At 70.6% G+C, this 115,343-nt stretch carries 94 protein-coding genes and 14 pseudogenes (2 of these 108 cut by a window edge); 40 read left to right on the top strand and 68 right to left on the bottom strand.

Going from position 1 to position 115,343, the window contains the following annotated elements; all coding sequences use genetic code 11:
- The 3 genes from ACWDD7_RS18955 to ACWDD7_RS18945 all read right to left on the bottom strand — a co-directional run.
- Positions 1–216: the start of a bifunctional serine/threonine-protein kinase/ABC transporter substrate-binding protein gene (locus tag ACWDD7_RS18955; RefSeq protein ID WP_450458152.1), read on the bottom strand. The gene continues 1,914 nt to the left of window position 1, outside the view; 216 of the gene's 2,130 nt are visible here — the first part of the coding sequence; its start codon is at positions 214–216; the stop codon falls past the left edge of the window.
- Complete coding sequence (locus ACWDD7_RS18950) at positions 213–902, bottom strand: hypothetical protein (protein WP_351881066.1); 690 nt, start codon at positions 900–902, stop codon at positions 213–215. The genes ACWDD7_RS18955 and ACWDD7_RS18950 overlap by 4 nt, the downstream gene beginning before the upstream one ends.
- Before the next feature lie 525 nt (positions 903–1,427).
- On the bottom strand, positions 1,428–1,589 hold the full coding sequence (locus ACWDD7_RS18945; RefSeq protein ID WP_450458151.1) for a hypothetical protein: 162 nt from the start codon (positions 1,587–1,589) through the stop codon (positions 1,428–1,430).
- A gap of 247 nt (positions 1,590–1,836) precedes the next feature.
- On the opposite strand from ACWDD7_RS18945, the gene ACWDD7_RS18940 reads away from it, so the two are divergent.
- The gene (locus tag ACWDD7_RS18940) at positions 1,837–2,343 is read left to right on the top strand and encodes a hypothetical protein (protein ID WP_450458150.1); all 507 of its coding nucleotides are present in this window, start codon (positions 1,837–1,839) and stop codon (positions 2,341–2,343) included.
- Between the two features lie 316 nt (positions 2,344–2,659).
- Here the strand turns inward: ACWDD7_RS18940 and ACWDD7_RS18935 are convergent.
- Positions 2,660–2,764, bottom strand: a pseudogene (locus ACWDD7_RS18935) (diadenosine tetraphosphate hydrolase); the annotation flags it as partial.
- 154 nt (positions 2,765–2,918) lie between these two features.
- On the opposite strand from ACWDD7_RS18935, the gene ACWDD7_RS18930 reads away from it, so the two are divergent.
- Positions 2,919–3,080, top strand: a complete 162-nt coding sequence (locus ACWDD7_RS18930; protein ID WP_450458149.1) for a hypothetical protein — start codon at positions 2,919–2,921, stop codon at positions 3,078–3,080.
- A gap of 113 nt (positions 3,081–3,193) precedes the next feature.
- Here the strand turns inward: ACWDD7_RS18930 and ACWDD7_RS18925 are convergent, their stop codons facing one another.
- From ACWDD7_RS18925 to ACWDD7_RS18915, 3 genes are all read right to left on the bottom strand, one after another.
- The gene (locus ACWDD7_RS18925) at positions 3,194–5,296 is read right to left on the bottom strand and encodes a hypothetical protein (RefSeq protein WP_450458148.1); all 2,103 of its coding nucleotides are present in this window, start codon (positions 5,294–5,296) and stop codon (positions 3,194–3,196) included.
- Between the two features lie 277 nt (positions 5,297–5,573).
- Positions 5,574–6,533 carry a DUF6924 domain-containing protein gene (locus tag ACWDD7_RS18920; protein WP_450458147.1) on the bottom strand — a complete coding sequence of 320 codons (960 nt, stop codon included), beginning with the start codon at positions 6,531–6,533 and terminating at the stop codon, positions 5,574–5,576.
- 418 nt (positions 6,534–6,951) lie between these two features.
- Complete coding sequence (locus ACWDD7_RS18915) at positions 6,952–7,152, bottom strand: Lrp/AsnC ligand binding domain-containing protein (RefSeq protein WP_450458145.1); 201 nt, start codon at positions 7,150–7,152, stop codon at positions 6,952–6,954.
- A 116-nt stretch (positions 7,153–7,268) separates the two neighbouring features.
- On the opposite strand from ACWDD7_RS18915, the pseudogene ACWDD7_RS18910 reads away from it, so the two are divergent.
- Positions 7,269–7,559 (top strand): annotated as a pseudogene (locus ACWDD7_RS18910) (dienelactone hydrolase family protein); the annotation flags it as partial.
- A gap of 169 nt (positions 7,560–7,728) precedes the next feature.
- Here the strand turns inward: ACWDD7_RS18910 and ACWDD7_RS18905 are convergent.
- The gene (locus ACWDD7_RS18905; protein ID WP_450458144.1) at positions 7,729–8,589 is read right to left on the bottom strand and encodes a LysR family transcriptional regulator; all 861 of its coding nucleotides are present in this window, start codon (positions 8,587–8,589) and stop codon (positions 7,729–7,731) included.
- A gap of 87 nt (positions 8,590–8,676) precedes the next feature.
- Between ACWDD7_RS18905 and ACWDD7_RS18900 the strand changes: the two genes are divergently transcribed.
- On the top strand, positions 8,677–9,402 hold the full coding sequence (locus ACWDD7_RS18900; protein ID WP_450458143.1) for an SDR family oxidoreductase: 726 nt from the start codon (positions 8,677–8,679) through the stop codon (positions 9,400–9,402).
- Between the two features lie 194 nt (positions 9,403–9,596).
- On the opposite strand, the gene ACWDD7_RS18895 is transcribed toward ACWDD7_RS18900, so the two are convergent.
- Positions 9,597–9,962 (bottom strand): hypothetical protein, encoded by a 366-nt coding sequence (locus ACWDD7_RS18895; protein WP_450458142.1) that lies wholly within the window; start codon positions 9,960–9,962, stop codon positions 9,597–9,599.
- Positions 9,963–10,502: 540 nt separating this feature from the next.
- On the opposite strand from ACWDD7_RS18895, the gene ACWDD7_RS18890 reads away from it, so the two are divergent.
- The 5 genes and pseudogenes from ACWDD7_RS18890 (at position 10,503) to ACWDD7_RS18870 (ending at position 17,325) form a co-directional block, all read left to right on the top strand.
- A complete protein-coding gene (locus ACWDD7_RS18890) occupies positions 10,503–10,877 on the top strand; it encodes a hypothetical protein (protein WP_450458141.1) in 375 nt (124 codons plus the stop codon).
- A gap of 425 nt (positions 10,878–11,302) precedes the next feature.
- A complete protein-coding gene (locus ACWDD7_RS18885) occupies positions 11,303–13,918 on the top strand; it encodes an SdrD B-like domain-containing protein (RefSeq protein ID WP_450458140.1) in 2,616 nt (871 codons plus the stop codon).
- A 141-nt stretch (positions 13,919–14,059) separates the two neighbouring features.
- On the top strand, positions 14,060–14,908 hold the full coding sequence (locus ACWDD7_RS18880) for a hypothetical protein (protein WP_450458139.1): 849 nt from the start codon (positions 14,060–14,062) through the stop codon (positions 14,906–14,908).
- A 45-nt stretch (positions 14,909–14,953) separates the two neighbouring features.
- Positions 14,954–15,058: pseudogene (locus ACWDD7_RS18875) on the top strand (transposase); the annotation flags it as partial.
- A gap of 125 nt (positions 15,059–15,183) precedes the next feature.
- On the top strand, positions 15,184–17,325 hold the full coding sequence (locus ACWDD7_RS18870) for a protein kinase domain-containing protein (RefSeq protein WP_450458138.1): 2,142 nt from the start codon (positions 15,184–15,186) through the stop codon (positions 17,323–17,325).
- 95 nt (positions 17,326–17,420) lie between these two features.
- On the opposite strand, the pseudogene ACWDD7_RS18865 reads toward ACWDD7_RS18870, so the two are convergent.
- The 6 genes and pseudogenes from ACWDD7_RS18865 to ACWDD7_RS18840 all read right to left on the bottom strand — a co-directional run.
- A pseudogene (locus ACWDD7_RS18865) lies at positions 17,421–17,908 on the bottom strand (transposase); the annotation flags it as partial.
- 20 nt (positions 17,909–17,928) lie between these two features.
- Positions 17,929–18,438, bottom strand: a complete 510-nt coding sequence (locus tag ACWDD7_RS18860; protein ID WP_450458163.1) for a class I SAM-dependent methyltransferase — start codon at positions 18,436–18,438, stop codon at positions 17,929–17,931.
- A 17-nt stretch (positions 18,439–18,455) separates the two neighbouring features.
- Entirely contained in the window at positions 18,456–18,779 is a 324-nt protein-coding gene (locus ACWDD7_RS18855) for a putative quinol monooxygenase (RefSeq protein WP_450458162.1), read from the bottom strand.
- 56 nt (positions 18,780–18,835) lie between these two features.
- Positions 18,836–19,442 (bottom strand): annotated as a pseudogene (locus ACWDD7_RS18850) (alpha/beta fold hydrolase); the annotation flags it as partial.
- 121 nt (positions 19,443–19,563) lie between these two features.
- Positions 19,564–19,788 (bottom strand): annotated as a pseudogene (locus tag ACWDD7_RS18845) (3-oxoacyl-ACP reductase); the annotation flags it as partial.
- Between the two features lie 45 nt (positions 19,789–19,833).
- Positions 19,834–21,291, bottom strand: coding sequence for an aldehyde dehydrogenase family protein (locus ACWDD7_RS18840; RefSeq protein ID WP_450458137.1), 1,458 nt, complete (start codon positions 21,289–21,291; stop codon positions 19,834–19,836).
- A 98-nt stretch (positions 21,292–21,389) separates the two neighbouring features.
- Here ACWDD7_RS18840 and ACWDD7_RS18835 point away from each other — a divergent pair, with 98 nt between their 5' ends.
- The 4 genes and pseudogenes from ACWDD7_RS18835 (at position 21,390) to ACWDD7_RS18820 (ending at position 26,739) form a co-directional block, all read left to right on the top strand.
- Positions 21,390–22,214: a helix-turn-helix transcriptional regulator gene (locus ACWDD7_RS18835; RefSeq protein ID WP_450458136.1), complete on the top strand. Its 825-nt coding sequence runs from the start codon at positions 21,390–21,392 to the stop codon at positions 22,212–22,214.
- A 107-nt stretch (positions 22,215–22,321) separates the two neighbouring features.
- Positions 22,322–22,426: pseudogene (locus ACWDD7_RS18830) on the top strand (IS5/IS1182 family transposase); the annotation flags it as partial.
- A gap of 426 nt (positions 22,427–22,852) precedes the next feature.
- A complete protein-coding gene (locus ACWDD7_RS18825) occupies positions 22,853–24,913 on the top strand; it encodes a LamG domain-containing protein (protein WP_450458161.1) in 2,061 nt (686 codons plus the stop codon).
- Positions 24,914–25,080: 167 nt separating this feature from the next.
- Positions 25,081–26,739 (top strand): hypothetical protein, encoded by a 1,659-nt coding sequence (locus ACWDD7_RS18820; RefSeq protein WP_450458135.1) that lies wholly within the window; start codon positions 25,081–25,083, stop codon positions 26,737–26,739.
- 126 nt (positions 26,740–26,865) lie between these two features.
- On the opposite strand, the gene ACWDD7_RS18815 is transcribed toward ACWDD7_RS18820, so the two are convergent.
- Complete coding sequence (locus tag ACWDD7_RS18815; RefSeq protein ID WP_351877009.1) at positions 26,866–27,096, bottom strand: hypothetical protein; 231 nt, start codon at positions 27,094–27,096, stop codon at positions 26,866–26,868.
- 87 nt (positions 27,097–27,183) lie between these two features.
- Between ACWDD7_RS18815 and ACWDD7_RS18810 the strand changes: the two genes are divergently transcribed.
- Positions 27,184–28,530: an LGFP repeat-containing protein gene (locus tag ACWDD7_RS18810; RefSeq protein WP_450458134.1), complete on the top strand. Its 1,347-nt coding sequence runs from the start codon at positions 27,184–27,186 to the stop codon at positions 28,528–28,530.
- A gap of 307 nt (positions 28,531–28,837) precedes the next feature.
- Here ACWDD7_RS18810 and ACWDD7_RS18805 read toward each other — a convergent pair whose 3' ends face one another.
- From ACWDD7_RS18805 to ACWDD7_RS18790, 4 genes and pseudogenes are all read right to left on the bottom strand, one after another.
- Positions 28,838–30,724, bottom strand: coding sequence for an FUSC family protein (locus ACWDD7_RS18805; protein ID WP_450458133.1), 1,887 nt, complete (start codon positions 30,722–30,724; stop codon positions 28,838–28,840).
- A gap of 321 nt (positions 30,725–31,045) precedes the next feature.
- Positions 31,046–31,132 (bottom strand): annotated as a pseudogene (locus ACWDD7_RS18800) (transposase); the annotation flags it as partial.
- A 217-nt stretch (positions 31,133–31,349) separates the two neighbouring features.
- The gene (locus ACWDD7_RS18795; protein WP_450458132.1) at positions 31,350–32,165 is read right to left on the bottom strand and encodes a prolyl oligopeptidase family serine peptidase; all 816 of its coding nucleotides are present in this window, start codon (positions 32,163–32,165) and stop codon (positions 31,350–31,352) included.
- Positions 32,166–32,865: 700 nt separating this feature from the next.
- On the bottom strand, positions 32,866–33,741 hold the full coding sequence (locus ACWDD7_RS18790; protein WP_450458131.1) for a LysR family transcriptional regulator: 876 nt from the start codon (positions 33,739–33,741) through the stop codon (positions 32,866–32,868).
- Between the two features lie 122 nt (positions 33,742–33,863).
- Here ACWDD7_RS18790 and ACWDD7_RS18785 point away from each other — a divergent pair, with 122 nt between their 5' ends.
- Positions 33,864–34,862, top strand: a complete 999-nt coding sequence (locus ACWDD7_RS18785) for an NADP-dependent oxidoreductase (protein ID WP_450458130.1) — start codon at positions 33,864–33,866, stop codon at positions 34,860–34,862.
- A gap of 100 nt (positions 34,863–34,962) precedes the next feature.
- On the opposite strand, the gene ACWDD7_RS18780 is transcribed toward ACWDD7_RS18785, so the two are convergent.
- The 24 genes and pseudogenes from ACWDD7_RS18780 to ACWDD7_RS18665 form a co-directional block, all read right to left on the bottom strand.
- Positions 34,963–35,823, bottom strand: coding sequence for an NmrA family NAD(P)-binding protein (locus ACWDD7_RS18780; RefSeq protein WP_450458129.1), 861 nt, complete (start codon positions 35,821–35,823; stop codon positions 34,963–34,965).
- A 294-nt stretch (positions 35,824–36,117) separates the two neighbouring features.
- Complete coding sequence (locus tag ACWDD7_RS18775; protein WP_351877529.1) at positions 36,118–36,660, bottom strand: cupin domain-containing protein; 543 nt, start codon at positions 36,658–36,660, stop codon at positions 36,118–36,120.
- On the bottom strand, positions 36,657–37,862 hold the full coding sequence (locus ACWDD7_RS18770; RefSeq protein ID WP_450458160.1) for an ATP-grasp domain-containing protein: 1,206 nt from the start codon (positions 37,860–37,862) through the stop codon (positions 36,657–36,659). The genes ACWDD7_RS18775 and ACWDD7_RS18770 overlap by 4 nt, the downstream gene beginning before the upstream one ends.
- Positions 37,863–37,864: 2 nt before the next feature.
- Positions 37,865–39,112 (bottom strand): ATP-grasp domain-containing protein, encoded by a 1,248-nt coding sequence (locus tag ACWDD7_RS18765; protein WP_450458128.1) that lies wholly within the window; start codon positions 39,110–39,112, stop codon positions 37,865–37,867.
- Positions 39,109–40,311, bottom strand: coding sequence for an aminotransferase class I/II-fold pyridoxal phosphate-dependent enzyme (locus tag ACWDD7_RS18760; RefSeq protein WP_450458127.1), 1,203 nt, complete (start codon positions 40,309–40,311; stop codon positions 39,109–39,111). Before ACWDD7_RS18760 ends, ACWDD7_RS18765 begins: the two co-directional genes overlap by 4 nt.
- A gap of 3 nt (positions 40,312–40,314) precedes the next feature.
- A complete protein-coding gene (locus ACWDD7_RS18755; RefSeq protein ID WP_450458126.1) occupies positions 40,315–41,136 on the bottom strand; it encodes a 2,3,4,5-tetrahydropyridine-2,6-dicarboxylate N-succinyltransferase in 822 nt (273 codons plus the stop codon).
- Positions 41,118–42,410 carry a diaminopimelate decarboxylase gene (locus ACWDD7_RS18750; protein WP_450458125.1) on the bottom strand — a complete coding sequence of 431 codons (1,293 nt, stop codon included), beginning with the start codon at positions 42,408–42,410 and terminating at the stop codon, positions 41,118–41,120. The genes ACWDD7_RS18755 and ACWDD7_RS18750 overlap by 19 nt, the downstream gene beginning before the upstream one ends.
- Before the next feature lie 10 nt (positions 42,411–42,420).
- Entirely contained in the window at positions 42,421–43,122 is a 702-nt protein-coding gene (locus ACWDD7_RS18745; RefSeq protein ID WP_450458124.1) for a class I SAM-dependent methyltransferase, read from the bottom strand.
- A 9-nt stretch (positions 43,123–43,131) separates the two neighbouring features.
- Positions 43,132–44,508, bottom strand: coding sequence for a hypothetical protein (locus tag ACWDD7_RS18740; protein WP_450458123.1), 1,377 nt, complete (start codon positions 44,506–44,508; stop codon positions 43,132–43,134).
- An 87-nt stretch (positions 44,509–44,595) separates the two neighbouring features.
- Positions 44,596–46,203, bottom strand: a complete 1,608-nt coding sequence (locus ACWDD7_RS18735; RefSeq protein ID WP_450458122.1) for a GMC family oxidoreductase — start codon at positions 46,201–46,203, stop codon at positions 44,596–44,598.
- 14 nt (positions 46,204–46,217) lie between these two features.
- A complete protein-coding gene (locus tag ACWDD7_RS18730; RefSeq protein WP_450458121.1) occupies positions 46,218–47,081 on the bottom strand; it encodes a TauD/TfdA dioxygenase family protein in 864 nt (287 codons plus the stop codon).
- 49 nt (positions 47,082–47,130) lie between these two features.
- Positions 47,131–48,969 (bottom strand): asparagine synthase (glutamine-hydrolyzing), encoded by a 1,839-nt coding sequence (gene asnB / locus ACWDD7_RS18725; RefSeq protein WP_450458120.1) that lies wholly within the window; start codon positions 48,967–48,969, stop codon positions 47,131–47,133.
- A 230-nt stretch (positions 48,970–49,199) separates the two neighbouring features.
- Complete coding sequence (locus ACWDD7_RS18720; RefSeq protein ID WP_450458119.1) at positions 49,200–49,460, bottom strand: hypothetical protein; 261 nt, start codon at positions 49,458–49,460, stop codon at positions 49,200–49,202.
- Positions 49,461–49,669: 209 nt separating this feature from the next.
- Positions 49,670–49,798, bottom strand: a pseudogene (locus tag ACWDD7_RS18715) (hypothetical protein); the annotation flags it as partial.
- Between the two features lie 115 nt (positions 49,799–49,913).
- Positions 49,914–51,188: a cation:proton antiporter gene (locus ACWDD7_RS18710; RefSeq protein WP_450458118.1), complete on the bottom strand. Its 1,275-nt coding sequence runs from the start codon at positions 51,186–51,188 to the stop codon at positions 49,914–49,916.
- Complete coding sequence (locus tag ACWDD7_RS18705; protein WP_450458117.1) at positions 51,185–52,150, bottom strand: hypothetical protein; 966 nt, start codon at positions 52,148–52,150, stop codon at positions 51,185–51,187. The genes ACWDD7_RS18710 and ACWDD7_RS18705 overlap by 4 nt, the downstream gene beginning before the upstream one ends.
- A 24-nt stretch (positions 52,151–52,174) precedes the next feature.
- Positions 52,175–52,630 carry a GNAT family N-acetyltransferase gene (locus ACWDD7_RS18700; protein WP_450458116.1) on the bottom strand — a complete coding sequence of 152 codons (456 nt, stop codon included), beginning with the start codon at positions 52,628–52,630 and terminating at the stop codon, positions 52,175–52,177.
- Positions 52,631–52,675: 45 nt separating this feature from the next.
- Positions 52,676–53,596 (bottom strand): hypothetical protein, encoded by a 921-nt coding sequence (locus ACWDD7_RS18695; RefSeq protein ID WP_450458115.1) that lies wholly within the window; start codon positions 53,594–53,596, stop codon positions 52,676–52,678.
- 72 nt (positions 53,597–53,668) lie between these two features.
- Positions 53,669–53,947 carry a hypothetical protein gene (locus tag ACWDD7_RS18690; protein WP_351873118.1) on the bottom strand — a complete coding sequence of 93 codons (279 nt, stop codon included), beginning with the start codon at positions 53,945–53,947 and terminating at the stop codon, positions 53,669–53,671.
- Positions 53,937–54,863 carry a chlorinating enzyme gene (locus tag ACWDD7_RS18685; RefSeq protein WP_450458114.1) on the bottom strand — a complete coding sequence of 309 codons (927 nt, stop codon included), beginning with the start codon at positions 54,861–54,863 and terminating at the stop codon, positions 53,937–53,939. The genes ACWDD7_RS18690 and ACWDD7_RS18685 overlap by 11 nt, the downstream gene beginning before the upstream one ends.
- Before the next feature lie 66 nt (positions 54,864–54,929).
- On the bottom strand, positions 54,930–55,880 hold the full coding sequence (locus tag ACWDD7_RS18680) for an amidohydrolase family protein (RefSeq protein WP_450458113.1): 951 nt from the start codon (positions 55,878–55,880) through the stop codon (positions 54,930–54,932).
- Between the two features lie 12 nt (positions 55,881–55,892).
- On the bottom strand, positions 55,893–56,144 hold the full coding sequence (locus tag ACWDD7_RS18675; protein ID WP_450458112.1) for an acyl carrier protein: 252 nt from the start codon (positions 56,142–56,144) through the stop codon (positions 55,893–55,895).
- Positions 56,141–57,676, bottom strand: coding sequence for an AMP-binding protein (locus ACWDD7_RS18670; RefSeq protein WP_450458111.1), 1,536 nt, complete (start codon positions 57,674–57,676; stop codon positions 56,141–56,143). The genes ACWDD7_RS18675 and ACWDD7_RS18670 overlap by 4 nt, the downstream gene beginning before the upstream one ends.
- 482 nt (positions 57,677–58,158) lie before the next feature.
- Positions 58,159–59,169: a LuxR family transcriptional regulator gene (locus ACWDD7_RS18665; protein ID WP_450458110.1), complete on the bottom strand. Its 1,011-nt coding sequence runs from the start codon at positions 59,167–59,169 to the stop codon at positions 58,159–58,161.
- Between the two features lie 322 nt (positions 59,170–59,491).
- Here ACWDD7_RS18665 and ACWDD7_RS18660 point away from each other — a divergent pair, with 322 nt between their 5' ends.
- Positions 59,492–60,514, top strand: a complete 1,023-nt coding sequence (locus ACWDD7_RS18660; protein WP_450458109.1) for a LuxR C-terminal-related transcriptional regulator — start codon at positions 59,492–59,494, stop codon at positions 60,512–60,514.
- 20 nt (positions 60,515–60,534) lie between these two features.
- On the opposite strand, the gene ACWDD7_RS18655 is transcribed toward ACWDD7_RS18660, so the two are convergent.
- Positions 60,535–61,719 (bottom strand): hypothetical protein, encoded by a 1,185-nt coding sequence (locus tag ACWDD7_RS18655; RefSeq protein WP_450458107.1) that lies wholly within the window; start codon positions 61,717–61,719, stop codon positions 60,535–60,537.
- A gap of 1,021 nt (positions 61,720–62,740) precedes the next feature.
- Here ACWDD7_RS18655 and ACWDD7_RS18650 point away from each other — a divergent pair.
- Positions 62,741–63,994: an MFS transporter gene (locus tag ACWDD7_RS18650; protein ID WP_450458106.1), complete on the top strand. Its 1,254-nt coding sequence runs from the start codon at positions 62,741–62,743 to the stop codon at positions 63,992–63,994.
- A gap of 813 nt (positions 63,995–64,807) precedes the next feature.
- Here ACWDD7_RS18650 and ACWDD7_RS18645 read toward each other — a convergent pair.
- The 9 genes from ACWDD7_RS18645 to ACWDD7_RS18605 all read right to left on the bottom strand — a co-directional run bounded on the left by ACWDD7_RS18645 (position 64,808) and on the right by ACWDD7_RS18605 (position 74,885).
- Entirely contained in the window at positions 64,808–65,299 is a 492-nt protein-coding gene (locus ACWDD7_RS18645; protein ID WP_450458105.1) for a hypothetical protein, read from the bottom strand.
- Positions 65,300–65,390: 91 nt separating this feature from the next.
- The gene (locus ACWDD7_RS18640; protein ID WP_450458104.1) at positions 65,391–65,903 is read right to left on the bottom strand and encodes a RipA family octameric membrane protein; all 513 of its coding nucleotides are present in this window, start codon (positions 65,901–65,903) and stop codon (positions 65,391–65,393) included.
- Positions 65,904–66,020: 117 nt separating this feature from the next.
- Positions 66,021–66,716, bottom strand: a complete 696-nt coding sequence (locus tag ACWDD7_RS18635) for a DUF4328 domain-containing protein (RefSeq protein WP_450458103.1) — start codon at positions 66,714–66,716, stop codon at positions 66,021–66,023.
- Positions 66,717–66,837: 121 nt separating this feature from the next.
- Positions 66,838–68,334 carry a transferase gene (locus ACWDD7_RS18630; RefSeq protein WP_450458102.1) on the bottom strand — a complete coding sequence of 499 codons (1,497 nt, stop codon included), beginning with the start codon at positions 68,332–68,334 and terminating at the stop codon, positions 66,838–66,840.
- A gap of 422 nt (positions 68,335–68,756) precedes the next feature.
- Positions 68,757–70,184, bottom strand: coding sequence for a hypothetical protein (locus tag ACWDD7_RS18625; protein ID WP_450458101.1), 1,428 nt, complete (start codon positions 70,182–70,184; stop codon positions 68,757–68,759).
- A gap of 276 nt (positions 70,185–70,460) precedes the next feature.
- The gene (locus ACWDD7_RS18620) at positions 70,461–71,477 is read right to left on the bottom strand and encodes an NADPH:quinone oxidoreductase family protein (RefSeq protein ID WP_450458100.1); all 1,017 of its coding nucleotides are present in this window, start codon (positions 71,475–71,477) and stop codon (positions 70,461–70,463) included.
- A 46-nt stretch (positions 71,478–71,523) separates the two neighbouring features.
- Entirely contained in the window at positions 71,524–71,889 is a 366-nt protein-coding gene (locus ACWDD7_RS18615; protein WP_351873075.1) for a MerR family transcriptional regulator, read from the bottom strand.
- Positions 71,890–72,225: 336 nt separating this feature from the next.
- Positions 72,226–73,509: an MFS transporter gene (locus tag ACWDD7_RS18610; RefSeq protein WP_450458099.1), complete on the bottom strand. Its 1,284-nt coding sequence runs from the start codon at positions 73,507–73,509 to the stop codon at positions 72,226–72,228.
- On the bottom strand, positions 73,506–74,885 hold the full coding sequence (locus ACWDD7_RS18605; protein ID WP_450458098.1) for an MBL fold metallo-hydrolase: 1,380 nt from the start codon (positions 74,883–74,885) through the stop codon (positions 73,506–73,508). The genes ACWDD7_RS18610 and ACWDD7_RS18605 overlap by 4 nt, the downstream gene beginning before the upstream one ends.
- A gap of 87 nt (positions 74,886–74,972) precedes the next feature.
- On the opposite strand from ACWDD7_RS18605, the gene ACWDD7_RS18600 reads away from it, so the two are divergent.
- Positions 74,973–75,650 carry an ArsR/SmtB family transcription factor gene (locus ACWDD7_RS18600; protein WP_450458097.1) on the top strand — a complete coding sequence of 226 codons (678 nt, stop codon included), beginning with the start codon at positions 74,973–74,975 and terminating at the stop codon, positions 75,648–75,650.
- Positions 75,647–76,825: a cysteine desulfurase family protein gene (locus ACWDD7_RS18595; protein ID WP_450458096.1), complete on the top strand. Its 1,179-nt coding sequence runs from the start codon at positions 75,647–75,649 to the stop codon at positions 76,823–76,825. The genes ACWDD7_RS18600 and ACWDD7_RS18595 overlap by 4 nt, the downstream gene beginning before the upstream one ends.
- A gap of 229 nt (positions 76,826–77,054) precedes the next feature.
- Here the strand turns inward: ACWDD7_RS18595 and ACWDD7_RS18590 are convergent.
- Positions 77,055–77,294, bottom strand: a pseudogene (locus ACWDD7_RS18590) (transposase); the annotation flags it as partial.
- Here ACWDD7_RS18590 and ACWDD7_RS18585 point away from each other — a divergent pair.
- Positions 77,221–78,168, top strand: a pseudogene (locus ACWDD7_RS18585) (serine/threonine-protein kinase); the annotation flags it as partial. The pseudogenes ACWDD7_RS18590 and ACWDD7_RS18585 overlap by 74 nt on opposite strands.
- Positions 78,169–78,346: 178 nt before the next feature.
- Positions 78,347–78,550 carry a WD40 repeat domain-containing protein gene (locus tag ACWDD7_RS18580; RefSeq protein ID WP_450458095.1) on the top strand — a complete coding sequence of 68 codons (204 nt, stop codon included), beginning with the start codon at positions 78,347–78,349 and terminating at the stop codon, positions 78,548–78,550.
- A gap of 326 nt (positions 78,551–78,876) precedes the next feature.
- Here the strand turns inward: ACWDD7_RS18580 and ACWDD7_RS18575 are convergent, their stop codons facing one another.
- On the bottom strand, positions 78,877–79,542 hold the full coding sequence (locus tag ACWDD7_RS18575; protein ID WP_450458094.1) for a hypothetical protein: 666 nt from the start codon (positions 79,540–79,542) through the stop codon (positions 78,877–78,879).
- 369 nt (positions 79,543–79,911) lie between these two features.
- On the bottom strand, positions 79,912–80,247 hold the full coding sequence (locus ACWDD7_RS18570) for a DUF6192 family protein (protein WP_450458093.1): 336 nt from the start codon (positions 80,245–80,247) through the stop codon (positions 79,912–79,914).
- A 191-nt stretch (positions 80,248–80,438) separates the two neighbouring features.
- Between ACWDD7_RS18570 and ACWDD7_RS18565 the strand changes: the two genes are divergently transcribed.
- The 3 genes and pseudogenes from ACWDD7_RS18565 (at position 80,439) to ACWDD7_RS18555 (ending at position 82,062) form a co-directional block, all read left to right on the top strand.
- Entirely contained in the window at positions 80,439–80,585 is a 147-nt protein-coding gene (locus ACWDD7_RS18565; RefSeq protein ID WP_450458092.1) for a hypothetical protein, read from the top strand.
- A gap of 128 nt (positions 80,586–80,713) precedes the next feature.
- Positions 80,714–81,832, top strand: a pseudogene (locus tag ACWDD7_RS18560) (zeta toxin family protein).
- Entirely contained in the window at positions 81,829–82,062 is a 234-nt protein-coding gene (locus tag ACWDD7_RS18555; RefSeq protein ID WP_450458091.1) for a hypothetical protein, read from the top strand. Before ACWDD7_RS18560 ends, ACWDD7_RS18555 begins: the two are co-directional and overlap by 4 nt.
- 122 nt (positions 82,063–82,184) lie before the next feature.
- Here the strand turns inward: ACWDD7_RS18555 and ACWDD7_RS18550 are convergent, their stop codons facing one another.
- On the bottom strand, positions 82,185–84,014 hold the full coding sequence (locus ACWDD7_RS18550; protein ID WP_450458090.1) for a tetratricopeptide repeat protein: 1,830 nt from the start codon (positions 84,012–84,014) through the stop codon (positions 82,185–82,187).
- A gap of 689 nt (positions 84,015–84,703) precedes the next feature.
- Between ACWDD7_RS18550 and ACWDD7_RS18545 the strand changes: the two are divergent.
- Positions 84,704–85,166 (top strand): annotated as a pseudogene (locus ACWDD7_RS18545) (transposase); the annotation flags it as partial.
- A gap of 20 nt (positions 85,167–85,186) precedes the next feature.
- Here the strand turns inward: ACWDD7_RS18545 and ACWDD7_RS18540 are convergent.
- A complete protein-coding gene (locus ACWDD7_RS18540; protein WP_450458089.1) occupies positions 85,187–85,558 on the bottom strand; it encodes a hypothetical protein in 372 nt (123 codons plus the stop codon).
- A gap of 916 nt (positions 85,559–86,474) precedes the next feature.
- Positions 86,475–87,209 (bottom strand): alpha/beta hydrolase, encoded by a 735-nt coding sequence (locus ACWDD7_RS18535; RefSeq protein WP_450458088.1) that lies wholly within the window; start codon positions 87,207–87,209, stop codon positions 86,475–86,477.
- 1,075 nt (positions 87,210–88,284) lie between these two features.
- Between ACWDD7_RS18535 and ACWDD7_RS18530 the strand changes: the two genes are divergently transcribed.
- The 4 genes from ACWDD7_RS18530 (at position 88,285) to ACWDD7_RS18515 (ending at position 93,295) form a co-directional block, all read left to right on the top strand.
- Positions 88,285–91,722: a phosphocholine-specific phospholipase C gene (locus ACWDD7_RS18530; protein WP_450458087.1), complete on the top strand. Its 3,438-nt coding sequence runs from the start codon at positions 88,285–88,287 to the stop codon at positions 91,720–91,722.
- A 371-nt stretch (positions 91,723–92,093) separates the two neighbouring features.
- Entirely contained in the window at positions 92,094–92,279 is a 186-nt protein-coding gene (locus ACWDD7_RS18525) for a hypothetical protein (RefSeq protein ID WP_450458166.1), read from the top strand.
- A 27-nt stretch (positions 92,280–92,306) separates the two neighbouring features.
- Entirely contained in the window at positions 92,307–92,636 is a 330-nt protein-coding gene (locus ACWDD7_RS18520; RefSeq protein WP_450458165.1) for a hypothetical protein, read from the top strand.
- 239 nt (positions 92,637–92,875) lie between these two features.
- The gene (locus tag ACWDD7_RS18515; protein ID WP_351880927.1) at positions 92,876–93,295 is read left to right on the top strand and encodes an STAS domain-containing protein; all 420 of its coding nucleotides are present in this window, start codon (positions 92,876–92,878) and stop codon (positions 93,293–93,295) included.
- Between the two features lie 98 nt (positions 93,296–93,393).
- Here the strand turns inward: ACWDD7_RS18515 and ACWDD7_RS18510 are convergent, their stop codons facing one another.
- A complete protein-coding gene (locus ACWDD7_RS18510) occupies positions 93,394–94,188 on the bottom strand; it encodes a uracil-DNA glycosylase (RefSeq protein ID WP_450458086.1) in 795 nt (264 codons plus the stop codon).
- A gap of 176 nt (positions 94,189–94,364) precedes the next feature.
- Here ACWDD7_RS18510 and ACWDD7_RS18505 point away from each other — a divergent pair, with 176 nt between their 5' ends.
- The 4 genes from ACWDD7_RS18505 to ACWDD7_RS18490 all read left to right on the top strand — a co-directional run bounded on the left by ACWDD7_RS18505 (position 94,365) and on the right by ACWDD7_RS18490 (position 98,326).
- Entirely contained in the window at positions 94,365–94,727 is a 363-nt protein-coding gene (locus ACWDD7_RS18505; protein WP_450458085.1) for a DUF488 domain-containing protein, read from the top strand.
- Positions 94,728–94,899: 172 nt separating this feature from the next.
- Positions 94,900–95,625 carry a succinate dehydrogenase cytochrome b subunit gene (locus ACWDD7_RS18500; protein ID WP_450458084.1) on the top strand — a complete coding sequence of 242 codons (726 nt, stop codon included), beginning with the start codon at positions 94,900–94,902 and terminating at the stop codon, positions 95,623–95,625.
- Positions 95,622–97,580, top strand: a complete 1,959-nt coding sequence (locus tag ACWDD7_RS18495) for a fumarate reductase/succinate dehydrogenase flavoprotein subunit (RefSeq protein ID WP_450458083.1) — start codon at positions 95,622–95,624, stop codon at positions 97,578–97,580. The genes ACWDD7_RS18500 and ACWDD7_RS18495 overlap by 4 nt, the downstream gene beginning before the upstream one ends.
- Complete coding sequence (locus ACWDD7_RS18490) at positions 97,577–98,326, top strand: succinate dehydrogenase/fumarate reductase iron-sulfur subunit (RefSeq protein ID WP_351880942.1); 750 nt, start codon at positions 97,577–97,579, stop codon at positions 98,324–98,326. The genes ACWDD7_RS18495 and ACWDD7_RS18490 overlap by 4 nt, the downstream gene beginning before the upstream one ends.
- A 324-nt stretch (positions 98,327–98,650) precedes the next feature.
- Here ACWDD7_RS18490 and ACWDD7_RS18485 read toward each other — a convergent pair whose 3' ends face one another.
- The 3 genes from ACWDD7_RS18485 to ACWDD7_RS18475 all read right to left on the bottom strand — a co-directional run bounded on the left by ACWDD7_RS18485 (position 98,651) and on the right by ACWDD7_RS18475 (position 104,614).
- Positions 98,651–102,463, bottom strand: coding sequence for a non-ribosomal peptide synthetase family protein (locus ACWDD7_RS18485; RefSeq protein ID WP_450458159.1), 3,813 nt, complete (start codon positions 102,461–102,463; stop codon positions 98,651–98,653).
- A 26-nt stretch (positions 102,464–102,489) separates the two neighbouring features.
- Complete coding sequence (locus ACWDD7_RS18480; RefSeq protein WP_450458082.1) at positions 102,490–103,458, bottom strand: EamA family transporter; 969 nt, start codon at positions 103,456–103,458, stop codon at positions 102,490–102,492.
- Positions 103,459–103,579: 121 nt separating this feature from the next.
- On the bottom strand, positions 103,580–104,614 hold the full coding sequence (locus tag ACWDD7_RS18475; RefSeq protein WP_450458081.1) for a PrpF domain-containing protein: 1,035 nt from the start codon (positions 104,612–104,614) through the stop codon (positions 103,580–103,582).
- A 440-nt stretch (positions 104,615–105,054) separates the two neighbouring features.
- Here ACWDD7_RS18475 and ACWDD7_RS18470 point away from each other — a divergent pair, with 440 nt between their 5' ends.
- Entirely contained in the window at positions 105,055–105,525 is a 471-nt protein-coding gene (locus ACWDD7_RS18470; protein WP_392213229.1) for a DoxX family protein, read from the top strand.
- 120 nt (positions 105,526–105,645) lie between these two features.
- Here the strand turns inward: ACWDD7_RS18470 and ACWDD7_RS18465 are convergent.
- Positions 105,646–105,831 (bottom strand): annotated as a pseudogene (locus tag ACWDD7_RS18465) (hypothetical protein); the annotation flags it as partial.
- Positions 105,832–105,903: 72 nt separating this feature from the next.
- A complete protein-coding gene (locus tag ACWDD7_RS18460) occupies positions 105,904–106,461 on the bottom strand; it encodes a DUF3291 domain-containing protein (RefSeq protein WP_450458080.1) in 558 nt (185 codons plus the stop codon).
- A 695-nt stretch (positions 106,462–107,156) separates the two neighbouring features.
- Here ACWDD7_RS18460 and ACWDD7_RS18455 point away from each other — a divergent pair.
- Genes ACWDD7_RS18455 through ACWDD7_RS18430 form a run of 6 tightly spaced genes read left to right on the top strand, consistent with a single transcriptional unit; the run spans position 107,157 to position 113,238 of the window.
- The gene (locus ACWDD7_RS18455; RefSeq protein WP_450458079.1) at positions 107,157–108,188 is read left to right on the top strand and encodes a 3-oxoacyl-ACP synthase III family protein; all 1,032 of its coding nucleotides are present in this window, start codon (positions 107,157–107,159) and stop codon (positions 108,186–108,188) included.
- Positions 108,185–108,925, top strand: coding sequence for a glycosyltransferase family 2 protein (locus ACWDD7_RS18450; RefSeq protein ID WP_351879292.1), 741 nt, complete (start codon positions 108,185–108,187; stop codon positions 108,923–108,925). Before ACWDD7_RS18455 ends, ACWDD7_RS18450 begins: the two co-directional genes overlap by 4 nt.
- Positions 108,925–110,415 (top strand): class I adenylate-forming enzyme family protein, encoded by a 1,491-nt coding sequence (locus ACWDD7_RS18445; RefSeq protein WP_450458078.1) that lies wholly within the window; start codon positions 108,925–108,927, stop codon positions 110,413–110,415. Before ACWDD7_RS18450 ends, ACWDD7_RS18445 begins: the two co-directional genes overlap by 1 nt.
- Positions 110,412–111,185, top strand: coding sequence for a glycosyltransferase (locus ACWDD7_RS18440; RefSeq protein ID WP_450458077.1), 774 nt, complete (start codon positions 110,412–110,414; stop codon positions 111,183–111,185). The genes ACWDD7_RS18445 and ACWDD7_RS18440 overlap by 4 nt, the downstream gene beginning before the upstream one ends.
- Positions 111,182–112,330: a cytochrome P450 gene (locus ACWDD7_RS18435; protein WP_450458076.1), complete on the top strand. Its 1,149-nt coding sequence runs from the start codon at positions 111,182–111,184 to the stop codon at positions 112,328–112,330. Before ACWDD7_RS18440 ends, ACWDD7_RS18435 begins: the two co-directional genes overlap by 4 nt.
- Complete coding sequence (locus ACWDD7_RS18430; protein ID WP_450458075.1) at positions 112,327–113,238, top strand: NAD-dependent epimerase/dehydratase family protein; 912 nt, start codon at positions 112,327–112,329, stop codon at positions 113,236–113,238. Before ACWDD7_RS18435 ends, ACWDD7_RS18430 begins: the two co-directional genes overlap by 4 nt.
- 253 nt (positions 113,239–113,491) lie before the next feature.
- Here ACWDD7_RS18430 and ACWDD7_RS18425 read toward each other — a convergent pair whose 3' ends face one another.
- Positions 113,492–114,274 (bottom strand): GntR family transcriptional regulator, encoded by a 783-nt coding sequence (locus ACWDD7_RS18425; RefSeq protein ID WP_450458074.1) that lies wholly within the window; start codon positions 114,272–114,274, stop codon positions 113,492–113,494.
- 289 nt (positions 114,275–114,563) lie between these two features.
- Positions 114,564–115,343, bottom strand: the 3' portion of a protein-coding gene (locus ACWDD7_RS18420) for a sulfite exporter TauE/SafE family protein (protein WP_450458073.1). It continues 171 nt past the right edge of the window; 780 of the gene's 951 nt are visible here — the last part of the coding sequence; its start codon lies beyond the right edge, outside the window — the gene reads right to left on this strand; the stop codon is at positions 114,564–114,566.

Raw genomic sequence — 115,343 nt, 5'->3', positions numbered from 1 at the left:
GTCCACGCGTCGCGCGGCGTTCGCCTCGCGGCGGAAACGGGCGCGGAAGGCCTCGTCGTGCGCGTACCCCGCCTGGATCACCTTGACGGCGGCGAGCGCGCCCGACTCCGTACGGCCGAGGTAGACGACGCCCATGCCGCCCTCGCCCAGCCGGGCGAGCAGGCGGTGGCCGCCGACGAAGGACGGGTCGGAAGGGTGCAGGGAGCGGTCGGTCACTTCTGGGCCCCCAGTTCGCTGCGCACCTTGGTCTCCATCCCGGCCACCGCCCGTGCCTGGACGGTCAGCAGGTCGCTCTGGTCGAAGCCCTTGCCGCCCTCGACGACGACGGCGATCGTCACCGGACCGAGCCGGACCTGGTTCCAGACGTAGTACGACGCCCCCTTGCCGAGCGCCGGATCGTCGTACGTACCCATCTCGAGGAGGTAGTCGTCGGCGGTGGTGTTGCCGTTCGTGCCGTAGCCGGAGCCGACCGAGTTCAGGCCGCTGATCCGCTCGGTGGCACGCAGTTGCTGGTCGGGGCAGCGCAGCGCCTCCTCCAGTGTCTCGGCCATCTCCTGGTCGGCCTGCGCGACGGTGCGGTGCAGGGTGACGGTGGCGGCGGTGCGGACCTCGCCCGTCGAGTCGGACGCGGGCAGCCGGCTGTAGCGGGTGAAGGTGGCGAGGACATCACCGGGCAGGGACTCCTGGCGCCAGACGCAGTCGGTACCGAGGACGGGCCAGGCGGCCGGGTCGCTCGCGTACGGGGGGCGCTTGACGTAACCCGGGCCGTAGCTGTCCGGACCCGCGGTGATGGCGCGGACCAGGTCGAGGGCGGAGGACCGGGTGGTGGGGACGCGCGCGGGGTCGACCGTGACGCGCGCGGTGGTGTCGCCCGTCCCGCGCTGTCCGGCCGGTGAGGACACCGCGGCGGAGGAAGCGCCCGGACCGGTCCGGTGCCCGCCCTCGCTCAAGCCGGAACAGCCCGCGAGCAGTACCCCGCACACGCTCAGCGCCGCATATCGCCACCCTGCGCGTCTTCGCGTCGCCGCGTACGTCACGAAGCCCCCACTCACTATGCGCCTGTGCCACTGTGTGACCGGGACGAGTGTAGGGGAGACCGGTCAACTCGCTGTGCAGGGAGGGAGATTGTCGCACTCGCATGACGCGTCGGGAGCGCGCCGGTGAGCCATCCGGCGACCGCGCGAGCGCGGCCGACGGGAACCGGCACTGTCCTGCGTGCCAAAAAGCCTGAGCACCGGCCCGCCCTGCCGCGGCGAGGTGATTCCCGCGAGCAGGCGATGGCGGGGGATCGACGAGGCCCGCCGCCCAGGGACACGGCACCGGCCGCGCCCCCTCAGCGCCCCGGCCGCAGGCGGCGCAGCAGGCGGGCCCAACGGTGCGGGCCGGTGCCCCGGGGCAGCAGGCCGCGAGCGCGCAGGTGCGCCGGGTCAGCCGTGTGTGGAAGGCGTCTGGAACGTGCCGCCGCTGCTGTTGAGCACACCGGTGGTGGAAGAGCAGGAAGAGTCAGCGGAGTTGCTCCAGCTCTTCTGCGTCGCGTCGTCGGTGCTGACGGAGAAGTAGGACGAGTACGTGGCGGAGCCGTTGTTCACCGAGACCAGGACAGCAACAGGACGCTCACGACACGGATCACCCGCAAACGAGGGCATCCACCTGAGTGTGGCCAGATGCGACCCGGCCCTACCCAGTGTTCCACCCCATCCCCTACAGGAACGACAAGCCCCCTACCCACCAAACGCCATCAGCCGTCTCGGGGTGTAGGGGCATTGATCGCATACGTCGGGCCTGCGTAGAATCCATGGCCTCGTGTGCCGGTGACGGGCGGGTGGAGGGCGACACATGACCCTGGCGGACAAGGTCGAAAAGCGCTTGGCCGGCGAGCTGTTGCCGGCGGAGCGCGTGCTCTACGGCGTCCTCGGCTTCAGGACCGGCGGAGTGCGCAAGACCATGGTTGGCGGTGCGCTCGGGATCGGCGGAGTGGCTGGCGCGGCTGCTATGGCAATGGCTACGACGCGCGGTGGGGCCGATGTTCCTGAAGCGGCACTGCAGCTCCCGGGGCGGTACATCGTTGGGCTCACCGATCAGCGCTTGCTGGTCTTCTCGATCGGGGGCGTTGTCGTCGGCAAACCAAGGAAGCTGCTGCACGCCTTCGCCCTGGACAGGATCGTCTGGGTGTCCGAGCCGGAACTGATCACCGGTGTAGCGCAGGCGCTCCGGGTCTCCCTCGGGGTGGCAGAAAAAGGGGTGTTGAGCTTCGAGTTCCCCAGGCTGCAGGTTCCCGATGCCCGCAACATGGTCAATCGGATCAGGCGCAGCCTGCCCGCGGAGCAAGAGACCCCGGAGTAGACGGAGGCAGCCAGCCGAGCCGGGCCAGCATCCCAGCCGACTGCTCGCAGAATGTCCGCGGCTGCGGCCAGGCCCGCCTCGCCATTGTGCAAGTACGACGCGGGCAAGAAGATCAACGGCCGCAAGCGCCACCTCGTCGTCGCCACCCGCGGTCTGCCCCTGCTGGTCCGCAGGCCCTGGCAGAGGACCTCCGCACGCAGATCGACGACCTGCAGAACCGGCTGCGGGAGGCCGAGAGCCACCTCGAACACCTCGCGATCACCCGCACAACCGTCACCGGCCTCGCCGATCGGATCCCCGCCGTCCCGCCGGAATGAACGTCGCCGATCACCGCGAAGCCAGACTCAAGCCGCCGCAGTACGGTCGGATTCTCACCCCGCAGAGCAGCTCCGATCCGGTCCGTCTGCCAATTGCCGGTCATAGCCCGAGCCTAACCGCAGGCGATCAAGACCTGCTCTCCGCTCCCCATCCTCCCCGGTCCACGTTCGGAGGGAGCGTCTGGGCCTGTCCGAGGCGGTCATCCAACATGTGGTAGTCGACATCGAGTTGCAGATCGGCACCGGCAGCACAGGATCATGGTGCCTCGCGACGCGATCGCCGACATCGAGGACCTGCGCACCGGGCGGAAGGACTCGCTCTGCAAGAGCCGGCGGCCCTCCCGCCCCGACGGGCCGAGAGTCCGGAACTCCGGGACCATCGGGTTCGGGCGGTTGAAGATCCGCAACGCACGGCGTTGAGCCCCTCCTCCGTCTCGGATCCCCGAGGCGTCGCTCGCAACACCCCGGCTCACCCCTGGAATCCGCCCCCGGGACCACCTGTCCGTGCGCATGGAGCGGCGGCAGCGCCCGCGCTACCCCACGCAGGAAAGCCCGTCCGAGCCAGGTGCTCTCTCCGCGGGGCGCAGCAGCGTCAGGTCGTCCCCGAAGCCGACGATCAGGCCCTCCTCCCCCAGCGCGGCGAGGCTCCCCACCCGGTGGGGGAAACGCAGCGGCTCGCCCAGCTCGGTCATCTGCCGCACGTCCCACGTCCGTACGGTGCCGTCATGACCACCGCTCACCGCCACCGGGCGTCCGCCCAGCCGGGTCGCGGCCAGGGCCGTGATCAGGCCCCGGTGTCCGCGCAGGGACACGCCGCGGGCGTGCCCCGTGCTCACGTCCCACACCCACAACTGCGGGTCGAACCCGGCCGCGGTCACGGCGAGCACGTCGCCGCCGCAGCGCACCGGCACGATCCGGGACACCGCGCGCCGGTGCCCGCACATCGGCCCGCCCAGCGGCCGCCAGCGGTTCAGCTCCCAGCGCCGTACGGTGTGGTCCGAGCGTCCGATGAGGACGACGGCCGGCCCGTCGTCCGAGGTCGTGGTGGCGGCGAGGGCCGTGATCCGGCGCGGAACCGCATCCTCGCGCGGTGGCTTCAGCGCGGGCCGCAGCTGCCGGCCCGTCGCCAAGTCCCACACCCGTACGGTCCCCTCCGCGCTCCCGACCAGAACCGCCGGCCGCCCGTCGACCACGGCCGTGGCCAGGCACTGCGGCTGCTCGGCGCCGCAGTCGATCGGCGGGTACGCCGCGGTGGCCGTCGCGAGGTCGGTGATCCGTATCAGTCGGTCCTCGTGCCCGGCGGTCACCAGCAGGGTCCGCCCGGCTTCCGTCACCGTGGCCATGGCTGCCACCCCTCCCCGATGCCTGGTCAGCGCCACGACCGCGGCCCGCGGGTCGGCCGGGTTCCAAACCCCGGTCTCGCCGCTATCCGGGTCGTCACCCACGACCAGCCATCGCCCGCCGACCCGCGCCGTCGCCCGCACCCGCCGTGCCGTGCTGGGTCCGTCCATCGCGCCGCCGCCGTGCCGCCGCTGCTCGGGCCGCCAGACGCGCACCACTCCGTCGAAGGCCAGCCCGACCACCGCCGGCCGCCCGTCCGCCACCCCGAACTCCACGCTCACCACCGGCTGTTCAAGCCCGACGAACGCCTCGGGGACGCCGTTCTCCCCGGCGCCGTCCAGCGCCCGCCACCGCACGGTGCGGCCGAGGCCGCCGAACGCGACGTACGTCCGCCCGCCGTACCGCCCCACGGAGAGAGCGTCGGTCCGCCCGGCCTTGGCCGGCGGACCCTCATGCACCGGCCCGGTGAGGCCGTCGTCGGCGATCTCACGCCCCGTCACCGGGTCCCACACCCGTACGACCCCGGTCCACCGCCCCACCGACACGACGACCGTGCGGCCGTCCCGTTCCGCCACAGCCAGGGACGCCGGTCCGTCCGGGGCGTGGCCCGCGTACGGACCACCGACCTCACGGCCGGTGGCCGGGTCCCAGACCCGCACCAGCCCGTCCCGGTCGTCGCACATCACCGCCAGCCGCCCGTCCACGACGACCCCGGCGGCCACCATGGCCAGGCCCTTGTCCGGCCCGAACGGCACCCCCACCGGCGTTCCGTCCACCACGTCCCTCAGCCGCAGCGTGCCCGCGCTCTCCCGCCGGCCCGGCAGCCCGGCGCCGTCCGACTCCTCCCGGCCGGTCAGCGCCAGCAGCCGCTTCCCGTGCGGCACAGCCGCCACCAGACGGGCCCCGTGACCGGCCGCGAAGCCCGCCCGCCGTTCCCCGGTCACCGCGTCACGGACGCGCAGGCCGCCTCTGCCGTCCAGGTCCAGCACGACGGGCCGTCCGCCCCACACGCCCAGCCGGCCGTCCACAACGCAGCGCAGCGTGCGGACCAGCCGCTCGTCCGCGCCCCGTCCGGTCGCCCAGACAGGCATCCACGGCGCGTGGGGCGCACCGCCCGCGCCGACGTCCTCCGGCCGCCAGCCGAACCGCAACGCCTCCAGCGCGAGCACCTGCGCGAGCGCCGTCTCCTGGCCGCCGGTACCCCGCGGTTGCGTCACCGACCGCCGTACGATCTCCGCCCGGCGCGCCGCGTCCCGCTCGTCCTCCGCCACCTGTGCCTCCCTCTGATCGCCCACGCCCTCACCGCCCACACCCCTGCCTTCCCGCCCCGGGCCCGCGCACGGTCGCAGCGGCCAGAACCGGCACGGCGGGCATCCAACCCGGCCCCCGGCCGGGCCGACGCCATCGCGCTTCTCATACGAGGTCGAGAGCAGGCGGGATCTCGGTGCCGTGCTGTCGCATGGTCTGTCGCAGATCGCGGCCGCGGACTGGGTAGGGACGGAAGGCCGTGATCGGCATCATGGCGGACGGTCACGGTACGTTCGACCATGCCGTCAACTTGGTCCTGCCTCCTCAACGGCCTGAGCCTGGGCCGACTTCGGCACTCGCCTGCTGCGTCGGTGGAGTTTCCGCTGCGCGGCTCCGGCCACCGTCCAGGCGCTGCCAGTAGTGCTGTTCCCGGTAGACGCCGTCGGCGTCGGCGCCGCGGCTCCAGTCGCCGAAGCTCGTGTTGCCCAGTTCCATGTTGACGATGAACGAGCCGGCTGCGGCGAGGGTGATCCTGAACGGGGTGTCGTCCCCGTCGGGCAGGTTGTTCACGGCCACCAGCGGGAACTCCGCGGAGGCCAGGGCCTGCTCGTCGGCGATGAGGAGGAGGGTGCTGTCGGGCCAGTCCTCCTCGTCGCGGCTGACCCGTGCCTGGAGCTGGTCTGCCGTGCAGCCTGCATAGATCGGGTTGTCGATGACGGTGATCGACTCGTAGTGCTCCGAGGCGCCTTCGAGGGCCTTGAGCAGGCGCGCCCGTGCTTTTGGCTGGTCGTAGGAGATGCAGACGAGGAGAGGGCCGGCGGCTTCCTCGATGATGGGGGGCGCCGGTTCGGGTTCGGCGCCGGTGCGGTCGCCGGGGATGATCTGGATGAGGAAGCGGGGCTTCCTGCCGTCCGTCGAGCGGTCGCTCGCGTGGACGCGGACCAGGTAGGGGCCGGGCCCCGCGGTGGCGAGGTTCTGCTTGCGTACCGGTTCGTATCCGCTGTCGCACAGGGCGAGGAAGCCGGTCGTGGAGACCACGGTGGTCTCTTCGACCTCGTCCCAGCCGCTCTCGGCTCCCGGGTCTGTTCCGGCGTAGAGGGTGACGACGGGGTTCTCCAGCGCGCTGCCGGCGTCGATGTGCAGCCAGTCCATGCCCGCTGCCAGGAGCCCGCGGCCGGGTGGCTGTGTGCCGGTGTCGGGGTCCATGACGGTCAGGTCGCCCCATTCCTTCATCTTCCAGGGCCGGGTGCGGCCCTGGAGGAGGGGCCGGGCGGAGCGCGGCATGGAGAACCCCCGTCGTCGGTGTGGTGCCTACTGGTCAGGTGGCGTCAGGGCCCAGTGTGGCAGGCACCGGTTTGGTGCCGGGTCCACTTGATGTGGACGTAGTAGGCGTCGCCGTTGAGGACGCGGTGGCCATACCCGTTCCCGGCCAGGCGGCCACAAGATCGCGAAGTCAGACTGCAGCAGCGCGCTGTCGATCACGGCATGGTCGAAAGGGCCGGCGAGCTCGGCAGACCAGGGCAGCATCACGTTTCTCCTGTCGCGCCCGGTGTCTCGACGGCCGGGCGTCCGGAACGGAACGGAACGGTATGCGGGCCGCTGCCGGAACCGGGCCCGCGCGTGCGAACCGCGACGTTCCGTCGGCCGACCGACGCGGCGCCGACAACGGAGCCCCGCGCCGGCCGTCGAATCGTCGGTCCCGTCAGGACGTACGAGCGGCCTCGACCGAGCTGAGCACGATGGTGGTGACGAGCTGCCGGACGCCCTCAAGCCACATGATGTCGTCGAGCAACTGCTGCAGGGCCAGTGACGAGGCGGCCCGAACCTTCAGCAGGGCACACCACTGTCCGGTCACCCGATGACACTCCTCGACCATCGCCTCATCCGTGGAGGCGGCGAACAACCGGTCGATGACCTTGCCAACTGATCATGGTCAGCCTGTACCGAGACGAAGGCGCACAGTCCGAGATCCACGGCGGACCAGTCCACCACCGCCCGATACCCGCGGATCACGCCGTCCCGCTCAAGGCAGCGCGCATTCGCTGCCCGGAGTGGGCCGGGGTCGGGTCGGAAGACCCGATCATGCCGCCCGCGCAACGGAACGCGTTCACCGCCGAGATGCAGGCCGCGGGCGTCGACTGGCGCCTCGCGGTCTACGGCGGCGCCTTGCACGCCTTCCACCACCCGCCGGTCGACCACCCCGTGGTCCCCGGGGTCGGCTACCACCCACAGCACGCGCAGCGAGCCTGGCGCGACGTCGTCGACCTGCTCGCCGAGTGCCTGCCCGTGAAGGAGGATCTGGGGGCATGACCCAGGCAAACATGCTTACGCCATGCCTGGTCGGCGTCGGGCACTGACAGTCTCCTCTCCTCAAGCCGCACGGCAGAACCACATTCGGGCGGAAGGGATGCAGGCACGTAAGGCACTGGCTGCCCGCTCCGGAGCCGTTCGACGTGGAGGTTCACGGCGTGGACGCGGCTCAGGGCGTGTTGCGAATCTGGGCCGCGGCTCGGACCAGTGCGGCGAGGGCCGATGAGTGGTGGCCGGCTGACCAGGCGAGCACGGTCGTGATGACCGGGGCATCGATGACGGGGACCGCGACATGGTCGGGCCACTGCCAGGCGCGACTGGAGGCGGGGATGACGAGCAGGGTCTTGCCCAGCGCGACGAGCTGGGCAAGTTGTGACTGGGTGTGCACCTCCGGCCCGGGACCGTCGGGGTAGGAGCCGTCGAGCCGGGGCCATCGGGCGATGGGAAGATCCGGAACGTTGCTGACGTCTTCGAGGGTGAGCTGAGGTCGCGCGGCGAGGGGGTGCCCCGAGGGGAGGAGTGCGACTTGGCCTTCGGTGTAGAGGTCTGCGGTATCGAAGCCGGCCAGGTCGTCGACCGGACGGTGCATGAGGGCTACGTCCGCGCGCCCGCTGCGCAGGAACCGCGCCTGCTCGCCGACCTCGCACAGGACGACGTCGACCGGTGCCGTATCGGTGCCGGCCGCCGACAGGGCGAGCAGGCGTTGAAGCAGTTCGTGTGATGCGCCGGCCTTCGTCACCAGTACCAGTGCCTGCCGTTCATTCCCTGCCCGCCGGGTTCGGCGCGCGGCAGCCGTGACGGCATCGAGGGCTACGCGTGATTCGCGCAGCAGCACACCGCCAGCGTCAGTGAGGGCCACCACTCGTCGGTTCCGTGACAGGAGCTGGACCCCGAGCCGGCGCTCCAGCTGGCGGATGGCGCGCGACAGTGGTGGCTGCGCGATCCCGAGCCGCTCGGCCGCGCGCCCGAAGTGCAGCTCCTCGGCGACCGCAACGAAGTACCGCAACTCACGGGTCTCCAGGTCGTCCATGCACATGCCCTATCCACCGTGTGATACCTGCCGGGTATCACAGTGTACTGGACCGATATTGGACGAAACGGACGCCGTGCGCGGAGCATGAGCAGCGTGAATAACACCAAGACAGCGTTGGTCACCGGCGCAAATAAGGGAATCGGCTTCGCCATCGCTCAGGGTCTCGGAGCTCTTGGCTTCACCGTCGCAGTGGGGGCGCGTGATGACGCTCGACGCGAAGAGGCCGTGGAGCGGTTGCGCGCCGCGGGCACAGACGCGTTCGGAGTCGCCCTCGATGTCACCTCCGACGCCAGTGTCGCTGCAGCGGCGGTGAGCATCGAGAAGGAAGCTGGGCGACTCGACGTCCTCGTGAACAATGCGGGAATCTCCGGGCAGTTCGCGGACGGGGCGCAGGACCCCACTACGCTCGACCTCGACGTCCTGCGCACGGTCCTGGAAACGAACGTGCTCGGGGTTGTCCGGGTGACGAACGCGATGCTCCCGCTGCTCAGCCGAGCGGCCTCGCCCCGGATCGTCAACATGTCCAGCAACATGGGCTCGCTGACGCTGCAGACCGGCCCGGTCATGGCCGCTTACGCACCCTCCAAGTCGATGCTCAATAGCGTCACAGCCCAGTACGCCCGCCGATTCGCGGACACGAACATCATCGTCAACCTGGCATGCCCCGGTTACGTGGCAACGGACTTCACCGGTTTTGCCGGGGACCGAACAGCTGAGCAGGGCGCTGCGATCGCCCTTCGGCTCGCCACCCTGCCCGACGACGGCCCCCGAGGCGGCTTCTTCGACGATAACGGGGTCGTCGCCTGGTAACTCCGCGCGGGCAAGGCGGCGCGACAGCGATGGGCGCGACCTGCACCCGCCCCGGTGTCCATCACTGGCCGCCGTTGGCCGAGTTCTCGGTCCGGATCATGCGGCGCAGGCCCTCTCGGGCACCAGCGAGATCGTCCTGGACCTCGTCGAGGTGTCGGGTCAGTTCCGCGGCCTGGGCCAGGGCGGCGTCGCGCTCAGTCCGCAGGCTGGTTCTCGGCCGTGAGTTCGTCGACCCGGGTGCCGAGGTCGGCGGCGCCGAATCGGTCGAGCTGCCGGCCGAGGCCGCGGCGGACGGCGCGCTTGAGTCGTTCGACTTCTTCGCGCAGGCGCCGGTCGTCCTCCTGGAGCAGCTGCACCTCCAGCTTCCGTCCGGCCGGCTCCCTGCGACTGGTTCGGGCGCCGTTGGTTGCTGTGCTTCCTTGACGGCGCCGCGCAGCCTCTATGTGCTCGCGCACGCCCTCGGCGTGGACGAGCCGGTGCGAGACGTTCGCTGCGCGGTCGACGCCGGTGAAGGTGACTGGCTCGTTGCCCGTGATCAGCTGGTCGACAACGGAGAGCACGCAAGCGCGCTTGGTGCGTGACATTGAAGATCGAGCTGATCGGCACCCAGCCCTGGCCGAGCAGGTCTGCCGCACGCACCGCGATCTTTGAGTGGATCGAGAGACCCCGTTGCCCAGTCGGGTGGGCGTCTGATCTCCGCCTTGGTGGGTGGTTGAGGGGTGGAGCCTGAGGTCGGGGGCTTGAGCCGCGAGCCCGCCTCGATCTCGGGACGGAGGGGTTGGGTGTCGATGCGGGCGGACTCGGGTCGGGAGGTGCCTGAGGGAACGCGGGTGGTGGCCTGGGCACGCGGGTGGTGGCCTGGGCAGCGTTTCCCAAGGGGTGTCTGGCGATGCGGGTGCGGGACGCGCTCGGTCCGCTGTTCGACGACGTGGGAGACGACCCAGATACCGGTGGTACTCGGCGAGCGTGCGCGGTCGGGGTTCCTGCGGTGCGTCGCCCAGCAGGGCGCAGGCCGGCCAGTTGTCCGGTGGGGGCATCAGCTCGTCGGCCGCGCGCGAGAGCTTCTTGCGGCGCCGGCCGCGTACGAAGAGGGTGACCGTGTGCGGCACCATCACGGCCTGGTGCACCGTCGACTCACCGAGCGTGTAGGCACTGCCGGGCCGCTCGACGGTGACGACGGCCGGCTCCAGGTCCGCACCGGTGAACGCCCCCGCCCCGCTGTCGGTGCGGCACCGCACGACGTGGACGTAGCCACCAGTAAGAATGCGGGTGGCGAAGGCGTAACAGTGATCGTGCGGGACGAGCTGGTTGCCGGGCCGGAGGTTCAGGTTCATCCGGATCTCGAAACCGCGGTCCGGCGCCTGGTACAGCGACAGCCGGTCGAGCAGCACGGTGACGCGGCGCGGGATGCCTTTGCGAGGCGTCGGCGGGCCTTCCGGGTGAAGGCGAGGTCCGGCCAACTGGCCATGGACTGACCGCGTTCAGACACCGACTCGGTGGTAGCGAGCAACTGCACTGTGGCTGCGGAACCCCCGCGTTGCGCACAGGACGCCCGGGTGCGGTGTACGGCGGAGATCGTTGAGCGAGGGGCCGGCGGAATCGGAATTCACGAATCCGCAACGATCTTGCTTAGGTTCCCTTTAAGCTCCCTGGAAGGCGGATATCCACCAACTTGACGTGTTTCTTTCGAAGTTGCGCAGCAGACCCTTCTGAACGATGAGAGCAGGGGATGACACAGACAAGTGAACAACGGAACGGCACCGCGCGCGGGCCGGGGCGGCGGCGGTCAGGGGCGCTCGGTCTCCATGCCCTTGGCGGCGTTGCGGCGCTCGTCTTAGGTATCGGCAGTTGCTCGCTGGTGGCGGCCCCGGCGGCGTACCCGCAGGCGGGGGACGGATCGGTGACGGTCCGGGTGATCCGGGCCGTGGACACCAGCGGCACGTGGACGCCCGCGCTGGAACCGGGCATCGCGGGCGTCACGGTGACCCTCACCGATGACGCCGGAAGCAGCATCGACGGGGTCACCGCGGCTGACGGCACGGTGACGCTGGCTCCGGCCGCGAGCAAGGCGACGGGCGGCAAGTACCGGGTGCAGGTGGTGAATCCGAAGCCGGGCGTGCTGTTCCCGGCCTTCGCCTCGCGGCAGGGGTTGGACGGCGCACCGACCCAGCTGAGCAGCAACGAGGAGTTCGTCGACCTCTCCGGCGGGAAGAACGTCTCCTACACCACCGGGCTGTGGAACCCGGGTGACTACTGCCAGAAGAACGCGCCGTTGGTGGCGACCTGCCAGCCGACCAGTAACGAGGGCGGGGACAAGCGCACGCTGGTCTCCTTCCCGTACAGCGCGCGCGGCCAGGAGGGCTCCAGCGGCGACAACACCGCGACGACCCTCGCCACCAACGCCGACACCGGCACGCTGTACGGCATCGCCTGGAACAGGGCCGACAAGCGGGTCTTCTCCTCAGCGCTGGCCAAGCGCGGCACCGACTACGGCTCGGGCGGCCCGGGGGCGGTCTACGTCACCGACCCCGCGCAGAACAAGACGACGCTCTTCACCACCGTGCCGAACGCGGGCAGCACCGTGCACGGGCCGGGGACGGACGACGCCTTCCTCGACGTGCCCGGCAAGGAGAGCCTGGGCGGTATCGCGATCACCGACGACGGCAAGGACCTCTTCGTCGTCAACCTGAACGACCGCAAGCTCTACCGCTACGACGCCTCCGCGGCGACGGCCTCGGCGCCGAAGGCGTCCTACTCCATCCCGGACCCGGGCTGCCCGGCTGCAGGGGACTGGCGCCCGTTCGGCCTGGGCATGCAGGACGCCACCGGCTACGTCGGCGGGGTGTGCTCCGGCCAGTCCACCGGCAAGCTCACGGACATGCGCGCCGTGGTCCTGCCGTTCGACCTCACCACCGGGGCGTTCAGCAAGACGGTGCTGGACCAGCCGCTGGACTACCCGCGCCAGTCGACGGTCGGCGCGGGGCCGTGCCCCGGCGCGGGCTGGTTCCCGTGGACCAGCACGTACCCGACCACGCAGAACGGCAATGCCTGCGGCACGAGCACCATCGCCAACCCCGAACCGGAGTTGGGGAAGATCCTCTTCGAGACCGACGGCTCGATGCTGCTCGCCTTCCGCGACCGCTTCGCCGACCGCGGTCCCGGCGCCCCCGCACCGGGCTCCGTCGCCAACGTCATGTCCGGCGGTGACCTCGACAAGGCCTGCCTGTCGAACGGCAGGTACGTGATGGACACCAACGACGGCTGCGGGCTCTCCCCTCGGGGCACCCGTTTCTTCGACACCACCTGGGGTGGCCACCGCAACACGGCGTTCGCCGGGATGGCGCTCTCCAAGGTCGAGAGCACCATCGCGGTCTCCTCCTTCGACTCCAACCACCAGGCACTCGGCTACGGCACGTCGTTCCTCCAACGCAAGGACGGCACGCAGGACCCGCAGTTCGGTCTGCGCCTCACCCCGGCGAAAACCAACGCACCGTTCGGCAAGGGCGCCTCGATGGGCGACCTGGAGGTGCTCTGCGACCAGGCGCCGCTGCAGATCGGCAACCGGGTCTGGTACGACCCGCAGCGCACCGGCATCCAGGATCCGGGCCAGGTGCCGGTGGCGGGGGTGACGATCCACCTGTACGACAGATCAGGCAACTTGGTCGGCACGACGAAGACGACGGCGCGGGGTGAGTACTACTTCGACGACTCCGACGTCACCGGCGGGCTCAAGCCGAAGACCGACTACGTCATCAAGCTCGACAACCCGGCCGACTACGCCAAGGGCGGTCCGCTCTACGAGTGGGTGCCGACCGACGCGAACGTCGGGACCAACCACTTCATCGACTCCAAGGGGACCGTGCCGCCCGGTACGGCGTACCCGGTGAAGGCGCTGACCACCGGCGGTCCCGGCGAGAACAACCACACCTACGACTTCGGCTTCCGGCAGCAGGAGGGCGTGCTGCGCGTGCTCAAGCACGGCCAGCACGGCAACCCGCTGGCCGGGGCCGAGTTCCAGCTGTGGAAGGAGACGAACGGCACCGACGGCCTGCAGACCGACGGGTCGAAGCGGGACACCAAGGTCGGCGCCCCCTGCACGACCGGGGCCGACGGCATCTGCCAGGGCAGCGGCACGGTGGGAACGTACTACTGGCAGGAGATCAGCCCGCCGGCCGGCTACGCCGTACCGGCCGTGCCGGTGTTCGGGCCGCTGGTGCTGACCTCCGACAACCTCGGCACCGGAGTCTCGGTAACGGCGGTCAACCAACCGCTGGCCGCCCCGACCCCCAGCCCCACGCCGGCGCCGAGTGCGTCGTCGGCGCCGCCGCTGCCGACGCCGCCGGCAGCGGGCGCACCGGGTGCACAGCCTCCGGCGGGCTCTCCGTCCGGCTCGCAACTGGCCTTCACCGGTGTGAGCCAGGAGCTTCCGCTGGTCCTGGTCGGCTGCGCGGTGCTCATCGCGGGTGGCACGGGGCTGGTCGTGATGGTCCGCAGGCGCAGGGGCCAGCACCGGTAGTCCTCCCTCTGCGACGGCCGGGCGCCCGGCGTGCCGGCCGTCGCAGAGGGCCGGATCGGGCGGGTTGTGGACCGGTGGTCCGCGAACCCGTCCGACTGCGTGACCGATCGACGAGAGAGACCGATGAGAGAAGGCGACCGCATGGCTCGGACGACGAAGACCGACGGCCGTACGCCGCGTCGGACTCGCTGGCTCAGAACACTGGTCGCGATCGCGGTGTGCGGCACCGCGGTGGGCGGCGTGGCCGCCTACCGGAGCCTGACCGGCAGCAGCGCCGAGCGGCCGGTCACGATGGACGAGGCGTCAAGGCTGGCGCTGTCGCGGCTGAACCTGTACCAGGCCAGCCCGGTGTCGGTGACCCTGACGGCCGCCGAGGGCGGCGGCGTGGTGCTGCGGGTCAGCGGCGTGGTGGACTACCGGACCCACCACGGCGTGGGGAGCTACCGGACCACCGGGTCCACCGGGTCCACCGGGTCCACCGGGTCCACCGGGTCCACCGGATCGTCCGCATCCTCCGCCGCACCGCTCGACCACGGCCTGATCGTCTGGGACAGCGACGGCCTGGGCCTGGCCCCCGCGTTGGACGGCAGCCCGTCGTGGCAGCAGGCCGAGCACATCCCGCGCTCGGGCTGGTCCCCACGCTCCTACACGGCCGATCCCCTGGACGCCGGGCTCCAGTTGCTGATCGAGCTGGGCGCCGACCGGCCCGACAACCAGATGCTGCTCGCCCAGTCCGGTGCCCGCTGGCTGGGCCGCGACCGGATCGCCGGCCGCGACTACGACCGGATCACCGGGCCGCGCGCCAAGGGCACCACGCCCGGCACCGGTCCTGACGGCGGGCGGTCGCCGCTGACCTACTGGGTGGACGACAGCGGCGGTCTGCGGCGGGTGACGATGCGGATGCCGGGCCTGGGAACGCCGACCACCCTGGAGTTCACCGGGCACGACGGCAGCGCCAAGCTCCCCGAGGCGCCGTGGGCCACCGACTGACCGCCGCCCGCCGGTCAGAGGTCGTTTTAACTCGCCGCCCACCCGCGGCGTTTCCACGGCCGCTTCATTCGGATCGGCCGCGAGGCGTTACAGTGCCTGCTCACCCGTCGCGGCGTCACCTTCCAACGGACCAGGACGTGGAAGCGGTCCGGCTCCTTCTCGGCGAACCGTCGGACCGCCGGAAGGTGGCCCCTCAACCGGACCGCACGGCGCGGGGCGGCAGGCCCTAGTCTGATCTCCGTGAGGGAGACAGGCGCCCGGAAGGACGATTGGCGATGACGCCCCTGAGCACCGGGGACCCGGAGTCCATCGGCGGGTACACCCTTCTCGGTCGCCTCGGGGCGGGCGGCATGGGAGTCGTCTATCTGGGAGTCTCCGCCTCGGGACGGCAGGTCGCGGTCAAGCTCGCGCACGGGCCCCATGCCCAGGAAGAGGAGTTCCGGACGCGCTTCCGGCAGGAGGTCGCGGCAGCGCGCCGGGTGAGCGGTGCCTTCACCGCGCCTGTCGTGGACGCCGACCCGGACGCCGACCGGCCGTGGATGGCAACGCTCTACGTGCCGGGGCTCGATCTGGCCGAAGTCGTGGAGCGGGACGGCCCGCTGAACCTGCGGGAACTGCGCGCGCTGGGGCTCGGGCTCACCGAGGCGCTGCGCGACATCCACCGGGCGGGTCTGGTGCACCGGGACCTCAAACCGCGCAACGTCCTGATGACCGAGGACGGGCCGCGCGTCATCGACTTCGGCATCTCGCGCGCCGCCGACAACCAGAACCTCACCACGACCGGGCGGATGATCGGCACTCCGCCCTTCATGTCGCCGGAACAACTGGCCGCTCCCCGAGACGTCACCCCGGCCTCGGACGTGTTCTCACTGGGGTCACTGCTGGTGTTCGCGGCCGTCGGCACGGGACCGTTCGACGCCGACAGCCCGTACATCACCGGGTACCAGGTGGTGTACGGGACCCCGGACCTCGACGGGGTCCCCGAAGCGCTCCTGGGCGTTGTCGAGCGCTGCCTTGACAAGGACCCGGCCGCACGGCCGGACCTGACGGAACTGCACCGCATGGTCGAGGCGCTGCCGGAATCCGAGGGTACCGAGTCCGCGACGACCGAGCAGTCCGCCGACGGACCCCGGCGCCGCCCCGCTTCCCGGAGCGCGACCACCGCCCCCGCGGGTGCCACGACCGACACCGGAACCCGCAGGCGCCGCCGGAGGCGGATGCTGCTCACCGGCCTCGGCGCGGCGCTGGCCGTCACGGGGCTGGTTGCCGGGCTGGGGGTCTTCGCGTCCGATCCGGACACCACCGCCGTCTCCAAGACCGCCCGGGTCGCGTCACTGCCCGACGGCTGGCGGCCGTGGCGCACGGAGCTGCGGGACGATGTGAAGGGTGTCCCGCTCGACTACGACAGGCCCGGATGCGTACCGGAGGAGAACGCCCTGTTCTGTGGCGGTACGGGTTTCACGGTCGCCAGGATCGACGCGGCCTCCGGCCGCACCGTGTGGCGGACCGGCACCCGCCCTCAGGGGGTGCAGCCGATCGGCGTTCGCGACGGTCTCGTCTATGTGTACGAGGATCCGGATGACACGACCAGGCGCGTGGTGGCCCTGGACGCCGCTACCGGGCACCGGCGGTGGCAGCGGGACATCAACAAGTCCGAGGACGCGGTCCTTTACGACGGCGGGCTGCTGACCCTGTCTCCCGACTACTCGTCGTTCGTGGCCTACGGGCCCTCCGGCCGGGAACTGTGGCGGGCGCCCTCGCTGGACGAGTACTGCACTCCGTCGGCACTGGGAGGCGCCCCCTACGCGCTGTGCTCGAAGGGCACCGAGCCCGGCCAGGCGCCGGTCGAGCTGATGAAGCTCGAACCCGGCAACCTGACCGCAACTGCCACACTGCCCAAGAAGGCGGAAGCGCTCGGCGCTGTCGGCGGACAGCCGCTGTTCCTCGCTCCCCAGACCTCGAAGGACGTGTACGAAGCCGGGTACGAACGGCCGTACAACGCGCTGCTTCGGGTGGTCCCGGAAACCAGGCAGGTCAGGCGGATACCACTGGCACATCCGCTGACCGGCGCGGCCACCCTTGTGGACGGCGTCGTCTACTTCGTCCGGTCCGACGGGTCGGTCACCGCGGTGTCGGCGGACAGCGGCAGACAACTATGGCAGAAGGTCACGGACATGGAGAGTCTGTCCGCGCCCGCCGTCTCGGCGACATACAGGCGGGTCTACTTCTCCAACCGCTTCGGCCGTCTGCTGGCACTGGACAGCCGCACCGGAGCGGTGGTCTGGCGCACCTCCGCGCTGGACGACCCCGGGGACAAGACGCAGGCCTATCCGCCGCGAGTACTGCTCGTCAAGGACGCGATCGTGGCGACGGCCGGCAACACGGCCTTCTCCCGGCGCCCGGACGGGCCCAGCTGACCGGCGGAGGCCATGTGTCCCGCGGCCCCCTCGGGAACCCCGGAGTCAATGGGCTCCGACCGGCGGTGCGGGTGCGGGAGACCGCCGGCGGCGCTTCTGATCTTGACGTTGACGGCGTCGACGAACAGGGCCGGGGAGACGCGGTCGATTGGACGGTTCTGCCGTTCGGTCATGCCGTCCACGACCTTGTCGGTGACAGTGGAGATGGTCTGCTTGGACACCTCAGCCCCATGGACCTCCGCGAGATGAGCGGAAATCTCCCCGTGGGTGAGGCCCTCACCTCTACCGGGCCGATGTCGGTCAGCACGGTCTTCGCCGGGGTGCCGTTGTGGCTGTTGCCGTTGTTCTTCCCGGCCGGATCACGCTTCTGATCACCGCCGTGGTCGGTGGTCTCGCCTTCCAGGGTGGACTCCAGCACCCGCTTGGTCAGCAGCCGCGACAGCCCGCCCTCGCCCGTCAGCTGCAGACCCTCGCTCCGGGGCCGGTCAACCAACATCGCCACGAGCTGCTCGTCCGACACTGCACTCGACGGTGCCTGAGCCACCTGCTCAGCCTGCTCGTTCTCCACGGCGGTCTCCGTCATCAGACGCGTCTCCTTGAGCATCAGATCCGCCGTTGACCAGGCACTCCCCCGCCCCGCCGGCCGAGGACGAGGCGACCGACCGGAGTGGGCACCACCTGCACGTCGGTGAAGCCGCCAGTCCGCAGCTCCGCGGCCAGGTTCTCCGCACTCACGACGGGTGGGACCCCGCGGCAGTCGGCGACGAGCGCGTCGAGGAATGAACACAGGTCGTCCGCCGGTGCGGCGAGTTCCTGCACGAGGAGCAGACCGCCCGGGGCGAGTGCGCGGCGGATGGCGGCCAGGGTGGTCTCACGGGTGTGCTGCGGAAAGAACGCCTTTGCCCAGTAGCAGACACTGTAGACGGCTTCGTCGTCGAGTTCTTGGGCGTCGGTGTGCCGGATCTCCAACCGGGAGTCGACGCCGGCGTCTTCTGCTCGTTCCCGCAGTTCCTCGACGACGTCGCCGGCCCGCTCGACGCCGACCGCGCGCAGTGCCGGGTATGTCGTCAGAGTGCTGAGCAGGGCCCCGCCGACCCCGCTGCCGACATCCAGGAGAGGGCCGCCTGCGGCTAGTAGGCGGGGCGGAACGGACGCAGCAGACGGATGCCGTCCTCGATGGATCCGTCGATCAGTTCGAGCATCTGGGGGACGAGTTCCTGCATCCGGGGCGCGGCGAGGTGGGAGTCGAGGTGGGCGCGCGTTTCCCAGCGTTCGTAGATGACGAACGAGCCGGGCCGCCCCTCGACTTCGTGGGCCTCGTAGTCGATGTTGCCCGGGTCGTTGCGGGAGGGGGTGACGGCTGCGGTGATGAACGCTTTGAGGTCGGCCTCTCTGCCGGCCTTCGCCTTCGCGTCCCAGATGACGGTCACGTAGCCGTTCGATGTCGCGGTCATGTTGATCCCTGTTTCTCTTGTGTGCTGAAGAGCTGACTGCCGGTACGAGGCCGGTGTCAGCGGTTGACGAAGTCGAGGAGGTCGGCGTTCACGGTGCCCATGCCGTGCGACAGGCCTGGGTAGACCTTCAGCACCGCGTTCCCGACCAGCGTGGCGGTCAGCTCGGCGGATTAGGCGACCGGAACGATCTGGTCGTCGTCGCCACGCATATGAGCGTGGGCACGCCATCGCTTGGCGGTCGTCGGTGAAGTCGGTCTCCGAGGATGCTTTGATCCCCTCGTAGTGCGCATTCGTACGGCCGGCCATCCCCTGGCGCCACCAGTTCCGGATGACGCTCTGGGAGACCTCCGCGCCCGGACGGTTGAACCCGTGGAACGGGCCGGAGGCGATGCCGGGGTAGTACTGGGAACGGTCGGTGGCCAGGCCCTCGCGGAGGCTGTCGAAGACCTCGACGAGCAGCAGCCCTCCGGGGCTCGACTCCGTCTGGGCCATGAGCGGCGTGACGGCCCCGATGAGGACAGCCCCGGCGACCCGTCCTGCACCGTGCCCGGCGACGTACCGGGCGGCCTCTCCGCCGCCGGCACAGTGGCCGACGTGGACGACGTCGTACAGGTCGAGGTGGGCCACCACCATCGCGGCATCCGCCGCGTAGTGGCCCATGTCGTCGAAGTCGATCGGTTCCCGCGCGGCCGAGGCGATGTTGACGATGAGCGAGGGATTGCCCGCGCGACAGTGGCAGCAGTCCCCGGGTAAGTAGCACCGGGCTCAGACGGTTCACCGCCAGCCGCTGCTCGTATCCGTCTGCTGACATGCTTCGGGTGGTGCCGTTCCACGTGATGCCCACGCCCGCGTTGTCGACCAGCGCATCGAGGCGGTCGTGCCGTGCTGCCACCTCGGCCGCGAGTCGTCGGGTCTCGGCCAGAGCGGACAGGTCGGCGATATATTGCTCGGCCCCGAGACACTGCTCGATCAGCGCCAGTCGCTGCGGGTCACGACCATGCAGGAGCAACTGGTGCCCGGACTCCGTAATCTCGCTCGGCCAGAGCGAGGCCAATCAGTGAGCGGACTGGGTGTGATCCTGCTCCACATACACCTTGAGGGCCTGGAACTCCTCAATCGCTCGCGGGCCGCACAGGTAGCCGTAACCGCTGCCCTTGACGCCGCCCTCCTCGAAGTCCTCGCTGATGGCTCCCCAGGTGTTGATCCACACGGTGCCGGTACGGATGCGCCGGGCGACCCGGCGGGCCTTCATCGAGTCCGAGCTGAACACCGACGCGGCCAGACCGTAGATGGTGGCGTTCGCCTTGGTCACGGCGTCGTCCTCGTCGTCGAAGATCTCGAACGTCTGAACCGGACCGAAGACTTCCTCCTGCACGATCCGGACGTCGGTGCGGTCCACCTCGATCAGGCTCGGCCGGTAGAACGCACCAGCGGCCAATGGACCGTCGGTGACCACACCGCCTCGCAGCAGTACCGTGCCATACGAGGTGGCCTCCTCGACGATCGCGTCCACCCGCTGGGCTGAGGCCCGGTCGATCACCGGGCCGAGCTGGGCCTTCTCGTCGTCGCCCGAGCCGAGACGCACCTGCGCGAGCGCGCTGGTGAGCCGAGTGCGCACCTGGTCGGCGATGTCCCGGTGGACCAGTACGCGGGAGCCGGTGCAGCAGAACTGCCCATTCATCAGCACCAGCGACTGCACCACGGTCGGGATCACCATGTCCAGATCGGCGTCCGGGAAGATCACCATCGGAGCCTTGCCGCCCAGTTCCAGACCGAGCCGCTTGAGCGTGATGGCGGCCGCGGTCGCGATCTGGCGCCCGACCGGCGTACTGCCGGTGTAGTTGATCACGGCGACCTTGTCCGAGGTGACCAGGAACGGGGCCCCGGTGTTGCCGGACTCGGTGAACACGTTGACCACGCCCGCCGGGATTTCCGGAACCGAGGCCAGAACCTGTGCGAAAAGCTCATTGGTCAGCGCCGTCTGGGCCGGAAGTTTGACCACGACGGTGCAGCCGGCGGCCAGCGCCGGGCCCAATGCCCGCACGGTCAGCATGACGGGGGAGTTCCAGGGAGAAATGATCCCGGCGACACCGAGTGGCTCGGGCACCGAGTGGGTGTACTGGCCGGGCGCCGTCTCGGCGGCGCGCCCGGCGCTCTGGGTGCGCGCAGTCGCCGCCGCGTACCGCAGCCACCCGACCGCACCGCCGACCTCCCACGTGGTCTCACCCAGCAGCTTGCCGTTCTCCCGGGACAACATGGCCGCGACCTCGGGTACCCGGGCCTCAAGGGCGTCGGCCAGCCGGCTGAGTGCGGTCGCCCGAAGCGAGGGAGTGCGCGCCCATTCGGTGGTCGCGAACGCGGCGTCGGCGGCGTCCACGGCGACCGAAGCCTCTGCCTCGCCGCCGTCGTAGAAGGAGCCGACGACCGTGCCGTCGGCCGGGTTGATTGATTCCAGAACCGAACCGGAGCCGGTCCACTGTCCGTTGATCCAGTGCTGCGCAATGGTGTTCATGACGTCGATCCTGCAATCGCACCTAGCTTGCGGGAAGGCACAGATCTTCGTCGTACCACCAGTACTACCCTCAGACGAGTTTGAGTGAAGATGGAATCATGAACGAACTCGGGCAAGTCCTGCGGGCATGGCGCGAACGCCTGACTCCGGAAGCCGCCGGAATCCCTCACAACGCCCCCCGCCGCGTCGCCGGCCTGCGCCGTGGAGAGCTGGCGATGCTGGCCGGAATCTCCGCCGAGTACGTGGAACGCCTGGAGCAGGGTCGCTCCATCACCCCCTCTCCTCAGGTGTGCACAGCCATCGCCCGCGTGCTGCAGCTGTCCGACGACGAACAAGCACACCTCATGCGCCTGGCCGGCCACGCCGCGGGACCGGACCGGATTCCTCAGCTGATCCCGGCGAGCCTGCACCGGCTGATGGAACAACTTGCCTTCAACCCGCTGGCTGTCTACAGCGCTGCCTGGCAGTTGTTGCACTGGAACCCACTTTTCGCGGCGACCTTCGGTGACCCGAGCTCTTCCGGCGATGACGGCCGCAACCTCATGCTGTCCCAATTCGGGCCGGGACCCGGACGACTGCGACTGACCAAGGCCGAACGGGACGCGTTCGAGAGCTCGCTCGTCTCCGACCTGCGCGCAACCACCAGCCGTTATCCGTACGACCCTTCGCTGGCGGCGCTCGTCACGAAGCTGCGTCGTCTCCCCCGCTTCCTGTCGTTGTGGGCCCGACCGACCGTGGGCGACCTCCAGGGTGCGCGCAAGATCGTCGTGCACCCTCAGGTCGGCGAGATCGCCCTCGAGTCCAGCGTCCTGACAATCCAGCCCGCGGACCTGCGCCTCGTGGTCTTTCTGCCACGCCCCGACACGGACGCCCGCAGCAAGCTGGACCTGGCAGCCACCATAGGCCTGCAGCAGTGGGTCTAGATTTTCCGATCACGCAGCCTTCACCAGAACTGGAACCCGTACGAAATTCACCGCGGGTCCTAGGAGGTTGTCCCGTAACTGCTGGTCAGAGGTGAGATAATCTTGCCGTGGCTGGTGTGATCACGGCGTCGGAGCCCTCGTGGATAGCCCCGTTCACCGGACTGAGCCCGCGGCAGTTCGCCAAGCTGATCACCGCGCTGTCGCCGCCCGGCGTGCACGACACCGCCTTCCCACTGGTGACCGACACAGTGCCCAGCGGCGCCAACTCCGGCAGCTCGTGCAGCAACAGCACCGCCACCTTCCACGTGAAGGCCCGGGTGCAGAAGATCGCCGACGAGGACGGCAACGGCTACGACGCCGACGGCACCTTCGGCGGCGGCGCCAACACCTGGGCCATCGGCCTGTACGGCAACGAGTCCGAGTCCTCGAGCAACGACGACTACCTGCGCCTGTCGACCACGCTGACCCTCACCACCAAGTTCGACATCCCGCCCGGCATCCCCACCGACCTGCACATCACCCAGGCCGCCACCGGTGCCACGGCCGCCTGCGCCACCAGCGGCGCGGGCTGGATCGGCGCCACCACCTACTCAGATGCCGGCAGCAACGTCACCCTGCACTCCACCGTCACCAGCCAGATGTCCGGCGCGAACGTCAAGGCGCACTACCACGTCTGGGACCGCACCATCGACCCCGACGCCCCCTCCAGCGACGACAGCTGCGACCCTGGCGCCTGCCGGTCCAGCGGCATGAAGTCGTTCCTGTGGCAGCTCGACTCGCCGCCTACCAGCTTGGACGGCCAGAGCGCCGCGATCTCCGGCACCGACAGCCAGGGCCGCTCCACCGCCACCATCCCCGTCCCGATCCAGTACCGGGGCGTGCACACCCTGTATGTGGCCGGCGTCGACAAGGCAGGCAACATCTCCACCAGCCCGGCCGGCTACACATTCACCGTCCCGTGGAACTCCGCCACCAAGGTCAAGCCGGGTGACATCATCGGCGACGGCGTACCCGACCTCCTCGCCACCACCAAGACCGGCGACCTCGACCTCGTCCCCGGCAACCAGGACCCCGCGCAGGCCGTGGCCCCGGTGCACAGGGACCCCGTCACCGGCACCCCGCCGGACGTCACCGGCCCCGTCACCGTCTCCACCAAGGACGACTCCCCCGACAGCACCGGCTGGAACAACTACGTCATCGCCCACCGCGGCAACCTGCGCGGCGCCAACGGCGACGACCTGTGGGCGTACAACAAGACCAGCAAGAACCTCTACGCCGTCAAGAACGACCTCGACCCCGTCGACGACGCAACCTTCCCCCGCACCCCTTGGTCCACCCTCGGCGACTTCGTCGGCAGGCGCTTCGACGGCGTGGTCAAGGACCCCTGCGCCCCGTCCGACGTCGTCGCCGACGACACCTGCTGCCGCAGCACCGACCACGACAGTACGACCTGGAACATCAGCCAGCTCATCGCACCGGGCAACGTCTTCGGCAACACCGACGACTACCCCGCCGTCATCACCGTCGAGAACAAGGAACTCTGGATCTACCAGTCCGACGGCGGCTACCACCTGAAGAACCCGATCCTGCTCGGCGACGGTGACTGGACCACCCAGTCCCCCATCGCCGCGGGCACCTTCCAGAACAAGCCTGTCCTGTGGTCCCGCGACAACGCCACCGGCCGGCTCTACAGCTACCCGATCACCGTCGACCCGGCCACGCTGGTCCCGGCCCTGCTCCATCCCACCGTGCGCACCAGCCTCGGCCTCACCCTGTCGCCGACCCTCTACCCCGTCGTCGCCTCCCCCGGTGACGTCAACAGCCCCATCCAGGCCGGCGACACCAACCCGGCGCCCCGGACGGCAACCCCGACCTCTACGCCGTCGGCCCCTTCGGCCAGCTCGTCGAGTACAACTACCGCCAGAGCCTGGTCCCCACCTCGCCGCCCACCTACGGCTTCGGCTCATCGGTCTCGCTGGGGTCGGTCACCGACACCGCCACCCACTGGTGGAAGCTCGCCGAAGGCAGCGGCACCACCGCCGTCGACAGCACCGGCACCCGGCAACGCGGTGGCCCTCAACGGCGCCACCGGCTACGGCAGCACGACGGGTCCGGCCGTGGACACCTCCAAGAGCTTCAGCGTCTCCGCCTGGGTCAAGCTCACCTCGCTGGGCACCGCCAACAGCACCGTCCTCTCCCAGAACGGCACCGACAACAACGGGTTCCAGCTGTACTACTCTTCCGGAGCCCAGTCCTGGGCGTTCGGCCGCCACAGCACCGACGCCGACGACGCCGTCTGGCGCGCGACCTACGGCGGCAAGCCCGCGGCCGGACGCTGGACCCACCTCGTCGGTATCTACGACGCCACCGCCAAGAAGATCTGCCTCTACGTCGACGGCAAACTCGTCGGCACCCAAGACTGGACCTACACCCCCTGGAACGCCACCGGACCCGTCCGGATCGGCCGCAAACTCGCCTCTGGCACCTACGGCGAATTCACCAACGGCGCCGTCAGCGACATCCGCATCTACCCCCACCGCCCTGCCCCCGGCGGACGCCGCTTCCAGCGGCGACCTGCCGAAGATAACCCAGCTCGACTGACACCAGGCCGTCACCCGGCGCCGCCGCCCCACCCGGACACCTCCGGGTGCGGGCGGTGCCCGCCACGGAGCCGGATGCCGGCTCCAACCGCTCGGTAGACCGCACTCACGAGCTCGCGCCGCAAAGCGCGTCGCGACAGCCGACCGGGGCACCTGGGCCGACCATCCGACCCCACGGGCGAGCCCGCCAAGGCACGCGACACGGCCCACACCTTCCGTTCGACCCGCACTCTCGCCCGCACCCCACCTCCTGACTGGAAACCAACATGAGACGCAGCACCCTCCTGGCCGCGGCCACGGCGACCTCCCTGTCCGCATCCCTGTTCACGGGAACCTCCCCGGCATGGGCGGACGGCACCACAGGCGGTCCGGTCCTGTCCGACGCCACCGACTGGTACGAGCCGGGCCTGCTCTTCGTCACGGCGCACTCCGACAGCCCGCTCACCAGCATCACGGCCCACTTCTATCCCCTGGGCGCACCGGACGGGGCCCCGGAGGCCGGATCGACCGCTGACTTCACCCAGTACTCGGGGCCAGACGCCCGCTCCGGCGTCTGGCGGGCGCCGGTGCACCTGGCCGAACTCGGCGACTACCGGGTGACCGTCGACCTGCAGGACGCCTCCGGCGCCACCGTCACCGCAGCCCTCTCACCGCACACCCTGCACTACCAGACCGTCCTCACGGTCACCGGCCTCACCGCCACTCCGGACGTGCCGGACTTCCTCCACCAGGATGTCTCCGTCGGCGGCACCGTCGTCGCCCGTGATCCCCGCGACCCCGGCACCCCGGCTCCCGCCGCCGGCGTCACCGTCACCGTCGACGCCGGGCACGTCCACACGAGCGCGGCCACCGGCGCCGACGGCCGCTTCACCGCCGCCTTCGTCCCCTCCGCGCCCTCCTTCCAGCTGTACACCACACCGGAGGCATCCAGCGGCTACCCGGGGGCGATCACCCCGCCGACAACCCCCAAGAGCATGCACACCGCACAGGCACCGGTCCGCTTCTCGGCCAGCACGCACACCCTGAACCTGCGCCAGGGGGCGACGGGGACCATCACCGGTCACGCGGAGATCCAGACCGCCTCGGGCTGGCAGCCGCTGCCGCACACCCCGATCGCCGTCCAGGGCAACGCGCTCGTGGCCGGGCAGACGACCACCGACGAGCGGGGCGACTACATCCTGCGCGTCCCTTCGGACAACGCCGCTCCGGACGCCGAACTCATAGCGGGTACCGGCGGCATGCCTTTCCAACAGACCGCCACCGAGCCCTTCAGCCTCCACGTCGCCTACACCACCTACACCGCCCTGAGGGCGTCCCTCAACGACGACGGGTCCTTGACGGCCGACGGCGACGTGTATTTCGAAGACACCCGCGCCCATTGGCCTGCCAAGCCCACCGTCACCCTGCAGTACTCCAAGGACGGCAAGACCGGCTGGAAGGACGCCGCAACCGTTGCGGTTCCGGTCCGCCACAACAAACCGCTGGTCCCGGAGACGTTCGCCCGCACTCTCACCAAGCCGGACACCGACGCCTACTGGCGCGCCCGCTTCGACGGCGACCCCGACCTGGGCACCAGCACCACCAAGCCGGTGCGCCTCTACCGCTACGCCACCCGCATCACCGGCTTCCACGCCTCCCCCGACCCGGTCCGAAAGGGACAGTCGATCAGCTTCGCGGGCACCCTCCAGTACAAGAAGGGCACCGTCTGGAAGCCGCTCCCCGACGGCTGGCCCACCCTCTACTTCAAGCCGCGCGGCTCCACCACCTACCACTACGTCTGCGAACTGGACAGCGACGGCAACGGCCACCTCAAGGGCAGGGTGACCGCCAAACAGGACGGCACCTGGGCCATCGCCCTCAGCCGCGAGACCGGGGACCACTACCTCGCAAGCACCAGAGTCACCGACTACGTCGACGTCCGCTGATCCGCATCACAACCGCGGCCTACCCGGTCAGTCCGCGCGACTTGTCGTCGTACGTCAGCTGGTCCAGCAGCAGGTTGGACTACTGCTGCCGGAACGGCACTTGATCACGTCACCGCCTTAATTCGGTCACGCGGCGGGGGAGAGGTCGAGGCGGGCAAGGTGGCTGACGCGGGCACGTCTCGTTCCGGTGACCGCGACGGCCGGGTGGCGGGGCTCCACCATGTGCCGGTGTCCCCGCGTGGGACGGTGGCCTGCCAGCGGGATCGCTGCCGGGCCGTCACCCGTGGTCCGGGCCCTGGAGTCCTGGTACACGAAGACGGTCGCGGCGAACGCCTTCCAGGAGGCGGTCGACGACATCCACCACGGCACCCGTTTCAACCATATGGGTGACTTGGCCCATTGGATCGGCCAGAGGCGGCGAAGACGACCGTGAGAATCACTCGGGTGAACACCACCAGAGAACCCTCAACGCCCCGCGGACGAGTCCGCCGACGGGGAGCGAAAATCTCGCTCCTGTTCACCGCCCTCCTCGCCGGCTCCCTCTTCCCGGCGCCGGCCTCCGCCGCCGGGAAGGACCCGGAACAGATCTGCGGCCGCACGGTCCAGGGCCGCATCCTGGAAAAGTACCGGGAGTACCGAGCCACGCTCGGCTGCCCCCGGAGCGACGAGCAGACCGCTCCCGACGGAGTGGGCCGGTTCAGTGTCTTCGACGGCGGCTCGATCTACTGGAGCCCGTCCACCGACGCCCACGCCATCTGGGGCCTCATCCGCGACAAGTGGGCCGCCATGGGCTGGGAGAAGGGCTCCCTCGGCTACCCCACCAGCGACGAACTGTCCCTCCCTGACGGCGCTGGGAAGCGTCAGGTGTTCCAAGGCGGCTCGCTCTACTGGCATCCCACGCGCTCCAAGGGCGTCCACCCCGTCTGGGGCCTCATCGGCCAGCGCTGGGGACAGGCGGGCTGGGAAGGCGGGGTGTACGGCTACCCCATTACCGACGAACTCCAGCAGGAGGGCGTCACCCAGATGTTCGAGCACGGCCCCATCCGGTGGTCGCCGAACGAGACCGCGAACCCGCTGATCCCCCGCGCGAACGCCCAGTTCTTCCAGGGCAGCCCGGCCCCGGGTGATCTGAAGGAGAGCGCCACGCTGCTGCCCAAGGGCCCCGACCGGGGCATCGTCGTGGTGCGCGGCTACATCGGCGACGACGGAAACCCGGTCAACCACGCCCTGGGCAACCACCGCCTGTGGAGCACCGAACCCGAAGCCGGCTCCAAGGTGGCCATCGCCTGGGACACCGCCACGGGCCAGGTCGGGATCTACGTAGACCAGTCCTGTGTCGGGGATCTGACGTGCCGTAATGCCAAGCCTCTGGTGCGTACCGAGCACGCCAAGGTGGTCCAGGACGACCGGACCCCGCAGAACGAGTACTGGGTGGAGCCCTACGGTGACGGCGGCATCCGGGTGGACGTGTCAGCGGTCAACTCGTTCGTGGACGTCCCGGGCTCGCAGTACGCGGATCTCGGCCGGATCAACGCGACGTTCCACATTATCCCGCACGTTTATGACGACAAGAACAAGAACTTCACCGGCTTCGACGTCGACACGAACAAGGACAAGTACCCGTCCTGGGAGGTCCTGCGCTACCCGCGTCTGCTGGAGAACTCCGGTTCCCCGCAGGCTCTGTGGCAGGGCAGCGTGTGGCAGGGTTCCATCGTGGACCTGAAGGCCCCGCAGCACCTGTGCTACCGGAATGACCCGGACCACGCACCTGTCAGCATGACCTGCAACTGATCAACGCAACGTGGCGAGAGTCATCAGCGAGCCCGGCGGAAAAGGTGAGCGAGCCGTCGGGCTTCAATCCGTCTTCCGAACTCTGCGGCCAACTGTAGGTCCTGAGCCAGCGCGGCATCTCTGAATCCCGGGCGTTATGTTCCTGGTAGCTGGCCACGTCACCGAGGGCCGCCCCGATCTTCCGCGCCGCCCGCCGCATGATGCACGGTATCCAGGTGGAGGTCTGCCACTGGAAGCTCGACGAGCTCTCGATCGGCCTCCCTCCCCGGTGGTCTCACGGCGATGAACGCCTCGACCCGTTCGTCGGTCAGGAATCGTGCGAGGTCCGGCGGGAAGTGGCACGCATGGGCCCACCGTACGGCTGTGCGGCGGCCGGCAACGGCACCTCGCTCTCCCGGAGCCCCAGCTCGTCCAGGGCATACCGCAGTTGTCTGACATGCCGGGGTGTGAGCCGGCCCGTGTCGTCGAGGTGGACGGCGCAGGCCGTGGTGGTGTCGACAAGTCGTTCCAGGAGATCCGCGACGGCGTCCGTGCCCGCGGTGTGCCGGGCGAGGGCGGGCAGTTCGGCGGCGGCGAGCGCGATGGTGGTACGGGCCTCGGCGAGGGTGCGGTAGGCCTCCCTGCGCAGCGCCCACCGCTCGGCGCGGTCGTCGTACTCACCGAGGACGTGCACCAGATAAGCATGCGCAGCACTCGCGGCCGCCGCGAGCCGCGCCCGTACCCTGCCGCCGCGCTCCCCCGGCATCGGCAGATGCCCGACGACGAGCACGAGCGCGCAGGCCAGCAGGGTCTCGCCGATCCGGCTGACGCAGGCCTGCGGCTCGCCGCCGGCCATGACCAGGGCGAGGACGAGGACGGTGACGACGGCGGTCTGCGCGGCGAAGTGCCGGGTGGTGACGGGAACAAGCGCCCCGCACACCGTGACCAGTGCGATCAGGCCGGCGGGCCGGGGCAGCAACGCGGCCAGTCCGGCGAACGCCAGGGCGCCCAGCACGGTCCCGGCGGCCCGGCACAGCACTCGGGAAGCCAGCGGCCCGAGGTCGGGTTTGACGAGGAAGGCGGCGGTGGCGGGCAGCCAGTACCAGTGCTGGCCGTACCAGCGGGTGTGGTGCAGCGCCCGGGCGATGGCGGCGCCGGCCCCGAAGCAGACGCAGACCCGCCACCCGTACTCGCGGCCGCCGGTGCCGATCGCGGCGCGCAGTGCCTTCCGGGCGCTCCGCCGGCGCCCCACCAGCCCCCGGTCGGCGCCCTCACCCCGGTCGAAGGCCTCGGCCGCGCGCAGCAAGGTCTCGTCGAGGGCGCGCAGGGCGGCGTCCGACCGGTGGGGGGCCGGCAGCGGGCCGGGGCCGGTATTGCCGCGGACGGCGGCGGCGAGCCGCCGGGGCCCTTCCGCGGCCCGCGCCGAGACCGGCGCCCCCGACCAGAACAGGGCGGTGGCGGCCTCGGCGAGGGGCAGCGCGGCCGCGAACCGCGCGAGCAGTCGGCGCTCGGTGACGGAGCCGGCGTACCGGCGCAGCCGGGGTCCGGCGAGGGCGTCCTGGGCATGGTCGAGGGCGGCGGTGAGCGCGGCCCGCCGTGCGGTGGCTTGTTCCCCGCCCACGGCGTCGAGGAGCGCGGCGACAGCGTCGTACACCTCGGCGACCGCCGTGCGCTCCCCGTCGAACCGGAAGTCCCCGGTGAACGAGCCGGGCGTGGGCAGGGCGAGCCGCAGCACGAGCAGCCAGCCGGCCCCGGCGAGGAAGGCGAGCGCCCGCTGCCACCCGCTCTCGGCCGCCGGCATCCCGGCGCCGAGCGCGGCGCCGACGAGCAGTTGCGTTCCCGCGGCGGACGCGACGGCCCCGACCGCGCTGATGCTCCCGGCGACCAGCCCGAGCAGGGCGAGCACCAGGGTCAGCGGTACGGCGGCCAGCCCCCGCCCCGCACACGTCCCCGCGAGCAGCCCGAGCGCCCCCGCGAGCGCGGGCGCCCCGAGCCGCTTGACGGAGGCCCGGCGGCTGCCGGGCCGGTCGTTGACGCCGGCGAGCATCGCGGCGATGGCGGCGAGGACACCGGGGGCGGTGTGTCCCGTACCGACGCCGGCGAGCAGCAGCGGCCCGGCGGCGAGCGCGCCTCGGATCACCGCGCTCCAGGGCACGGGACCGCGCTGGGCGCGCAGGGCATGGGCGAGCCAGAGGGGTGCGGCGGGCCGGGGCACGGGGCTCCTGTCGTACGCGGGCGGGTTGTGCGGCGCCTTCGGACGACAGTGGCCGGGTGGGCTTCGCTCCCACGGTAGAGGGCGTTCTCGGTGGGAACTCGGCGATCACGTTTCAGGAACGTGAAAGGTGTCCGTTGCGGCCGGTTTCCTGTGCGTGCTATGCGCTCGACGACGATCGTCTCGGCTTCGGTCACGGCGGCAAGGGCCTCGGGTGCGCTCGCGGCGTACCCGCCACCGAGTCGATGCCCGTACCGGCCGCGCTCCACCAGCCGCCTGAAGTACGTACTACTGAGTTTGAACTCGTGATGTCGCCATGCGAGGTCAGGGGTTGATGGTCAGGCCGGTCTCGGCGAGGCAGCCGTCGACGAGGTGGCTGCGGTACTGGAGGTGCCGGAGGTCGCGCCCGATGCCCCGCATGAGGTGCGACTCCTCATGGAACTACCGGCGTTCGGCCATCAGTCCGCCGTCCTGTGGATACCGCATGCCCCGGGGATCCCGCAGCCGACCACGACCCGTCAGCCCCTACGACACCACGAGTGCAACGTCGCGATGGAGGCAGAAGCCGGTCGAGGGGGCCCTGGGTTCCGAATGGGCCTCAGCGGCGGGATCTTCGGACCGCAGCGATTCACGCCGAACCGACGGCGGCGGTGTCCAGGGGGACGTCGGGGGCGATGTGGGCGCCGAGGACCTCGCGGTACAGGGCGACCTCGGCCAGCAGGGAGCGGCGGACGCTGTCGGCCCGGCGGAAGCCGTGTCCCTCGCCTTCGAAGAGCAGGAAGCGGTGCCATACGCCGCGTTCTGCGAGACTCTCGACGATGCGAGTGGCCTGGTCCGGGCGGCAGATGAAATCGTCCGCGCCCTGGAGCATCACCAGCGGCACGGTGATGCGGTGTGCGTTCGCGGCGGGTGAGACCTTGTCGAACCGGGCCTGGTCCCGCGGGAGGACGCCGATCAGGGTGTCCACGTAGCGGGACTCGAAATCGTGGGTCTGCTCGGCCCGCCACCGTGCCGGTTCACTGATCGGGTAGAGGACCGTGCCCGCGCAGAAGACGTCGGTATGGACCAGACAGGCCAGGCTGGTCCAGCCGCCGGCCGAGCCACCGCGCACAGCCGTACGGGCCGGGTCGGCCAGACCCTCGGTGGCCAGTGCGCGGGCGACGGTGACGCAGTCGTCGGCGTCCACCACGCCCCATTGCCCGCGCAGCCGGTCGCGGTAGGCCCTGCCGTAGCCGGTGGAACCGCCGTAGTCGACGTCCGCGACGGTGAAGCCGCGACTGGTGAAGAAGGAGTACTCCAGGTCGGCGGTGACACCGGTGGAACTCGTCGGGCCGCCGTGCACCTGCACCAGCAGGGGTGGCCGTTCGCCCTCGGGTGCGGTGGCCGTGGGATGGGTGGGCCGGTGCAGCACGAAGTGGACGGGGCGGCCCTGCGCGTCGTACACGGTGCGACGTTCGGGCAGAGGCTGCCAACGGGCCAGCGGATCCGGTGACTTGGGTCTGACGCGTCATGCCGGACCGGACCTGGGTGCAGGATGCGTTCGCCGTCCGACCAGAGGTCCCCCTGGAAACTGCTCCAGCCGTCGGCGAGTTCCGTCAGTTCGTCGTTTTTCGGCGACCAACAGGACATTCGCTGTGGACCGTTGCCGTGGGTGAGTACCACGCCGTCGGCGACCTCGGCATCCCGGTCCTGGTCGGCGCGGACATCGGACACGGCGTGCCGCAGCAGACGTTCCCCAGGACGGCGAAGCATTCACGGGCGGCGCCGCAAGGGCGCGCCCGCCGCGCTGTGCGACGCCGCGGCGATCAGGACGATCTACGCCCACGGCACCGGGCGGACCGGGTCCTCGAAGGTCGACCTGGTGGATCAGGGACGTCATAGGAGGGCGCCACAGATCGGGCAGGCCGACAGCGTGGCCGTCCGGTGCAGGTACTCCAAGGGACCGCCGAAGCGATGACCATGCTTCTGGTCCCGGAGATGGATCGGATGGTCGACGTGCTGGGCGAGTGGGTGCAGGAGGTGCGCCCGCCGCGCTCGGCGGACCGGCATCCGGCCTTGCGGGTGAGCGAGCGGGCCGACCGGGACACGGCGCGCGTGAACACCGCTTGGCGCAGTTCGGCGCCGAGCGGACCGGCTGGTCCCGGTCAGGCTGCCGGAGCGGTCAGGACGGCCTCGGCAGCCAGCCGGAGACTCCTGATCATCGGATTCGGGTCACCCTTGCGGCTGACCAGGACGACCTGGCTGGGGGGAGCGCCCTCGATCGGGACGGTGACGAGGTCGGGACGCAGTGAGCTACGCCGATCACCGACCGGCAGCACGGCGATCGCCCGGCCACTCGCGACGAGTTCGAGCTTGTCCTCGTAGCTGTCGATCGGCGGCACGCCGGCCCCGAGAAGCCGGTAGGAGGTCCAGTCCGCGGTCTCGAACGCGCACGGCGCCGCCTGCTCGTCGGCCAGTTCGTCCGCGGTCACCGACGCCCGGTCGGCCAAGGGATGGCCGCGCGGGACCACGAGCATCCGGGGCTCCTCGTACAGCGGGGTGGTGAACACGTCGTCGGCGGCGAGCGGCAGCGGGGCCCGCGCGATCAGGGCGTCGACGCGCTTGTCGGACAGCGCCTCGACGTCGCGGCAGCTCAGGTAGCGGGTGGCGATCTCGGCGTCCGGGTGCCGGCGGCGCAGTTCCCGTACGGCGGCGGTGATCACCAGGTCTTCGACGTAGCCGATGGCGATTCGTTCGGTCTCGGCTTGTTCACGCACGGCCAGCTCGGCCTGGCGGGCGGCCTGTAGCAGGGCTTGGGCCCGGGGGAGGAACCTCTGGCCGGCCGGAGTGAGCCGGGTGCCCTGGGGTACGCGGTCCAGCAGTCGTGCGCCGAGATACTTCTCAAGCCGTTGGATCTGGCGGCTCAGCGCCGGCTGGGCCACGTGCAGGTCGGCGGCGGCCCGGCCGAAGTGCTGGTGCGCCGCCACCACGGTGAAGTAGCGCACCAGCCGCAGTTCCAGGTCCTTTCCGAGATCGTTCACCCTTCCAGCGTACGCGTCATGCGGTTTCGGAATGACGGGGTTGCCGAACCGGTCTTGGACGGCCACGGCGTCCTGGGCCTTGACTGAAGGAACAACGTTTCCCCAGGAAAGCGACAGGCGCGATGAAGGCGATCCAGTTCCACGAAGCGGGCGGGCCGGACGTTCTGCGGTACGACGAGGTGCCGGTTCCGGAGATCGGTCCGGGCGAGGTGCTCGTCCGGGTGCACGCGGCGGGCGTCAACCCGCCGGACTGGTACCTGCGTGAGGGGATGAAGGTGATGCCGGCCGAGATGAGGCCGACGCTGGAGTTCCCCCTGATCCCGGGAACGGACATGTCGGGCGTGGTCCAGGCGGTCGCTCCGGACGTGCGGGGGTTCGCCGTCGGTGACGAGGTCTTCGGCATGCTGCGGTTCCCCGGATTCGACGGCCGGACGTACGCCGAGTACGTGGCCGCGCCGGCTTCGGACCTGGCCCCCAAGCCGGCCGGTATCGACCACGTGCAGGCGGCTGGGGCGCCGATGGCGCTGCTTACGGCCTGGCAGTACCTGGTGGAGCTCGGCCACGACGTGCCGTCTCCCTTCACCGGCCGGGTGCACCAGCCGGTGCCGATCACGCGAGGGATGACCGTGCTGGTCAACGGGGCGGCCGGTGGAGTGGGCCACTTCGCGGTGCAGTTGGCGAAATGGAAGGGGGCACACGTCATCACGGTGGCGTCGGGCCGGCACGAGCAGTTCCTGCGCAGGCTCGGCGCCGATGAGTTCATCGACTACACCAGGACGCGGGCCGCGGACGTGGTCAGCGGTGTCGACCTGGTGATCGACACCGTCGGCGGCCCGGACAGCTCACGCTTCCTGACCGTGCTCAAGCGCGGCGGCACCATGCTTCCGGTGTTCTTCGCCCCGTACGACCCGGAGGAGACGGCGCGTCTGGGCATCACCGTCTCGAACATTCAGGTGCGCTCCAACGGTCCCCAGCTCGCCGAGATCGGGCGCCTGTTCGACGAGGGCAAGCTCCAGGTCGGGGTGGACAGCACCTACCCGCTGCCCGAGGCGGGCAGCGCACACACGCGAGCCGCGCAGGGCCACCTCCAGGGCAAGATCGTGCTGACGGTGGTCCCTTGATCGCGAGCCTTCTCCAACCTGCCCTTGCGCCCACCAGGCGGCCCTTCCGGTCGGTCGACGGGGGGGGTGGTGTTTTCGGTGCTCGCGGGCGGGGTCCGTGTCAGCGCAGGGCGGCGGTGATCGCGTCGGCGAGGGTGGTGGTGGGCCGTCCGATCAGGCGGCGCAGGTCGCCGGTGTCGGTGAACAGTTCGCCGCGGCCCAGTCCGAGGTCGGAGTCGGCGAGGATCTGGGCCAGTTCGGCGGGCACGCCGGCGCCGGTCAGCGCCTGGGCGAAGGCGCCTGCGGGGAGGTCGGTGTAGGCGATGGGCGTGCCGGTCGCGGCGGAGGCGGTGGCGGCGAGTTCGGCCAGGGTGAACGCCTGGTCGCCACCCAGCTCGTAGACGGCGCCGGTGTGGCCTTCGGTGGTCAGGACGACCGCGGCGGCCTCGGCGTAGTCGGTGCGGGTCGCGGCACTGACCGTGCCCTCGCCGGCCGCTCCGAGGAAGGTGCCGTGCTGGAGGGCCAGGGGCAGCTGGCCGGTGTAGTTCTCCAGGTACCAGCTGTTGCGCAGCACCACGGCGGGGGCGTCGCGTTCGCGCAGGTACTCCTCAGTGGCGCGGTGGGTTTCGGCGAGGATCGTTCGGGCCGTGTCGGCCCGCGTCATGCTCGTGTACGCGATCAGGGACACCTCGGCGGCCAGTGCTGCGTCGATGGCGCGGCGGTGATGGGCCAGGCGCTCGTCCACGGGGATCGAGGCCGAGATCAGCAGTAGCTTCTCCGCCCCCGCGAAGGCCGCCGCGAGGCTGGCGGGGTCGGCGAAGTCCGCCCGGCGCGTCACGACACCACGGTCGGCCAGGTCCTTGATCCTCGCGGTGTCCCGACCCGTGGCGACGATGTCCGCGGCCGGCACTCCACGCCGCAGCAGCGCCTCGACGGCGAGTCGGCCCAGCTGGCCGGTGGCTCCGGTGACGACGATGGACATGTGAGGTCCCCATTCCGCCGCGGCTTTCGCGGCACGCCATCACCCTGACCTGCCAACTCTCCATTGGTAAGTAGCCACTTCTGGGTAAGGTAGCCACCCGGATGAAAGAAATGAGGTGGGAGCCGTGGCGACTGCCGAGACTGTGGCCGACGCGACATCGTCGTGGGACCGTACGAGCAAGGCTGCCCGTCACGGGACCTGCTCGACCGGATCGGCGACAAATGGTCGATCCCCGTTCTCGGCGAACTCGGGGAACACGGGACATCCCGGTTCACCGAGCTGCGCAAGCGCCGGTCAGCGGTCGCGTTCGGCGCCGATGCCGACGAAGCACATGAGGGCCGCGGTGGTGCCCCGGTTGTGCCACGTGTGGCGGGTGCCGAGCTGGACGACGCAGGTGCCCGGGGTGATCAGGACCTCCTTGCCGTCGTCGAGTTCGAGGTGGAGCTCGCCCTCCAGGCAGATGCCGTAGTCGAGCGTGTCGGTGGTGTGCATGCCGGTGTCGCCGGGCTCGAAGACCTCCAGCAGGCCAGGCAGCCGCTCCTCGACCTCGGCGGCGAGCTCGTCCGGGTCGCCGGCCGGTGCGGGGACGGAGGCGTCGGGCTCGTAGCGGGCGAAGAGCAGGCGGGTGCCGCCGGTGCCGGGGAAGAAGGGCAGGGTCCTGGGCTCGGGCAGGCCGTTGCCGACCCGGGCGCCGCCGTCCTCGGTGCCCCAGGCGAGATGGAACCGCGAGCCGGGCCAGGCGCCGACGGTGGTGGCCGGGACGGGTCCGTCGGCGGCGACCACCGAGGTGCCGTCGACGGTGCGCGCGGCCACGACGAGGCGGGGCTGAAGGGTCATCGCGGGTCCTCTCCGGGTTCCACCGTCACCGAGGCGAAGAGCTCGGTGAGGAACCGTTCCAGTACGGCTGTGGGGGCGGGGCCGACGACGCCCGCGAGGGGGATGTCGGCGTCCGCGTAGGTGATGGCGGCCTTGACGGGTTCGTGCGGGGCGCGCTGCACCCAGCGCCGGACCACGGGGTTCTCTCGGAAGGGCTTCTCGCCCTCGATCCGGCAGTAGGCGGAGCCGAGGGTGTGGCCGGGGACGACGAACCAGCCGTACCGCGCGTCCGGTCCGGCGGCCGGGGCGGCGGGTCCGTCGAGTGTTTCGCCGGCCAGGAGCCGGAGTTGGGCGGAGGCCAGGTGGACGCCGGTGGCCAGCTCGAAGGTGTCGGCCACGTCCGCTCCCCCGACGCGCGCGCCCACTTCCAGGAAGACCGGGCCGTCCGCCGTCTCGATGGCTTCCAGGTGGAAGGGGCCGTCGGTGATGCCGACCGCGCGCAGGCAGGCGAGGGTGAAGTCGACGGTCGCGGGCGGGGTGTCGGTCTGCACGGAGCCGAGGGGCGCGCCCTCGGCGTAGCCGAGGCAGGTACCGAGGTACCTGCTGGCCTGGACGGCGAGCGGGCGGCCCGCCGCGACGGCTCCGTCGATGTGCAGGATCGGCCCCTCGACGAACTCCTCGATCTCGAAGCCGTCGACGTCCACGCGCACCGAGCCGTCGCGCACCGCGGTGAGGGCGGCGTCCGGCGTCGGGTAGGTCGTGATGCCCTCGCTGGAGGCGCCCGCGAGCGGCTTGAGGACGCTGCGGCCGGTCCAGTCGACGCCGGAGGCGAGGGCCCGGGCCAGCGGGGCGTAGCGCGGCACGCGCAGGCCCGCCGCGGCGACGGCGGCCTTCATGACGACCTTGTCCCGGGTGGGCAGCACGTCGGCGACGCGCGGGCCGGGGACGTCCAGTGCCTCGCGGACCTGGGCGGCGGGCAGCAGGTCGTACTCGGACAGCGCGACGACCAGGTCGGGCCGGGGCAGGCCGGAGACGGCGGCAAGGACCTCGGCCGCCGTGTCGCCGGTGCCGGGGCGTTCGATGCGGCGGGCCGGGACGCCGGCGGGGAGAGTGGCGAGCCGCTCGGGGGTGCTGACGTAGGTGACCTGGTGGGCGGTGTGGTCGAGGTTCTCGGCGTAGCGCACGAAGGAGTCGGGTACGCGGTGCATGACGAGGATGTGCATGCTCACGCGCCCTTCACGGTCAGCCGGAGCGCCCGCTCGGCGTGGTCGAGGGCGGCGCCGCACTCCTCGGCGGTGTCCGCGACCGCCGTGGCGAGGGCGATACGGCCGTCGATGAGGCCCTTGCGGGGCGGCGAGACGACGTCTCCCGGACCGACCAGCGGCTCCAGCAGGTCGAGGGCGGCGGGCAGTCCGTCGCGGTCGAAGTCCAGCGCGCCGATCGTGGTGTCGTCGGCCGGCGGGTAGAAGAACCGGATCCCGGCGTACGACGCCCTGCTCGCCGCGGTGTCCGGCTCCGCGCCGCAGGCCACGTCGGCCGCGGCCAGGCCGGGGTCGATACCGGAGGCGCGCAGGCCGAGGTAGGGGATGAGGTCGCCGCCGAGCCGCCCGTTGACCTCGATCAGCTTCGGGCCCTCGGGGGTCAGCCGGAGCTCGGTGTGGGTCCAGCCGTCGGTGACGCCGAGGACGCGGTGGATGCCGGTGAGGACGCGCAGCAGCTCCGGGTCGGTGAGCAGCGGGTCGGCGGCGCTGACGCGGTGGCCGGTCTCCTCGAAGTACGGCGGGAACCCGACCTCCTTGCGGCCCACGAAGACGGGTGTGACGCGGCCTTCGTGGACCACGGAGTCGACGCTGACCTCGGGGGCGTCGAGGTACTCCTCGACGAGGACCAGCTCGGCGAAGTCGGGGTTGTGCGGGACGTGGACGTCGCGGGTGGCGTCGAACTGGTCGGCCAGTTCGGCCGCGTCGTGGACCAGGACGACGCCCTGGCTGCCGCCGGCGGCACGCGGCTTGAGCACCACGGGCCAGCCGAGCTTGTCGGCCGCGGCGAGCGCCTCGTCGAGGCTGCCGGCCAGGGCGAACTCCGGCTGGGGCAGGCCCGCTTCGGCGAGCGCGGTGCGGGTGGCGTACTTGTCCCGGCAGCGCCGGACCGCGTCGGGCGGGGTGCCGGGCAGGCCGAGTTCCTCGGCGACCAGGGCCGCCTGCACGATGTGCTCCTCGTGCCAGCTCATGACGCCGGCCACCGGCTGCCCGGCGGCGATCTCGCGGGCCGCCTCCAGCACCGACCGGGCACCGGTGTCGGGGACGACCGTGTGGCCGGAGAGGTGGGGCAGCTCCCAGGTGGGCTCGGCCGCGTCGATGAGGTGGACGCGGTAGCGGCCGGCGATCGAGCGCAGGAGGTATTCGCGGTACCGCCGGAGCCCGCTGGTGATGACCAGCAGCAGCGGCTTGTCGTCGGGTCGCGTCAGCGTCATGCGGAGACGTCCTCGCAGAGAAGAAGGTCGGTTCGGGTCAGGCTCGCGCACAGGCGGAGCAGTGCCTCGCGCATCAGCGGCTCGTCGTGGACGAGGGCGATACGGAGGTGTCCGGCGCCGGGGTTGACGCCGTCGGGCCCGTCGGCCGCCAGGTAGCGGCCGGGCATGACGGACAGCGCCTGGTCGCGCCAGAGGTGCCGGGCGGCGGCCTCGTCGTCGTCGACCGGCAGCCAGAGGAAGAACCCGGCGTCGGCCCGGCGGTATCCGGGGACGGCGGCCAGGATTGCGTCGGCGAGGGCCCAGTTGGCGGCCAGTTCCCGGCGGGCCCGCTCCACATGGGTGTCGTCGTCCCACAGCCGCGCGGCGGCGGCGCAGACCGGCAGCGGGGTCGAGACGCCGCACACCCGGTTGTACCGGGCGTAGTCGGCCACGGTCTCGGCGTCGCCGGCGGCGAAGCCGCTGCGCAGTCCCGGCGCGCCGGACCGCTTTGACAGGGTGTGCAGGACGAGGAACCGGCCCGGTGCTGCCACCCCTCGCTCCACCAGCGAGAGGTAGCCGGCCGGTGGACGGGACAGCGCCAGGTCGGTGTAGCACTCGTCGACGAGGAGCAGGGCGTCCGCGGCGCCGGCGGCGCGGGTGGCCGCGCGCAGGAACTCCGTGGAGAGGAGTTCGCCGCGCGGATTGCCCGGGTCGCAGACGATGACGGCGGCAACCCGGGCGCCCGCCGCCGCGACGGCGTCCTCCAGCGCGGGGCTCCCGCCGCAGGGGTCGTAGAACACCGGTCGTGCTCCTGAGGCCACGGCGGCGGCGTGGTACGTCGGGTAGAACGGGTTCGGCATGACGACCGCGGCCTCGCCGCCCGCCCGCCGTACCCGCTCCACCGCGCGCGCGACCGCCACGGCCAGGGCCTGCTTGGTGCCCGGCGTGGGCTCGACCGCGACGGTGGAGCGGTCGAGGAGCCGCCCCACACCGAACCGGCGGCGCAGCCAGCCGGTGTACGCGGTGCGCAGTTCGGAGGTGCCGCCGAGGCGCGGGTAGCGGGTCCAGCCGTCGGGGTCGGCGAGGAGCGCGGTGTCGACGCCGCCCGTGCCCAGCCGGGACTCGCCGAGGTGGAGCTGGACGGGGGCGAGTCCGGCCGGGGCGGGGATGCCCTGCTGGAGTGCGCGCAGCCGGGCGAACGCGCTGGCGACGTGGTCCATGGGTCAGTCCCGCACCAGGTCGTTCAGTGCCGTCCTGCCGCGGGTGCGCTCGTCGGCGTACTTCATGATGACCGCGGCGTACGTGGACAGTTCGGGGCGGCGCGGGTCGGTGCGGGTGCCGGGGACGACGACGGCGTTCTCGGGGACCTCGCCGCGGGTCACCTCGCCGGTCGCTCGGTCCACGATCGGTGTGGAGGCGCCCAGGTAGACGCCCATGCCGATGACGGCTCCGCGCCGCACCCGCACGCCCTCGGCGATCTCGCTGCGGGCGCCGACGAAGACGTCGTCCTCGATGACGACGGGGCTGTCGCCGATCGGTTCGAGGACGCCGCCGAGGCCCGCGCCGCCGGAGATGTGGCAGCGGTCCCCCACCTGGGCGCAGGAGCCGACCGTCGCCCAGGTGTCGATCATCGTCCCGGCGCCGACGTAGGCGCCGATGTTGACGAAGGACGGCATGAGGACGGCGCCCGGGGCGATGTGGGCGCCGCGCCGCACGACCGCGCCCGGCACCACGCGGATCCCGGCCTTCTCGAAGTCCGCCTCCTGCCAGTGCTCGAACTTCAGCGGGATCTTGTCGTAGCTCTTGGGCCGGCCCGGGCCCGCGTCGGCGACGGCGTTCGTCCCGAGCGGGAAGGAGAGCAGGATCAGCTTCTTGACGAAGGGGTCGGCGGCCCAGGTGCCGTCCACGGGGTTCGCGGCGCGCAGTTCGCCGCGGTCCAGGGCGTCGAGGCCGGCCTCGATGTGCGGGGCGAGCCGGGCGAGTTCGGTCTCGGTCAGCTCGGCCCGGCGCTCGAAGGCGTCCTCGATCAGCGGTCGGGAGTACATGGGGCACACTCCTGTCGTGCGTGCGGTGCGAGGGGAAGGACGGCCCCGGGCCGGGCGGGAACGGTGGTGACGTAGTCGTCGTAGGTCTCGGCGCGGCGGATCTCGACGACGTCGCCGTCGCGGGTGAGCAGGAGCTCGGCGGGCCTCAGACGGCCGTTGTAGGTGAAGCCCATCGCGTGGCCGTGCGCGCCGGTGTCGTGGACGAGGAGGACGTCCCCCTCGCGCGGGTCGGGCAGCGGCCTGTCGATCGCGAACTTGTCCATGTTCTCGCACAGAGAGCCGACGACGTCGTACGGCGCCTCCGTGCGGTCCTGCGCGAAGGGCAGGGTGATGTGGTGGTAGGCGCCGTAGAAGCCGGGGCGCAGCAGCGCGGACATCGAGGCGTCCACGCCGACGATCTCCCGGCCCTTGCTGCACCGGTTGATGACGGTGGTCACCAGGACGCCGTGCGGGCCGGTGACATAGCGGCCGCACTCCATGAGGATGCGGGGCGCGGAGCGGGGGAAGCAGCGGCGGCGGGCGGCGAGGATCGCGTCGGCGTAGCGGCGGAAGTCGAACGGGCGGTCCTCGGGGCGGTACGGGATGCCCAGGCCGCCGCCCACGTTGACGTAGTCGAGCTCGATGCCGGCCTCGGCGGCGACGCGCGCGCCGAGTTCGATGACGTCCGTCGCGGCGCGTGCGGCGCGGTCCACGTCGAGTTCGTTGGCGCAGATCATGCCGTGGATGCCGAACCGGCGGGCGCCGCGCGCCTTCGCCTCGCGGTAGGCGTCGGCCAGTTGGCCGGCGGGCACCCCGAACTTCGTGGCCCGCGCGTCGCCCATGAGGCGGGAGCCGGCCGACAGTCCGTGCGGGGAGACGCGGAAGGCGACCGTGTCGGGCAGCGGGTCGGCCTTGTCCAGGGCCGTCCGGTCGTCGAAGGTGATCAACGCGCCGTTCTTCAGGGCGAGTTCGAATTCCGTGCGGGCCGTGTTGTTGGAGGTGAAGACGGTGTCGCCGGGCCCGGCGCCGAGGCTGGCCGCCAGCTCCAGCTCCACCGGGGAGGCGCAGTCCAGGCCGCTGCCCTCGGCGAGCAGCAGGGACAGGATGTGCGGGTTGGGCAGCGCCTTGACGGCGAAGTACTGGCGGTACGGCTCGCCCTGGAAGGCGTCCGTCATGGCGCGGTAGGTGTCGACGATGCCGGCGGCGTCGTAGATGTGGAAGGGCGTTCCGTAGGCGGCCGTCAGGTCCTTGAGCAGGGGCCTGAGGCGGGCGGAGAAGGCGTCTGCGATGGGCACGGCTCCCCCTTTACGGAACGCGCGCGATGCAGATCGTGCGGTTGCGCATGCCGCTGACCGGGCGCAGGTAGGGGAAGTAGTAGCTCTCCACCGTCCGATAGCCGCGGGCCGCCAGGCGTTCGGCGAGGTAGTCCTTGGACAGGTACCAGAAGTCCGCGACCCGCTGGTGCGGGGCGTAGGGCGCCTCCTGGTCCTGCGGGGCGTCGTTGGAGAAGACCAGGTAGGCGCCGGACTTCAGGCCGAGGGAGGCCAGTTTGTCCAGGGCGGGCCCGGTCTCCCGCTCGGCGTCGAAGAGGTGGCCGAGGAAGCCGTCCGCGTAGATGATGTCGGCATCGGCGACGTCGGCGGGCCGCAGGGTGTAGTAGTCGGCGGTGAAGGCGTCGACACCCTTCTGCCGGGCCAGTTCCACGGCCTCCTCGTTGAAGTCGATGCCGCGGACCGTGCGGCCGAGGCCGACGACGACGCCCTCGACGGCGGCGTTGCCGCAGCCCAGGGAGAAGACGGACGCCCCGTCCCCGGTCAGCGAGAGCAGTTTGAGCGCCATGTGCGAGCGGTATTCGGGCACGTACGTCGACGGCGTGACCGAGTCGTTGAACGCGCCGCCCCTCTCCCAGATGGCGTAGATGCTCTCCGCTTCGCTGCCGGTGGAGCGCTGCGCCGTGTAGTAGTCACGCACCTGGGCAAGGTCCTGGTTCGCCTCAGTGATCATCATGTCCTGCTTTCAGGAGTCGGAGGTGGCGGTGGTGTGGAGGTGCTCTTGCGTGTACTCGACGGACCGGAAGGGCTCCGGACGAAGCCGCTCGACCAGCGCCGCGAGCGGGGCGGCCGTGGCCGGGCCGTAGTTCCGGCAGAGGCGGACGGCCCGGCCGGCGTCGGTGGCGAGGAGGGTGTCGGCCAGGACGCGGGCCAGCGAGCGCAGACCCGCGAGGACGACCTCCGGCTCCCCCGTCAGCCGCGGGGTGCCGGTGAGGTCGAGGGCGCCGAGCTGGACGAAGTAGGACAGCTGGAGGAACATGCCGTCGCTGTCGGGGAAGTGACCGAGGCCGCGGTCGGTGTAGCGCAGGCACTCCGCGAGGTAGTACGCGACGCAGTCCGCGGGGTCGATACCGAGGCGGGGAGCCCAGACGTCGGCGAGGATCAGGATGCCGAAGACATCGGCGGCGACCTCCTGGAGGACCACCGAGGCCCAGCGGTCGGCCGCGTTGAGCTCCTTGTAGTCGGTGGCGGGCCGGTGTACGAAGTGGCCGAGTTCGTGGCTGAGGACCCCCAGGGTGGGGATGGCGGCGAAGCGCGGGTCGGCCGGGTCGAACTCCACGCCGATCTCCAGGAACCGCCGCGCGAGGGGCGCGGAGACGGTGTCGAGCAGGGCGCGGTGCGTGTTGGCGAAGTAGTACGTCTTCTTGAACGGCGAGTACTTCACCCCCTCGTCCTCGGGGAGGAAGTAGGCGATGTGCTTGGGGTGGAGGTTGCCCTCGCCCGCCATGAAGAACAGCTCGGCGGCGCCGAAGGCCGGCAGGTCGCCCAGGCGCAGGTCGGCGTGGAGCCCGCGCAGGTGGGCGGCCACCTCGTCGCGGTCGGCGAGGGCCTCGGTGACCAGGCGCTGGCGCTCGTCGTCGGCGCGGCAGCCGAAGGCGGTGGGCAGGCCGCGGACCTCCTTGCCGTACCAGGTGGAGATCTGGCCGGCGACGACCGTGAAGTCCTCCTCCAGCGCGGCGAGTTCGCGCAGGATGTCGTCGTCGTAGCCGTCCTGGACGGCGCTGGCGCGCAGTTCGGCGGCCCTGCGGTCGGCCTCGCCCGGCAGGTGCTTGGCGACGTCGCGCACCGCCTCGGCGATCGCCATCGGGTCGTTGAAGCGGCGGCGGGCGGGTACGCCGATCTCCTTCACCCGCCGCCACTCGGCCTCCACGGCGGCCTTGAGGTCCGCGAGGGCCCGGCGGAACCCGTCGCCGAGGGCGGGGGTGGCTCCGGCGAGGTCCAGGCAGCCCAGCGCGTAGGCGCCCGCGGGCGGCCAGAAGGCGCTGCGGTGGGTGCGGTACGAGCCGGCCCTGGCGAGGTTGGACGGGTGGTCGAAACGGTCCGCCGTGAGGTTTTCAGGCATGGGAGTTCCCGTTCTGGAATCGAATGCTGGTGAAGAAGCTCCGCGGGGAATCGGCGTACGGCCGGTGTACGGTCCCGGGAACGGCGGCTACGCGCGGGTCCGGTCCTTGTGGTCGGCCAGGACGAGGGCGGCGCCCTTCTCACCGATCATCATGCTCGCGGCGTTCGTGTTGCCCGAGACCATGGCCGGCATGACGGAGGCGTCGATGACGCGCAGACCCTGCACGCCGTGCACGCGCAGCCGCTCGTCGACCACCGCCATCGGGTCGTCGCCCATGCGGCAGGTGCCCACCGGGTGGTACGAGGTGTCCCCGTGCTGCCGTGCGTAGGCGAGCAGTTCGTCGTCGGAGCGGACCTCGCTGCCGGGCGTCAGCTCGAACGCGCGGTACGCGTCCAGGCTCGGTTCCTCGACGATGCGTCGGCCGATGCGCATGCCCGCGAGCAGCGTGGCGCGGTCGGCCTCCGACTCCAGGAAGCGGGTGCGGATCGACGGCGGGGTCAGCGGCTGCCGGGAGCGGATGTGGATGGAGCCCTTGGACTCCGGGCGCAGCGGATAGACGCCCAGGGTCATGCCGGGGGCCGTGTCGAGGCGCCGGCTGCGGCCGCCACCGTAGCTCGCGGGGGCGAAGTGGAACTGGATGTCGGGGCGGGTCAGGGAGGCGTCGGAGCGGACGAAGCCGTGGCCGAGGGCGATCGGCAGGCTCAGCAGGCCGCGCCGTTCGCGGGCGTAGCGGCCGATCTCGCGGACCAGGCCGAGGCCGCGGGAGCGCTCGTTGAAGGTGATCGGGCGCCGGACCCGCCAGCGCAGCCGGGCGGCGAAGTGGTCGCGGAAGTTCTCACCGACGCCGGGCAGATGATGCACCACCGGCACGCCGACCTCGCCGAGGAGGTCCGCCGAGCCGATGCCGGAGAGCTCCAGCAGCTGCGGGGACTGCACGGCTCCGGCGCTGACGATCACCTCGTGGGCGCAGTCGGCGCTTTGGTCGGTGTCGCCGCGCCGGTAATCGACGCCGACGCAGCGCTTGCCGTCGAAGCGCAGGCCGGTGACGTGCGCCTCGGTGACCAGGGTGAGGTTCGGGCGGCGCCGGGCCGCCTTGAGGTAGGTGCCGGCGGCGGAGGAGCGGCGGCCGCCCTCGTGGTTGACCTGGTAGTAGCCGAAGCCCTCCTGGTCGCCGGAGTTGTAGTCCGGGTTCTCGGGGTAGCCGGCCTTGACGGCGGCGGCGAGGAAGGCGTCCGTGAGCTCGTCGCGGTCGCGCGGAAGTCCGACGGCGATCTGCCCGGCGCGGCCGCGGTTCGCGCCCTCGATGCCGGCGACGCGCTCCATGCTGCGGAAGTACGGCAGCACACCCTCCCAGGACCAGCCCGGGTTGCCCAGGCGCTCCCAGTCGTCGTAGTCCTCGCGCTGGCCGCGGACGAAGATCATGCCGTTGATCTGGTTGGAGCCGCCGAGGAGGCGGCCGCGGGGGATGTTCACGCTGCGGCCGTCGAGGGTGGGGTCGGCGTCGGTCTCGAAGCACCAGTCGTACTTCGGGTTCCCCATCAGCACCGTCTCCGCGGCGGGAACGGTGAGCAGCGGGCTGCGCCGTTCGCTGCCCGACTCCAGCAGCAGCACACGGATCGACGGGTCCTCGGTCAGCCGGCCGGCCAGCACACAGCCGGCCGCACCCGCGCCGACGATGATGTAGTCGTATCGCACCGGTGCCCGCCCCCTCACGCGGCCTCGGCCGCCGCGGCGGCCGGGCGGCGGCCCGTGATCGTCGTCCGGTGCAGCAGCCGGCGGTGGTTGACGTGGTCGTAAGGCGTTGCCCGGTGCATCGCGCTGCGGTTGTCCCACAGGACGATGTCGCCGATCTGCCACTGGTGGCGGTACGTGAATCGCGGCTGGATCGCGAACTCCTGGAGGAAGGTGATCAGCGGCGCGCTCTCGTCCTCGGACAGGCCCTCGATGCGCCAGGGCACGTTGCCGCCCGCGTAGAGCGCCTTGCGGCCGTTCTCCTCGTGGACGCGCACCAGCGGATGCGCCACGTCGGCCCACTCGGCGCGCTCCTTCTCCGTGGGCGCCGGCCGGTCGGGGTAGTTGTACGGCCGTGACTGGACGCGGCTGATGACGACCTTGAGGTCCTCGATGCGCTCCTTGACCGCCTGCGGCAGCGCGTCGTACGCGGCGAACATGTTGCCGTACCAGGTGTCGCCGCCCGTCGGCGGTATCTCGCGGGCGTACAGCATCGAGCCCACCGGCGGGTCGGTCAGATAGGCGCCGTCGCTGTGCCAGACGCGGCCGCTGTAGGCCGAGCCGATCGGCTTCCCGTCCTTGGCGAGGTTGGACAGGATGAGGATCTCGGGGTGCTCGGCATCGTTGAACTGCGAGCGGGTGTAGGCGAAGACCTCGCCGAAGCGCCGGGTGAACTCGATGTGCTGGACCGGGGTCATGTCCTGGCCGCGGATCAGCAGGACGGTCGTGTCGATCCAGGCCTGGTAGATCCGGTCGAAGTCACGGTCGGACAGCGGCCGGGTGACGTCGACACCGCGGACCTCCGTGCCGATGTCGCCGGTGATGGGGACCAGTTCAAGCATGAAGGGGTACTCCCTGGGGTTTTCAGTCGGTACGTCGGCGGCGCCTGGGTCAGGGGAGAGCGACCTGGTACTCGTCCATCCAGTGCCGCATCTCGACGAGCTGGATCAGCAGGGCGGCCTGGTTGGAGCCGCCGGGCAGCTCGCCGTGGACGGCGCCCGCGGAGATCTGCCGGATCAGCCCGTTCGTCCGGTCGGTGTCGAACAGCGGCTTCAGCGGCGAGGCCTCGTCGTTGACGATCCAGGTCGCCTCGCGGACCAGGGTCCGGTCGTAGTCGGGGTTCTGCACGTGCGGATAGGCACTCTTCCTGCGGTTGAGGGTGCTCGGCGGCAGGATGTCCGCCATGGCCGCCTTCAGCAGTCCCTTCACTCCGCCCCGCGACTTCAGCTCCCAGGGCACGTTCCACACGTACTGGAGGAGGCGGTGGTCGCAGAAGGGGACCCGGACGTCGAGTCCGTGCGCCATGCTCATGCGTTCCTTGCGGTCCAGGATCACCGAGAGCGGGCCGGACAGACCCAGGAAGAAGATCTCGCGGATCCGGGCGTCCTCGGCGCTCTCGCCCGCGAGCCGGGGCACCCGCGCCAGCACCTCGGCGTAACGGGCGCGTTCGTCCTCCTCCGGGTTCACCGCGGCGAGCAGGTCGGGGACGAGGTAGCGGGACAGCTTCGGGCCGTCGAAGAGCCAGGGGAAGCGGTCGGCGGCCAGGACCTCCGGCTTGAAGAAGTACGGGTAGCCGCCGAACACCTCGTCGGCGGCCTCGCCGGTCAGCGCGACGGGGCAGTTGTTCCGGATCTGCTGGAAGATCAGGTACATCGAGGCGTCGAACTGGCCCCAGCCGGGAAGGTCGCGGGCGCGCCGGGTGGCGGGGATGACGTCCAGCAGGTCCTGCACGGACGCGGTGAGCGTGGTGTGCCGGGTGCCGATGAACTCGGCGGCCTCGGCGGCATAGGGGGCGTCGATGTCCGGGCGCAGCTCGGTGGCCACGAAGTGCGCCGGGTCGCTCTCGAACCGCACGCAGAAGGTGGCCAGTTCGTGGGCCGGGTCCTCCTTGCGCAGGGCGCTCGCGGCGAGGGCGGCGACAGAGGTGGAGTCGACGCCGCCGGAGAGCATCGCGCCGAGCGGGACACCGGTGGTGAGCTGCCGGCGCACGGTGTCGTCGAGGAGTTCGCGCACCCGGCGGGCGCTCTCCTCGAAGGAGTCGTGGTGCGGCTCGCTGACGAGCTGCCAGTAGCGCCGCCGGGTCAGCCCCGACTCGGTGTACGTCAGCACATGGGCCGGCTCCACCTCGTAGAGGTCCTTCAGCGGGGTCTCGCCCGGCTGGGCCAGGCGCGGCTGGAGGACGACGGGCAGCGCCGAGAGCTCCAGGCGCGGCCGGAAGAGGGGGTTGGCGATGATGCCCTTGGGCTCGGAGGCGAAGAGGATGCCGCCGTCGTACGGGTGGTAGTACAGGGGCTTGACGCCGATCCGGTCGCGGCCGAGGTGCAGGCGCCGGGTGCGGCCGTCCCAGATCGCGAAGGCGAAGGCGCCGTTGACCCGGTCGACGAAGTCGGTGCCCCACAGGAAGTAGGCCTGCAGGAGGGCCTCGGCGGTGGAGCCGTCGCGCAGGGCGCCGCCGGCCGCCTCGATGTCGCGGCGCAGCTCGTCACCGTTGTAGACCTCGCCGGTGTGCGCCGCGTACACGGTGTCGCCGCTGATGCCCGCGCTCGCGGGCCGTGCGTCGTCAGGGCGTCCCGTGGCCAGGCCGCGGTGGCCGATGGCGGCGTGCTCGCCGATCCAGACGTCCTGGGTGTCGGGGCCTCTGTGCCGCATCGTCTCCGTCATCGAATGCAGCAAGCCGTGCTGATCGCCCAGATCGCGCCGGAAGTCGATCCAGCCCACGACGCCACTCATTGAGTTCCCCTCCAGGGTACGAAGAATTCTTCAAACAGTGCGGAAAACGCTGGGTGTTGAGACGGTGGGCGGTACGACGATCAACGGGAACGGCGGTGTGCGAAGAAATTCGGGATTCTCTTCCCGCCCGAATTCGGCGCCGGGAACGACTGTGCCAGAAGAAGCGCCGCCGTAGATCTTCCCGCCGTGGGCATCAAGTTGCCTGGCAACTTGATGCCCACGGAGACAAATCAGACATGCCCGCGTACGGCGACGGCCGTCCCCACCAGCCCGTGGCCCTGCCCTTCCAGGACCCGCCGGCGTCCGGTGAACCGGTCCACGCGGGCGCCGGCCACCACGGGGCCGGGCACGCGCAGCGCGGCGGCGAACGTGCCGCTGTCCGCGTCGGGCGCGACGGCGCAGTCCGGGAAGCCGAGCCGTCGCCCCGCCAGGGGGAACCATGCCTTGCAGACGCCCTCCTTGGCGCTGAACAGGACGCGTTCCCAGGCCACTTGGGGGCGGCTGCGGGCCGGCCGGGCCAGGTGGCGCCGATCACCCGGGCAGCGCCACCCCGCCGATCACCCGGGCGGGGCAGCGGGCGTGTGCGGTTCGCCGTCGATGCCGAGGGAGGCGAGGACGTCGTCCCGGACCACGGCGGCGGCGCGGTAGCCCGGCAGTGGGTCATGCCGCCGACGATGCCGTCGGGCCAGGACGGGGCGTGCCGCGCCCAGGCCTCGACTCCCCCGCGGGGCACGACCGGCACCGGGGCCACCCAGAGACGGGCCGGCGCGGTGCGCGCGCACATCCGGACCGTGGCGAACTCGCGCCGGCGTTCGTCGGACGTGGACAGGGCGACGAGCGCGCGCTCCTCGGGGAAGAGGTCGACGACCGGGGGTCCTCGAAGACCTCGGCGAGCCCGGCCTGCGGGGGCAGCAGCCCGGCGAGCAGCGCGGGCCGTGCCGGGATCACCGGAGCGGGCCGGCCACCGCGCGCGCCCGGGGTCGCCCGACGAGGTCCGGATCCAGCAGCGTCGGGCTGTCGTCGCCGCGCCCCATGAGCCGGCCGAGCAGCGGGCCGGTCATGACGGTTGTGACGACGGCCATGACGACGAACAGCGAGTAGAGCCGCTCGTCGAGGAGCCCCGCCTCCAGGCCGACGCCGAGCGCGACGAGTTCGGTGAGCCCGCGGGTGTTCATCAGGCTGGCCAGGACCGCGGAGCCGCGGGCCGGGAGCCCTTGGGAGCGGGCGCCGAGCCAGGTGCCGGCGAACTTGCCCGTGACGGCCACGACCGTGATCCAGCCGAGCTGGACGAGGCCGTCAGTGCCGATGCCGGACAGGTCCACCTTCAGGCCCGCGACGATGAAGTAGACCGGCAGCAGCAGCGCGGTCGAGTGCTCCGTGCGCCGCAGCAGGCCCTCGTGGGCGGCCTGGTGCAGCCGGGGCATGACGAGTCCGAAGAGGAACGCGCCGATCACGAAGTGCAGTCCGAGCAGCTGGGTCACGGCCGCCGAGCCCAGGGCCGCGGCGGCGACGACGGTGACGTCACCGGCCGACAGCGGCTCGTCGGCCCCCCGCCGGGTCAGGAACCGGGCCAGCAGGGGTCGTACGCCGAAAGCGAGCACGAGGGCGTACGGGACGACCAGCAGCACCTTCCAGGGGTACGCTCCGCTCGCGCCGGCCAGCGCCTGGAGGCCGGCCAGCGTCGTCCACGCGGCAAGGTCGCAGAACGCCGCCGCGGACAGGGCGACGGCGCCCAGCCAGGTGCCGTTCATGCCGCGGTCGGCGAGGATGCGGGCGAGGACCGGGAAGGCCGTCACCGACACCGCGACCCCGGTGAACAGGACGAAGGCGAAGCGGTCGGCGGGGGCGTAGGAGCGCAGGAGGTACATCCCGAGCAGGATGCCGAGCGCGAAGGGCACCAGGGTCGAGCCGATGACGGTGACCCCGGTGAGCCGGCCTGAGCCGCGCAGTCGGGCGAAGTCGAACTCCAGGCCGATGACGAACATGAACAGCACCAGGCCGAGGTTGGCCACGGCGCCGAGGTACGGCCGTATCTCCGTCGGGAACAGCGTGTCCGCCACCGCTCCGTGCAGGAGGGTCGGGCCCAGCAGCACTCCGACCGCGATCTCCCCGATGACCGACGGCTGGCCGAGCCGGCGGGCGACCCACCCAGCGGCCCGGCCCACCGTGATGATCAGGGCGATGTCGGCGAGGAGCACCGCTGTCTGGAACTCCGTCATGTCCGGCCCCCGGCCCCGGCTGCCCCCGCGACGGCCCGCAGCCGGGACAGCAACTCCAGCTCGGCCTGCCGGAGCCCGAGGCAGGCCTCGGCGGTCCATCGGGCGTCGACGGTGCCCGTCACCTGGGCGAGGAGCAGCTGGTTCAGCACCTCGGCGCCGCCCCGCACGATCCGGTCGAGGAGCTCGTCCACGGCCGTGTCTCCGGCCGCGTGCCGCATGTACTCCCTGAGGCCGATGCGTGAGCCCTGGTAGAGGGAGAACGCGCCGTGCAGGGAGGCGATGACGCGCTCCGGCGCGATCCAGCGGCAGGAGATGAGGTCCGCCACCCTGGCCAGCAGCGCGTGGCTGTCCTGGTACCGGTCGAGGAGGGCGGCGAAGGCCTCGCGGGTGCCCTCCTCGGCCTGCGCCGGGTCGAGGTCCTTGGTCGTGTAGTACCGGACGCGGCGCAGTTCGTTGTTGTCGAAGGCGGCCGCGATCACGTCCTCGGGGTAGGTGTACGAGCACAGCAGGCTCGCCGGGTTGTCGTCCACGACGTGCCACTGGCCCGTGTCCGTGTCGTACCCGGTGAGCACGATCGAGTGGACCAGGTGCTTGGTGCGGTACTCGGGGCAGTGCGGCCAGTAGAAGACGTCGCCGACGAGGATGGCGTAGCCCTCCTGGGCGACGACGTCGAGGAGCAGGCCGCGGGCGTCGGCGTAGGAGTCGAACTCCGCCTCCTCCTTGACGATGCCGATGCGCGCGAGGTCGTCGGGGTCGAGAATTCCGCTCTCGAAGTCGTACTTGGGGCGCTGTTCTCTGACGACCTGCCGCAGGATCTCGTCCGTGCTGACCAGGCAGCGAAAGAGCAACTGATGGACAGGGTGCCCGCGTTCGGCGAGCATCACCAGGGATTCACGCTCGTAGCAGTTCAGGAACAGCCGGCTGTACAGCGTTCTGTCGTAGGGGTAGGGAATGTCTTTCATCAACCGTCCCCTTCGGGTTGGGCGCTAGAGAAGGCGCGTCATGAACGCGCTGTTGGGGTCTTCCTGGTAATCCGCAAAGGGAGCGCAGTAGGTGAAGTCGAACTTCTCGTAGAGCGCGCGGGCGGGGGCGAAGAACTCGGTCGCGCCGGTCTCCAGGCTGAGCCGGCGGTACCCCATGCCGCGGGCCTCGGAGATGATGTGGGCCAGCAGCTTCGAGGCCACGCCGGTGCGCTTGCGGGTGGGTTCGGTGCGCATCGACTTGATCTCGGCGTGGCCCTCGTCGATGCGCTTGACGGCACCGCAGCCGACCAGGGTGTCGCCGTCGTAGGCGGTCCAGAAGGTGACTTCGGGCACCCGCAGTCCGTCGAGGTCGAGGGCGTGCTTGCTCTCCAGCGGCGTGATGGCCCGCATCTCCTGGACATGCGCTTCGAGGAACTCGGCGATGTCGCGTCCGGAGAGGTCGTCCACTGAGATCTTCATGCGTCTCACCTTTGCTGTGTTCGTCTGCTGGTTCGTCCGGCGGGTTCAGGCCCCTGCGAGCAGTCCGCAGGCGAAGAAGCCGGGGGCCGAGGCCAGGGCCAGGTACGTCTCGTCCGGGCGGATCCCGACCTGGTCGTGGTAGTCGGCCAGGTTGATCATCCAGTCGGAGTTGCCGCAGTGGCCATAGTTCTCCATCGGCCCGGTGAAGTGCAGCTGATCCCGGCCGATCCCGGCAATGGTGGCGTTGAACAGCGCCACCGGCCGGTAGAGGTTGGTCGGGAAGACCTTCGTGACGTCGGAGGCGGTGACGTCACGCGCCCCCAGGGCGGCGGCGAGGGAGGTCTGCGCCACCTGCTGCCGCGACAGGAACGAGTCCCGGCCGAGCAGGCCCGCGTGGTCGACGCCGACGGCGGCCGACAGCAGGCGCACCAGGCCCTCTCCGCGGGTGATCAGACAGCTGGCCACGGCGTCGCTGAACAGGGCGAACGACCTGACCCGGTCGGCGTCGTCGGGCGTGAAGTCGAGCGAGACGAGGACGATGGTGCGCACGCCGTCCTCGGCCAGCAGGTCCCGGGCATGCCGCAGCGCGGCGAGCGAGCTGCAGCACTGCTGGAAGGAGAGCATCACCGGTACGCAGTGGACCAGGCCGAGGGAGCCGAGCACATGGGCGGCGAAGTCGGGCCGCAGCGAAGCGAGCCGGGCGTCGCTGGTGGCGAAGACGATACGGTCGACGTCCGCGGGTCGGACGGCGCCGTCCCGCAGGGTGGTGCGCACCGTCTCGATCACGTAGTCCTCGACGGGGCCGGAGAACCTGCGGAAGGTCCGGCAGCCCATGGCGGCGAACTCGGCGTCCGGCGACTGCTCCCGCCACAGCCGGTCGAACTCCGGTATGTCCTGCGGCTTGCGTTCCACCGCACCGAAGGTGCACGCGAAGGAGCCGATGCCGATGTGTTGGTGGTCAGTCACTGTCTCCCGTTTCCGTCGGCCCGACCCGGCGGCCGAGGGGCCGCCGGGTCGGGGAGCGCGGTGCCACGAGCCTCACTTCGCCGCGGCGAGTGCGCTCTCGTCTATCTCGCGGATGACGGAGACGATGCCCTCGACGTCACCCAGCCTGGACACCCACTCGGGCCGGAGCTGGACGCTGTCGTTCGCCTTCTCCTTGATGTAGTTCACGAGGACGAGAATGATGTTCAGGGAGCTGATGCCCAGCTCCTCCCGGGTGGTGGCCCGGTCGACGTCCTCGCGGGTGATGCCCTGCGTCATGGGCTGGGTCTGCAGGAAGTCCGCGAACTTGGTGCGGTAGTCGTCAGCGCTCATCGGTCTCGACCTTCTTGAAGGGGACGCCGTTCAGGTTCTTGTCGTGGATCCGGTTGTGGCCGTACTTGTCCTCGCCGGAGACCAGAACGCTGCCGTGGTAGTCAAGGCTGATCGTGTCGCCGAACTCGCTCAGGCTGTCGACGTTCTCGTAGACCTTCACCGACGGCGCCACATAGCGCGAGGCGTAGCCGAGGCGGGTGGTATCGCTGACGTTGGGCAGGGAGCCGTGAATGCACTTGGCCAGGAAGATGACGAACTGGCCGGGCTTCATCTCCATCTCGAAGACTTCTTCCTGGTCCGGGTTCCAGTCCTTGTCGAGCTGGAGCTCGGAGTAGTCGTAGCCGAAGAAGTCGTGGGACTTGCTCTCCACGTCGTAGGTGAGCGGCTTGGACTCGTCGTAGTACCACTTCTTGTGGCTGCCGGGGATGTAGCGCAGGCAGCCGTTCTCCTTGCCGGCCGGGGAGAACGCGGTCCACACGGTGAGTTCCTGGGTGTACATCTCGCCCTTCTCCGTGTACTTCAGGGAGGGGGTCGCGTTCGTGGTGGTCTCGCCCACCACGAACGTCTCGACCTGGTGCCAGCCGGTGCCGGCATCGCCCGGCGCCTTCTTGAAGATGTTGGACTTCCAGCACAGGATGTCGTCACCGATGAGGCTGCGCAGCTTGTGCACGATCTCGGGCCGGCTGATGTGCTCGGACAGCGTGTTGCAGTCCAGGTGGCGGTCGTAGTTGATGACCGTCGAGTCGTGCGGCTTGTTCTGCGAGGTGACCATCTCGATCATGGCCTGGTTCCAGAGCAGTGGAGCCTCGTCCTCAGGGTAGAGGTCGAACGGACCGACGAAGCCGTTCTCCTGGAAGAACTCGATCTGTTCGTCGGTGAGGCCGAGGAACTGGGTCTCGGTCGCGCTTTCAGACACGTCGCTGCCCTTCTGTAACCGGGGTTAGGAGTGAAGCGGGGGTGGAAAGCCGGGGAGCGGAGGGGGTCACACGGCGGCCGGAGCCGCGGACTTCAGCTTGTTCTTGCCGAGCAGCCGGGCCGCGTTCCCGTGGAAGAAGAGCTCCCGGTCGGCGTCGGTCATCGACTCGGGGAAAGCCCCTTCCTTCTCCAGCTTCTCGACGAGGCTCAACTGGCGTCCCTGAAGCCGGAACACCGGCCAGTCGGTGCCGAAGAGGATCTTGTGGTTGATGCCGCGGCGGAACAGCGTGTTGAGCGCCGTGGCCCCGAATGCCTCGTAACCGCTGACGTCCACATAGACGTTGGGGCGGTTGTTGCACAGCATCGCGACCTCGTCCGGGTAGTGGACGCTGCCGTGGGCCAGGACGAAGTCGATGCCGGGGAAGTCCTTGGCGGCCTTGTCGACGTAGATCGGCCGGGCGATCTCGAAGTCGAGGACCGGCGAGGTGGCCCCGATGTGCGACAGCACGGGAAGGGAGTACTGCGCGCAGATCTCGTAGTACGGGTACAGCAGGTCGTCCGAGAGCTTGTAGCCGCACGGCGGGTACAGCTTCATGCCGTCGAACCCGTAGTCGACGACGGCCTTCTCGAACAGCGCGAGTCCGTCGTCGCCCCAGCGCGGGTCGACGCCCACCAGCACCCGGAACCGGCCGGGGTGGCGGTCCACGACGGCCTTGTGGTGGTCGACGAGCTCCTCGATGGTGTGGGTGCTGTCCTTGAGCGCGAAGGTGAAGTCGGGCAGCAGCAGGACGGACTCGGCGATGCCGGCCTCGTCCATCTGCTTGACCAGTTCGTCGCAGAGCGGGTCGGTCAGCGTGCCCGCGTGCATGCGCGCGACCTTCTCCCGGGAGACGGGCAGGCCCTTGCTCGCCAGCGCCACCGTCATGTTGTCGACCACGCCGTCGTTGAACGACCTGGGAAAACACATCTCGGAGGCGATGTGAGCATGGAAGTCGATGATCGTCTGTGTGTCGTTCATGCCGGACGCCTCTCAGCCCTGCCGGACGATGTCGATGATGTCCGACACGAACTCGGCGGCGACGAACCTGTCGACCTGGCCGAAGGCGTCGATGCCGGTCTTCTCCTCCAGGACGAAGACAATGCTCATCAACGCGAGGGAGTCGAGTCCAAGATCGCCTCTCAGGCTCATTTCGGAGCGGATTCCGCCCTTGGCCGCCTTCTTCGGGATGACGCTCGCGATGATCTGGCAGATCTCTTCGTCGCTCGCTTGACTCGTGTTCAACGTCCCACTCCGGTCCGTTCGGCGAAGACACTTCGTATGACCGCGCTCCGGTCGATCTTGAAATTTCTGGTCAGCAGGCCGTCCTCGACCGTCAGTTCGGCCGCAGGCCGGAAGAGGGTCTCCGAAATCCTGAACGCGGATTCCCGCTTCTTGTTCGTCTCGTCCAGGTACGCCTCGACCTGCGCCATCTGCTCGGCGGACCGCTTGTCGTCGAGCCAGACCACGCAGGTCAGCAGCCCGCTGCCGTCCGGCGAGGCGACCATCGCGCGGACGCCGGGGCATGCCTTCTCCAGGCCCAGTTCGAGCTCCTCGGGGTTGATCTTGACCCCGCTGCGTGTGATGATCACGTTCTTCTTACGGCCCTTGAGCCGCAGGAAGCCCGCCCGGTCGAACTCGCCGAGGTCGCCGGTGGCGATCCGGTCGTCGCCGAGGAAGACCGCGTCCTGCGTCTCCACTCCCTCGAAGACATAGCCGAGGCACTGGGGGTACCGGGTGCGGACGGTGACCTCGCCGTCGTCGGCGACGTCCACGCCGATCCGGTCCACCGGGCGCCCGGCGCTGCCGGTGCGGTGCCGCCCCGGCAGGTTGAAGGCGATCCAGCCGATCTCGGTGCTCCCGTAGACCTCGAAGAGCGGTGCGCCGAGCCGCTGGAACAGCCGCACCGTGCGCGGCGGCACCGGAGCGGATCCGGTGAGCATCAGCCGCACCCGCGAGCCGTACATGTCCAGCCACTTCCGCCCCAGCCGCGCCCGCAGCCCACGGCTCAGCCCGCCGGGGGCGAGCGTGTGCAGGGCCGTGGCGAGGAGATACGGCAGCCTCTCGCGCAGGCCGGCCGAGCCGACCCGGTTGGCGGCGAGCTCGAAGAAGGAGGGCGGGCCGAGAACGATCGTCGGCTCGAACTCCCTGAGCTTCTGGAACATGCGCTCCGGCGCGACGACCGTCACGTCGGTGCCGTACCGGACGGCCGTGTAGAGCAGGTACCGCTGCTGGAAGTTGGAGAACGGCATGACGATCAGCAGGTCGTCGTCCGCGGTGAGCTCCCATGCCTCCGCGGAGGTGCGCATGGTGTTCTCCACCCCCTTCGCGGACATCAGCAGGCCCTTCTTGCTGCCCGAGGTCCCCGACGAGAAGGCGACGGTGAAGACGTCCCCGGACAGCGGCTGGCGACCGCCGTCCGGGACGCTCCTTCTGACGAGCTTCAGCGGGCGCTCCCCGAGGACCGCGACGCCGTCCGGCAAGCCGGAGTCCGACGCGAGCGGCTGGGTCGAGAGCACCGCCGAGAGCCCGTACTTCCGCGCGAGTTCGTCCACCGTCGCGGCGCCGGTCCGCTGTTCGAGCGGCAGCGCCACCGGGATGCTGCCCAGGCCCAGGAGGGCCAGGTCGGCGAGGACCCACTCGTAGGAGTTCGGTCCGGTGATCCCCACCAGGTCACCGGGCTCGATTCCGGATTCCCGCAACTCGGCCATGAGTTCCAGGACGTCTTCATGAATCTGCGGGAAATACTTGGTGACCAGTTTTCCGGCGACGGACATGAATCGCATCCGGCGTTCGGGATGCTCCGTCAGGCTCTGGTACAAATCATTGATCGACGACACGAGGCTTATCCCCAGCCGGTGTCGCCGGCCGGGGCGGTCGTCGCACTCACGGCGGTTTGCTGCTGCCGGGTCGCGGAAACCTCCACGCTGCCCAGGACGGCCATGATGATCGCGATTCCCGCAACAGTCGCCTTGCCGAAGCGATTCACTTTCCAGTCCCTCACTCAGTCCGTTCCACACCTTGTCTCGGTTCTCGCGAATTCCGCCGCGCCCCGCTGCGGGCCCCGAACCGATCTGTCATCAAAGTGCCAGGACACCGGGCCGGATGGTGGAGAAAAGGCGGAGCATCAAGCTGCATGGCAACTTGATGTCCAACAGGAGAAAAAGGGCATACATCGCAAGCGGCGGATCATTCGGGCTGCGGAGCAGGGGGGGAAGGAACTTGCGGCGACGCGACGACACTGGCGCGTCGCCCGGGGTCACTTGGACCGCTCCTGGAGGGCCAGCAGATAGCCGGCCTGGAAGCGGCTCTCGGCGTCGAGAGCCGACATGATCTCGGCGACATGACGTCGGCAGGTGCGGACGGACATGCCCAGCCGGCGGGCCACGGCCGCGTCCGTCATACCGGCCGTGAGCAGCCGGACGATGGCGTCCTTGAGGTCCTCCATGATTTCCGGCCTGGTGTCCGCCTCGACCGCGAAGGGCTCGGCCGTCAGCCACAGCCGCTCATAGGCCTCGACCATGAACGCCACGACGTACGGGTTGCGGACCACCACGGCGCCGTTGGGGTTGCCCGGGGTCGCGAACACCGCGCACTCCCGGTCGAAGATCAGGAGCCGCATGAACTGGTCGTCCAGCGTGCGCACTTGGGCACCGAGACGGGTCACCTGCTCCACGTAGGAGTGGGTGCCCCGGCTGGAGCGGGCGGTGTGCTGGTAAAGGATCCGCATCTCGACGCCCCGGCTGAGGGTGTCGTAGTCCCGCGGTGCGGCCTCCACCAGCACGTCCTCGCGACGGCCGCCGCCCGGCTGTGCCGTGAGGATCTCCCGGCGGGCCTTGGCCGACAGATCGGCGATCGCCGCGCGCACGTCGGGGAGGCTGTCGATGAGCTCGATCTGCTTGCGGTTCTCGTGCGCCAGCAGGCTGGCGTCGAAGACCGGCGAGAACGACACCAGCCGCCGTCTGATCTCCTCGACCCGGGCGCGCCGTGCGTGCAGCTCGGACTCCAGAGGAAGCAGCACGCGGGTGGTCGCCTCGTCGGGCGACACCGCGACGAAACCGCGCCCCGGACGGTTCACCAGCAGTCCCAGCGCTGTCAGTTCGGCCAGCGCCTCGCGGAAGTCCCCCTCTCGTACATCCAGTTGAGCCGACGCCTCCTCCACGTCGAGCGCCACCCCGTCGCACCGGGTCGCATCGAGCATGAATCCGTACACGCGCCGCAGAAGTCCACCGTCCAGGAACTCCTCCGGAACGTCCCTGTGTGTCTTCACTTTTCACCTTCTCGTCCCCATGGCAACTTGCTGCGTTGCAGCAACCGGCCCCGGGACGATATAGGTCAGAAGGAGATCTTGTTAAGGTGCGGTCCGAGTAGTGGACACGCCCGGCGTTCATCCCTTCCCCGGCTCGACACCACCATTCTTTGCGTTTTCAGGGCGATTCGCCAGAGTTAAACCCTGTCCAATTCTGTTCGTGTCCCATAACCGAAATCCCATTCCGCCAGCCGTGGACAACTCGGCCGGCCCGCCCGGCGTGCTTGAATCGGCTGCTCACGGGCCTAGGTGTCGCATGGGGTCGTATGGGGGGTGCACAGCCGTGCCTGATGTCCGTAGGAGCCACGCCGAGGAGTTGTACGCCCGGATCGCCGGGGACCCGCTCTGGCGGCCCGAGCAGGTGTGCCGCGAACTGGACTGGTCCGACGAGGAGCTCGCCACCGCGGTCGGGGAGCTGGCGAAGCTGAGCCTGCTCGTCGAGTCCAGGACGGCGCCCAGTGGCTGGACGGTGCTGACCCCCGAGTCGGCGGTCCACACCCTGGTCGACCAGGCGATGCGCTCCTCGCTGTCCGTCCTCGACGAGGTGGTGGACATGCGCCGCTCCGTCAAGAGCCTGGTCACCACTTTCCAGCCGATCCACTGCCGCAGCGTCACCGAGCCTCAGCTGGACATCCTGCTCGGCGAGGCGGAGGTCACCGCGGCACTGGAGAACGCCACCCGCCACGCCCGCTACCGCGTGCTGTCCATGCACCCCGGCAGGCCGCTGCCGGCTCCGGCGCTGCACAGCGGGCTGGAGCGGGACACGGCCGCGCTGGAGCGCGGCATCGAGATCCGCACCATCCACCTCGCCTCCGCGGCGGCCGCGCCTCATGTCGCGGACTACCTGCGCCGTCTGGGCGAGCTCGGCGGGCAGGTACGCACCGCCCATGTGCTGCCCATGCGGCTGATCGTCATCGACCACACGCTCGCCTTCGTCGCCCTCCCCCGGTCGCTGAGGGCGCCCGACGGCACGGTGGCGTCCGTACGGGTCCGCGGCGAAGTGCTGGTCGGGATCCTTGAGGACGTCTTCGACCACTGCTGGGGCGGCGGCACACCCCCGGTGCCGCGAACGGCGGGCGCCGGTCCCCGGGAGCCGGAGTCCGACAGGCCCGGGCTCACCGAGCGCCACCGGCAGATCCTCCAGTTGCTCTCCGGCGGGCTGACCGACGAGGCGATCAGCCGCAAACTCGGGGTCTCGGAACGCACGGTGGGCCGCCAGGTCGCCGAACTGATCAGCAGGCTCGGCGCGGAGAGCCGCTTCCAAGCCGGGGTCAACGCCGCCCTGCTGGGCTGGCTGGGGCCCTGAGCCGGACGGCCTGCCGGAGTTCAGCGGATGACGTGGCGGAGCACGTTGTCCAGGTGGCGGCACAGGTATTTCACGAACGGAGCACCTTCGGTGCCCACGTCGTTGGAGTTGGACGCGTCGCGCTGCGCCTGGTGCGTGTAAAGCGCCACGCACCCCAGGTGGAGCCGACGGAAGGCATGCGTGGCCTCGATGCACTCGTTGTACGCCGCCACCGCCTCCTGGGGGCGCCCGCGCAGCAGCATCCCGCGCAGGTCCGCCCGGGGCCCGACGTGTTCGATGAACGCCCGGTGAGCGGGCGGGACGTAGTCCCGCAGGCAGAGCATGTGAGCAGCGAGTGGGTCCGCCTCGTCGCCGATACCGAAGACCGTGTCCAGGAACGGAATGATCGCGCTCTGCGCGCCGCTCTCCCCGCTGAAGGACTGCGGCCGCCCGCCGAAGGCGGTCACACCCTCGTAGTGGATGCCCTCGGGGAGGGCCGGGTTGTTCTTCCAGCCGAAGAGGAACCGCCGCACCCGGTGGTGATAGACGTACGAGTCGCAACGCTCGGGTATGCGGGCCAGCACCTCCCGCATCGCCGCGAGGCCCGCCGCGACTTCCCGCAACTCCTCGGCCAGCGCGTCGGCGTCGCCGCCGAGGACGGCGTCCTGGGCGCGAACGGCGGCCTGGAGGGCGGGGGCGGCGGCCGCCTCGATCGCGATGTGCACCATGACGAACCAGTCGTCGTCCATGCCGCCCAGGAAGTCCTGGAGCCGGGCGATGTTACCCAGCTCGACGGGCCGGCTGTCGTCCAGACGCCGCCAGTTGTGCAGTTGCTGCGACGCGTACGACAGGATCGGCGGGCGGCCGAGGCGGGCTGCCACCGCCGCCCAGGGCACGGCGATGTTCGCGGGCACCGAGTCGACAGGTGGCTCCGTGTCGTTGATCCACGCGTGCCCGAAGTACGACAGCAGCAGCATGGCCCGTTCCAGCTCGGCGCCGTCCCGCAGCGCGGCCGTGTCGAACTGGGGGACGTCCCGCAGGAGCGTGCGGGCGCGGCCGCTCACAAGGTACTTGGGCAACTGGGCGGCGATCTCGTCCCATTCGGCGTAGCTGCCGGACAGCTGGCGCAGCGGGTCGATGCCGGGCAGGAACCCGTTGACCGGGTCGACCTCGAAGTCCTGGAGGGAGATACGGGTGAGAGTCGGGCCTGTGAGGCTCTGGGTCATCGGGCCTTCCTGTGCTGGTTCGGTGAATCGGTTGAAGTGCGCATCGATGTCCGGCACCACCACCCACAGTTCTCCGGCCGTGTGGGCCCGCCCGGCCCAGCGCAGTTCGCCCGCAGGACAGCGGAATTCTGTGGGCGAGCAGTGACAGCCTTTCCAGCTGCTGTCCGAGCGGGGTATCGGGCGAAGTCGAGGATCTCTTCAGCCATGTCCTTGAGCTGGGCGATCTCGACACCGGTCAGCTCCAGGAGGGGATCTCCGTCGGCCTGCCGAGTCGGCAGCGCAGTAGCTGTGGGTATTTCGAACGCAGGTGACACCGGAGACGTTCCTCTTCACATTTCGGCGAGTGTGGGGGCGACGCACTGTCGGCAGGACACATCCCGTGGTCCCACCTGCGCGGCGACACGCTCGATTCTTTACGACCGTCAGGGCCATCACCATGCCCGCCCGGCGTCGGAAAGTGGTCATGTCTGAAATCGGACAAGGAAAGCAGCCGGGACATCATCTCCCCCTGCGCCGTCATGACCGGGGGCCGATGACGCGGGAGAGGCGACGGTTCCTCTACCCGATGACGCGCGCTGCCGGGAGCGGTGCTGCCCCCACTTGGGCGCGCAGCGCGCCCAGGCGGGCGTACGGCCCTTCAGCGATGTGGATACAGATGATTCGGCCCGGTATTTCCACCCGGCATCATGCTGCATGGCAGCATGATGCTCCTTCACCCAGACCCGTCACGGCAGGGAGTCTGGCAACGTGGGGAGCGGTCGATTCCTCTGTCCCGAACAGCGGTTGTGCGTGGTGCGGTGGCCTGTGATCGGCTCCCGAGCGGGCCAGACCTGGCGGGGACCGGAACGGCGGGGGCGAGGCCGGGCCCAGGGTGCGGCAGGGGACCCGGCGTGCCTGTCACAACCGGGGGCGACGAACCGGCCTTGCTGTGTTTCGCGGGAATCGGTGCCGCGCGCGAGTCCTAAACCGGGACGGTTCGTCTCCAAAAGGCCTGTGACACGCACCGGAAGAGGAAGAACTGTTGAAGACGTATCTGACGGTGCTGCGCATCGCCGACTACCGCATCCTGTGGATCGGCGCCCTGGTCAGCCTGGTCGGTGACGGCGCCAGCTGGATCGCCATGTCGTGGCTGGCGGTCACGACAGGCGGCACGGGCAGTCTGACGATCCTGGGTCTCTGCTACTCCGGCCCGATCGTCGTCGGCGGGCTGCTGGCAGGGAAAATCGTTGACCGCTTCTCCCGTCGGATGCTGCTGGTGGCCGACAGTACGGTCCGGGGCGTGGTGATGCTGAGCGTCCCCCTGCTCGCCCTCAGCGGCCTTCTCTCGATGTGGCACCTCTACGCGGTGGCTGCCATCTACGGTCTGCTCAAGATCCTCCCCATCGGGATCATCCCGACCGTTATCCCGGAGCTCGTACCGAAGCGTCATCTCAGTACGGCGATCGCCCTCGAATCCATAGCCACCAACGCGGCGGGGCTGCTCGGCCCGGCGATCGGCGGAGCGCTGATCCCGCTGATCGGGGTGAACTGGGTGCTCGCGGTGGACGCAGCCAGTTACTTCGTCTTCGCGCTGGCCGTACTGGGCATGAAGGCCCGGCTGGACAAGCCCGGCCACTCCGTGGACGGCGGCGGTTCCGGTGCAGGCCGGGGCGCTTGGGCACCGGTGGTGACCTTCCTCCGCACCGACCGGGTCATGCTGGTCATCACCATCGCGTTCACGACCTTCAACATCGCCATGGGCATGCTGATCGTGGCGCAGCCGTGGCTGGCGCACGAACGGCTGCCCGGTGGCGCCACCATGCTGGGCATCCTGGTCGGCGTACTGGCCTGTGCGGAGATGGCCGGATCAGTCCTCGCCGGTCTCATCCCGCCCGCCGTGCGCCCCATGCTGAGGATCGGCGTGCTGCAACTGGTCTCCGGTGCCGGACTGCTGTTCCTGCTCGGCGCGCATCCGGCACTCGTCCTCGTGGGCCAGGTGGTCTGCGGCATTCCGGCGGCTGTGCTGGTCGTCTCCTCCCAGGCGGTGCGCTACGAGCGCACTCCGGAGGCCCTGCGCGGCCGGACCATGACCCTGATGCGGACGCTTATGCTCAGCGCCCTGCCGGTCGGCTCGGTGATTGCCGGGCCCCTCCTCGGCTCGGGTCAGTACACGGCGATGGTCCTCGTCATGGTGGTACTGGCCGGCGGACCCGGGCTGCTCAGCCTGCTGTTCGTCCGCGACGCCGTGGTCAACGCCCGTACCCCCGAGCCCGTGGGGACGGCATCGCCGCGCTGAGAACGTCGCCCGGCCGGCCGTCGGACCGTCCCCATGGCGCCCGATCCGGAGCGCACCACCCCCTGGCAGATTCCGTTCGACCTGGAAGGGACCGGCCAGTGGCCGACCTCACCGATCTCCGCGTCCGAGCCGCGCTGGAACTCGACTACGCGAAGGCACGCGAATACGTAGGGCTTCACGAGTACGACGGCCGCCTCCAGGACCTCTCACCCGCCGGGTGGCGACGGCCCTCCGGGACCTGGGCCGTGGCCCGCTGCCGGACGATCCCTTCGATGCCGCGGTGATGGAGATTCACGAGGACGGACTGCGGGCCTGGTTCGAGGAGGCGGAGATGCACAGGCGCGATCCGCTTCTGCACGTCAGAGCCATGGATGTCGCATGTCACGACCGGGAGTACGCGTCGTCGGCGGAGCGCCGCCGGGCCAAGGAACTCCACCTTGAGGCGTGGCCAGACGCCGTCGACAACGCCGTCATGTCGCTGGACCGCGTTCCCGCGCCGGTGGCGACCACGTCGCCGGCAGCCGTACGCGGCTTGCGGGAAGGGGTCGACGACCCCAGGGCCCGTATCGCCGTCGACCGGTTCGTCGCGCACGTCGAAGCGGCCGCCCGTGACGGCGCCCCGTCGGCAGCCCTTGGCCCAGACCTTTTCCTTTGGCTGCTCGGCGCGGCGAGGGGATCGATGACGACGACGGCCAGGAGGAGTAGCCGGAAGCCCTCCGTGCCCGCTCACCGCCGCGCTCGACCGGACAGGATGTCGGCCGGCTGGGGCCGGCGCCGTGTCGTACGGCCGGCGGCCCGCAACCGGCACAGGTGTCAGGTGCCGGACCTGGACGCGCCACGAGGCCAGACGACGTCGACGGCCAACCCCGCCAGGCGGGCCGCGGCCACGGTGTCTGCCGTACCGCCGCCACGACCTGTCGGGGCGCTGCCGTCCCAAACGGCGACGAGACGGTCCGCCCCCTGGAGAAGTAGGCGATTGGCCGCTTCGTAGGCGGCGTGCCCCGCGTGCTCGTACGGCAGGACCACCACTTCGGCGGCGGCGTCGCGCAGAGCGTCGAACTCGGCAAGGTCTGCGGGGCGGACCACCGCTTCCCGGTAGTCCCGGGACGGGATGATCGCCGACAGACGGCCCCCGAGCGAGAGGATCTCCTCGGCGAAAAGCGTGTCGGCACCACGGGCCAGGCATGAGCGCCCCACCAGCGTGTCGTCACGCACGTCGCCCAGCAGCGCACGAAGGTCGGCGCGGATACGGCCGACTGCCTCGCCGGCCAGATCCATGTGACCGGTGACGGCGATGGTGACCATGTGACAACCCACTTCCGGCCCAGGCGATTCGCCCTTCACCTTAACCCGCTCCGGTGGCGGGGAGAGCGGGCGGTGGAGGGAGCCTCCGCCGTCACAGCGCGACAGCGGCGAAGCCCAGAAGGTAGGCCACGGCGAAGAGGAGAGGGATCCAGCGTTCGACACTGTTGAGCGGGAGATAGACGCGCCAGTCCCGCCCCTCGCCGAGCGCGCGCCATTCGGCGGCCACGAAGGCGCGAGCCGGCAATCGCTCCTCGAACGCTCCGATCACCGCGAACTTGCCCCTGTTCAACTGCTGGTAGGAACGGACGGTGATCCACCAGGTGGCGCACATGCCCAGCAGGACCAGCAGGGCCGCGAGCGCGAGCGCGACCGGAGTCCCGCGATGGTGCTCCTGGGACAGCCAGGTACTGAGGAAGACGAGGAGAGTGCTGTGGAGGGTCAGGAAGAAGGTGTTGGCGAGGTTGCGCCGGGCGCTGACCCGGTCGGCCATCTCCACGCACAGCTTGTACTGCTCGAAGACCGCAGCGTGATACGTCGCGGCCGAGTCGCGGAAGTTCTCCGCGTCAATGTCCTCGTTCCACAACGAGTCACTGATTTCAGCCATGTCGGCATCTCCCCCGTAGTTCGTCGCCGTGCGCTCGTACAGGCCAGGCCGCGACCGGCGGGCGACGGCCACGAGGCGCCCGCGCCGCCGCGTTCACGTCGGTGCGCACCTCGTTCCTCACCCCGCGTTCTGGGCATGCTGGTGGGTCTGCCACGCGGTGACGCGCCTGATGATGAGGACCAGGAGCAGGCCGGCCGCCACGTAGAGCGCTGTGAGCAGGGTGGACGCGTTGGCGTTGGACAGCACGTCCTGCTCGTTGTCGAATTTCGAGGACGTGCGCCATTGGATCGGCTTGACGACGAAGTTGGCGACCACGAACAGCGCCCACCACGCGGTGACCAGGGTGACGGGTACGGACCGCCGGGGGGCACTGGCCCGCCAGACGTCCGACACGACCTGGTACGGGATCCACAGGTTGGCCACCGGGGCGATCCAGCTGCCCACCACCCAGCCCCGGGCCCGGCGGTGCGCGGCGGCACCGCTCATCAGCTCGGAATTGATCCGGGCCCGCCACAGCCAGACGAGGCACGCGATGCCGGCCGCGACCCATATGAGCGCCGACACCCAGACCGCCCCCAGGTCCGCGAGGGCATCGGAGTCGGCGGCCAGCACCTCCGCAGCCGTCGCCTTCCCGGCCAAGTAGTCGTGGACGACGAAGTAGAGACGCCAGCTGGCCACGGTGAGCAGCACCTCATGCACGAGTGCCAACGAGACCAGCACCGTCGCGGCGGTGGCCGCGCCGGTCACCGCTCTGGGCCGCTCCGCACTGGCCTGGCTCGCGTTCGTCGGCACGCCTTGCTGTGAACCGTCCATGATCCTCCCCCGAAGATCGTCGACCCGCCTCGCGTGCGGGGAGCCAGGACGCACTTGGTCCCTGCCCGATTTTCGTCCCCGGTTTCCCGCTTCGTCATGCGAATCGTCGAACTGACCAGAACTAACCGAGACCGAGGAGTTGCAGCGCCCGGCCCACGAGCCACGCAAACAGCCCCAGGGCCGCAACCAACGCGAATCCGGTCCACAACGACGTCTGCGTGGCGAAGGTGGCGCGCCAGGTCATCGTCCGTTTACGGACCCCCATGGACGCCAGAGCGTCCCTGACGGCGCGGGCCAGGTGGTGTGCAGGCGTATGCATGATCATCGTCCCCCAGCCGGCCTTCACCGCGTGGAGCCCGCGGCGCATCAGCGCACCCCGCGGGGGCGCGGCGAGAGGCGAAGGCCCCACCGGGTGCACCTGGGGTGTCCACTCGGGGTCGAAGGTGATCACGGCGCCGGTCCAGGGATCGTCTCCAGCCACCTCGGCGAGCATGGACGGGGACGGCAGGTGCTCGTCCAGCCGGTGCGCCACCTCCGGCAGCCCGCCCGGCGCCAGCAGGACGAGTTTGCGCGCGGGCTGGGTGGCGCGGACCTGCTGGACCTCCCACCACAATCCCTCGCCCAAGCCCAGGCGCAGCACGATGAGTTGGGATAGCTCCATCAGCCGCAGCACCGTCGGCTGCCAGTTGTCGAGGGGCAGGTAGAACCGCGCCGCACCCAGCCGCGGCAGTGGTTCTCCGGGCCTTCCCACCGTGATCACGGGCCCCACGGCGCCCAATGCCGCCGTGAACTGTTCCTCCCGTGAGTGGAGGCTGACGAACGACGCCGAGTCGTCGACCTGGGCCGCGATGCCGTCGTCGGCGAAACTGCGCAGATAGAGCACAGGCCGACGGCCATCGGCCAGCAGGGCCCGGGCCGCGCTGCGCGCCGAGCGGGGGCGTGAATAGCGCAGGATCAGAACCCCGGCACCGAACGCGGCAAGGCCGCCGACCAGAGACAGCAAGAAGCGCATCGGTGGCATCTCGTAGCCCTCCCGCTGCGCCTTGCCCACGGCGGTGGCACCCGCCGCGAGCAGTAGATATCCACCGCTGCTCGCCAGTAGGAACACCGGCCGCCGCCACCATGGATGACGCGGGGCGAACCGGCTGACCACTCTGATGATCTCCGCGGTATCCGACCGGCGCCGACGCCGCAGCCACAGTGCTGACCCGAGCAGCACCACAGCGGGCGCCGCCCAGTACAGCGCGATCGCGCGCGACGAGCCGAGCTTCCGGTCGAGCCGCGCCTGGTCCCGTCGGACACCCGCCGCCAGCCCGGCGACCCGCTCGCAGGCGAGGGAGACTCGGCCCTTCTCAACATCCCCAGTGGCGGAGGAGACCGCGGAGCGGCTCGCTCCCGACGGGGCGTTCTCCTTGAACCACGTGTCGCCCGCGCGGATCTCGGCGCGCGCGGACACGTCCCCGGCGGCATAGCGGTCCAGCGCGGCCGTGAACGCGGCGGCCCGTGCCGGGGCGTCGCGGAAACGGTCGCAGGCCCGCAGATCCATGCCCGCGGTGATCGCCAGGTGCAGCGCGACATAGACCGTGACGATCGCAACCGCCGTGATCAGCCGCGCCACCGCCCGTAAGCGCGAGGACACCTCGGCCCACCCCCGTCTCACCGGCACCGCCACCCGGCGCGAACCGCGTCCCGTACTACCACCCCGCCCCACGGACTGTCAGCCCCGGCTTCTGTAGCGCTGGGTGATTCTCAGAAATGGCCGAATGACAAGCCGCCACCACCCCGGGCGATGTCAGGTTCGTCCAGTCTCTCGGTCAGCGGCCGCGCCTGGCGGGCTCTGCCTGCGCGGGCGGAAGGTATCACCTGATCACCGACGCCCAACGCCGGGTCGTGGAGCACGCGCATGCGCCCCTCTGCACTGGTTCCGGCGCCTGCGGAGCCGCTGGGCGAGGCGATACGCGACGACATCCACGAAGCATTCCTCGTCCTCGGATGCGCACTCATCTTCTGGCGACGCCTGAAGTCATTGCGACAGGAGTTCTAATCGGCCGGTGCGGAGGGCTTCCCGGCCGCCTCGCCGCCGGGGTGGTGACGTACACCCCGCGGCCGCCCTCGGGCGCTGAACTCCACTTGGAGTGTGTCCCCGTCCGTGGTGCCGTCGGCCCTTCTCTCGCGCAGGATCTTCTCCGCGTACCGCAAGGGCAGTTCGATCGTGAAGGGCGCCCGCCCGCCCGCACGCACGATCGGTTCCGTCGTATGTCCCGGACCAGCCCCCGCGTCTCCGCTCTCTGCCGGGGTGTCCCTCTTGTCTCCGACGGCAAGGAACCGCCCCGTTCCCGACATCAGGACACTGAGGGGTGTCTCGTCTGTTGCCCCTTCGGACCGCATCGCGCGCAGCGCCGACTCAAGCTCGGCGACCGTCATGCAACGGCCCGCGTCGGCCTGATCCGCCGCATCCTCCGCAGCCCACAGTTCACGGAGCACGATGTCCATGAACGGCAACAACTGCTCACGGTTCAGCCGGCGCTGGCGGCCCTCCTCCGTCCACCCGCGGACAGAGGTCGGGTCGAGCCTGACCAGGTGAGGCGTCCAGTCCGCGTCGAAGCGCAGGTAACCACGAGGTATCGGCAGCCACTTGACGCGGTCCGGGTTGCTGAGCAGTGGACAGGCGGGAAGGCGTGGCGGGCACCAATCGGCGTCGCTTCCGCGTCGTAAGCGATCCGCCTCCTCCCGGAAGATCACTTCAGCCTTCTCCCGGAACACGTCGAACTCACTCTCATCTGTGTAGATCAAGATGAGCAGTGTCTGCGGCGCACGACGCCGTAGACACTGCCTGAGCTCCCACAGTGTTCCTTCGGACGTACCCGCGGCGAGGAGCACCAGACGAGCGTCATCGATGAGGGAAGCCACCGTCGGCTGCCAGTCGTTCAAGGGCAGATACAGCCGCGCGGCTCCCAGCAACGGGAGTGTTTCGTCCGGTTGGCCGACGGCGATGACCCGCGCCAGACGGCCGAAGGAGCGGGAGATCCGCTCCTCGACGGTGCGCGTGCTGGTGTTGACAAGTGAACCGCCCACTCGCTGGAACCGGCTGAAGGCGTGCGGCATGGTCGCCCCCGTCACGTCCGACGTGAAGGGCCGGAGGTACAGCACGTAAGGGCCGCGCTTCGCATCGGCCATCGTCCGCAACACCGGAACACCGTGACGGCGCCCGCGCCGTCTGAGCCTGCGGCCACCGAGCAGCGACACGGCGCCGGCCACAGCGATCGCTCCTACGGTCGACACGCGGTACCACAGAGGGTCGGTGGTACCCAGTGGCGAGAAGATCGTCCGCATCCGGCTGAAACCGGCGATGAAGAACAGAGCACCGAAGATCGACAGAAAGGTGCCGACCAGGCGCATGGACCAGCCCAGGAGCCGGTGCTGACGTCGTCGCGGCGCGCCGAAGCGCGTGGATTCATCCCCCGTCACGTGACCTGGCTACCAACAACCAAACCGTGATCACAAGCGGAATGCCCCAAGTACCGCAGCACCCTTACAGCTTCACACGTCCAGGCAGACCTCACCGAGCCGGATTTCCTCCCACTCGTCCACCACGGTGACCTTCTCCGTCGTGTCGTCCTCCAACTGCTCCGCGGGCAGAGCTCCACACGCCTACCGGTAGTTCGTCAAATCCGGCGTGAAGTGGGTCGACGGCAGGTCGGGTTGGTCGCGGGCCGGTGGGAGAAGTCAACTGCAGTGCACAGCCTAGCGCCAGGGGTCGAGGGCGTGCTTGCCGCGGGTCTGGCCGGCTTCGAGTTGCTGCAGTATTGCCGGCCCCTCGGCCAGGGCATGGACGTGGGGAGTGCCGGGTGGGTATACGCCGTGCGCGATGAGGGCCTCGATCTCGACGAGCAACGACTGGTAGACGGACGGGGCCGCGACCGCCAGCGCACCGATGTGCAGACCCTTGACCTGGACCTGGTGGGTGAAGACCAGATCGTGTGTGGTCAGGGTGGCGTCGCCGGAAGCGGCACCGAATACGACGATGCGTCCGGTGAAGGGTTTGGTGACCGACAGGCTGGCCTCGAATGTGGCCTCTCCCACCGATTCGAGGACCAGGTCGACGCCGCCGGTCAGGCGGTTGATCTCCTTCGCCAGATCGGGGTGCCGACTGTCCAGGACCTCGTCGACGCCGAGCACCTTGACGGTGTCGTGCTTCGCTGGTGACGCCGTGGCGATCACGCGTGCACCGTAGTGGCGGGCGAGGCGCACGGCGGCCTGTCCCACCCCGCCGGCCGCGGCATGAACGAGCACCACCTCCCCCGTCTTGATCTCGCCCAGCGGCTTCAGTGCCGCCAGGGCGGTGGCCCAGTTCAGCACCAGGCCGAGAGCTTCGGCGTCGCTCCAGCCGGACGGCACCGGAAGGACACCCGCGGCCGGCATCGTCATGTACTGCGCGAACGCACCCGGGCCAACTCCGACGACGTGGGTGCCGAGCTGAAGCGGCCTTTCGACGTCCGGGCCGATACCCACGATCTCGCCAGCGGCCTCGAAGCCCGCCACATAGGGGGCCTGCGGGCCTCCGCCGTAAGTTCCACGGGTCTGCATGACGTCGGCGAAGTTGACCCCGGCGGCGCCCACGCGGATGAGGTACTCGCCGGGCCCCAGGGTGGGGCGGCGATGATCGGTCGTCAGGGTCAGATCCTTCGGCCCCCGACGGGACTGCTGGACCAGTGCTCGTACCGTCTGCTCAGCGGTGTTCTGCCGCTCGTTGATCTCCATGAACCGAACGTAGAAATCTGACACTTACGTCAAGGTCAAGTGGCGGTCAGAGATCAGTACGGCGGGCCTCTCGAAGGTAGGCGTCGAGTGCCGCCTGCTGATCGCTGAGAGCGGCGATGCGAGCAGCAAGCCGATCGCGGTAGCTCTGCACCTCGTGCAAAAACTCCGCGCACACCGCGTCGCTGCCGGCATCGGATCCATCAGTGAGCCGGGGCAGAACTTCCCTGATCAACCGCACGGGCAGCCCGGACTCCAGCAGCGAGCGGATGACGAGCACCCGGTCGATCGTGGACTGGCAGTAGTCGCGGAACCCGTTGCTGAAACGACCAGGGACGATCAAGCCCTCATCCTCGTAGTGCCGCAACGATCTCGCACTCACCCCGCTGACTCTGGAAGCTTCGCTGATCTTCATACCCGAAGGCAACGCCCAGGAGCACCGCGATCTTCCAGCACTCGCTACGACGGGCGTCATGCCGCTCAGGCGTCAACAACCTCATGTCCCGCAACAGCTGGGGGCCGCATATGACCGCTCGCCGTCCGTGCCTGCCCGTGCTGCGGACCGTTGGAGGACTGCGCGGCCCGGTCGTCGACGCCCTCGCCGCGACGGCCGGGACCTGCGAGAGGTCCAGGGCTTCGAGGAGGGGAGCTGCCGCGGCGTTCCGTGGCGGGGCGCCCAGAGCCTGCCCCGGTAGCGGCCGGGGCGGGCTGTGCGTTCAGGCCCCGGTAGCGGCCGGGGCAGGCTGTGCGTTCAGCGGGCGTCGGGCCGGTGTTCGGTGATCCACCGGGCGGCGAGGAGCCCCGAGGCGGCGGTGAGGACGGCGGCGGCGATGACGGTCGCGTTCAGGCCGAGGGCGTCGGCGAGGATGCCGGCGACGAGCGCTCCGGCGGCGTAGCCCATGTCGCGCCAGAACCGGTACGTCCCCAGGGCGTTGGCCCGCCACGCCGGGTGGGCATGGTCGGAGACGGACGCGATGAGGGCCGGGTAGACCATCGCGGTGCCCAGCCCGAGGAAGACCGCGGACAGGACGCCCGCGAGCAGTGGGCGCTCCAGCAGGGCGAGAGCGAGGACGAAGCCGACGGCCTGGACGAGCATGCCGTAGACGATCAGGGGCTTGCGGCCGATGCGGTCGGCGAGGTGACCGGTGGCGATTTGCCCGATTCCCCACAGGATCGGGTAGAGCCCCTTGATCAGACCGACCGCGGCGAGTCCCAGGCCGTGGTCGGTGAAGAGCAGGGGGAAGACGCCCCAGGTCAGGCCGTCGTTGAGGTTGTTGATCAGTCCGGCCTGGCTGGCACCGCGCAGGGAACGGTCGCGCCAGGAGGTACGGGTGAACGTGGCCTTCAGGCCGGTGTCCTCGCCGGTGGGCAGGGGCTTGGTGTGGTTGGCCAGTTCCAGCGCGATGTGGGCGGCGGTGTCGCGGACGACCAGGGCCAGCGTGAGGCCGGCGACGACGAAGACGACGCCGATGAGTTCGGGGACCGGCCGCAGGCCGTAGGAAGTGGCGAGGTAGCCGGTGAGCAGGGCGGTGACGCCGACGGCGGTGTAGCCGGCCGCCTCGTTCAGACCGGTGGCAAGTCCTCGGCGGGAGGGACCGACGAGGTCGATCTTCATGTTGACGGTCATCGACCAGGTCAGGCCCTGGTTCAGGCCGAGCAGAACGTTGGCCGTCACGATCCAGCCCCACGACGGGGCCCAGGCGAGGGCGAAGGGGACGGGGATGCCGAGCAGCCAGCCGGCCACCAGCAGGTGTTTGCGGCGGAACCGGGCGGTGAGCGCCCCGGCGGCGAGGTTGGTGAACGCCTTGGTGAGACCGAAGGCGATGATGAAGGAGAAGACGGCCAGGTCGCTGGTCAGGCCGAACGTCTCGGAGCCGATGAGCGGGACTGTGGTGCGTTCCAGGCCGACCAGACCGCCGACGCAGACGTTGACGATGACCAGCAGGGTGAACTGCACCCAGTTCTCCCGCAGGCCGAGCCGCACGGGCCGCCCCGGGGAGTCGGTCGGCGTGGTGACCGTAGAGGTGGTGTTCACGAGTGGATGCCCTCCGCGCCCTGGGCGAGCTGCCGGCCGTGGGTGGTGGCGTAGTCGGCCGGTCCGCCGTCAAGGACGGCGATGTCGCGGTGGCCCGCGCGCTCCAGAAGGCCGACGGCGGTCATGGCGCGCTCGCCGTGCCCGCAGGCCACGATCGGTCCGGCCGGGGCGCTGGCGGCGGGCTCGCTCAGGGCGCCGAGCGCGATGTGCGCCGCGCCGGGGACGTGCCCGGCGGCGAACTCGGATTCCTGCCGGACATCGACGTAGGGGCGGCCCGCGGCACGACCGGCGGCGAGGAACGCAGTGGTGGCCTGGGGGCTGCCGTCGGCGAGCCACGTGTCCGTGCCCCCGACGAGACGGCCGGCGAGACGCTCATAGCCGATCTTGTACGCCTGCCAGGCGATCTCGCTGAGGTCCTGGTCCTCGTCGGTGACGAAGGCCAGGGGCGCGGTATCGGGCAGGAGCCGGCCGAGCCAGGTGGCGAACTGGTCGCACAGCGGGATCGACAGGGAGCCGGGGAGGTGGCCGGCGGCGTAGGCGGGGGCCGGGCGTACGTCGACGACGTGGCCGCCGTCGGCCATCAGGGCCCGCACCTGCTGTGCGGACAGGTCCGGCAGCGCCGGCTGCGCGGTCAGGACCGCCGGTCCGCGCCGGTTGATCTCGCCGAGCCGGTCGAAGTACGCAGGGTAGGTGCCCAGGCCCGCGACCAGCTGTGCCACGAAGCCGTCCTCGTCGGGCGCAGCGAGCAGCGGATTGGCCTGCTTCTGCGCGCCGATGGTGGTGGTGCGCTCGGCGCCGGGCGGCGCGGAGCAGAACGAGCCGGCGCCGTGCGTGGGCCACACCGCCGTCTCGTCCGGCAGCGCGGTCAGCCGCTTCAGCGACCGGTACTGGGCGCGGGCCAGTTCCTCGGTGCGGGCGGCGCCGAGGAGGTCGGTGCGGGCGGCGGAGTTCACGATCAGCGACCCGCCGGTGAACACGCCGAGTTCCCGGACACCGTCCAGCAGCAGGAAGGACAAGTGCTCGTCGGTGTGGCCGGGGGTGGCCAGGGCTCGCAGGGTCAGCCCGCCGAGGTCGACCTCGTCGCCGTCCACCAGCGCCTGGTGGGCGAAGGCCCGGCGGCCGGCGGCGGAGGCGAGCACGGTCGCCCCGGTGTCGTGTCCGAGCTGGACCGCGCCGGAGAGGAAGTCGGCGTGCAGATGCGTGTCCGCGGCGAACGCGATGTGCAGCCTGCGCCGCTCGGCCGCCGCCCGCAGCGCGCGCAGGTCACGGTCGGCGTCCATGGCCAGGGCGCGGCCGTCGCCGAGGTCGAGCAGGTAGGAGCTGTTGCCCAGCCCTTCGTCGACCAGCGGTACGAGGTGATCGTCCGCGAAGCTCACGGCGTCCTCCAAGATCTCGGGAACGGGGGCGTGCGGTGCCACCCACCAGACTCGACTACAATAATCCATGGATTTATGGAGGATGCCGTGTCCGAGACCATGAAGAGCACGACGAAGACCCGCCTGTATGACGCGTTCGCGGTCAGCGGCAAGGCGCTGGCCAGCGGAAAGCGCCTGGAGCTGCTGGATCTGCTCGCCCAGGGCGAGCGCACCGTCGACGCGCTCGCCAAAGCGGCCGGGCTGAACCTGACCACCGCCTCGGCGCACCTGCAGACCCTCAAGCAGGCCGGGTTCGTCGCCACCCGCCGCGAAGGCGTGCGCATCCACTACCGGCTCGCCGGCGACGACGTCGCCCAGCTCTTCGCCCTGCTGCGCAAGGTCGCCGACCGCCACCAGGCCGCGGTCCCCGCCGCCCGGGACGCCTACCTCGGCCCAGAGGCCGAGGCGGAGATGACTCGCGAGGAGCTGCGCGAGCGAGTGGCGGCTGGGGACGTCGTCGTGCTGGACGTGCGCCCCATGGAGGAATACAGCGCCGGGCACATCCCGGGCGCGATCTCCATCCCGGTCGGTGAACTCGCCGAGCGGATCGACGAACTGCCCGAGGACACCGAGATCGTCGTCTACTGCCGTGGCGAGTACTGCGTCCTGGCCTACGACGCCGTACGCCTGCTGACCGACCGCGGGCGTCGGGCGATCCGCCTGAACGACGGCATGCTGGAGTGGCGCCTGTCCGAGCTGCCCGTCGACGCCGCGGACCTGGCGTGAGCGCCCCGGCCGCAGGACCCCCGCCGCACCCGGGACTCGCCGGCGGGCCGGTTTACCTCGACTACAACGCCACCACCCCCGTCGACCCCCGAGTCGCCGAGGCGATGCGCCCGCACCTGAGTGAATTCTTCGGCAACCCCTCCAGCAGCCACCCCTTCTCCGCCCGGCCGCGCCGGGCGCTCGCCGAGGCCCGCGGCCAGGTCGCCGACCTGCTCGGCGCCCGGCCCGGCGAAATCGTGTTCACCGCGTCCGGATCCGAGGCCGACCTCCTTGCTCTCCGCGGTGCTGTGCTGGCCTCTGGCCGTCCCCACCCGCATGTGATCACGCAGGAGACCGAGCACCCGGCGGTCCTTGAGACCTGCCGTGCCCTGGAGCGCCTGCACGGAGCCCGCGTGAGTGTGCTGCCCGTCGACCGGGAGGGCATCGTCGATCCGGACACTTTGGCCGCCGCCCTCACCGAGGACACGGTGCTGGTGTCGGTGATGGCCGCCAACAACGAGACCGGCGCCCTCCAGCCGATCACCGAACTGGCCGCCCTCGCCCACGCGCACGGCGCCAAGGTCCACTGCGACGCCGCCCAGGCCGTCGGCAAGATCCCCCTCGATGTCGAGGAGCTGGGTGTGGACCTGCTCACCGTCGTCGGGCACAAGATGTACGCCCCCAAGGGGGCCGCCGCGCTCTATGTCCGCGACGGCGTGCGGCTGGAGCCGGTCGTCTACGGTGGCGGCCAGGAACACGGCTTGCGTGCCGGAACGGAGAACGTCGCCCTGGCCGTTGCCCTCGGCACGGCAGCCGGACTCGCGGCCACCGAGCTCGCCGACCATGCTCAGACCCGAATCGCGGCCCTGCGTGACGACCTCCACCAGCGGCTCACCGACGGACTGCCGGGCCGGGTCGGCCTCAACGGCCCGGCGGACAAACGCCTGCCGAACACGCTGAACATCAGCATCGACGGCACCCTCGGCCACGACGTCCTCGCCGCCGCCGGCCGGATCGCGGCCTCCACCGGATCGGCCTGCCACAGCGGCGCCCACACTCCCTCCCCCGTGCTGACCGCCATGGGCATCGACCCGGCCCGTGCCCTCGGCGCGCTGCGGCTCTCCCTGGGCCGATGGACCACGTCGGCGGACATCGAGACAGCGGCGGCGGCCCTCATCCGGGCCGCAGCGCAGTGACCGAGCCCAGAAGGCCCGGTGAGGAGGAAGCGACCCTCCGTATCCACGACGTGAACTGACCGGCTACCTCCCGAACCATGCGGCCCCGCCCCGCCGCAGCGCCGCATGCCCCCCTCGGTCTACGGACGGCACGCGGCCGTGGCAGGCTTCCCTCTCCCCGACGGAACGACCGCCCCGCCGAGGCTCTGCCCCACCTGGCCGCCCCTCGCGAAAGGACTCTTTGACGGCCCCCCCCCATGGGCCGCAAGAGCCGCCTGATCAGGCCGTCGAGCTGCGCGAACACGCCTTCCTGTCGCCACTTGGCGAAGTACCCGTAGACCGTGTTCCAGTGTGGGAAGTGGTGCGGGAGGTAGCGCCACCGCACGCCCGTGCGGTCCACGTAGAGGATCGCGTTCATGATCTCGCGCAGGTCATGCTCCGGTGCCCGGCCGAAGTCCAGGGCTCGGCCACGGCGTTCGAAGCGCCAGGACCGGCTCGATCAACTCGTGATCGGTGACGCTCTGTGGCTGGTTGGCAGATCCGTTCACCACCCGGGCAGGACGGTGTGCGACCCGCTCTGTCTGGGGCACTGCTCCCCGTTGGACTATGGTGCCCTGGTGGACCAGTTGATCGCCGGTGACCCGCCCTTCATAGGCCCGTACCGCCTGATCGCCCGGCTGGGGGCAGGGGGGATGGGGCTGGTGCATCTGGGGCGTTCCGAGGAGGGACGCACCGTGGCCGTGAAGGTCATCCGGGCCGAGTACGCCGGGCACCCGGAGTTCCGCGAGCGCTTCGCCCGGGAGGTGGCTGCCGCCCGGCAGGTGGGCGGGGATTGGACGGCAGCCGTGCTCGACGCCGCCCCCGAGGCCGACGTTCCCTGGGTGGCGACCCAGTACATCCCGGGACCTGACCTTGATACCGTCGTCGGCCAGGACTTCGGGCCGCTGCCCGAGTACTCGGTCCGCGTCCTCGCCAACCGGCTCGCCCTCGCCCTGCAGGCCGTCCACGGGGCGGGCCTGATCCATCGTGACCTCAAGCCGTCCAACGTGCTCGTCACCTTCGACGGCCCACGCGTCATCGACTTCGGCATCGCACGGGCCATGGACAGCCTGGCCGGGGACAGCCCGCCGCTCACCCGCACCGGCATGCTGATCGGTTCTCCCGGCTTCATGTCGCCGGAGCAGGCCCGGGGCCGTGAACTCACCTTAGCCAGTGACGTGTTCTGCCTGGGCACCGTCCTCGTCTACGCCGCCACCGGACGCCTCCTCTTCGGCGCCACCGACCCCAACCTGAACGCCCACCTCTTCCGCATCGTGGAGGACGAGGCAGATCTGACCGGTGTGCCGGAGGCACTCGTCGACCTCGTCCGCCAGTGCGTGCACAAGACCCCGACCGAGCGGCCCACCCTCCAGCAGGTGATCGAGCGTACGGCGACGAACCGGGTCGTGGGATGGCTGCCCAAGGCGCTTGTGGAGCAACTGGGCCGCCACGCGGCCGAGTTGCTGGACTACGCCCCCGCACCGCGCCACCGGGCTGGCATCGGTGGCGTTCAGCCCCGACGGCAGAACCCTCGCAGCCGACGTCGCGGACGGTACGATCCTGCTGTGGGACATCGCCACCCGCACCAGCACCGCGACCCTGACCGGCCAGACCAATAGCGTGCAGTCTGTGGCGTTCAGCCGAGACGGCAAAACCCTCGCCGCGGGCAGCGCCGACGGCACCACCCAAGTATGGAAACTCCCCTGACCACTTCCCAGAAGACGCGAAGGCGGACCCTCGCTCGGACTGGGGCAATGCGGTAGGGGCGAGGCGGATGATGTTCGGCTGCTGCGTCATTCCCCTCAGTCGACGGCGACTTCGGGACGGGTCAGGCGCAGTCGATAAGCGATGTGATGACCCGTCGGTTGACGGGCCGCGCGACCCCATCCTGGCGCCGCGCATGACTGGCGGGGAACTGCCCCTGGGGGCGGTGCTGGTACGGCTGGAGGAGCGCGAACGGAGATCACCGCGCAGGCCGAGCACACCCGCGAGCAGAGAGGTGCGTGGCCGCCTTCGGCCTCGGCCAGAACCGATCATTTGTCCGTGCTCGTGGTTGCCTGGGCCGAGGTGGTGAACCTCCGCCAGACCGGGGCATGGTGGTCGACGCCGAGGAAGTTCTGGAAGTCCCAGTAGACGCCCCCTTCAAGGCGGCCGAACCCATCGCCCGGACGAACGGGACTGTTGAGAGGGTCGTGCTCGTCCTCCCAGTCGATCTCCTCGTACCCGGGGTCGTCGATGCTGTAGTGGGTCAGATAGCCCCGGGCATGCTCGATGTCCAGGTCCAGAGCCGGGAACTGGGCCAGCAGGAGGTCGGGGCGCCCCTGGCACGGAAGATCACCGAAGAACGAGCCAATGATGTCGGTCTCCTGCTGGAACTGGTCGATCGCTCTGCCGTGATGGAACAGCTCGCAGCCCCAGAAGTCGTCGTCGTAGATGAAGACCAGCAGCCCCGGGCAGTCGTAGACGCGTGAAACGTGAAGCTGGGCGCGTCGGCGCAGGTCCCACTCCCAACCCCGGGTCCATTTCAGCACGGTCCAATCTCCACACCGCTCGTGCAGGGCGTACGAGTCGAGGTTGAGGTCGTGGACGTCCTCCAGTTCGAGCGTGTGCTCCTCCTGGTGCCAGAACTCCTCCAACGCGGCGTACACCTGTTGGTGGCCGACGCCGTAGAACAGGTTGACGCGCTCGAATGTGCCCATGTATGCCCCCCAAGGCATGTAGTCGGCGCCGCCGGCAGGCGCTCTCGTCGCAGTGTCGCAACCACCCGGATGGATCTGGCGACCGGGCCACTGGCGACATCGACCGATGCTGCGGATACCGATGCCAGCCGCGCACCACACCCGCAAACGATCATGATCCGACGTACCGACCAGTCGCCGTGACAGGCCTCGCACGCGCTCTTGCGCCGTCCTTCCGGCCAGTCCGTCACGGGTGCGGATACGGCCGGGCGCGCCACCGAAACGGACATCACCGCACATTCCACCCTCTGAAAGCCGTTACGTCTGCTGCAGGTTGAGCCCTGCGTACCGCCTGGCCGTGGACGTGAGCGGGTAGACCCGCCCCCATGGCTACTGGCCCCGCAGCAGCTGGGCGAGCAGTTCGTCGAGATCGACCTGCCCGGTTGCGGCCGCGGTCTCGATCCAGTTGGCCGTCGCGCGGATCTCCTCCAAGTGGTTTTCCCACACCTTCATCCGGGTGTCCGTGAACTCGAGTCCGCGCAGCTTCGGGACCAGTCGCGCGGCCCCGGCGATGATGATCTCCCCGAAGGAGATGGCTGCAGAAGTCTCCGCGCACCCAATCACATGCGGCCGACGACACGCGGCGTCACCGCTCCACAGAAGTGAGACCAGAACCAACTCACCATCGAAGCCAACAGCTGGAAGATCGACGCCCGCACCACCCATCCCCCGGGCCCACTGGCACGACCAGCTCCTTCAGCGACTGTGCCACCCACGCTGGGGACTGCCGGATCGCGTGGCCCACCCGTTCTGATAATCGGTTCCGATGGCTGGTTATAGACCGTTGAGATGTGGCTCTCCTCCCTCAGGCTTGTATCTGGGGTAAGCCCGCAGATTCGGCCGGAGAGGGGGATCCGATGGACGACAGCGACGAGGAGAGGATTCGCAGGGCCGTCAGACGCGGCGTGCAAGACGCGCAGGGCAGCGGCTGCGGCTGCGGCTGCCTCATCTTCCTCATCCTTTTGATCTTCTCGCTCTGGTCCGCGGCCCATCAGGGGCCCTGAGCGTTTCCACGGATCAGGGGTCGAACGACTGCGCGAGATGGGCGTCGTTGCCAAAGCGACCGCCTTCCCCCGGCCCGGTCGTGGGATGGCTGCCGCGCAACAAAGTCGTCGAACACCGCATCGCGTGCATGAGCTTCCGACCCCTGCGGATACGCGAGCGAGCCCTGGACCGATGCGGTCCGGTCTCGCGGGCTGTTCGGGGTGTGCACCGGACCTCCTCCGTCCGGGTCGGCCGTGACCTGTACAAGCCGCTCCACGAGCAGCAGCCGGTCGTCGTGGTCGTCGCCGGTCAGCCGGGATCGGGCAAGACGCGGATCGCCGACCTCGTGCAAGCGGCGCTGAACCGGCGCGGCGGCTCAGCACTACGCCGCTGCCCTGCGTGATGGCAGGCCGCTGTCGAAGCACACGTTCGCGGGATGGGATTCGACGCCGTGGTGGAGTCCGCGCTCGCCGACCCGGACGATTTCCGGGCCGTCTCCCGTGCCGACCGGGCCTCTGGCCACCGAATCGAAGTGGTGGCGCTCGCCACGGCAGAGGCCTTGGGTCAGATAGGCATTGAGGCCCGCTTCCTCACGGAGGCCGCTGCCGGCGGCGGCCGCTACGTCGCCTGGGACCACCACGACCGGTGCGCGAAGGCGATGCTCACGACGCTGGCGGCCATCGAGGCCGAGCGCCTCGCCGACCGGATCGCCGTCATGCGCCGCAACGGCACCGTGCTGTACGCCAACGGACTCAACCATGAGGGGAACCGGCGCTGCCGCCCCGGGACCGACCATGTGGTGCGCGCCGAGCGGACAAGGCCGTGGACCGCGCCAGAGACGGCCGTCTTCCGCCGTGAGCCGGCCGGCGAGGACCGGCGCCTGGCGGTGCAGAGCGACAGCGAGCGTGCAGCCGTCTGGCCCGGGCCGGTCCGCCGTACCGCGCAGCCCACCGCGCTCGGCGAGGCGGCCCAGATGCTCGCGCTGCCCGGCATGCTCGGATCGGTGGTCGGCCAGGTCACCGGCGCGCGGGGAGGGTCACAGGGTGGGCCAGGGCCGTGCGGTGTCGCGCATCAAGTACCGTACGGCGCCCACGTCCTGAGCGAACGCCTCCGCCACGTCGTGGCCGCCCGCCGCGCTGCCTGCGGTCCGGAGCGGCACAACGGCGCGCTTGAGCAGCTCCGGCACCACGGTGTCACGCTCCTGGCCCGCTGCGATCACGACGGTGTCGGCGGCGATGATCTCGGCCCCTCTCCGGGCTGCCGATGACCACCCCGCCGGGAACGATCTCCGGCCGCCTCGCGGTTGTGGGGGTGTTCGCCGAGCCGCTGCCGCTGGTGGTCGGCGCCGCGGCGGCGGGGCCGTTCACGCCGACGTTCGCAAACCGGCAGGGGGAACAGGTACGGATCGGCTCCGCCCCGCTGGACGTGAGGGTGGTCCTGGACTCGGAGGTGACCGCACGGGCTGACCTGACGATCGTCCTCCCACGGGTGAACTGAACCCCGTACGGAGCGCAGTGACGCACCTGTCCCCGACATCGAGGTACGCCCAGTCGGCAATCTACGCGGTGCTCTCGACGGCTTCGGATCCGCCGGGCGAGCCGTGCCCTTTCAGTGCCTACTCACGTAGTCAGCCCCTGGCCGCCGGCTCTGTCCCGCCACAGGGCGAGGCCGTTACGGGTGAGGACGGTGGCGGGGTGGTCCGGGCCGAGGACTCGCAGCATGTCGGGCAGGACTTCGGCGTAGGCGTCCGCGGCGCCGACCGGGTCCCCCGCCATCCCCCGGAACATGGCAAGGTTGCTGCGGAACGCCAGCGTATCGGGGTGATCCGCTCCCAGCACCCGTACCAGCCTGGGCAGGAGCTGGGTGAGCGAGTTCGCGGCACCGGCCGGATCCCCCGCCATCCCCCGCCACTGCGCGAGGTCACCGAGGGTCACAACAGTAAGGCGGTGTTCGTGGCCCAGCGCACGGAGCATCTCGAAGAGGAGTTCGGCGAAGGCGTCTGCGGCGCCGGCCGGATCCCCCGCCCGCCCCCGGAACGTGGCAAGGAGACGACGGGCATCCAGCGTCTCGGGATGGTCCGTTCCCAGCACACGACTGCGCTCCTCCACGAGTCGAGCGAGCGTGCCCGCGTCGTGGGCCGGATCCCCGGTCTCCCCCCGCCAGGGCGTCGTCCTGCGATCAGGGAGCCGCACCGTCACTTTGAAGTAACGCTGGGTGCCTGCGCTGACGTTCATGGAGTAGAGACCGCCCAGGAGTTGGACCCCCACCATGGCGAGCACCACTGCCTTCTCACCAAAGAGCATGCGCGACGAATGGACCACCCCGTACGAGAAGGGCAGGCAGACGGCGCCCGCAGCTAGGACCGCCAGAACCCGCAGGCGGTAGTCCTTCTCGGGGATCACCGCCTCTCCTGGCAGTTGGCTCTCCACCTCCGCCAACAGCGGTTCAATCTGGTGCCGCACCGTGGCGCGCCACCGGCTGCTGGGCGTGAGACCCCGCTGCGTGGTGGGATCGAAGCGCACAAACTGTGCCGTCCACCCGGGGCCGAAGCGGATGACCCCTCGCAGCGGATGCGGGCGGCCCTGACGGCGGGGACGTTCCAAGAACGGATAGTCAGGCAGTGCGGGTGCCGTGAGGGCTCTCTTGGCAGCGTTGCCATACCGGTCGGTGAAGGCGGTCTGTGCTTCTTCCCGGAAGCGGTCGTAGTCCTCCTGCCCGCCGCAGACCAGGAGGAGGACGCGCGAGGGCGGCAGCAGCCGCACGGCCTCGGTGTACTCCCACAGGGTGCCTGCCGCGGTCTCACCGTCCCCGCCGATACCCGCGACAATGATCACCAGGCGGGCGTTGCGGATGGCCTCGCTCACCGCGGGATGCCACTCCTGTCTGGGAACATCTTCGGGAAGCCGGAAGCGATAGACGCCGGGGTTGAGCTGCGTCGAGTCGGGATCCGCCACACCGACAACGTGTCCCAGGCGGCGGAAGTGCTGGATGACGCGTTCCTCCCAGACGTTACTGGCCTCGTCGTAACCGGCCGTGAGACCGGCCAGGTATCCCAGTACCGGGCCGAGTCCACGGCCCCACACCCTGTCCACAGCGAACAACCTGTGGTCCTCGGTGAACGAACGCAGATACAGGACGTACGTGTGGTCGTAGGGAAGACCACGGAGGCGTCCCTTGTGCGCGGCCGCGAGGAGCGCGAGAGCAGAGAACTTCCGGGCCATGACGACGGAAGAGAACGCCCCCGTGAGCCACAAGACGAGGTAGCCGAAGGACAGAATCGACACCGATCCGAGCTGCATGTCCCGGGCGAAGCGGTCGAGCCCGACTACGACCGCCATACCGCTTCCCACCAATGCGATGCCCATGAACGGGAATGCCAGACTCTGCCGCAACAGCCGAGGGGGCAGCCCCTCAAAACTCAGCCGCTTACCGGACCCGGTCGGTGCCATGCGACAAGTAAGCCATAGGAGAGGGAAGTTGCCCATGACCAGAGTCGGGGCACCGGCTCGGTGGCTTCTGGCCGACCAGCAGTTCCAGCGGCGAGAGCTCCGAGCCGCCACCGAGAACACCGCTTCCCAGGAGGTCGCGCTCAAGGCCGGCTTCCACCACGAAGGCATCTTGCGAAACGCGGGCTTCGTTCACACAGGCCGGGTCAACCTAGCCCTGTTCTCCCTCTGCGGGACGACTCCATGACCACGGGCAGCACTACTGCGGGCACTCGATGACACCGACGTGACGTCAAGACTCGGGCTCTGGCTCAACTTCTGTGGAGCTCCGCCGTCCGCGCTCGTGCGCGCTTCGGGCCAGGGGACTGACCTGCTGGTTACAAGCTTTCGGTGACCTGGTGAACCGATCACGAGCCGGGACGACTTGCGAAGGCCATCCTTCTGGCTCGCCAGTGCGGTGATCAGGATCTGGAGCGGGCGGCTGTCGCCAAGCTGCGGAACCGCGGCGAGGAACCGGTGGCTCGTCGCCCCGACTACCTGTTCCGGCAAGCCGTCGCCGACTGGTCCAGGCAGTATGCCAAGGCCAGGGGCATCGATCTCAGTGATCTGGCCGAGCTCAAGCGGAAGCGCCCCCAATACCCCGAGATCCCGTAGTTCAACACGGCTCCTCGGGGCCGGGAGATGATCTCGACATGATCACGGCGTCGGAGCCCCGCTGGATAAGCCCGTTCACCGGGCTGGGCCCGCAGCAGTTCGGCACGCTCGTCACCGCTCTGCGCAGGCAAGGCGCGGTCCCGGTACGCAGGGGACGGCCGTGGGGTCTGCCGCTGGAGGACGGCCGTCTCGGGCCTTCCCTCGCTCTGCGCCGGCGCGGCGCGCCGGCGGTTCCGCAAGGGTGCCGTGCTGATGGTGGACGGCACCTTGGTTCCCACCCGCGACGACAACATCGCCGAGCGTTCGAAGAACCACCGATACTCCACCAACCATCAGGTCGTCATCGACGCCGACACCCGGCCCGCCGTCGCCGTCGGCCGGCCCCTGCCGGGTAACCGCAACGACTGCAAGGCATGGGAACCGTCCGGCGCGAAGGCCGCCGTCGGCAGGACAACCGTGATCGCTGACGGCGGCTACCTCGGCACCGGCCTGACTCGGCCGTGCGGATTGAAGCGAGCGCGTCAGACGGGCGGGCAACCGAACCAGTCGACCGTGCCGGTGTCGGCTTCGGAGGTGTAGCCGAGGCACCTGATGGTCCTGCTGTGCACGGTCGTGGACCGGTCGACTCCAGCGTCCACGCTGTCGCCCTTGTAGTGGCGCTCGACGAGGGTGTCGATCTCCACGGTGTACCACCGATGGTCTTGGGACGGGATGCTGCAGCCCCGCGCGGTCACGGTGCGGCTGGGCCCGCTGTCCCACACGTCCTGCTCGGCACGGGCGCAATGCGCGCCTGCGGCGGCGACGGCGGGGGTAGCAGCGGTCGCGAGCGGGGCCAGCGCGCCTATGGCGATCGCCGCGGCAACGCCGAAAAGGTGTTTCACAGTCGGGTTCATCCTTGGGTCCTCCTGCCGGGCAGGGTCATCGACCGGAGCCGTAGTGTCATCTCCTTGTGATCGTCACACCGGAGCGGTGGTGCTCGCTTGGCGGCCAGGGGCTGGTTCCTCCTACCCGGTGACCCTGGTGCTGCCAATGCAGCAGACCGACGAGGCGCACAGCTCGGCACAGGGACGAACCGAGTACCGGGGCCGCAGGCAGCTCGGTCCCGGTACGGATCCGCCTGGCGGCGGCCCCAGCCGCGGTGCCGACGGCCGCCGCGGGCCCGGGAATCAGGGTCGTGGCAGCCAGGGGTTTCGATGTCGACGAGGACCGTGCCGTAGTGGCGGCCCTTGCGAGTGGCGTACTCGTCGACGCCGACCACCCGCGGAGCGGGCGCCTCAGGCTCGGGGAGAGCTTCGACCAGGCGCGGGATAGTGCTGCGGCTGACGGACACCCCGAGGACAGAGACCAGGCGAGCGCTGGCCCGGCCTGCCAGGGCGACACCGACCGCGACCAGAGTCGACCGCAGCCGCTCGGGCCGCTGACCGTGCCGGCGGGTCAGGCCGGATATCTGCTCGACGAAGGTGCGGCCTGCGCAGTCCGAGTTCCCGCAGGCGAACCGGCGGACCCGCAGACGGAGAACGACGCTTCGTCCGACGCTCGGCACAAGCGGGAAACCGCAGGTAGGAGCCATGGACCCGGTTCGACCAGACCCCACATGCCGGGCACAGGGCACCTGGGCAGCTCTCGAAGCCCTCGAAGCTCTCGAAGCTCTCCAGAAAACGAGCAGTTCATGACTTCAGGCAGCATGGGCCCCTGCCGAGAGTTCGGCAAGGACCCACGGTGGAGAGCTGCGGAGGGCCGGGACCTGTCCTCGACGGCGGCATGCCGGCCGACATCAGCTATCGTCTGCTGCCGGCCTGACGGCCCGCCTCACTTCAGATGTCGGGCGAAGAACTGGGCCGCTGCCTCTCCCGCGAACTGCGGGACGCCGGTGTGACCGCCCATGTTGGCGTGCAGGGACTTCTCCTTGGAGCTGAAGGCGTCGAACAGGTCCAGGGCCGCCTGCCGGTCGTTCCCTTCGTCGTCCCACTGCAGCAGGACGTGCAGTGGAATGGTCACCTGTCGGGCCTCCTCGAACATGGCGCGAGGCACGAGACTCCCGGCGAACAAACCGGCGGCCACGATGCGCGGCTCGACCACCGCGAGCCGAATGCCGATGGAGATCACTCCCCCCGAGTATCCGACCGGACCACCGATCTCGGGCAGCGAAAGGAGGACGTCCAGAGCGGCCTGCCATTCCGGGACTGCCTTGTCGACCAGCGGGAGGATGAGGGCCTCGACGATCTCATCGCTGACCGGCTCGCCGGCCTCCTTCGCCCGGCGCAGGTCGGCGCGGGCCTGCTCGGCGGCGGGCCAACGGGGGCGGTCGCCGCTTCCGGGGAGCTCGATGGTGGCCGTGGCGAAGCCCTCCGCCGCGGACTGCCGGGCCCTGGCCACCAGTCGGGGGTACATCTTGCGCAGCCCGAGGGGAGGGTGGCCGAGCAGGATCAGCGGTACCGCTGCGGACGCGGACGCGGGTGTCCACAGGATGCCGGGGATCTCACCGAGGGTGAATTCGCGTTCGAGGACGCCGTCGTCGAGGCGCTGCTCGGAAGTGAAATGCATGGTCGTGCCTTTCGGGAGTGCACTGGAACGGCGCTCCCGGACGACCTGCCTATCGCCCGACCGTGACCCCGGAGGGGAGCACCCATGTCGATACTGTGTTCACGGGTACCACCTCCTCGATCTCTCGCACGGCCTCCGGAAATGTAGCAGGGGTCGCCCATCGTCCGCCAAACGGGTTTTGGCGGAGCCTCCGTGGCCGGATACCGCGGAGACACCACGCGGAGCTACTTGGGTGTCATCGCGACTTCCCGAGGCAGCCCGGCCGTCTCCGCCAGGCGCGGCAGGTGCGGGCCGCAGGGAAACTCCCGACCGCGGCGGGACTGGGCAGGCGGCGCAGCCGTCGGTGGAGCGGGCTCGGTCGTGCAGGGCGAGCGTGGCCGTGGTGGCTTCCGCGCCCGACCGGACCCCGCCGTCGTGGTCGCGGGACGGGCGGTGGCGAGTCGCTGGAGGGATGCGCCGGTGAACAGTGCCACTGCCAGGGCTGCGGCCAGGCAAGGTGGGCGGCGTGCCGGGCGGTGCGTGCGGAGCAACCGGAGCGGGGGTCTGGCGAGTTCGGCTGCGGGCAGGGGTTCGGTGGCGGTCGCGCCGTAGCAGTGGCGGCGGGCGGCCTGGAAGTCGGCGGTGACAACGTGGTCGGCCCTTTGCAGGGCTTGGTGCAGGGCGTCGGGCAGGTGGGGGCGGTGGCGGACCAGGGTCAGGTCGATGCCGGTGAGGGAGCGCAGTCGCAGGATGCGCGTCGCGCGGCCGGGGTCAAGGCGGTGGGAACCCAGGACGGTCAGCCGATTTTCACGGGCAGGGCGGTCCTCCAGGCGGTGGCGGCTTCCCGGGCGGGCCGCCGGTCCGGAGCGAAACGTTCTTGGAGCAGGGCCGGTTCGCCCAGGGCGGCGAGAAGGTCACCTTTGGTCCCCGCGCCCATAGGCGAGCGGGGCGCCGCTCCCCCACGCCCGCGTGACCGCCCTCTGTCGAACCCGACCGTGTGACCAGGACGAACACCGGATGCCTCCGCGTGAACAGTGGGCGAAGCCCTGTCGCAGAGGGTTCTTGATCACCGTGTCGGAGCCATAGCCTCCGCATCATGTCCCACACCTCCCGCCGCAGGATCCTCGGCGCTCTCGCCGGTGGCACCGCGCTGTCCCTCCTGCCCCCCTCGCTCCTCAAAGCCATGGCCGCGCCGATGCCGCGCGGCGGCATGAAAGCGATCGAGCACGTCATCGTGCTGATGCAAGAAAATCGCTCCTTCGACAACTACTTCGGCACCCTCAAGGGCGTGCGCGGCTTCGGCGACCGCACCCCCCTGCGCCTGCCCGACGGCGCCGACGTCTTCAGACAGCCGCGAGCCGGCGGCGGCGACGTCCTTCCCTTCTCGGCCCGCCAGGCGGCGGTCGACGCCGGCCGCCCGGAGAGCGACATCCAGTACCTGGGCTCGCTCCCGCACGGCTTCGCGGACGGCACCCAGGCATGGGCGAACGGCTGGTGGAACGACTGGATCGCCGCGAAGGGCCAGAGCACCATGGCCTGCTACGACCGGCGGGACATACCCCTGCAGTACGAACTGGCCGACCGGTTCACCATCTGCGACTCCTACTTCTGCTCCATATACGGCTCCACCAACCCCAACCGCAACTACCTGTGGACCGGCACCACGGGCTTCGAGCCGGACGGCGTGAACAGAGCCGTCACCAACGCCGCCTACTCCTACACCCACGCCGGATACGACTGGACCACGTACCCCGAGCGCCTGGAGGCGGCCGGGATCTCGTGGCAGATCTACCAGGAGTGGGACAACTTCACCGACAACGCGGTCGAGTACTTCCGGCCGTGGAAGCAGATCGGCCGGAAGATCCTTTCCAGGGTCAGCGGGCAGTACTCCACCACCGAGCAGTTCTACGACAGCCTCTGGGGCAAGACCTCGGCGCAGCGGCAGGAGGCCCTCGCCCAGTTCCAGCAGGGTGTGGACTCCCTGACCGAGGCCGAGCGCCGGCTCTTCCTGCGCGGTGCCTACCGCTCCGAGCCGGACACCCTGATCCCCCGGCTGACGGCGGACATCAAGAACGGCACGCTGCCCGCGGTGAGTTGGGTGGTACCCACGGCGGCGCTCTCCGAACATCCCGGCTCCTCCACCCCGGTCGGCAGCGCCAACCTCGTCTACGACCTGCTCGACGCCCTCGCGAGCGACCCCGACACCTGGTCGAAGACGGTGCTGTTCATCAACTTCGACGAGAACGACGGCTACTTCGACCACGTGCCCGCCCCGGTCGCGCCCAAGCCCGACTCCGGCAACAGCGACGACTGGTTCAACGGCCGCCCGGTCGGCCCCGGCCCGCGCGTGCCGATGACGGTCGTCTCGCCGTGGACGGTGGGCGGCTTCGTCTCCTCCGAGGCGTTCGACCACACCTCCGTGATCCGCTTCCTGGAGCAGTGGACCGGGGTCCGGGAGCCCAACATCAGCGCCTGGCGCCGCAGTGTCTTCGGCGACCTCACCTCCGTCTTCGACTTCCACCGCACCCATCCGCAGCCCGAGGTGGAGCAGCCCGGCCCGGTACCGGCGCCGGTCGGCCGCTGGAACCCCGTTCCCCCGAAGGAGCAGGCGCTCCCGGAGCAGGAGGCGGGCATCCGCCCCACCCGTCCCCTGCCCTACCGTCTGTCGCTGCGTGCCGACGTCACCGACGGCGGGGTCCGGCTGCGGCTCGGCAACACCGGCGCCGCGGCCGCCACGTTCACGGCGTACCCCGGCGACGGTGGCGAGCCGCGGACCTGGACGGTCGCCGCGGGCGGGAGCACCGTGGCCACGGTCGCCCACGGGTCCGACGGTTACGACCTCCAGGTGCGCGGCCCCGGTTGGTCGACGTGGGAACTGCGCGGCACCGGCGCCGGTGCCGAGGCGTACCTGGTCGAGCAGGCCGGACCGGGCCAGGTCATGGTCCACTGCGCCAATCCCTCCTCGACGACCCGGACGCTCCTCGTCGGCGAGTCGGTCTACCCGCGCGACGCCGGCGACCACGTACGGAAGGTCACCCTGGCGCCCGGACAGAAGCAGATCGTGCCGGTCCACCTCTCCCGCCACGGCTGGTACGACATCGTCGTGGTCGACCAGCGCGACCCGGGCTTTCTGCGCCGTATGACCGGCCGCCTGGCCGACGGAAAGCCGGGGGTCACCGACCCGGCCACCGGGATGCTCCCCGCGCTGGCCGCTTCGATCACCCTGCCCGAGCCGCTGCCGGCCCTGGACACCCCGCTCGCCCAGGGCAGCCCGGCCGAGGTCGTCGTCACCCTGGCGAACCGGAGCGCGGCCCCTCTGGACCACCTCACAGCCACCCTGCTCGCCCCCTCCGGCTGGACGGTCGAGCGGTCCGGGTCCGCGCCGCGGTCATTGGCCGCCGGGAAGTCCGCCGACGTCCGCTTCACGGTCACACCGGCCGCCGACGCCACCGTCGGGAGCCTGATCGTGGCCGCGCACGCCGACGGCGACGGTCTGCTGAAGATCGCCGACGCGCGCGTGCGGACCAAGGTCGCCGCCGCGATGAGCGTGTCCCTGACCGGTCCTTCGGCCTCGCCGAAGACCGATGGCACGGTGCTGTCCCCCGGCGAACCGCGCACCGTGACCGCGACCGTCACCAACGCCGGCAGCGCCCCGCTCACCGGCCTGGCGGGCACGCTCACCCTGCCGGACGGCTGGACCGCCACCTCGTCGGCCCCCGCGCCGACCACGGTTCCGGCACGCTCCTCCGTCGCACTCACATGGGACGTCGTCGCGCCCGCGTCGGCCGCCCGTACGTCCGCCACGGTCAAGGCCACCGTCGCCGCGAGCCTGGGCGGGCGGACCAGGGAGCAGACGGCGTCGCTGTCCGCCGAGGTCGGCCCCGTGATGACCGGTTACCTGCTCGCCGAGGACTTCGAGTCCGTCGCCGCGACCCTGGCACCGGCCGTCGACCTCAGCCGTCCCGGCCTGGTGGGCTGGACGCGGACCACACCCGAGGGCTGGACGGTCACCAACGCGCCGACCATGCCACAGGGCACCAGGGAACTGCAGGGCTGGACCTTCCTCTCCAAGCAGTTCTGGTTCCCGGCAGGGCAGGACCGGCCGGGCTTCAGCCGGAGCCTCGGGATCGTCGCGGTCGCCGACGCGGACGACTGGGACGACACCGGCAGCCCGGCGAGCCGCGGCCGGTTCGACTCGACACTGACCACTCCCGCGGTCGCCATCCCGCCGGGCACCTCGACCCTCCACCTGGGCTTCGACTCCCACTACCGTCAGGAGAGCCCGCAGGAAGCCGAGGTCACCGTCGAGTTCGACTCCGGAGAGGCAACCCGCGTGCTGCACTACTCCAGCGCGGCCTCGGGCAACACCAACAACGGCCAGGACCAGCAGAACCAGTTGGTCGACCTCTCCTTCGCGGTTCCGTCCGGAGCGACGTCGGTCAAGGTGAACTTCCGGCTGTACAACGCGGGGAACAACTGGTTCTGGGCGATCGACAACGTCCGCCTCGGCACCGGTTCGATCAACGACGCGTGAGCCACGCGCCCGCGCGGGGAGCCGACAAACCCCGCGCGGGCTCGCCGGGGGCGGGATGAGACGGTTCTTGACGAGGTATCAGCCGATCTGCGGCCTTGGTGGAGCAGTCGCCGTCCAAGGAGCCGTCCGACCTGCCGACCGCCGCAGAACTCGCCCAAGCCGGCGCGGAACTGCTCGCCTCACAGAGAACAGCCGTTCTGCCCGGCGCGTCTTGGCAGCCGCCGCAGCGGCCGACCGGCCGGCCGGCCGAATAGTGAAGGTGCACTGTCGCTGGAGGACCGGACGAAACTCAAGTCCGGCTCAAGTCACTGGAATTCGGCTGGCCGCCGACGCATGCTCTTCGACAAGACCACGTGCACCAGGGAGAACCGATGAAGACCTTGCTCGGCCGAGTCGTGACACGCGTTCGGGACGTCGTTTCCGGACGCCAGGATCTCAAGGAGTACGGCGACCCGGAGGCCCGTCGCCACGGGCCCCACAACCGCGACGCCGACCTCGCCCGCCACTACATCCCGGCACCGTCGCCGGCCCCCACGAACTTCCCCACCAGCATGTAGTACGGCCTGCCTGAGGGTGGTCTCGGGATGGTGATCGTCGCGACGCCACACGATCATCTGGCAGAACTCGGAGACGCCCGCGAAGAGGCGCCCGAGGTCTGCTTCCTGCTGGTAGTGGGTGCCGAGCGAGAGCCGTTTCTGCTGGCCGACGACGGCGACCACGGGCTGGTGGGCCGGCTCGGCGTCGTACAGCCCGTTGAGCAGAGGGATGGCGCCGGGGGCCGCATCACGCCGAAGCATGCCATCGACTCGATCTGTCCGGACTGTCGGACCGAGCCGTGTTCACCCGACCGATCCGTCCTCCTACAGTCTGTCGCCAACGGCGGTGACTCTCGCGGCGGGTCCGACGGCCGGTAGGTCAGGGAGGCCGGTGCATGCCGGGCCTCGGCTTTCCCCGGGACCTGGGTTTGATCCGCGTCGACGGGGGCCACCCGCACCGGTGTAAGGAGGATCGGTGGCGGGTCGCCTGCTCGATGACCATGGAGTGAGCCAGAACCGGAATCCACTGCCCCTGCCGCTGACCACGTTCGACGTGCGGAGGGGCGCTCGATCTGCTGCGGCCGGAGAATGGGGGGGAGGCGTGAAGAGAGATGGCCATGCGAACGAACATCATCCGGCACGAGAGCATGATGGTGAGTTACGACTCGGTCGGCGGCTGGACCCTGGTCGAGGTCGACGGTGAGATGGATGCCCACACCGCCCCCATGGTCCGGGAAGCGGTGATCAAGCTCGTCGATGAGGGACACCGCCACTTCGTCCTGGACCTGGGCTTCGTCACCTTCATGGACTCGATGGGGCTGGGCGTGATCGTGGCGATCACGAAACGCGTCCGTGACCACGAGGGTTCGCTGCGTATCGCGTCCGTCTCCGGCCGGATGCAGAGGATCTTCGACCTGACCGGCATGGGCCAGAGCTACGAGATATATCCCTCAGCAGCGGAAGCGGCGCAGTCCGCTCCCTCGCCCGGCAGCCTGGCGCACTGGCCGCGTCGCTCCGAGGGCGCCGACCCGGCTTGAATGCCGACCGGGCCGCCGAGAGAGTGGGCTGGCCGACGCCGGACCTGATCGCGGGCTCGACCGGAGAGTCGTTCACGCGATTATGGTCGACGTGCGGCTCAGACTCCCGGCCCGCCGTGGTGCGGCCGCGTCAGGAGGCCGCCGGCCTCGGCTCCGCGGCGCAGCACGTCGCGCAGCATGGCGGGGGTCAGTGTGCGGGTGGACATGTTGCGCCAGCTGGGGTGGTAGCCGCCGACCAGGTGCAGCGGCCGTCCGCCGCCGGCAGAGGCGAGCAGAACCTCGGCTCCGTGTCCGAAGACCGGGCGCGGGCGAGGCACTCGCCATCCCGCTTCCGCGAGAACCGGCGGCAGCGCCTGCCAGGCGAACGCGCCGAGCACCACCATCGCCCGCAGGGTAGGCCGCAGCAGTTCCAGCTCGCGGGCGAGCCACGGCCGACAGGTGTCCCGCTCACCGGTGGTGGGCCGGTTGTCCGGCGGGGCGCAGTGCACCGGCACCGTGATCCGCACTCCGTACAGCTCCAGCCTGTCACTGCGTTGGGTTGCGGTCGGCTGGGATGCCAGCCCGAGGTCGTACAAGGCGGCGTACAGCGCGTCGCCGGAAGGGTCACCGGTGAAGATGCGCCCTGTGCGGTTCCCGCCGTGCGCGGCCGGCGCCAGACCGACGATCATCAGCGGGGCGTCCGGTGGGCCGAACCCGGGCACCGGACGCGCCCAGTACTCCCAGCCCTGAAACGCCCTGCGCTTGACCCGCGCGGCCTCCTCCCGCCAGGCCACCATGCGCGGGCAGGCCCCGCAGGTCGCGATCACCTCGTCGAGTCGGTCCAGCGAGCCTGCTCGTGGAGCGGCGCGCGCGGGGAAATCAGGCTTCCGTGTCGTCTGGCGGCTGCCGCCCATGCTCGGCCTCCTCCTTGTCATGATCGCACCCGAACAGGGCCAGGCGCTCACGGCGGATGTCCGATCGGCTCGCGGGGGTTCGCCGATAGACTGAGCACAGCAAGACACATCCCTATGCAGTGAGCCGTCCACCGGCTCCGGGCCGGGGCGGCCGATCTGGTTCGGAAGGTGCCGTCATGGTCAAGCAGATCACCTACCGGCGAGTCTACGAAGAGCCCTCTCCTGCCGAAGGCAAGCGTGTCCTGGTGGACCGTGTCTGGCCGCGGGGCATGCGCAAGGAGGAAGCGCACTTGGACGAGTGGCTGCGCGATGTCGCTCCGTCCAGCGATCTGCGCAAGTGGTACGCCCACGAGCCGAGCCGTTTCACCGAGTTCCGCCGCCGCTATCTGTCCGAACTGCGCGATGCGGGCCACCGGCAGGCCGCGGAGCACCTGCGGGACATCGCCGCGCACGACAGGCTCACGCTGCTGACTGCCACCCGGGATGTGGACCACAGCCAGGCCGCCGTCCTGGCCGAATGGCTGGCCAAGAAGCACTGACCGGCGCATCGACGTCCAGGACGGCACCGCACGGCTGCGGACGTTGATCGTGGGTTGCGGGCACGGGAGTGTGAACGTCAGGGGCTGTCCGGTCGGGTGATCTCAAGACACTCAGGGTGAGCGGCGGTGTGTCCGAGCCGGGGCCTGTCCGCCCGCGGGGGAACATGGCCCGGTGGCCACCGAGAGTTCCGTGCGAACGAGAGAGCCGGCGCCCGCGCGTTCGACAGTGGCGTTGAAGGCAGCCATGGCGGTGACGGGCCTGATCATGGTGTTGTTCCTGCTGGTCCACATGTACGGCAATCTCAAGCTCTTCTACGGCCAGGCGGCATTCGACGGCTATGCCCTCCATCTGCGCACGGTCGGTGAGCCGTTCCTCCCCTACGCCGGCGCGCTGTGGATCATCCGGGTGGTGCTGGTGGCCGGCGTGCTGATCCACATCGGTGCGGCGGTGACCCTGTGGGCGCGCTCCCGCCGGGCCACTGGGGGACGAGGCGGCTGGCGGTACGAGAGCACCCGGACGCGGCTCGGGGTCCAGCGCAGTTATTCCTCCTTCACGATGCGCTGGGGAGGGGTGACCATCGTCCTGTTCGTGGTCTACCACCTGTTGCACCTGACCACCGATACCATCCACCCCGGTGGGGTCTCCCCCAGCCCGTATGTGCGGACGGTCAACGGCTTCGGGGTCTGGTGGGTCGTGCTCAGCTACACGGCGGCTCTGATCGCGATCGGCTTCCATCTTCGGCACGGCTTCTGGGCCGCCTTCGCGACACTGGGCGCGAACACCTCGCTGCGACGGCGCCGTCATCTGAACGCCGTGGCCGTGGCCGTGGCTCTGGCGATCACGATCGGGTTCCTGGTCCCGCCCTACGTGGTGCTCTTCGGAGGGATCGAAGCGTGAGCGACACAGCGCCCACCCCGGAATCCGGTCTGTTCAGCGCAGGTGCGCCGATCGCCGACACGAAAGCGCCCGCCGGCCCGATCGGCGAACGTTGGGACGCCCGGAAGTTCACCGCACGGCTGGTGAATCCCGCGAACCGGCGCCGCCTTTCGGTGATCGTCATCGGCAGTGGCCTGGCCGGTGGCTCCGCCGCCGCCTCCCTCGGCGAGGCAGGCTACGGAGTCGAGGTCTTCTGTTACCAGGACAGCCCCCGCCGGGCACACAGTATCGCCGCACAGGGCGGCATCAACGCGGCGAAGAACTACCGCAACGACGGCGACAGCGTGTACCGGCTCTTCTACGACACCGTCAAAGGCGGCGACTTCCGCGCCCGCGAGTCCAACGTCTACCGTCTCGCCCAGGTCAGCGTCGACATCATCGACCAGTGCGTGGCCCAGGGCGTGCCGTTCGCCCGCGAGTACGGCGGGCTGCTGGACAACCGCTCGTTCGGCGGTGTCCAGGTCTCCCGGACCTTCTACGCACGCGGCCAGACCGGCCAGCAGTTGCTGCTCGGTGCCTACCAGGCGCTGGAACGGCAGGTTGCGGCCGGCACCGTGCGGGTGCACGCGCGCCACGAGATGCTGGACCTGGTCGTCATCGACGGTCGGGCCCGGGGTGTGGTCGTGCGCGACCTGGTCACCGGCGTAGTCACCGCTCGGTTCGCCGACGCGGTGGTGCTCGCCTCCGGCGGCTACGGCAACGCCTTCTACCTGTCGACCAACGCGGTGGGCTGCAACGTCACCGCGATCTGGCGCGCGCACCGCAGGGGTGCGCTGTTCGCCAACCCGTGCTTCACCCAGATCCACCCCACCTGCATCCCCGTCAGCGGCGAGCACCAGTCCAAGCTGACGCTGATGAGCGAATCACTGCGCAATGACGGCAGGATCTGGGTACCGAGGACGGCGGGTGATGACCGCCGGCCGAACGACATCCCCGACCAGATGCGCGACTACTTCCTCGAACGCCGCTACCCAGCCTTCGGCAACCTGGTCCCGCGCGATGTCGCCTCCCGTGCGGCCAAGAACGTCTGCGACGAGGGCCGCGGCGTCGGTCCCACAGGGCTGGGCGTCTACCTGGACTTCTCCGACGCCCTCGCACGCCTGGGGCGGTCGGTCGTCGAGGAACGCTACGGCAATCTGTTCGATATGTACCGTCAGATCACCAGCGAGGACCCCTACGCGGTCCCCATGCGGATCTACCCCGCCGTGCACTACACGATGGGCGGCCTGTGGGTCGACTACGACCTGCAGAGCACGGTCCCGGGCCTGTTCGTCATCGGCGAGGCCAACTTCTCCGACCACGGCGCCAACCGGCTCGGGGCGAGCGCCCTCATGCAAGGGCTCGCCGACGGCTACTTCGTCCTGCCCAACACCCTCGCCGACTACCTCGCGGCCGGCCCCTACGAAGGCGCCGACGAGAGGCACCCCGCCGCGCGCGCAGCACTTGCGGCCGTCCACGACCGGGTCGGCCGACTGCTGGCGGTCGGCGGGCGCCGTACCGTCGCCTCCTTCCACAAGGAACTGGGCGCCATCCTGTGGGACCACTGCGGCATGGAACGCACCCGCCAGGGCCTGCTGCACGCCCTGAGTGCCGTGCGCGAGCTGCGGGAGGAGTTCTGGCGCGATGTCACCGTTCCCGGCAGCGGCGAAGAACTGAACCATGCCCTGGAACGAGCCGGGCGGGTCGCGGACTTCCTCGAACTCGGCGAGCTGATGTGCATCGACGCACTCCACCGTGAGGAGTCCTGCGGATGCCACTTCCGCGCCGAGCACCAGACCGCTGACGGCGAGGCGCTGCGCGACGACGACCACTACGCCTACGTCGCCGCCTGGGAGCACACCGGCGGCCCTCCCATCCTGCACAAGGAGGACCTCGCCTTCGAATACGTCGAGCTCAAAGCGCGGAGCTACAAGTGAACATCACCCTTCGTATCTGGCGGCAGCGGGGACCGGACCAGCCCGGACGCATGGTCGCCCACCAGGTCGAGGACGTCTCCCCCGACATGTCGTTCCTGGAGGTGCTCGACGTCCTGAACGAACGGCTGACCCTGGCGGGGGAGGACCCGGTCGCGTTCGACAGTGACTGCCGCGAGGGAATCTGCGGCATGTGCGGCCTGGTGATCAACGGCGTCCCGCACGGGCCGCAGGCCGGTGTCACCACCTGCCAGCTCCACATGCGCACCTTCGCCGACGGCGACGTGATCGACGTCGAACCATGGCGCGCCGCTCCCTTCCCGGTGGTCAAGGACCTCGTGGTCGACCGCGGCGCGCTCGACCGGATCATCCAGGCGGGCGGCTACATCAGCACCCCGACCGGCTCCGCCCCCGAAGCCCACAGCATCCTCGTGCCGAAGGAGGACGCCGAAACCGCGTTCGACGCCGCGACCTGCATCGGCTGCGGCGCCTGTGTCGCCGCCTGCCCCAACGGCTCGGCGGCGCTGTTCCTCGGCGCGAAGATCACCCATCTCGGAGTGCTGCCGCAGGGCCGGCCCGAGCGGCACACCCGTGCACTGAACATGATCAGCCGTCATGACGAGGAAGGCTTCGGCGGCTGCACCCAGATCGGTGAGTGCACCGCCGTCTGCCCCAAGGACATCCAGCTGGACGTCATCTCCCGCTGCCACGGCGACGTCATCACGGCGCTGTTGCACCACCGCGAGTAGCGCAAACGACCGCCACGGCGCCAGGCGCCGGGCGGCGACCTTGGACCCCGGCCGGCAGGAAACCGCATCTCAACGACGCGGCCTCGACATGGTGACCGGTGACGTCCCGCCACCGCCCGACGAGACCTGTGGCGTCGTCGGGCAGTGGCGGGACGTCGTACCGGGGTCCGTCTTCAAAGCCTCCGTGCTCTGCTTCCGCAAGATTCCGCACGGCCGACGTCACCCGCACATCTTCATCCGCCCGCCTGGCGGCCGACTCCCCGGACCGCAGCCACAGCAGGCGCGGCCGGGGTTGGCGAGGACTCGTGGGGGCGGGTTCCGTGCTTACCGCGGGCCGCCCTGTCGGGTGGCGATCGCTGCGGCCAGTTCCGCGATGCCCCGTTGCTTCAGGACGCTGTAGTGGTCGCCGGTCAGCTCGACGACCGTCGGAGGAGTGGTGGAGTAGTCGGAGTGGGCCTCGATGAACGAGTAGTCGTCGCCTGCGGCCTTGAAGACCGTCACCGGTGTGTTCAGACGGCGTTCCGTGAGCTCGCGGAAGGTGTACTCGAATTCGTAGGTCTGCGCCACGATATGAGTGACGCGCCGGATCAACTGCTGGTCGAGCTCGGGCAGTCGGTCGTGGACGAAGCTCACAAAGCTGTCCTCGTCCCGCGTGACCGCGAGGCAGGCGTCCACATCGGGACCGCCGACCATGCCGGTGAAGACCGAGTACAGGATCGCGACGTACACGGGGTTGCGGTAGGTCGCCTCGCGGCCGAAGCGGTCCGCGCCGTCCGCGCGGACCTTGGGGTTGCCGGGACAGATCAGCAGGAGGTGGTCGACCTGGCGGCCGGACTGCTCCAGCTGCCAGGCGGCCTCGAAGGCGACACGGGCGCCGAAGGAGTAGCCCCAGAGGCTGTACGGGCCCTCGGGCTGGGTGCGCAGGATCTCGGCCACGTCGGCCTCGGCCATCTCGCGGATCGTCGGGTACGGCGTCTCACCGGTGTTGATGCCGTGCGCCTGGATGCCGAAAAACGGCCGGCCGGCACCGGCCTCGCGGGCCAGCAGGCGCAGGTTCATCGGGTAGCCGCCGAGGCCGGGCCAGCAGAACAGCGGGCGGCCGGCGCCCCGCGTGTGCAGCGGGACGAGTCGTGAGGAAGGTGCGGCGCCGTCGTCCTCGATGCGGGCGGCGAGGTCGGCGAGCTTAGGGTGTTCGAAGACGACCTGAAGCGGCAGGCGCAGGCCGAACTCGCGGTTGACCCGGTTGACGAGCGCGACCGCGATCAGCGAGTTGCCGCCGCAGGCGAAGAAGTCGTCCTCCACGGACACCTCGTCGTACTTCAGTGCCTTCGCCCACGCCTCGGTCAGCCACCGCTCCGCCGGCGTGGTGGGAGCGACGTAGGGCCTGCCGGTGTCGGCGGACCGCACCTGCTCGGCGGCGGCCAGGGCCTTGGCATCGACCTTTCCGTTGGCGGTGAGCGGCAGCCGGTCGAGCACCAGGACGCGGTTCGGGATCATGTAGTCCGGCAGTCGCTCGGTGAGGTCGTCCCGGATCAACTCGGCCGGGCCCTTCATGTGCACGGTGTCCTCGTTCATCCCCTCGCTGCGGATCTGCTCCTGGCTGACCTTGCCACCGAGGAAGAAGTACGAGGGGCCGGTGGATATCGCGCAGGAGGCGAGGATGTCGTCCACGCGCGTTGCGGCGGGCAGCGGGTGGCCGGTCTTGGAACTGTAACCGGAGGACATGAAGCCCAGGGCGAGCGCGTTGCGCTGGAGGTGGTGCAGCCTGGTGCCCAGGGCGATGTACTGCAGCCACTCGTCGGCCGCGCGGCTCACGGCGGTGATGCCGAAGCTCGCCCGCTCGTACACCTGCTGGTTGATGGCGATCACGTGCTTGGGCAGGACGAGGGCGTCCGAGATGCGTTCGAGGTCGTCGCCGGTCCACCGGTACTGGCCGGCCGGTAGCCCGAGCACCCGGCGCGGGTGGGCCTGTACGTAGATCTCGGCGGGGTCGTGCAAAGGCCGGCCGTCGTTGCGGTCGATGGTGAAGGTGCCCAGGTAGTGGTCCTCGGCGGCGACGTCCAGCCTGTCCATGGCAGCGGGTCGGTGAGCGGCCGGGCGGATCATGAGGCCGTACTCGGGCAGGATCTCCTCGAAGACACCGAGCATGTGGCCGGTCTCGAACTCCAGCACCTCGCGGATGTTGTTCTTGTAGACAGGCTCGATGGCCCGTTTCTTGCCGATGAAGTGCACGCGCAGCGTCGCCTCGGCGTCCTTCCGGGCGTCGCCGATCCGGACCAGGGTGTGGTCGGCGGGGTGGTGGTAGTACACGCCGGCGTCCAGACCGTCCAGGCCGCTGGTCTCCAGGTACAGCTGCGTGGCGTACAGAGCGCCGGGTGAGGCGTAGGAGTACTTCGGCAGCAGCCGCTCCTCGCTGTGGAACTGGCCGAACCAACGCAGAAGTCGGCCGAGTTCGGCGAGAGTGAGGTCCGCGAGGTCCCGGGAGTGAGCGTTCACCGGTCGCGGGGCCAGCAGGGCGACGATGTCGTCGCGGGTGACCTGTCCGCCGTCGAAGAAGCGGTACGTCTTGCGGGCGAACGTCTCGTGCCGCTGCCGCACGGTCTCCTGCCGGCCGGGCAGGGGCACGACCTGCCGGCCGTCGAGTTCGTGCGCGTCACGGAGGCCGGGGTTCGACAGCTGCGCCTTCACCTGGAGCTTGCTGGCCTTGGACTGGTGGTGCGCACCGGCGTTGCCCTGGTCCATCAGGGCCGCTTCCTTCGGATTCAGCTCGACGCAGGCCAGCAGGTTGGTGGAGCCGGTGCGCGGGTCCTCGGCGGTGATCGCGGCCGCGCGGCGCACCCAGGTGTGCTCCTCGATGGCCAGGGCGATCTCGTCCAGTTCGACGCGGTAGCCGCGCAGCTTGATCTGGTTGTCGGTGCGGCCGACGAACTGGATCGTGCCGTCGGGGTTCCAGTACGCGAGGTCACCGGTCCGGTACAGGCGTTCGGTCGGCACGAACGGGGAGGGGACGAACCGCCCCTTCGTCTGCTCGGGCCGGCCCAGGTAGCCGCGGGCCAGCTGGACGCCGCCGATGTAGAGCTCACCGGTCTCCCCGATGTCCACCGGCGCCCGGTTCTCGTCGAGGATGTAACACGGGGTGTTGTCGACCGGCACGCCGATGGACACCGATCCGGTGCCCTCGGGCAGCGTCTCCGCGTCGACCAGGTGGGCGGTGGCGTTGATGGTGCACTCGGTCGGACCGTACAGGTTGACCAGGGACACCCAGGGAACCTCGTCGAGGAGGGTACGGGCCAGCTGACGGGACAGCGCCTCGCCGCCGGAGAACACCCGGCGCAGCGTGGTGCACGAGGTGAACCGCTCGGTGTCCAGCAGGGCCTGCAACAGTGTGGGCACGCACTGCAACGTGGTCACCTCATGGCGGACGATCGCGTCGATCAGCGCCTCCGGGTCGCGGTAGCTGCCGGACTCGGCCATCACCACATGGGCTCCGACGGCCGGAGCGAGGATCTCCCACTGCGCGGCGTCGAAACTCATCGGCGTCTTCTGCAGCACGGTGGTGCGCGCGGAGAGGTGCCCGCACATCTGCATCCACTGCATCTGGGAGAGGATGCTGCGGTGCTCGATCAGTACGCCCTTGGGCCGTCCGGTACTGCCGGAGGTGTAGATGACGTAGGCGAGATCGCCGGGTGCCGGCGCCGGCGGTCTGGCGGACGGAGACGGGGCGGCGTCGGTGAGCGTGACGATGCGGGTGCCCCGGGGGGCCAGCGACCGCAGGCGGGCGGCGAGGTGCTCCTGGGTGACGATGACGCGGGTACCGCTGTCCTCGATCATGTAGCGCAGCCGCTCCTCGGGGTACTCCGGGGACAGCGGCAGGTAGGCGGCGCCTGCGAAGAGAATGCCCCAGGCGCCGGTCATCAGGTCGAGGGACGGTTCGGTGTACAGGCCGACGCAGTGGTCGCGGACCACGCCCAACGCGTTCAGCCGACCGGCCAGCCGGGCGGCGGCGGCTTCCAACTCCCGGTAGGTGACACTGTCGGTGCCGCTGGTGACCGCCGTGCCGTCGGGCCGCGCCGCGGCCTGCTCCCGCAACAGATCGGGCAGGCTTCCGCCCAGCCGTAGGCCGTGGACGCGGGCCATGGAACGTGCGGTGGGCTGTGCTGTGGTCACGGTTTCCCCTTGCCTGCGAGTGCGTGGTGGTGAGTCGGCTCCAGTGACGAGCTGCCGGCCTGCTTCCCGGCGCGTGGCGGCTGCGAGAACTGGACCAGCGCGACGGCGGTGATCACCGCCGCGGCGCCTGTGAGTTGGAGCGGTGAGAGTCCCTGGCCGAGGACGAGATAGCCGAGGACCGTCGCGGCGAGCGGACTGGCGAAGCCCAGGATCGACACGGCGAGTGCCGGCAGCCGGCCGATGCCGCGGAACCAGACCGCGTAGGCGAGCAGTGCCCCGATCACGCTCAGGTAGGCGAAGCCCGCGAGGTTGGCGGCGGTGACGTGGGTGGGCACACCTTCGGCGGCCAGCGTGACGGGGGCAAGCAGCAGGCCGCCCGCAGTGAGCTGCCAGCCGGTGAACGTCAGCACGCCCACCCCCTCGGGCCTCCCCCAGCGTTTGGTGAGCACGATGCCGGCCGCCATGCTGACGGCGGCGGCCAGCCCGGCGGCGATGCCGACCAGGTCGACGCCGGACCGCGGGGTCAGGGCGAGCAGTGCCACGCCTGTCACGCCGAGCAGGCAGGCGGTGAGCTGCGCCGGGCGGATGGGCTCCTTCAGCAGCACGGCGCCGAGGATCAGTACGACCGTGGGCTGGACAGCGACGACCAGTGCCGCCACTCCACCGGGCAGGTGGTAGGCGGCCACGAACAACAGGTAGAAGAAGATGCCTATGTTCAGCGCCCCCAGCGCCCCGGCTCGCCACCACCACGCGCCGCGCGGCAGCTTGCGGCCGATCGCGAGCAGCACCAGGCCGGCGGGCAGCGCCCGCAGAGTGGAGGCCAGTAGTGGTCTGCCGGGCGGCAGTAGTTCCGTCGTGACCAGATAGGTGCTCCCCCACACCGCCGGGGCCAGCGCCGTGAGCAGGGTGTCGAAAGTCCGTGTCAGTCCGGGAGCCGGTAAGGATGCGCGCGGGGCAGAGGGCATGGGTGGACCGCCTGTACGTTCGGGGAAGATGGGTGCTTCGTCGGCCTGCCGGCCGGGCGTGGCGGGCCGGCAGGAGAGCCGTGTCGGTGAACTCGGTGAAGCCGGGAGAGCGGCGAGCAGCTCAGTGGAGTGCGGAGCGCAGGACCTCGTCCTCCTGCCTGAGCATCAGGTCGCGGAGGGGCTCGACGAAGACCGAGCCGTCGTACCGGACGGTCCCGCGCCGCACGCCGACACGGGTGAGGGTGTCGTCCAGGGTGGTACCGGTCACCGCGGCCCGTACGACTGTGGTGCCGAACGGCGTGTCGATGACCAGCTCGTCCACCCGGCTCCAGCCCCGCTCGGCCAACCGCTGCGGGACCGTGCCCTCGATCACGGCCGCCGCGGCGACGGTGACGGCATCGGCAGGGGGCAGCGGGCCGGACCCGACCTGCGCCGGAAGAGTCAGCATCGCCAGGCGCCGGTACTCGTACTGGCCGACCGCGGAGACCCTCGGGAACACGCTGTTCTCCGGCAGGCCGAAGCGGCGAGCGCCGGCACGGCGGATGTCGGTGAGCCGCCCGCGCACGGAGGCGTCCGCCGCGAACAGGCTCGCCTCGTCCCGCAGGCCGAGGTCGGCGGCGTCGACGAAGACGTGGGGGTTGCCCGCGGACGCCAAGGAGACCGTCATTCCGTCGAGTTCGTCGTGCGGCGTCCCCGTGGGCAACAGGTCGCCCAGCCGCCGAGGAGGCTGATAGCCGAACTCCACGGAGAACGTCAGACTGCGGCTCGCCGCACTGACCTCACACACGACGCGGTCACCGGTGTTCAGGACGTTGACGCGCAACCGAGAGGCCGTACCGAGGGGTGAGAGCCAGGCAAGGCGATGTGCCACGGCGACGGAGGACAGGATCGAGTGCCCGCAGCTGCCCCGTAGTTCGAAACGCGGCGGTGGGCCGGGGAGGTACTGCGCGAACTGGTAGTCCAGGTCGAAGGAAGGGTCCGCGGACGGCTCGATCATGGCGATCGTCGTGACGTCGGCGTCGTGCTGACCGGCGAGCCAGTCACGTGCCAGCAACAGCGTGCTGGTGAGTTCCCGCTCGTCGGCAGGTAACTCCCTGCGGTCCAGCACCAGTGTCCGATCGCTCTTTCCCGCCGTGTAGCACAGGTGCCCTATCAATCCCGTCCCTCCATAGCTGGGGTCTGCCATGGCCCTTGGACCATGCCGCCGGCACAAGAAAAGCCGCCAGTGGCGGTTGCCCGAGTGGGGCCTTGTGCAGCTTGGACGGGGCGGTTGCGGCTCACAACAACCCATTGGTTAACGGGCGGGAAACCACGGGTTCGTCCAGGTCAGACGGTGGTCGGTGATCGTTGTCACAGCCCGGCCGGCACGTCGGCGAGAGGACGGAATGCCCTCGGGGACGGCTCTGACCTGGCCCGCTCCCAGCGTTGGCCGACTGTTCTCCGGAGGGAAACCGCGTGCAGGACGCATCCATGTAGCGTTCCGCACCGCCACGAGGGCTGCTGCCCCTCACGGCCGTACAGTGCCGCCGTTCCTCCCCCACTCAGCGTCCCGTTACGGCACTTCCCCATTCCCCTGTCTCCTGAAGGGCTGAACTCATGTACCGCACCGTCCCGTCCCCGGGTTCCAGAGCTGCCGGCCCCGTGCAATCACTGGTGCGCTTCGTCGTGGGGTTCCTCTTCGCCTGCCATGGCGCCGCGTCGCTGTTCGGAGTGCTGGGCGGAGCCGTGGGAACGCACGGCGGGACGGTTCCGTCCGGCGCCTGGCCCGGATGGTGGGCGGCCGTGATCCAGCTGGTCGGCGGCCTGTTGGTGGCGCTCGGCCTGTTCACCCGGTCGGCGGCACTGATCTGTTCCGGATCGATGGCGTACGCCTACTTCACCGTGCACCAGCCGACCGGCCTGCTGCCGATCGAGAACAGCGGTGAGCCCTCTGCCCTGTACGCCTGGACGTTCCTTCTGCTTGCCGTCTTCGGCCCGGGTCCGTGGGCGCTCGAACGGCTCCTGCCGACCGCGAGGCGGCAGTCGCAGCCCCCGGCCTTCGCCGACCAGGCCACGGCGAACGTGTAGCGAGCCGACCCGTTGCCGTGCGTCGGCACCTCCTGCGGGCGCACGGCATCAGCCGCGAGCGCGGCAACACCATGGAGGGTGTGGCTCTTGTGGACCGGCGCCCGACGAGCGTCCTGACCGGGCCTCGCGCCAACGCTGCACCGACCGGACGCTGACCCGCGGCTCGCGCGCGATGACCGCGTTCTCCTCACCCAGGGCGAACCGCTCAGCCGCCTCCTTCCTCGACTTCTCACGGAAGGCCCGCCGCTCGTCGGCCGGCCCCGACCGCAGGAGCTCGTGAACCGGCTCTGAACTGCGCCGCCCCATAGGCTCCATGTCCGTGACAGGGAGCCGGAGCCGAGGCGTTTGACGGCGAACCGAGTCGTTCAGGCTTCCTTGTCAGTGAACCTGGTCGCTCTTCGGCCCGATGCCTTTGCTCCTGGTCAAAGTTCCGTCCGGGGCGAACGAGTGGTGGAAGGTGAAGGCGTGCGGCACGGAGCCGTGGTCGTGGAGGTGTTCCAGCCTGGAAACCCCGTCCCGCCAGGTGGGTATCACGCCGTCGGGGAGCCACCAGCACACGTAATTCGGGTGCCCTGTCCTCTCGAACCAGTCGTAACGCCTGTTCAGCGCCTCACGGTGCAGACCGGTGTAGATGGCGTCGAAGGCGGGGCGCAGGTCGGTCCAGAGTGAGAGTGTCGCGGCCAGGGCGGTGGTTTCCGCCGTACGGCCCTTGCCGTACCAGGTCGGTACGGCGAACTCACCCCATGCGCCCCAGTCCGCCTCGAAGAGCACGCCCCGGTCACCGCCTGCCGCTTCAGCACGCGCGAGGTATCCGGGGTGCTGACCGATCTTCCGGTAGACGGCCTCACCGATGTCGTAGAACTCGCGCGTGAGAGGTGCGGGATCGGCGAGAGGTGACTTCAGGACGCCGAATGTGTACAGAGCAAGATGGGGCATGCGTCTCTCCCTGGTGGGGACTGCCTGGCGTGGACCCGGTTCGGTGGCCTACGCATGGGGCGAGGGTTCGTGGGGCGTGACCGACTCATCCCGTCGCGGCCGGCCCGGCCTGAAGGAACTCCTGTGCGATCGTGAGCGACCACCGAAGACCAGATGAAGGTAGCCGCCTCCGCGAGCCATGTCGAAGTTGCCATTTCCCTGTCCAAGTGGCCTCTTGTACAGGTCCTTGCGGGAACTGGGGTGGTGGCGCCGCCTGCCTCCGTGGAAGTCCGCAGGGGCCTGTCGAATGACGCAGCGCACCGTCTCCACGGCCTGGTCGTCGTACCCGCGGTAGCCGTTGGCAGCGGGGAATGCCGTGTTCAGGTCCAGGCCGACCGACCGAGTAGGCCTTCGGCAGGCGCGGGAAGCGGCGCTGCTCGTGGCCCCCGGGCGCTCCGGCAGCGAGCTTCACCGCGGCCGCCGCCTTGCCCCAGCCGTTGAGCTTCGGCGTACCGAGGCCGGGCTCGCGCAGCGTCCACTCCACCAGCCGGACTCACCCACGACCTGGCCGCGGCCCGCACTCACAAGATCATCCGACGGCTCGCGGGCCGCCACTGGTGCACGGCGGGGACGACGCTCGAAGCAGCCGATCACCTATTCCGGATGAGTACCCGCACTCAGGCGGGCCGTCCTGATGCGCTCGTAGCGTTCAGCCCATGCACATAGACCACGCTGCTCCCGAGCCGCCGCGCCGTCGGGCGGGCATCACCGCGGTGGCCTCCTGCCTGCCGGGGCTCGAAATGACCTCGCGGCAGATGCAGGAGCGGATCGCCGCGGCCTCCGGGCTGTCCCTGCCGACGCGGATGCTCGAACGGGTCACCGGCATCGCCTCGCGTCGGGTGGCCGCGGAGGGCGAGTACGCCTCGACGCTCGCGGTGGGCGCGGCACGTACGGCTCTGGACCGGGCCGGACTCGCCCCGCACGACCTGGACCTGCTGGTGTTCGCCTCCGCCACGCGGGACGTGGTCGAACCGGCGACCGCGCACATCGTCCAGGCCGAACTCGGTTCCCGGGCGCACGCCTTGGACGTGACCAACGCGTGCAACAGCTTCGTCAACGGCATCGACGCGGCGCGGGCGATGATTCTCGCCGGTCGCGCCCGCCGGGCTCTGGTCGTCACCGGGGAGACCCCGAGTCGCGCGGTCCGGCACACCCCGGCCGGCCTCGGCCAGTTCCGGGACGGCTTCGCGGGGTACACCTTCGGCGACGCGGGGGCCGCGGTCGTACTGGAAGCGGTGGACCGGGGCGGAATCGTCGACGTCGACACCGAGACCCACTCCGAGCACTGGTCGGTCGGGGGCATCTTCGGCGGCGGTTCGCGCCACCCGCGCGGAGACGAGCACACGTATTTCCACGGTGACGGAAGCGAGCTGCGCGAGGTGTTCGAGAAGGTCGGGACGTCGGTGCTCGACCGGATGCGGCAGCGCACCGGGCTGTCGTGGGACGACTTCCGGCACATCCTGGTGCACCAGGTCACCATGCCGTACCTGGAGCGGTTCGTGGAGCTCACCGGTGTCCCCCGGGACCGGCTCGTCGTCACGGTCCCCGAACTCGGCAACATGGCCAGCGCCACGCTCGGCGTCCAGCTGGACCGCGTCCACGGGGGCCTGCGGACCGGTGACCGGGTCCTGTTCGTGGGCCTGGGCGGCGGCGTGAGCATCATGACCATGGTCTGGGAGAAGGCATGAGATCCCTGTGGGTGGTGGTGCCCGCACACCAGGAGGCCGCCCGGATCGGCGCCACCCTGAACGCGCTCGCGGCTCAGCGCGACCGCGACTTCACCCTCGTCGTGGTGGACAACGCCTCCAGCGACGACACCGCTGAGGTCGCCCGCGACTTCGCCCGCAGGGCGCCCTTCCCCGTCCACGTCCTCAGCGAACCGGAGAAGGGCGTGGGCTGCGCGGTCGACACCGGCTTCCGGTACGCGATCGAGCACGGTGCGACGCTGCTGGCCCGTACCGACGCCGACTGCCTGCCGCGTCCCGGCTGGACGGCCGGCGCCCGCGACGCCCTGCGGCGCGGCGCGGGCCTGGTCTGCGGGCGCATCGACGCGCGCCGTGACGAGCACGGACCGCTCGGGCGGGCCGCTTTCCGCGCCCTGGTCCGCATCGCCGCCCTCTTCGGCCGGATACGCCCCGCCCACCGGCGCCGCCACGGTTACCTCGCCCCCTACCGGATGCACGCCGGCAACAACATGGCCGTCACCGCCGCGCTGTACGAGGCCGTCGGCGGGATGCCGCGCCGCCCGTCCCCCACCGACCGGCTCTTCCTGAACCGGGTGCGCCGCCACACCACCGCCATCGTGCACGCCCGCGACATGGTCGTGGAGAACTCCACCCGCCGACTGCGCGCCTACGGCCTGGTCGGCACCGCCCGCTGGTACCTCGACAAGGGCCCGGGCCGCCACGGGGAGGACCCCCGCTGATGCTCGACATCCTCGCCCACACCCTGCGCCGCCACCCCGACAGGCCCGCCGTCCTCGGTACCACCCCCACGGGGACCGTACGCACCAAGGCCACCTACGGGGATCTGGCCGACCTCACCGACCGCTGCACCGGTGCCCTGCACGCGCGGGGCGTCGGCTGCGGCGGCACCGTCGGCGTCGCCGTCCGCCCCGGGCCCCGCGCTCTCGCAGTGATGCTCGCCCTGCACCGGCTCGGGGCGCGCGCCGCGGTGCTCGACCCCGGCGCCGGACCGGACGTGCTACGCGCCCGGCTCGCCCTGGCCCGCCCCGACCTGGTCCTCGCCGACGCCACCGCCCAGGCCGTCGCCGGCTGGGCCCGGCCGCTGGCCCGCCGGGCCCGCCTGGCCCTGCCGGACCTCACGGAACTCGGACCGGTGGCGACGGTGGGGCCCCGGATGCCCGGCTGCGCGCCCGCCCTGGACACCGACGGACGCGGGGCACGGCCCCCGCGCCCGGTGGACGGGGACGGCGACGCGGTCGTCGTGTTCACCTCGGGCACCACCTCGCGCCCCCGTGCCGTGGTGCACACCCGATCCTCGATCGCGGCCGGCATGGCGACGGTGGCCGACCTGGTCCGTCCGGAGGCCGGGCGTCCCGTTCTCGGCGGCACCTTCTTCGTCCTCGTCCCCTCCCTCGCGAGCGGCGCACCGGTGGCGCTGCCCGCCCGTTCCACGCGGTTCCTGGTGCGGCAACTGCGCCGACTCGCGCCGCAGGCAACCTACTTGACACCCCCTCAACTGCGTCGGCTGCTGGCCGAGGGCAGCCGGTTCAACGGTCGCGTGTGGACCGGATCGGCGCCGGCGACCGCCGAGCTGCTGACCCGCGTCAAGCGAGCCGGCGCCGACGAGGCATGGGGCGTGTACGCGTTGACGGAGCTGTTCCCCGCCGCGGCCGTCGAGCAGGCAGACAAGGCCGCCTTCACGGGCGACGGGGACCTGGCCGGCGCCCCCCTGCCCGGCGTGACGGCGAAGACCGATGCCTCCGGGGAACTGCTGCTGTCCGGTCCCGCGGCCCGTGACCGCTACCTGGGCGAGGACCCCGACCCCTGGGTCGCCACCGGCGACCGGGCACGTCTGGACGGCGGCCGGATCGTGCTGGAGGGCCGCTGCAAGGACATGGTCCTGCGACACGCGGAGAACATCTACCCGGGCCTGTACGAACCGGCGCTGCACATACCCGGCGTCGAACTCGCCGTGCTGGTAGGCGTACCGGCCGAGGACGGCGACGAGCGCCTGGTCGCCGTCGTGCAGCCCGCCCCCGGGGCCGACCGCGCCGCGTTGCGGGCGGCCCTGGCCGGGCCGCTGGAGCGCATGGGATCCGCCCGCCCCGACGCGGTGCTGCTGGCCGACGTCCCGCTGTCCGGACGCTCCCTGAAGCCCGACCGTGCCGCCGCCGCCCGCCTCGCCGCCCGCCTCGCCGCCGGCCGGCCCTCGCAACGGAGCCGCGTATGACCGCCCAGAAGGACGGACCGCTGTGGGTGGTGGTCCCCGCGTACAACGAGGAGGCCGGGATCGGGGCCACCCTCACCGCGCTCGCCGCTCAGACCGACACCGGCTTCACCCTGGTCGTCGTCGACAACGCCTCCACCGACGCGACCGCCGACGTCGTGCGTCGCTTCGCCGCCACCGCGCCCTTCGGCGTGCACCTCGTCCGCGAGGAGCAGCGCGGCACCGGAGCCGCCGCCGACACGGGCTTCCGGTACGCCGTCGCGCACGGCGCCGAACTACTCGTCCGCACCGACGCCGACTGCCTGCCCGCCACCGGCTGGATCGCCGCGGCGCGCGCGGAGTTCACGCGCGGCACGGAACTGGCCTGCGGCCGGAGCCTCCCGCGCCGGGACGAGTCCCCCTCCCTCGTCGAGCGCCGTCTCCTGCCCGCGGTCGTCAGGGCGACCGCACTGTACGGGCGCTATCGCACCGAGCACCGGCATCCGCGCTACCGCGCGCCCTACGTGCTGTGCCACGGCCACAACCTCGCCATCACCGCCGCGCTCTACCTGCGGTGCGGCGGCGCGCCCCGCACCCCGCTGGAGGGGCCACCCGAGGATGTCGTGCTCCTCAACCGGGCGCGCGAGCACAGCGACCGGATCGCCCGGGCCGAGCGGATGGTGGTGCACACCAGCTTGCGCCGCCTGCGGGCCTGGGGCGCCCGCCGGACCCTGCTGTGGTGCTGGGACCGCCGCTACCGGCCCGCCGACGTGAAGGAGGTGCACGTCAGATGACCACGACTCCCGCCACGCCCGCCGCCTCGGCTCTCCGCGCCGCCCGGCGCCGCGACCGGCGCGTGTACACCCGTTCCCACCCCCTGCTGTTCGCTCTTCTCGCCGCCACCCGCCGTCGTACGGTCGTCCGCGTCGGCGGAGCGGTGCTGGTGCACGGTACCGGGCCCTACCGGCAGGCCCTGACCCGTATCCCGCTGGACCGGGCCGCCGCCGGCACCACCGGCGGCGCCGCCCGGGAACTGTTCACGGGCGGCGCGCTGTTCGACCAGGAGGGCACCGGCCACCGCGCCTCCCGGCGTGCCGTCGTCGACGACCTCGGCACGGCGGGGGTGGAGCGACTGCGTCCGGTGTGGCAGGGCGTCCTGGACCGCCGCCTCGCCCCGCTCCGTGCGGGTCGCGACGTCGATCTCGTACCGCTGGCCCGCGAACTGGCCGGGGCCACCGTCTGCGCGCTGCTGGGCACGACCGGCGATCCGGAAGCCGTCGCCGTGGCGGCCGCCGCGGCGGCGGCCGCCACCGTACGCGACCACCTGCCCGGCCCCCGGCCGCCCGGCACCGCACATGCGGCTGCCGCGGCGACGGCACGGCTGGAGGCGCTGCTCGCCCCGGCCGCCGGCGAAGCGACGCAGCGGGCCCTGCCGACCATGCTCGCGGTCGCCGCCGTCAACACCACCGTCGCGGCCCTCCCGCGGGCCGCCGCCTGGTGCGCCGACGCGGGGCTCTGGGACCAGGCGGCCGACGACCGGCTGCGCCCGGCCCTGGTGAGCGAACTGCTGCGGGTGACCGCCCCCTCCCCGCTGCTGCCCCGCGTGGCGGCGGCCGACGCGGAGCTGGACGGCTGCCCGGTCCGGCCCGGCGACCGCCTGATCCTGGTGGCGCGGCACGCCGCGCGGGCCCATCGCCGACCACCGGACGCCCGTCATCCGGCTCCGCCCGCCGTGGCCCAGCTCGTCTTCGGCGCCGGCACCCACGCCTGCCCCGGCGCACGCCTGGCCCGCGCCCAGCTCGACGACGTCCTCGCCGCGCTCGCCCCCCACCGCCCCGCCGTCCTGCGCGCCCGCGTGGACCGGGGCGCGGCCCTGCCCGGCTGGCGGACCCTCACCATGCGGGCGCAGGACGCCCGTCGACACCCGGAGAACCCATGACCACGATCGCCGTCACCGGCGCGAGCGGCTTCTGCGGCTCCCATGTCGCCACCGCGGCCGCCGCCCGCGGCGCCGACGTCCGGTGCGTCGGGCGACGCCCCGGCCCGGTCGGCCGGCACGTCCCCTGGGACGCCGCGCGCGAGGTGCCGGACCTGTCCGGCGCGGACCTCGTCGTGCACTGCGCGGCGGCCGTCGGCGACCCGGTGCCCGGCTCCCCGGCCGAGGCCACCATGCACGCCGTCAACGTCGACGGCACCGCGCGACTGCTCGACGCGGCCGCCGGCCGACCGGTCGTATGGGTGAGCAGCGCCAGCGTGTACGCGCCCGACGCCGGACGCTCCCGCATCACCGAAGACCACCCTGTGCGCGGGCATCTGAACGCGTACGGCCGCACCAAGGCCGCCGGTGAGTCGCTGGCGCTCGCCGCGGGCGCCGTGGTGCTGCGGCCGCGGGCGGTCTACGGTGTCGGGGACCCGCACCTGGTACCCCGGCTGCTCTCCCGCGTCCGCCATGGTCTGCTCATGCTGCCGGGCCCAAGCGTCCGGCTCAGCCTCACGGCCGTGGAGAACCTCGCCGACGCCTGTCTCACCGCCGCGGACTGGCCGCCCGGCGCGTACAACATCGCCGACCCGGTGCCGTACGAACTGGACGAGGCGATCAGGGCGGTGCTGCGCGCCCACGGCGCACGGGCGCGCATCGGCCACGTCCCGCTGCCGGTGGCCCAGATCGTGGCGGCCACCGCCCAGACGCTGGCCCGGCTACGCCCGCACGCGGAACCGCCGCTCACTCGCTACGCCGTCGACCAGTTGGCACACTCCGTCGTCCTGGACGTGTCCAGGGCCGAGTCCCAGGGGTGGGTGGCCGGTCGCACGCTCAAGGACTACGAGACTGCCCTGCTGAGAAGGTGAACGGCCGGAGCACGGCGGGTCGGTCGACCGACGTCCGGGCGGCAGATGCGTGATCACCGGGGTGACCCGGCCGAGGGGCGGTGGTCCCGGACCGGCACGGCTCGCACAGGTTCCGGAGGAGCAGGGCGCGGAGTACGGCCGGTCCAGCCGAGTACGGCGGTCCAAGGGGCCCGCACCCGCCGCTCGCCGGCCTGCCGCGGCGGGTCCGCCTGGTGCGGCCCGCCCTGCCGGGCCCCGAGGGAGCGATCCCGGGTCAGGGCGTGCGGACCGGAGCGCCCAGCCGGTAGCCGTCGGTCATGGAGAACTCGGCGGCGACGGCGAAGCGATCCGCTCGGACGAGCGTCTGCCGCCACTCGACCTGGCGCTGGTCGGTGTCGTGAGCGAGTCTGTCGATCGCGAACAGCGCGGTCGACGCGGGGCAGTCGAGCAGGACGCGCTCTCCGCGGCCGGGCACGACGGCCCGGATACGCTCCCATCCGCCGCTGATGCGGGTGCCGCAGTGGCGTTCGAGCTCGTCGTAGAGCGACGTGCGGGTGAAGTCGACATCCAGGAGCGGGCGGGCCACGGCCGCGGGAAGCCACACACGATCGACGGCGAGAGGCTGCTCGTCGGCGAGCCGGAGGCGTTCGAGGTAGACGAGCGGTGTGGACTCCTCAAGTCCCAGGCGGGCGGCGATGACACCGTCGGCGCGCTCGTCGAGCACGCGTACGACGCTGCGCTGGACGGCGCCCACCTCTTCCACGGAACGGAAGAGGCTGTACCCCTCACCGACCTTCTGCTCCAGCGGGCGGCCGGCGGTGAACTGGGAGACCTTGCCGCGCCGGGCGGTGACGAGGCCCTCCGCACGAAGCTGGCGGAGGGCCTCGCGGACGGTGTGCCGGCTCACCTGGTACTCGGCCACCAGGTCGTGCTCGCCGGGGAAGACGTCGCGGAACTCTCCGTCCTCCAGACGGCGCAGCAGGTCGGCGCGAAGCTGTACCCACAGCGGCTTGCCCGCGGATCGGATGAGGGTACGGGGGCCGGGCAGGGATGTCACCGGCGCCTTCTTGGGGATCGGGGGGTGGGGGGATGCTGCTGACACGAGGTGAATGTTCGTACATTTGCGAGGACGGTGCAAACTCGCGTGCGCCGGCTCCTCGGGCAGTGAGCGGGTGGGACCGCTCCGCGGGGTGGCGGCCTGCGTGAGGGGGTACCCGTACCGCCGGGCGGGCGGCAGGAGCGAAGGCGGCCCGTGGCGAGTCCGGACGCCCGCCGGTCGGCCGTCAGCCGACCGGCAGGGTCTGTCACCCGCCGCGGGGACCAGCCATGCGGCCGTGCGGGGAACATCAGACGAACGCGTCGATGAGCATGAACACGGCCATCGCGAGGAGCACGACGGCGAACGTTCGCTGCAGGGCGGCCCCGGAGAGCTTGGCTGCCAGCCGTTTGCCGTCCCAGGCGCCGAGGACGGCGGCGCCCACGAACGGGCCGAAGATCGCGAGGTCGAGGGACGTCCCTCCGGCCGCCATCCGGGTGGCCAGGGACACCACCGAGTTGATGAGGATGACGACGAGGCTGGTGCCGACGGCCTTCCGCATCGGCAGGCGGAGCACCGACACCAGGGCCGGCACGGCGAGGAAGCCGCCGCCGACTCCCAGCAGCCCGGTCACCGCGCCCAGACCGGCACCGGCAGCGGCGGTGCGGAGGTATCCGGCCCGGACGGCCGACCTGCTGGGGGCCTCGACGCCGCCCGTGTCCTGCCGCACGGGGGCGCCCGCGTCCTGCGCCGCCGTGCTCGTCCCGGCCGTTCGGAGTGCCGCCCGGACAGCGGGCGTCTCCGTGCGCTCGTCCCGGACGGAGCCGGCCGTCGCCACGGCTTGCTCGGGCGTCGCGGCCGGCGAGGCGGACGCGACAGACCGGCGGGCCCCGTGCGCCGCGCGGAGACCGCGCAGCATGACCACGGCGGCGAACGCGGCCAGGACGGCGAACGCGGTGGTCAGGAGAGCCTGCGGGATGCGGTGGGCGAGCACGGACGCACCGATGGCGGGTGCCACGCCGGCCGCGGCGAACAGGGCGCCGGTCCGCCAGCGGATGTTGCCGGTGCCGGCGTGGCGGGCGAGCGCGGT

It is taken from the genome of Streptomyces sp. NPDC001056 (assembly GCF_053598955.1).
Note: the sequence above shows the minus strand (reverse complement) of the source record. Positions and strands in the feature narration are given on the sequence as shown.

Coding starts and splice junctions, on each gene's coding strand:
- ACWDD7_RS18940 (WP_450458150.1), top strand. CDS start 1,837: ATGACCCTGGCGGACAAGGTCGAAAAGCGCTTGGCCGGCGAGCTGTTG.
- ACWDD7_RS18930 (WP_450458149.1), top strand. CDS start 2,919: ATGGTGCCTCGCGACGCGATCGCCGACATCGAGGACCTGCGCACCGGG.
- ACWDD7_RS18920 (WP_450458147.1), bottom strand. CDS start 6,533: ATGCCGCGCTCCGCCCGGCCCCTCCTCCAGGGCCGCACCCGGCCCTGG.
- ACWDD7_RS18905 (WP_450458144.1), bottom strand. CDS start 8,589: ATGGACGACCTGGAGACCCGTGAGTTGCGGTACTTCGTTGCGGTCGCC.
- ACWDD7_RS18900 (WP_450458143.1), top strand. CDS start 8,677: ATGAGCAGCGTGAATAACACCAAGACAGCGTTGGTCACCGGCGCAAAT.
- ACWDD7_RS18880 (WP_450458139.1), top strand. CDS start 14,060: ATGGCTCGGACGACGAAGACCGACGGCCGTACGCCGCGTCGGACTCGC.
- ACWDD7_RS18870 (WP_450458138.1), top strand. CDS start 15,184: ATGACGCCCCTGAGCACCGGGGACCCGGAGTCCATCGGCGGGTACACC.
- ACWDD7_RS18855 (WP_450458162.1), bottom strand. CDS start 18,779: ATGACCGCGACATCGAACGGCTACGTGACCGTCATCTGGGACGCGAAG.
- ACWDD7_RS18840 (WP_450458137.1), bottom strand. CDS start 21,291: ATGAACACCATTGCGCAGCACTGGATCAACGGACAGTGGACCGGCTCC.
- ACWDD7_RS18835 (WP_450458136.1), top strand. CDS start 21,390: ATGAACGAACTCGGGCAAGTCCTGCGGGCATGGCGCGAACGCCTGACT.
- ACWDD7_RS18825 (WP_450458161.1), top strand. CDS start 22,853: ATGTCCGGCGCGAACGTCAAGGCGCACTACCACGTCTGGGACCGCACC.
- ACWDD7_RS18820 (WP_450458135.1), top strand. CDS start 25,081: ATGAGACGCAGCACCCTCCTGGCCGCGGCCACGGCGACCTCCCTGTCC.
- ACWDD7_RS18815 (WP_351877009.1), bottom strand. CDS start 27,096: ATGTCGTCGACCGCCTCCTGGAAGGCGTTCGCCGCGACCGTCTTCGTG.
- ACWDD7_RS18785 (WP_450458130.1), top strand. CDS start 33,864: ATGAAGGCGATCCAGTTCCACGAAGCGGGCGGGCCGGACGTTCTGCGG.
- ACWDD7_RS18780 (WP_450458129.1), bottom strand. CDS start 35,823: ATGTCCATCGTCGTCACCGGAGCCACCGGCCAGCTGGGCCGACTCGCC.
- ACWDD7_RS18775 (WP_351877529.1), bottom strand. CDS start 36,660: ATGACCCTTCAGCCCCGCCTCGTCGTGGCCGCGCGCACCGTCGACGGC.
- ACWDD7_RS18770 (WP_450458160.1), bottom strand. CDS start 37,862: ATGCACATCCTCGTCATGCACCGCGTACCCGACTCCTTCGTGCGCTAC.
- ACWDD7_RS18765 (WP_450458128.1), bottom strand. CDS start 39,112: ATGACGCTGACGCGACCCGACGACAAGCCGCTGCTGCTGGTCATCACC.
- ACWDD7_RS18760 (WP_450458127.1), bottom strand. CDS start 40,311: ATGGACCACGTCGCCAGCGCGTTCGCCCGGCTGCGCGCACTCCAGCAG.
- ACWDD7_RS18755 (WP_450458126.1), bottom strand. CDS start 41,136: ATGTACTCCCGACCGCTGATCGAGGACGCCTTCGAGCGCCGGGCCGAG.
- ACWDD7_RS18745 (WP_450458124.1), bottom strand. CDS start 43,122: ATGATGATCACTGAGGCGAACCAGGACCTTGCCCAGGTGCGTGACTAC.
- ACWDD7_RS18740 (WP_450458123.1), bottom strand. CDS start 44,508: ATGCCTGAAAACCTCACGGCGGACCGTTTCGACCACCCGTCCAACCTC.
- ACWDD7_RS18730 (WP_450458121.1), bottom strand. CDS start 47,081: ATGCTTGAACTGGTCCCCATCACCGGCGACATCGGCACGGAGGTCCGC.
- asnB (WP_450458120.1), bottom strand. CDS start 48,969: ATGAGTGGCGTCGTGGGCTGGATCGACTTCCGGCGCGATCTGGGCGAT.
- ACWDD7_RS18710 (WP_450458118.1), bottom strand. CDS start 51,188: ATGACGGAGTTCCAGACAGCGGTGCTCCTCGCCGACATCGCCCTGATC.
- ACWDD7_RS18705 (WP_450458117.1), bottom strand. CDS start 52,150: ATGAAAGACATTCCCTACCCCTACGACAGAACGCTGTACAGCCGGCTG.
- ACWDD7_RS18700 (WP_450458116.1), bottom strand. CDS start 52,630: ATGAAGATCTCAGTGGACGACCTCTCCGGACGCGACATCGCCGAGTTC.
- ACWDD7_RS18690 (WP_351873118.1), bottom strand. CDS start 53,947: ATGAGCGCTGACGACTACCGCACCAAGTTCGCGGACTTCCTGCAGACC.
- ACWDD7_RS18680 (WP_450458113.1), bottom strand. CDS start 55,880: ATGAACGACACACAGACGATCATCGACTTCCATGCTCACATCGCCTCC.
- ACWDD7_RS18670 (WP_450458111.1), bottom strand. CDS start 57,676: ATGTCCGTCGCCGGAAAACTGGTCACCAAGTATTTCCCGCAGATTCAT.
- ACWDD7_RS18655 (WP_450458107.1), bottom strand. CDS start 61,719: ATGACCCAGAGCCTCACAGGCCCGACTCTCACCCGTATCTCCCTCCAG.
- ACWDD7_RS18645 (WP_450458105.1), bottom strand. CDS start 65,299: ATGGTCACCATCGCCGTCACCGGTCACATGGATCTGGCCGGCGAGGCA.
- ACWDD7_RS18640 (WP_450458104.1), bottom strand. CDS start 65,903: ATGGCTGAAATCAGTGACTCGTTGTGGAACGAGGACATTGACGCGGAG.
- ACWDD7_RS18635 (WP_450458103.1), bottom strand. CDS start 66,716: ATGGACGGTTCACAGCAAGGCGTGCCGACGAACGCGAGCCAGGCCAGT.
- ACWDD7_RS18620 (WP_450458100.1), bottom strand. CDS start 71,477: ATGGAGATCAACGAGCGGCAGAACACCGCTGAGCAGACGGTACGAGCA.
- ACWDD7_RS18615 (WP_351873075.1), bottom strand. CDS start 71,889: ATGAAGATCAGCGAAGCTTCCAGAGTCAGCGGGGTGAGTGCGAGATCG.
- ACWDD7_RS18575 (WP_450458094.1), bottom strand. CDS start 79,542: ATGGGCACATTCGAGCGCGTCAACCTGTTCTACGGCGTCGGCCACCAA.
- ACWDD7_RS18570 (WP_450458093.1), bottom strand. CDS start 80,247: ATGGGTGGTGCGGGCGTCGATCTTCCAGCTGTTGGCTTCGATGGTGAG.
- ACWDD7_RS18565 (WP_450458092.1), top strand. CDS start 80,439: ATGGACGACAGCGACGAGGAGAGGATTCGCAGGGCCGTCAGACGCGGC.
- ACWDD7_RS18555 (WP_450458091.1), top strand. CDS start 81,829: ATGACCACCCCGCCGGGAACGATCTCCGGCCGCCTCGCGGTTGTGGGG.
- ACWDD7_RS18550 (WP_450458090.1), bottom strand. CDS start 84,014: ATGGCACCGACCGGGTCCGGTAAGCGGCTGAGTTTTGAGGGGCTGCCC.
- ACWDD7_RS18540 (WP_450458089.1), bottom strand. CDS start 85,558: ATGAACCCGACTGTGAAACACCTTTTCGGCGTTGCCGCGGCGATCGCC.
- ACWDD7_RS18535 (WP_450458088.1), bottom strand. CDS start 87,209: ATGCATTTCACTTCCGAGCAGCGCCTCGACGACGGCGTCCTCGAACGC.
- ACWDD7_RS18530 (WP_450458087.1), top strand. CDS start 88,285: ATGTCCCACACCTCCCGCCGCAGGATCCTCGGCGCTCTCGCCGGTGGC.
- ACWDD7_RS18525 (WP_450458166.1), top strand. CDS start 92,094: ATGAAGACCTTGCTCGGCCGAGTCGTGACACGCGTTCGGGACGTCGTT.
- ACWDD7_RS18520 (WP_450458165.1), top strand. CDS start 92,307: ATGGTGATCGTCGCGACGCCACACGATCATCTGGCAGAACTCGGAGAC.
- ACWDD7_RS18515 (WP_351880927.1), top strand. CDS start 92,876: ATGCGAACGAACATCATCCGGCACGAGAGCATGATGGTGAGTTACGAC.
- ACWDD7_RS18510 (WP_450458086.1), bottom strand. CDS start 94,188: ATGGGCGGCAGCCGCCAGACGACACGGAAGCCTGATTTCCCCGCGCGC.
- ACWDD7_RS18505 (WP_450458085.1), top strand. CDS start 94,365: ATGGTCAAGCAGATCACCTACCGGCGAGTCTACGAAGAGCCCTCTCCT.
- ACWDD7_RS18485 (WP_450458159.1), bottom strand. CDS start 102,463: ATGGCCCGCGTCCACGGCCTACGGCTGGGCGGAAGCCTGCCCGATCTG.
- ACWDD7_RS18480 (WP_450458082.1), bottom strand. CDS start 103,458: ATGCCCTCTGCCCCGCGCGCATCCTTACCGGCTCCCGGACTGACACGG.
- ACWDD7_RS18470 (WP_392213229.1), top strand. CDS start 105,055: ATGTACCGCACCGTCCCGTCCCCGGGTTCCAGAGCTGCCGGCCCCGTG.
- ACWDD7_RS18460 (WP_450458080.1), bottom strand. CDS start 106,461: ATGCCCCATCTTGCTCTGTACACATTCGGCGTCCTGAAGTCACCTCTC.
- ACWDD7_RS18455 (WP_450458079.1), top strand. CDS start 107,157: ATGCACATAGACCACGCTGCTCCCGAGCCGCCGCGCCGTCGGGCGGGC.
- ACWDD7_RS18450 (WP_351879292.1), top strand. CDS start 108,185: ATGAGATCCCTGTGGGTGGTGGTGCCCGCACACCAGGAGGCCGCCCGG.
- ACWDD7_RS18445 (WP_450458078.1), top strand. CDS start 108,925: ATGCTCGACATCCTCGCCCACACCCTGCGCCGCCACCCCGACAGGCCC.
- ACWDD7_RS18440 (WP_450458077.1), top strand. CDS start 110,412: ATGACCGCCCAGAAGGACGGACCGCTGTGGGTGGTGGTCCCCGCGTAC.
- ACWDD7_RS18435 (WP_450458076.1), top strand. CDS start 111,182: ATGACCACGACTCCCGCCACGCCCGCCGCCTCGGCTCTCCGCGCCGCC.
- ACWDD7_RS18430 (WP_450458075.1), top strand. CDS start 112,327: ATGACCACGATCGCCGTCACCGGCGCGAGCGGCTTCTGCGGCTCCCAT.